The 115,343-nt window shown below is 56.5% G+C and carries 92 protein-coding genes and 6 pseudogenes (2 of these 98 cut by a window edge); 61 read left to right on the forward strand and 37 right to left on the reverse strand.

What is annotated here, in order from left to right:
* A protein-coding gene (arnA, locus tag AB4P96_RS16695; protein ID WP_017135715.1) for a bifunctional UDP-4-amino-4-deoxy-L-arabinose formyltransferase/UDP-glucuronic acid oxidase ArnA crosses the window boundary here: on the reverse strand, positions 1 to 1,202 show its 5' portion. 790 nt of this gene lie to the left of the window's left edge; the window shows 1,202 of its 1,992 coding nt (coding positions 1–1,202); the start codon lies at positions 1,200 to 1,202; its stop codon lies off the left edge, out of view.
* Positions 1,199 to 2,233, reverse strand: a complete 1,035-nt coding sequence (gene arnC / locus AB4P96_RS16700; RefSeq protein ID WP_099549751.1) for an undecaprenyl-phosphate 4-deoxy-4-formamido-L-arabinose transferase — start codon at positions 2,231 to 2,233, stop codon at positions 1,199 to 1,201. The genes arnA and arnC overlap by 4 nt, the downstream gene beginning before the upstream one ends.
* A 468-nt stretch (positions 2,234 to 2,701) precedes the next feature.
* Between arnC and AB4P96_RS16705 the strand changes: the two genes are divergently transcribed.
* Both AB4P96_RS16705 and xerC read left to right on the forward strand, forming a co-directional pair.
* Positions 2,702 to 3,520 carry a M949_RS01915 family surface polysaccharide biosynthesis protein gene (locus AB4P96_RS16705; protein ID WP_186616878.1) on the forward strand — a complete coding sequence of 273 codons (819 nt, stop codon included), beginning with the start codon at positions 2,702 to 2,704 and terminating at the stop codon, positions 3,518 to 3,520.
* A 121-nt stretch (positions 3,521 to 3,641) separates the two neighbouring features.
* Positions 3,642 to 4,556 (forward strand): tyrosine recombinase XerC, encoded by a 915-nt coding sequence (gene xerC, locus AB4P96_RS16710; RefSeq protein WP_395599808.1) that lies wholly within the window; start codon positions 3,642 to 3,644, stop codon positions 4,554 to 4,556.
* A gap of 196 nt (positions 4,557 to 4,752) precedes the next feature.
* Here xerC and AB4P96_RS16715 read toward each other — a convergent pair whose 3' ends face one another.
* Complete coding sequence (locus AB4P96_RS16715) at positions 4,753 to 5,610, reverse strand: glucose 1-dehydrogenase (protein WP_099549754.1); 858 nt, start codon at positions 5,608 to 5,610, stop codon at positions 4,753 to 4,755.
* A 95-nt stretch (positions 5,611 to 5,705) separates the two neighbouring features.
* Positions 5,706 to 6,902 carry a multidrug effflux MFS transporter gene (locus AB4P96_RS16720; RefSeq protein WP_017135711.1) on the reverse strand — a complete coding sequence of 399 codons (1,197 nt, stop codon included), beginning with the start codon at positions 6,900 to 6,902 and terminating at the stop codon, positions 5,706 to 5,708.
* 207 nt (positions 6,903 to 7,109) lie between these two features.
* Here AB4P96_RS16720 and rbsK point away from each other — a divergent pair, with 207 nt between their 5' ends.
* From rbsK to AB4P96_RS16735, 3 genes are read left to right on the forward strand one after another with little or no spacing between them, the layout of a single operon-like run.
* Positions 7,110 to 8,030, forward strand: coding sequence for a ribokinase (rbsK, locus tag AB4P96_RS16725; protein WP_170037387.1), 921 nt, complete (start codon positions 7,110 to 7,112; stop codon positions 8,028 to 8,030).
* 28 nt (positions 8,031 to 8,058) lie between these two features.
* Positions 8,059 to 9,387 carry an L-fucose:H+ symporter permease gene (gene fucP / locus AB4P96_RS16730; RefSeq protein ID WP_017135709.1) on the forward strand — a complete coding sequence of 443 codons (1,329 nt, stop codon included), beginning with the start codon at positions 8,059 to 8,061 and terminating at the stop codon, positions 9,385 to 9,387.
* Positions 9,384 to 10,430, forward strand: a complete 1,047-nt coding sequence (locus tag AB4P96_RS16735; RefSeq protein ID WP_138451775.1) for an aldose 1-epimerase family protein — start codon at positions 9,384 to 9,386, stop codon at positions 10,428 to 10,430. The genes fucP and AB4P96_RS16735 overlap by 4 nt, the downstream gene beginning before the upstream one ends.
* Here the strand turns inward: AB4P96_RS16735 and deoR are convergent.
* Positions 10,427 to 11,185 carry a DNA-binding transcriptional repressor DeoR gene (deoR, locus tag AB4P96_RS16740; protein ID WP_017135707.1) on the reverse strand — a complete coding sequence of 253 codons (759 nt, stop codon included), beginning with the start codon at positions 11,183 to 11,185 and terminating at the stop codon, positions 10,427 to 10,429. The genes AB4P96_RS16735 and deoR overlap by 4 nt on opposite strands.
* 127 nt (positions 11,186 to 11,312) lie before the next feature.
* On the opposite strand from deoR, the gene deoC reads away from it, so the two are divergent.
* The 3 genes from deoC (at position 11,313) to AB4P96_RS16755 (ending at position 13,083) form a co-directional block, all read left to right on the forward strand.
* Positions 11,313 to 11,996: a deoxyribose-phosphate aldolase gene (deoC, locus tag AB4P96_RS16745; RefSeq protein WP_176992207.1), complete on the forward strand. Its 684-nt coding sequence runs from the start codon at positions 11,313 to 11,315 to the stop codon at positions 11,994 to 11,996.
* A 78-nt stretch (positions 11,997 to 12,074) separates the two neighbouring features.
* Entirely contained in the window at positions 12,075 to 12,590 is a 516-nt protein-coding gene (locus tag AB4P96_RS16750; RefSeq protein WP_176992208.1) for a cupin domain-containing protein, read from the forward strand.
* A gap of 238 nt (positions 12,591 to 12,828) precedes the next feature.
* A complete protein-coding gene (locus AB4P96_RS16755; protein WP_177033086.1) occupies positions 12,829 to 13,083 on the forward strand; it encodes a hypothetical protein in 255 nt (84 codons plus the stop codon).
* Positions 13,084 to 13,226: 143 nt separating this feature from the next.
* On the opposite strand, the gene AB4P96_RS16760 is transcribed toward AB4P96_RS16755, so the two are convergent.
* The gene (locus AB4P96_RS16760) at positions 13,227 to 13,403 is read right to left on the reverse strand and encodes a hypothetical protein (protein ID WP_177033084.1); all 177 of its coding nucleotides are present in this window, start codon (positions 13,401 to 13,403) and stop codon (positions 13,227 to 13,229) included.
* 654 nt (positions 13,404 to 14,057) lie between these two features.
* On the opposite strand from AB4P96_RS16760, the gene AB4P96_RS16765 reads away from it, so the two are divergent.
* The 4 genes and pseudogenes from AB4P96_RS16765 to AB4P96_RS16780 all read left to right on the forward strand — a co-directional run bounded on the left by AB4P96_RS16765 (position 14,058) and on the right by AB4P96_RS16780 (position 20,090).
* Entirely contained in the window at positions 14,058 to 14,246 is a 189-nt protein-coding gene (locus AB4P96_RS16765) for an AbrB/MazE/SpoVT family DNA-binding domain-containing protein (protein WP_395599809.1), read from the forward strand.
* 117 nt (positions 14,247 to 14,363) lie between these two features.
* Positions 14,364 to 15,661, forward strand: a pseudogene (locus AB4P96_RS16770) (tyrosine-type recombinase/integrase).
* An 894-nt stretch (positions 15,662 to 16,555) separates the two neighbouring features.
* Positions 16,556 to 18,280: an ATP-dependent nuclease gene (locus AB4P96_RS16775; RefSeq protein WP_395599810.1), complete on the forward strand. Its 1,725-nt coding sequence runs from the start codon at positions 16,556 to 16,558 to the stop codon at positions 18,278 to 18,280.
* Positions 18,273 to 20,090, forward strand: a complete 1,818-nt coding sequence (locus AB4P96_RS16780) for a UvrD-helicase domain-containing protein (protein ID WP_395599811.1) — start codon at positions 18,273 to 18,275, stop codon at positions 20,088 to 20,090. The genes AB4P96_RS16775 and AB4P96_RS16780 overlap by 8 nt, the downstream gene beginning before the upstream one ends.
* Positions 20,091 to 20,095: 5 nt before the next feature.
* On the opposite strand, the gene AB4P96_RS16785 is transcribed toward AB4P96_RS16780, so the two are convergent.
* From AB4P96_RS16785 to AB4P96_RS16800, 4 genes are all read right to left on the reverse strand, one after another.
* Positions 20,096 to 20,881 (reverse strand): hypothetical protein, encoded by a 786-nt coding sequence (locus AB4P96_RS16785; RefSeq protein ID WP_395599812.1) that lies wholly within the window; start codon positions 20,879 to 20,881, stop codon positions 20,096 to 20,098.
* A gap of 784 nt (positions 20,882 to 21,665) precedes the next feature.
* Positions 21,666 to 22,535, reverse strand: coding sequence for a hypothetical protein (locus AB4P96_RS16790; RefSeq protein WP_395599813.1), 870 nt, complete (start codon positions 22,533 to 22,535; stop codon positions 21,666 to 21,668).
* Entirely contained in the window at positions 22,529 to 24,262 is a 1,734-nt protein-coding gene (locus AB4P96_RS16795; protein WP_395599814.1) for an AAA family ATPase, read from the reverse strand. The genes AB4P96_RS16790 and AB4P96_RS16795 overlap by 7 nt, the downstream gene beginning before the upstream one ends.
* Before the next feature lie 606 nt (positions 24,263 to 24,868).
* Positions 24,869 to 30,274 carry a sacsin N-terminal ATP-binding-like domain-containing protein gene (locus tag AB4P96_RS16800; protein WP_395599815.1) on the reverse strand — a complete coding sequence of 1,802 codons (5,406 nt, stop codon included), beginning with the start codon at positions 30,272 to 30,274 and terminating at the stop codon, positions 24,869 to 24,871.
* Between the two features lie 368 nt (positions 30,275 to 30,642).
* Here AB4P96_RS16800 and AB4P96_RS16805 point away from each other — a divergent pair, with 368 nt between their 5' ends.
* A complete protein-coding gene (locus AB4P96_RS16805) occupies positions 30,643 to 30,975 on the forward strand; it encodes a hypothetical protein (protein WP_395599816.1) in 333 nt (110 codons plus the stop codon).
* 472 nt (positions 30,976 to 31,447) lie between these two features.
* Here AB4P96_RS16805 and AB4P96_RS16810 read toward each other — a convergent pair whose 3' ends face one another.
* Positions 31,448 to 32,455 (reverse strand): DNA-binding protein, encoded by a 1,008-nt coding sequence (locus AB4P96_RS16810; protein ID WP_395599817.1) that lies wholly within the window; start codon positions 32,453 to 32,455, stop codon positions 31,448 to 31,450.
* A gap of 180 nt (positions 32,456 to 32,635) precedes the next feature.
* On the opposite strand from AB4P96_RS16810, the gene AB4P96_RS16815 reads away from it, so the two are divergent.
* Positions 32,636 to 33,616, forward strand: a complete 981-nt coding sequence (locus tag AB4P96_RS16815) for a site-specific integrase (protein WP_395599818.1) — start codon at positions 32,636 to 32,638, stop codon at positions 33,614 to 33,616.
* Between the two features lie 459 nt (positions 33,617 to 34,075).
* Complete coding sequence (locus tag AB4P96_RS16820; RefSeq protein ID WP_395599819.1) at positions 34,076 to 34,444, forward strand: hypothetical protein; 369 nt, start codon at positions 34,076 to 34,078, stop codon at positions 34,442 to 34,444.
* Between the two features lie 100 nt (positions 34,445 to 34,544).
* On the opposite strand, the gene AB4P96_RS16825 is transcribed toward AB4P96_RS16820, so the two are convergent.
* Positions 34,545 to 34,955: a hypothetical protein gene (locus AB4P96_RS16825; protein ID WP_176992071.1), complete on the reverse strand. Its 411-nt coding sequence runs from the start codon at positions 34,953 to 34,955 to the stop codon at positions 34,545 to 34,547.
* A 365-nt stretch (positions 34,956 to 35,320) separates the two neighbouring features.
* Here AB4P96_RS16825 and AB4P96_RS16830 point away from each other — a divergent pair, with 365 nt between their 5' ends.
* The 3 genes from AB4P96_RS16830 to AB4P96_RS16840 all read left to right on the forward strand — a co-directional run bounded on the left by AB4P96_RS16830 (position 35,321) and on the right by AB4P96_RS16840 (position 36,573).
* A complete protein-coding gene (locus tag AB4P96_RS16830) occupies positions 35,321 to 35,923 on the forward strand; it encodes a hypothetical protein (protein WP_099602351.1) in 603 nt (200 codons plus the stop codon).
* A 29-nt stretch (positions 35,924 to 35,952) separates the two neighbouring features.
* Positions 35,953 to 36,267 carry a hypothetical protein gene (locus AB4P96_RS16835; RefSeq protein ID WP_371919444.1) on the forward strand — a complete coding sequence of 105 codons (315 nt, stop codon included), beginning with the start codon at positions 35,953 to 35,955 and terminating at the stop codon, positions 36,265 to 36,267.
* A gap of 99 nt (positions 36,268 to 36,366) precedes the next feature.
* On the forward strand, positions 36,367 to 36,573 hold the full coding sequence (locus AB4P96_RS16840) for a hypothetical protein (RefSeq protein WP_234010447.1): 207 nt from the start codon (positions 36,367 to 36,369) through the stop codon (positions 36,571 to 36,573).
* 614 nt (positions 36,574 to 37,187) lie between these two features.
* Here the strand turns inward: AB4P96_RS16840 and AB4P96_RS16845 are convergent.
* Positions 37,188 to 38,114, reverse strand: coding sequence for a LysR substrate-binding domain-containing protein (locus AB4P96_RS16845; protein ID WP_065890976.1), 927 nt, complete (start codon positions 38,112 to 38,114; stop codon positions 37,188 to 37,190).
* Positions 38,115 to 38,281: 167 nt separating this feature from the next.
* Between AB4P96_RS16845 and AB4P96_RS16850 the strand changes: the two genes are divergently transcribed.
* The 12 genes and pseudogenes from AB4P96_RS16850 to AB4P96_RS16905 all read left to right on the forward strand — a co-directional run.
* The gene (locus AB4P96_RS16850) at positions 38,282 to 39,145 is read left to right on the forward strand and encodes a glycine betaine ABC transporter substrate-binding protein (RefSeq protein ID WP_065890977.1); all 864 of its coding nucleotides are present in this window, start codon (positions 38,282 to 38,284) and stop codon (positions 39,143 to 39,145) included.
* A gap of 140 nt (positions 39,146 to 39,285) precedes the next feature.
* Positions 39,286 to 40,029 (forward strand): HAD-IA family hydrolase, encoded by a 744-nt coding sequence (locus AB4P96_RS16855; protein ID WP_065890978.1) that lies wholly within the window; start codon positions 39,286 to 39,288, stop codon positions 40,027 to 40,029.
* A gap of 12 nt (positions 40,030 to 40,041) precedes the next feature.
* Positions 40,042 to 41,343 carry an NAD(P)/FAD-dependent oxidoreductase gene (locus AB4P96_RS16860; RefSeq protein WP_395599820.1) on the forward strand — a complete coding sequence of 434 codons (1,302 nt, stop codon included), beginning with the start codon at positions 40,042 to 40,044 and terminating at the stop codon, positions 41,341 to 41,343.
* Between the two features lie 67 nt (positions 41,344 to 41,410).
* A complete protein-coding gene (locus tag AB4P96_RS16865) occupies positions 41,411 to 41,710 on the forward strand; it encodes a hypothetical protein (protein WP_395599821.1) in 300 nt (99 codons plus the stop codon).
* Positions 41,707 to 42,072 carry a cupin domain-containing protein gene (locus tag AB4P96_RS16870; protein WP_083213986.1) on the forward strand — a complete coding sequence of 122 codons (366 nt, stop codon included), beginning with the start codon at positions 41,707 to 41,709 and terminating at the stop codon, positions 42,070 to 42,072. Before AB4P96_RS16865 ends, AB4P96_RS16870 begins: the two co-directional genes overlap by 4 nt.
* Before the next feature lie 66 nt (positions 42,073 to 42,138).
* On the forward strand, positions 42,139 to 42,369 hold the full coding sequence (locus tag AB4P96_RS16875) for a hypothetical protein (RefSeq protein ID WP_395600984.1): 231 nt from the start codon (positions 42,139 to 42,141) through the stop codon (positions 42,367 to 42,369).
* A 68-nt stretch (positions 42,370 to 42,437) separates the two neighbouring features.
* Positions 42,438 to 42,719: a hypothetical protein gene (locus AB4P96_RS16880; protein WP_065890982.1), complete on the forward strand. Its 282-nt coding sequence runs from the start codon at positions 42,438 to 42,440 to the stop codon at positions 42,717 to 42,719.
* 242 nt (positions 42,720 to 42,961) lie between these two features.
* On the forward strand, positions 42,962 to 44,041 hold the full coding sequence (locus tag AB4P96_RS16885; RefSeq protein ID WP_395599822.1) for a tartrate dehydrogenase: 1,080 nt from the start codon (positions 42,962 to 42,964) through the stop codon (positions 44,039 to 44,041).
* Positions 43,989 to 44,222 (forward strand): UxaA family hydrolase, encoded by a 234-nt coding sequence (locus tag AB4P96_RS16890; RefSeq protein WP_256534790.1) that lies wholly within the window; start codon positions 43,989 to 43,991, stop codon positions 44,220 to 44,222. Before AB4P96_RS16885 ends, AB4P96_RS16890 begins: the two co-directional genes overlap by 53 nt.
* A 35-nt stretch (positions 44,223 to 44,257) precedes the next feature.
* On the forward strand, positions 44,258 to 45,739 hold the full coding sequence (locus tag AB4P96_RS16895; RefSeq protein ID WP_395599823.1) for an NAD-dependent succinate-semialdehyde dehydrogenase: 1,482 nt from the start codon (positions 44,258 to 44,260) through the stop codon (positions 45,737 to 45,739).
* Positions 45,740 to 45,769: 30 nt separating this feature from the next.
* A pseudogene (locus AB4P96_RS16900) lies at positions 45,770 to 45,939 on the forward strand (transposase); the annotation flags it as partial.
* Positions 45,940 to 46,074 (forward strand): annotated as a pseudogene (locus tag AB4P96_RS16905) (aldehyde dehydrogenase family protein); the annotation flags it as partial.
* 151 nt (positions 46,075 to 46,225) lie between these two features.
* On the opposite strand, the gene AB4P96_RS16910 reads toward AB4P96_RS16905, so the two are convergent.
* The 3 genes from AB4P96_RS16910 to AB4P96_RS16920 all read right to left on the reverse strand — a co-directional run bounded on the left by AB4P96_RS16910 (position 46,226) and on the right by AB4P96_RS16920 (position 51,865).
* A complete protein-coding gene (locus AB4P96_RS16910; protein ID WP_395599824.1) occupies positions 46,226 to 47,650 on the reverse strand; it encodes a gamma-aminobutyraldehyde dehydrogenase in 1,425 nt (474 codons plus the stop codon).
* A gap of 165 nt (positions 47,651 to 47,815) precedes the next feature.
* A complete protein-coding gene (locus tag AB4P96_RS16915) occupies positions 47,816 to 49,156 on the reverse strand; it encodes an APC family permease (protein ID WP_395599825.1) in 1,341 nt (446 codons plus the stop codon).
* A 393-nt stretch (positions 49,157 to 49,549) separates the two neighbouring features.
* Positions 49,550 to 51,865, reverse strand: coding sequence for a N,N-dimethylformamidase beta subunit family domain-containing protein (locus tag AB4P96_RS16920; protein WP_395599826.1), 2,316 nt, complete (start codon positions 51,863 to 51,865; stop codon positions 49,550 to 49,552).
* 843 nt (positions 51,866 to 52,708) lie between these two features.
* On the opposite strand from AB4P96_RS16920, the gene AB4P96_RS16925 reads away from it, so the two are divergent.
* Positions 52,709 to 53,677 carry an AraC family transcriptional regulator gene (locus AB4P96_RS16925; RefSeq protein ID WP_150692502.1) on the forward strand — a complete coding sequence of 323 codons (969 nt, stop codon included), beginning with the start codon at positions 52,709 to 52,711 and terminating at the stop codon, positions 53,675 to 53,677.
* Between the two features lie 523 nt (positions 53,678 to 54,200).
* Here the strand turns inward: AB4P96_RS16925 and AB4P96_RS16930 are convergent.
* Positions 54,201 to 54,995 carry an AraC family transcriptional regulator gene (locus AB4P96_RS16930; protein WP_395599827.1) on the reverse strand — a complete coding sequence of 265 codons (795 nt, stop codon included), beginning with the start codon at positions 54,993 to 54,995 and terminating at the stop codon, positions 54,201 to 54,203.
* A gap of 88 nt (positions 54,996 to 55,083) precedes the next feature.
* Here AB4P96_RS16930 and AB4P96_RS16935 point away from each other — a divergent pair, with 88 nt between their 5' ends.
* Positions 55,084 to 56,331, forward strand: a complete 1,248-nt coding sequence (locus tag AB4P96_RS16935; protein ID WP_186618316.1) for an MFS transporter — start codon at positions 55,084 to 55,086, stop codon at positions 56,329 to 56,331.
* Here the strand turns inward: AB4P96_RS16935 and AB4P96_RS16940 are convergent.
* The gene (locus tag AB4P96_RS16940; protein WP_099548730.1) at positions 56,244 to 57,155 is read right to left on the reverse strand and encodes a LysR family transcriptional regulator; all 912 of its coding nucleotides are present in this window, start codon (positions 57,153 to 57,155) and stop codon (positions 56,244 to 56,246) included. The two genes, AB4P96_RS16935 and AB4P96_RS16940, sit on opposite strands and share 88 nt — an antisense overlap.
* A gap of 145 nt (positions 57,156 to 57,300) precedes the next feature.
* On the opposite strand from AB4P96_RS16940, the gene AB4P96_RS16945 reads away from it, so the two are divergent.
* From AB4P96_RS16945 to AB4P96_RS16960, 4 genes and pseudogenes are all read left to right on the forward strand, one after another.
* Positions 57,301 to 58,698 (forward strand): amidohydrolase family protein, encoded by a 1,398-nt coding sequence (locus AB4P96_RS16945; protein WP_099548729.1) that lies wholly within the window; start codon positions 57,301 to 57,303, stop codon positions 58,696 to 58,698.
* A gap of 11 nt (positions 58,699 to 58,709) precedes the next feature.
* Positions 58,710 to 59,183 (forward strand): DMT family transporter, encoded by a 474-nt coding sequence (locus tag AB4P96_RS16950; protein ID WP_395599828.1) that lies wholly within the window; start codon positions 58,710 to 58,712, stop codon positions 59,181 to 59,183.
* A gap of 39 nt (positions 59,184 to 59,222) precedes the next feature.
* Complete coding sequence (locus AB4P96_RS16955) at positions 59,223 to 60,083, forward strand: SMP-30/gluconolactonase/LRE family protein (RefSeq protein ID WP_122757381.1); 861 nt, start codon at positions 59,223 to 59,225, stop codon at positions 60,081 to 60,083.
* 527 nt (positions 60,084 to 60,610) lie between these two features.
* Positions 60,611 to 60,925: pseudogene (locus tag AB4P96_RS16960) on the forward strand (integrase core domain-containing protein); the annotation flags it as partial.
* A gap of 81 nt (positions 60,926 to 61,006) precedes the next feature.
* On the opposite strand, the gene AB4P96_RS16965 reads toward AB4P96_RS16960, so the two are convergent.
* From AB4P96_RS16965 to AB4P96_RS16975, 3 genes are all read right to left on the reverse strand, one after another.
* A complete protein-coding gene (locus AB4P96_RS16965) occupies positions 61,007 to 61,408 on the reverse strand; it encodes a hypothetical protein (protein WP_122757379.1) in 402 nt (133 codons plus the stop codon).
* A complete protein-coding gene (locus AB4P96_RS16970; RefSeq protein WP_122757652.1) occupies positions 61,395 to 61,850 on the reverse strand; it encodes a hypothetical protein in 456 nt (151 codons plus the stop codon). The genes AB4P96_RS16965 and AB4P96_RS16970 overlap by 14 nt, the downstream gene beginning before the upstream one ends.
* 76 nt (positions 61,851 to 61,926) lie before the next feature.
* On the reverse strand, positions 61,927 to 64,239 hold the full coding sequence (locus AB4P96_RS16975) for a TonB-dependent siderophore receptor (protein ID WP_395599829.1): 2,313 nt from the start codon (positions 64,237 to 64,239) through the stop codon (positions 61,927 to 61,929).
* A 347-nt stretch (positions 64,240 to 64,586) separates the two neighbouring features.
* Between AB4P96_RS16975 and AB4P96_RS16980 the strand changes: the two genes are divergently transcribed.
* From AB4P96_RS16980 to AB4P96_RS16995, 4 genes are all read left to right on the forward strand, one after another.
* Positions 64,587 to 65,732, forward strand: a complete 1,146-nt coding sequence (locus AB4P96_RS16980) for an efflux RND transporter periplasmic adaptor subunit (protein ID WP_395599830.1) — start codon at positions 64,587 to 64,589, stop codon at positions 65,730 to 65,732.
* A gap of 11 nt (positions 65,733 to 65,743) precedes the next feature.
* Positions 65,744 to 68,836 carry an efflux RND transporter permease subunit gene (locus AB4P96_RS16985; protein WP_395599831.1) on the forward strand — a complete coding sequence of 1,031 codons (3,093 nt, stop codon included), beginning with the start codon at positions 65,744 to 65,746 and terminating at the stop codon, positions 68,834 to 68,836.
* A 64-nt stretch (positions 68,837 to 68,900) separates the two neighbouring features.
* Positions 68,901 to 70,292 carry an efflux transporter outer membrane subunit gene (locus AB4P96_RS16990; RefSeq protein WP_395599832.1) on the forward strand — a complete coding sequence of 464 codons (1,392 nt, stop codon included), beginning with the start codon at positions 68,901 to 68,903 and terminating at the stop codon, positions 70,290 to 70,292.
* 125 nt (positions 70,293 to 70,417) lie between these two features.
* Positions 70,418 to 71,047, forward strand: coding sequence for a transcriptional repressor (locus AB4P96_RS16995; protein WP_395599833.1), 630 nt, complete (start codon positions 70,418 to 70,420; stop codon positions 71,045 to 71,047).
* On the opposite strand, the gene AB4P96_RS17000 is transcribed toward AB4P96_RS16995, so the two are convergent.
* Positions 71,039 to 71,890 carry a helix-turn-helix transcriptional regulator gene (locus tag AB4P96_RS17000; RefSeq protein WP_122757371.1) on the reverse strand — a complete coding sequence of 284 codons (852 nt, stop codon included), beginning with the start codon at positions 71,888 to 71,890 and terminating at the stop codon, positions 71,039 to 71,041. The two genes, AB4P96_RS16995 and AB4P96_RS17000, sit on opposite strands and share 9 nt — an antisense overlap.
* Before the next feature lie 517 nt (positions 71,891 to 72,407).
* On the opposite strand from AB4P96_RS17000, the pseudogene AB4P96_RS17005 reads away from it, so the two are divergent.
* Positions 72,408 to 72,569: pseudogene (locus tag AB4P96_RS17005) on the forward strand (flavin reductase family protein); the annotation flags it as partial.
* A gap of 50 nt (positions 72,570 to 72,619) precedes the next feature.
* Here AB4P96_RS17005 and AB4P96_RS17010 read toward each other — a convergent pair.
* Positions 72,620 to 73,744, reverse strand: coding sequence for an IS481 family transposase (locus AB4P96_RS17010; protein ID WP_017135449.1), 1,125 nt, complete (start codon positions 73,742 to 73,744; stop codon positions 72,620 to 72,622).
* Between the two features lie 68 nt (positions 73,745 to 73,812).
* Between AB4P96_RS17010 and AB4P96_RS17015 the strand changes: the two genes are divergently transcribed.
* The 4 genes and pseudogenes from AB4P96_RS17015 to AB4P96_RS17030 all read left to right on the forward strand — a co-directional run bounded on the left by AB4P96_RS17015 (position 73,813) and on the right by AB4P96_RS17030 (position 78,272).
* The gene (locus tag AB4P96_RS17015) at positions 73,813 to 74,295 is read left to right on the forward strand and encodes a flavin reductase family protein (RefSeq protein WP_395599834.1); all 483 of its coding nucleotides are present in this window, start codon (positions 73,813 to 73,815) and stop codon (positions 74,293 to 74,295) included.
* A gap of 627 nt (positions 74,296 to 74,922) precedes the next feature.
* Complete coding sequence (locus AB4P96_RS17020; RefSeq protein ID WP_150692494.1) at positions 74,923 to 75,651, forward strand: AraC family transcriptional regulator; 729 nt, start codon at positions 74,923 to 74,925, stop codon at positions 75,649 to 75,651.
* A gap of 79 nt (positions 75,652 to 75,730) precedes the next feature.
* A complete protein-coding gene (locus tag AB4P96_RS17025) occupies positions 75,731 to 76,675 on the forward strand; it encodes a DMT family transporter (protein WP_395599835.1) in 945 nt (314 codons plus the stop codon).
* Positions 76,676 to 77,200: 525 nt separating this feature from the next.
* Positions 77,201 to 78,272, forward strand: a pseudogene (locus AB4P96_RS17030) (tyrosine-type recombinase/integrase).
* A 78-nt stretch (positions 78,273 to 78,350) separates the two neighbouring features.
* Here AB4P96_RS17030 and AB4P96_RS17035 read toward each other — a convergent pair.
* Positions 78,351 to 78,662: a helix-turn-helix domain-containing protein gene (locus AB4P96_RS17035; protein ID WP_395599836.1), complete on the reverse strand. Its 312-nt coding sequence runs from the start codon at positions 78,660 to 78,662 to the stop codon at positions 78,351 to 78,353.
* A 386-nt stretch (positions 78,663 to 79,048) separates the two neighbouring features.
* Between AB4P96_RS17035 and AB4P96_RS17040 the strand changes: the two genes are divergently transcribed.
* The 5 genes from AB4P96_RS17040 (at position 79,049) to AB4P96_RS17060 (ending at position 84,562) form a co-directional block, all read left to right on the forward strand.
* Positions 79,049 to 79,339, forward strand: a complete 291-nt coding sequence (locus AB4P96_RS17040) for a hypothetical protein (protein ID WP_186604914.1) — start codon at positions 79,049 to 79,051, stop codon at positions 79,337 to 79,339.
* 534 nt (positions 79,340 to 79,873) lie between these two features.
* Positions 79,874 to 81,679 carry a Mu transposase C-terminal domain-containing protein gene (locus AB4P96_RS17045; RefSeq protein WP_395599837.1) on the forward strand — a complete coding sequence of 602 codons (1,806 nt, stop codon included), beginning with the start codon at positions 79,874 to 79,876 and terminating at the stop codon, positions 81,677 to 81,679.
* A 5-nt stretch (positions 81,680 to 81,684) separates the two neighbouring features.
* Positions 81,685 to 82,578 (forward strand): TniB family NTP-binding protein, encoded by an 894-nt coding sequence (locus AB4P96_RS17050; protein ID WP_395599838.1) that lies wholly within the window; start codon positions 81,685 to 81,687, stop codon positions 82,576 to 82,578.
* Positions 82,562 to 83,617, forward strand: a complete 1,056-nt coding sequence (locus AB4P96_RS17055; protein ID WP_395599839.1) for a hypothetical protein — start codon at positions 82,562 to 82,564, stop codon at positions 83,615 to 83,617. The genes AB4P96_RS17050 and AB4P96_RS17055 overlap by 17 nt, the downstream gene beginning before the upstream one ends.
* 24 nt (positions 83,618 to 83,641) lie before the next feature.
* Positions 83,642 to 84,562, forward strand: coding sequence for a tyrosine-type recombinase/integrase (locus AB4P96_RS17060; protein WP_395599840.1), 921 nt, complete (start codon positions 83,642 to 83,644; stop codon positions 84,560 to 84,562).
* Positions 84,563 to 84,903: 341 nt separating this feature from the next.
* Here AB4P96_RS17060 and AB4P96_RS17065 read toward each other — a convergent pair whose 3' ends face one another.
* The 7 genes from AB4P96_RS17065 to AB4P96_RS17095 form a co-directional block, all read right to left on the reverse strand.
* Positions 84,904 to 85,515: an HAD family hydrolase gene (locus AB4P96_RS17065; protein ID WP_395599841.1), complete on the reverse strand. Its 612-nt coding sequence runs from the start codon at positions 85,513 to 85,515 to the stop codon at positions 84,904 to 84,906.
* 883 nt (positions 85,516 to 86,398) lie between these two features.
* Positions 86,399 to 88,534 (reverse strand): TonB-dependent siderophore receptor, encoded by a 2,136-nt coding sequence (locus AB4P96_RS17070; protein WP_176992211.1) that lies wholly within the window; start codon positions 88,532 to 88,534, stop codon positions 86,399 to 86,401.
* 166 nt (positions 88,535 to 88,700) lie between these two features.
* Positions 88,701 to 89,327, reverse strand: coding sequence for a dTMP kinase (locus AB4P96_RS17075; protein ID WP_017135633.1), 627 nt, complete (start codon positions 89,325 to 89,327; stop codon positions 88,701 to 88,703).
* Positions 89,328 to 89,395: 68 nt separating this feature from the next.
* The gene (locus tag AB4P96_RS17080; RefSeq protein ID WP_138454250.1) at positions 89,396 to 90,625 is read right to left on the reverse strand and encodes a phosphopentomutase; all 1,230 of its coding nucleotides are present in this window, start codon (positions 90,623 to 90,625) and stop codon (positions 89,396 to 89,398) included.
* The gene (gene deoA, locus AB4P96_RS17085; protein ID WP_395599842.1) at positions 90,622 to 91,929 is read right to left on the reverse strand and encodes a thymidine phosphorylase; all 1,308 of its coding nucleotides are present in this window, start codon (positions 91,927 to 91,929) and stop codon (positions 90,622 to 90,624) included. The genes AB4P96_RS17080 and deoA overlap by 4 nt, the downstream gene beginning before the upstream one ends.
* A gap of 10 nt (positions 91,930 to 91,939) precedes the next feature.
* Complete coding sequence (locus AB4P96_RS17090) at positions 91,940 to 93,205, reverse strand: NupC/NupG family nucleoside CNT transporter (protein ID WP_017135630.1); 1,266 nt, start codon at positions 93,203 to 93,205, stop codon at positions 91,940 to 91,942.
* A 54-nt stretch (positions 93,206 to 93,259) separates the two neighbouring features.
* Complete coding sequence (locus AB4P96_RS17095; RefSeq protein ID WP_026013575.1) at positions 93,260 to 93,658, reverse strand: cytidine deaminase; 399 nt, start codon at positions 93,656 to 93,658, stop codon at positions 93,260 to 93,262.
* 268 nt (positions 93,659 to 93,926) lie between these two features.
* On the opposite strand from AB4P96_RS17095, the gene AB4P96_RS17100 reads away from it, so the two are divergent.
* A complete protein-coding gene (locus tag AB4P96_RS17100) occupies positions 93,927 to 95,186 on the forward strand; it encodes a PD-(D/E)XK nuclease family protein (protein WP_244972953.1) in 1,260 nt (419 codons plus the stop codon).
* 84 nt (positions 95,187 to 95,270) lie between these two features.
* Here the strand turns inward: AB4P96_RS17100 and AB4P96_RS17105 are convergent, their stop codons facing one another.
* The gene (locus AB4P96_RS17105) at positions 95,271 to 96,578 is read right to left on the reverse strand and encodes an LLM class flavin-dependent oxidoreductase (protein ID WP_395599843.1); all 1,308 of its coding nucleotides are present in this window, start codon (positions 96,576 to 96,578) and stop codon (positions 95,271 to 95,273) included.
* A complete protein-coding gene (locus tag AB4P96_RS17110) occupies positions 96,575 to 97,546 on the reverse strand; it encodes an ABC transporter substrate-binding protein (RefSeq protein WP_170037214.1) in 972 nt (323 codons plus the stop codon). Before AB4P96_RS17110 ends, AB4P96_RS17105 begins: the two co-directional genes overlap by 4 nt.
* A gap of 258 nt (positions 97,547 to 97,804) precedes the next feature.
* Between AB4P96_RS17110 and AB4P96_RS17115 the strand changes: the two genes are divergently transcribed.
* From AB4P96_RS17115 to AB4P96_RS17130, 4 genes are all read left to right on the forward strand, one after another.
* Positions 97,805 to 99,385, forward strand: coding sequence for an efflux transporter outer membrane subunit (locus tag AB4P96_RS17115; RefSeq protein WP_395599844.1), 1,581 nt, complete (start codon positions 97,805 to 97,807; stop codon positions 99,383 to 99,385).
* Between the two features lie 94 nt (positions 99,386 to 99,479).
* On the forward strand, positions 99,480 to 100,592 hold the full coding sequence (locus AB4P96_RS17120; RefSeq protein WP_395600985.1) for an efflux RND transporter periplasmic adaptor subunit: 1,113 nt from the start codon (positions 99,480 to 99,482) through the stop codon (positions 100,590 to 100,592).
* A gap of 9 nt (positions 100,593 to 100,601) precedes the next feature.
* The gene (locus AB4P96_RS17125) at positions 100,602 to 103,676 is read left to right on the forward strand and encodes an efflux RND transporter permease subunit (protein ID WP_395599845.1); all 3,075 of its coding nucleotides are present in this window, start codon (positions 100,602 to 100,604) and stop codon (positions 103,674 to 103,676) included.
* A 37-nt stretch (positions 103,677 to 103,713) separates the two neighbouring features.
* The gene (locus AB4P96_RS17130) at positions 103,714 to 104,610 is read left to right on the forward strand and encodes a LysR substrate-binding domain-containing protein (RefSeq protein WP_395599846.1); all 897 of its coding nucleotides are present in this window, start codon (positions 103,714 to 103,716) and stop codon (positions 104,608 to 104,610) included.
* A 137-nt stretch (positions 104,611 to 104,747) separates the two neighbouring features.
* On the opposite strand, the gene AB4P96_RS17135 is transcribed toward AB4P96_RS17130, so the two are convergent.
* A complete protein-coding gene (locus AB4P96_RS17135; protein WP_170037205.1) occupies positions 104,748 to 105,689 on the reverse strand; it encodes a cupin in 942 nt (313 codons plus the stop codon).
* Positions 105,690 to 105,969: 280 nt separating this feature from the next.
* Between AB4P96_RS17135 and AB4P96_RS17140 the strand changes: the two genes are divergently transcribed.
* Positions 105,970 to 106,839 (forward strand): oxaloacetate decarboxylase, encoded by an 870-nt coding sequence (locus AB4P96_RS17140; RefSeq protein ID WP_017135623.1) that lies wholly within the window; start codon positions 105,970 to 105,972, stop codon positions 106,837 to 106,839.
* Positions 106,840 to 106,897: 58 nt separating this feature from the next.
* On the opposite strand, the gene AB4P96_RS17145 is transcribed toward AB4P96_RS17140, so the two are convergent.
* Positions 106,898 to 107,533: a hypothetical protein gene (locus tag AB4P96_RS17145; protein WP_099549771.1), complete on the reverse strand. Its 636-nt coding sequence runs from the start codon at positions 107,531 to 107,533 to the stop codon at positions 106,898 to 106,900.
* A gap of 702 nt (positions 107,534 to 108,235) precedes the next feature.
* On the opposite strand from AB4P96_RS17145, the gene AB4P96_RS17150 reads away from it, so the two are divergent.
* Positions 108,236 to 109,558 carry an OprD family porin gene (locus AB4P96_RS17150; RefSeq protein WP_017135620.1) on the forward strand — a complete coding sequence of 441 codons (1,323 nt, stop codon included), beginning with the start codon at positions 108,236 to 108,238 and terminating at the stop codon, positions 109,556 to 109,558.
* Here AB4P96_RS17150 and AB4P96_RS17155 read toward each other — a convergent pair whose 3' ends face one another.
* Positions 109,559 to 110,035 carry a helix-turn-helix domain-containing protein gene (locus AB4P96_RS17155; RefSeq protein WP_017135619.1) on the reverse strand — a complete coding sequence of 159 codons (477 nt, stop codon included), beginning with the start codon at positions 110,033 to 110,035 and terminating at the stop codon, positions 109,559 to 109,561.
* A 106-nt stretch (positions 110,036 to 110,141) separates the two neighbouring features.
* On the opposite strand from AB4P96_RS17155, the gene fabF reads away from it, so the two are divergent.
* The 3 genes from fabF to AB4P96_RS17170 all read left to right on the forward strand — a co-directional run bounded on the left by fabF (position 110,142) and on the right by AB4P96_RS17170 (position 114,031).
* On the forward strand, positions 110,142 to 111,410 hold the full coding sequence (fabF, locus tag AB4P96_RS17160; protein ID WP_099549773.1) for a beta-ketoacyl-ACP synthase II: 1,269 nt from the start codon (positions 110,142 to 110,144) through the stop codon (positions 111,408 to 111,410).
* A 65-nt stretch (positions 111,411 to 111,475) separates the two neighbouring features.
* The gene (locus AB4P96_RS17165; RefSeq protein WP_017135617.1) at positions 111,476 to 111,856 is read left to right on the forward strand and encodes a RidA family protein; all 381 of its coding nucleotides are present in this window, start codon (positions 111,476 to 111,478) and stop codon (positions 111,854 to 111,856) included.
* Between the two features lie 195 nt (positions 111,857 to 112,051).
* A complete protein-coding gene (locus AB4P96_RS17170) occupies positions 112,052 to 114,031 on the forward strand; it encodes a U32 family peptidase (protein WP_169985993.1) in 1,980 nt (659 codons plus the stop codon).
* Here the strand turns inward: AB4P96_RS17170 and AB4P96_RS17175 are convergent.
* Positions 114,009 to 114,914, reverse strand: a complete 906-nt coding sequence (locus AB4P96_RS17175) for a DMT family transporter (protein ID WP_138449487.1) — start codon at positions 114,912 to 114,914, stop codon at positions 114,009 to 114,011. The two genes, AB4P96_RS17170 and AB4P96_RS17175, sit on opposite strands and share 23 nt — an antisense overlap.
* A 109-nt stretch (positions 114,915 to 115,023) precedes the next feature.
* On the opposite strand from AB4P96_RS17175, the gene AB4P96_RS17180 reads away from it, so the two are divergent.
* Positions 115,024 to 115,343: the 5' portion of an Lrp/AsnC family transcriptional regulator gene (locus AB4P96_RS17180; RefSeq protein WP_177033015.1), read on the forward strand. 121 nt of this gene lie beyond the right edge of the window; only the first 320 of its 441 coding nucleotides appear in the window; its start codon is at positions 115,024 to 115,026; the stop codon falls past the right edge of the window.

A 115,343-nucleotide genomic window follows, 5' to 3' on the forward strand; every position in this document is an offset into this window, starting at 1 on the left:
TATTCGATTGGCGTAGCGATGGCCACCAGCGGCAGGACCACGTCGCACTTCTTGATGTGGTACTCGATCCACTCGGAGTGGATGCTGATGTCGCCTTCCACGTAGTGGAAGTTCGGGTGGCTGCGCAGGCGCTCAATGGCGTCGGAACCGATGTCCAGGCCGTAGATTTCATAACGGTCGTCACGCAGCAGGCGCTCGGACAGGTGGTTACCGATAAAGCCGTTCACACCCAGGATCAGTACACGAGTGCGACGTGGCTTGCGGCCGGACTCGGCGCCGCGCAGCACGGAACCGTCGACCAGGCCCAGTTCGTCAGCCAGGGAAGGGCCGGCCAGGTACAGGCCGTTTTCGTTGCGCTGGCCGAACTTGACCACCAGGGAATCTTCACCGCAGGCGATGCGCAGCGGGTTGACGCTGATCACACGGCCTGGCGCCAGGCCTTCGTTGCCCTTGACCACTTCAGCTTGCCAAACGATGAGTTTGTGCTCGCCGACAGCGCAGAATGCGCCTGGGTACGGTTGGGTCACGGCACGAACCAGGTTGAACAGCTCTTCAGCCGGTTTTTTCCAGTCCAGCTTGCCGTCAGCGGCAGTGCGGCGACCGAAGTAGGTGGCCTGGCTTTCGTTCTGGGCCGTTTCGGCCAATTTGCCTTGGGCCAGCTGTGGCAGGGCATCACGCAGCAAGTTGGTGGCCGCATCACGCAGTTTGGCGTGCAGGGTCAGGCCGGTGTCGGTGCGGTCGATAATGACTTTTTGCTGGGCCAGGATCGCGCCGGCATCGGCACGCTTGACCATGCGGTGCAGGGTCACGCCGGTTTCGGTTTCGCCGTTGACCAGCACCCAGTTGGCCGGAGCGCGGCCACGGTATTTAGGCAGCAAGGAACCGTGCAGGTTGAACGCGCCTTTTTTGGCAGTGGCCAGCAGGGCTTCGCTCAGCAGGTTGCGGTAGTAGAACGAGAAGATGAAATCCGGGTTCAGCTTGGCAATACGCTCGATCCACAGCGGGTGGTTGGCGTCTTCCGGAGCATGTACCGGGATGCCGTTGCGGGCGCAGAGTTGGGCGACGGAGCCGTAGAAATTGTTTTCCTTGGGGTCGTCGGCATGGGTGAACACGGCAGCAATGTCGTAGCCGGCGGTCAGCAGGGCTTCAATACCTGCACAGCCAATATCGTGGTAAGCGAAGACAACAGCTTTTGAATTCATGACGAAACCTGATCGGAAGGAGAAGTAGGAGAGTGGGAAGTTGTAAGGCCGTCGACCACGACGACCGGAGCCGGCTCTGCGGGTTGGTTACGCAGCACCTTTTCAATAAAGAACCGTGGACGGGCACGCACGTCACTGTACATGCGGCCCAGGTATTCACCCAAGAGGCCCATGCCGATGAATTGGCCGCCGGTGAACACAAACAGCACCGCGAACAGCACGAACATGCCTGAACCGGCCCATTCGGCGCCGAAGACCAAGCGCAGGAACACCAGCGCAAAGGCAAACAGCATGCCCAGTGCCGCGAGGCTGAAGCCGACGATGCTCAGCAGACGCAGCGGGGTGGTGGTCATGCAGGTCAGCAGGTCGAACATCAGGCTGATCAGGCGCATGGCGCTGTATTTGGACTCGCCATGCTCACGCTCGGCGTGGTGCACCAGGATCTCGGTGGTGTGCCGGGCAAAGCCGTTGGCCAGAATCGGAATAAAGGTGCTGCGCTCGCGGCAGGCCAGCATCGCGTCGACGATGGTGCGTCGGTAAGCACGCAACATGCAGCCGTAATCGGTCATGGCCACGCCGGTGGAGCGTTGCACGGCCAGGTTGATCAGGCGCGAAGGCCAGCGGCGGAAGGCCGAATCCTGACGGTTGTTACGCACAGTGGCGACGACGTCGTAGCCCAGGGCGGCTTGCTCGACCAGCCGCGGGATTTCTTCGGGCGGGTTCTGCAGGTCGGCGTCAAGGGTGATGACCACCTCGCCACGGCACTGCTCGAAGCCGGCCATGATCGCGGCATGCTGGCCATAGTTGCGGTTGAGGATCACCGCCACCACGTTGCTGCCGTCTTCTGCGGCAGCGTCTTCCAGCAATTGGGCCGAGTTGTCGCGGCTACCGTCATCCACCAGGATGATTTCGTATTCGTAAGCCAATTGCTTGCAAGCTGCAGTCGTGCGACGCAGCAATTCAGGCAGGCTCTCTTGTTCGTTGTAGACCGGGATAACGATCGACACGCAATGAATAGGGTAGGGTTTCAAAGATTCATGACCTCGGGGCTAGAACAATTGGAGCGTGAAAACAGCAGTAATCAGTCGGCAACAACGCCGGCCGATTAAATGTAGCGTGGGTGTGCGGCATTCGTTCGACTTTCCTGAGGACGGGCAACGGTTTCTTCCATGGGCTAGCAGAGTAAAGACGAAAACTATGAAAGGTAAAGCGTAATCAACAGGTTAGTCGGGGAAGACGCGGTTCGTTCTCAAGTCCTGCGCTCAAGATTAAGCGGAAAATTGTTGAACGAATATGAAAGGCGGATGAAAAACTCGTTTATTTGACAGGTAGACAGGTAGGGTTCAGCTAAACCGCTGAAGCGCCTGGGGATTGGTTCTGCAGGCAAAACCGCGACGGATTCTGCACCGCTGCGCAGGCGCGCAAGGTAATTCAACAAACTTCTCTGCAATGGCCCTCAAGTGCCGGTAAAGTAAGCCATCTCTTGCCAGGGTACTCGGATGAATAGTGTGCGAATTTTGCACGGCCAGTTGCGGCCTGCATTGATGGGCTTGTTGATGGTAGTGGCCTGTGTCACCACCGTTCGAGCCGACGATGGCGTGGCGCTGACCAGCATCGAGCAGGTGCCGGACGGCGTGGAAGTGCGCGGCAAACAGGTCGCGGCCTATACCTGGGACGACCACCAAGGCAAGAACTTGCTGGTACTCGCCGAGCAAGTCAGCGAGCGTGATGACGACGGTACCCAGTCGGCATTTGTCTACGCGGCCCAGTATTTGCTCGGCGGCGACCGCCCCAAGCGTGTCTGGATGCTCTATGACGATGTGCAGCATTGCGAATTCGATGCAGGGCTGCGTTTTGACAGGGCGGCAACCAAGGTCACTGATCTTGCCGGCGATGGCATTACCCAGGCCACGGTGGGCTACTCGCGCACCTGCACCAGCGATGTCAGCCCGCGTGAGTTCAAGCTGATCATGCATGTGGGCAAGTCGCAGAAGTACCGCCTGCGCGGTGTCGATCGCGTCGGCGCAAGCTGGTGGGACGAGGATGCCGGTGCCCTGCGGGGTATGCCGCTGCCTACTGACTGCAGCGTTGCCGCACAGCAGGCACTGGTCAGCCAGTACAAGGAGCAGGGCACCGAGTTGCCGCTGCCGGGCTGTTATGGCGATGAAAGCGACTTTGCCAAAGCGCCGGACAGCTACCTGGCGTTCATGCGTCAGCACTGGTTTGCACTGATGCACAAACAGGATGCCGACTGGAGCCAATCCCAGGCGCAACCTCAGGCTGAAAACCCGACCGAGGACGACGAATCGGCGCCGTGATGTTGTGCCGTGATTTGGTGCCAAGCCCGGTCCTGAGTTAGACTCGACCTCCGCCAATTCACTAAATACCTCGATTAAACAAAGGCTTGAATGAGGTATTTAATCCAAAGGCTGATCTACCTTGACTGAGTCTATCCGCAACCCACTGACCCTTTACCTCACCCGCTTGGCGCCCTCCAGCCAACTGACCATGCGCTACGTGCTGCAAGATGCCGCCGACCGCCTGGGCTATGAAGATATCAACCTGGAAGAGATCGACTGGCACCTGCTGCAACCCGAACAGGTGATTGCGCTGGTCGGCGCATTGCGCGAGGACGGCTGCGCGCCGAACACTTCTTCGCTGTATGTGAATGCGGTACGCGGGGGGATGAACGAGGCCTGGCGAATGAGCCTGATCAGCCAGGACCACCTGTTGAAGATGCGCTCGGTCAAGGCCACGCCAGGCACACGCCTCAGCCAGGGCCGTAACCTGCGCCGCACCCTGATCCGCGAAATGATGGAAGTCTGTGCCGCCGACCCACGCCCCCAAGGCCTGCGGGATGCCGCCGTGATCGGCATTTTGTATGGTTCAGGCATGCGCAAGTCGGAGTCGGTCAACCTGGACCTGGCGCAGATCAACTTCGATGAACGCAGCTTGCGTGTGATTGGCAAAGGCAACAAAGAACTGATCAAGTACGCCCCAGCCTGGGCGTTCGACAAATTGCAGGCCTGGCTGGCGTTTCGTCGCGAGCAGCTCAAGGAAGGTGAGCAGGACGATAGCTTCCTGTTCAATCGTATTCGCCGTGGCAGCCATATCACCCGTGAACGCATCACCAAGCACGCGATTTACTACATCGCCCGTCAACGCGGTGAGCAGGTGGGCGTGAAGATCATGCCCCATGACTTCCGACGCTCGTTCATCACGCGGGTGATTGAAGAACACGACCTGTCGATTGCGCAGAAACTGGCGCATCACACCAATATCCAGACCACCGCCAGTTATGACGTGCGCGATGACAACGAGCGGCGCCGGGCGGTGGACAGGTTTGATTTGTAGTTCTTAACACAGCAAAGATTTTGGAGCCCCTCTGTGGCGAGCAGGCTTGCCCTGCGTTGGACTGCGAAGCAGTCCCAGTAAAGGTACTGAATTTCTCCTGAAAGAACTCAGTCTCTGAGTTTGGGGCTGCTTCGCATCCCAACGCAGGGCAAGCCTGCTCGCCACAAGAATGCCGTTGCCACACAGTCGCAATGAGTTAGAGAATCGGTTTGCCGCCAGTGACCGCGTACCGCGAGCCGGAGATATAGCTGGCTTCGTCTGAGGCCAGCAGCACATAGATCGGTGCCACCTCTACAGGCTGGCCTGGCCGCCCGAGCGGTGTTTCGCAGCCAAAGCTCTGCACATCCTTGTCGGGCATGGTCGCTACAATCAGCGGCGTCCAGATCGGCCCTGGTGCCACACTGTTGACGCGAATACCCTTGTCACCCAGCAACTGCGCCAGACCACCGGTGAAGTTGGCAATCGCGCCTTTGGTGGCGGCGTAGGCCAACAGGGTTGGCTTGGGCATATCGGAATTAACCGAACTGGTGTTGATGATCGAGCTGCCGGCTTTCATATGCGGCAGGGCCGCCTTGCAGATCCTAAACATCGCGGTGATGTTGATATCGAAGGTCTTGACCCATTCTTCATCCTCGATCTCTTCGAGGGTTTCGTGGGTCATCTGGAACGCGGCGTTGTTGACCAGCACATCGATGCGGCCAAACTGCTCGACGGTCTTGTCCACCAGCGCCTGGCAGTTGGTTTTTTGCGCGATATCGCCCGGCAACAACAGGCATTGACGGCCCGCTTCTTCGACCCAGCGTGCGGTTTCCTGGGCGTCTTCATGCTCATCCAGGTACGCGATGGCTACGTCGGCGCCCTCACGGGCAAAGGCGATCGCCACCGCGCGGCCGATACCGCTGTCGGCGCCGGTGATCAGGGCGATCTTGTTGGCCAACCGGCCGGAGCCTTTATAGCTCTTCTCGCCGCAGTCGGGGTACGGGTCCATTTTCTTCTGGGTGCCCGGCACGGACTGGGCTTGGGGCGCGAAGGGTGGGCGAGGGTAGTCGGTCATGTCTAACTCCATAGAACGTCAAAGGTGCTATGGAGTTAGGTGTTTTGCCGCCCGCGATAGTTGTAATGGATGGGCCACGCCCCCGACGAATGGCGTCAATCACGCGCCAGGTGAGCCGGCAAACGACGCAGGGTCCATAAGGTCACCAGCATCGCCGCCACCGCACACAGCGCGATGCCGACCAGCATGGGCGCAGGTGTATGGTCGGCAAACACGCCAACCAGCGTCATGGACACGGCCGCCGTGATCATCTGGATAGCACCGAGCAGCGCCGAGGCAGAACCTGCCACTGCGCCGTGATCCTCCATGGACAACACCCCCGCGGCTGGCAATAACAGGCCGAGAAAACCGAAACCGATAAACAGCAGTGCCATCATCAAGGCGAGGTTGTCACTCCACAAGGTGGTGACGGCCAGCGCGCTCATAACCACCGCCACGCCGATCACCGACCCGCGAATCAGCGGCGCCAGGCCAAAACGCGCGCTCAGGCGTGCGGTCAGTTGGCTCATGGCGAAGAAGGACGCGGCGTTTACTGCAAAACACAGGCTGAATTGCGTAGGCGTCAGGCCGAAATACTCGATGTACACGAACGGCGCGCTGCCGATAAACACAAAGAACGTCGCCAAGCCAAACCCGCACACCACCGACAGGCCGGTGAATACCGGGTCGCGCAGCAAGGCGCCGTAGCTGCCGATCGCACTGCCCAGGGTCTTGCCCAGGCGGCGTTCGGCAGGATGGGTTTCGGGCAGTTGCACAAAGGTCATCACCAGGCACAACAGCGAAACCACTGCGAGCACCACGAACACTTCACGCCAGCTCCAGAGTGAAATCACCACGCTGCCGGCCAAGGGCGCGAGGATCGGCGAAACACTCATCACCAGCATCAGCAGGGCCATCAACCGTGCGGCTTCGTGGCCGGTGTACAGGTCACGCACCACCGCCCGCGGGATCACCATGCCGGCGCAGGCGCCAAAGGCTTGCAGGGCACGAAAACCAATCAGCACTTCAATCGTCGGCGCCAGCGCACAGCCGACGCTGGCCACCGCAAAAATCGCCAGACCCGCGTAAATCGGCGGCTTGCGACCGTACACATCGCTGATCGGCCCGTAAAACAACTGGCACACGCCAATGATCATGAAGAACACCGTCAGGCTCATCTGCACGGCCGCCGGCGACGCCTGCAGGCTGGCACCCAGGGTGGGTAGCGCAGGCAGATAGCTGTCGATGGCGAAAGGGCCGATGGCGGTGATCAACCCGAGCAACAAGGCGAGGTGGGCAATACTTCGAGACATGGGGGTTCCGGGTCACAGCAAAAGATCGGCCAGCTTAGTGAGCTGTACCTGGGCACACAAGATGATGCTTACACAGACGCTACATTTTCCTGCGGCTTGACTGATCTTCATAAAATAAAGATTGAATAATCACACTTAATGTTATTTAAATAACAAAACAAGAGCGCTACGACCTGCCTGGTCGTGCCGCAACAAGGTGAGATAGCAATGGGCAAGATCGCAGTCATCGGCAGCAACATGGTGGATTTGATTACCTACATCGACCGCATGCCGGACCAGGGCGAAACCCTGGAAGCGCCGGGCTTTGCCCTGGGGTGTGGCGGCAAAGGCGCCAACCAGGCGGTGGCGGCAGCCAAGCTTGGGGCGCAGGTGCTGATGCTGAGTAAAGTCGGTGACGACATGTTCGCCGACAACACCCTGGCCAACTTCCAGCGTTTTGGTATCGACACCCGTTACGTGCAGCGTGTGCCGGGCGTCTCCAGCGGCGTGGCGCCGATTTTTGTGCGCGCCGATTCCCATAACAGCATTTTGATCGTCAAAGGTGCCAATGCGCATTTGTTGCCAGCGGACATCGAGACGGCCGCTGCCGACCTGCGTGAATGCACGCTGATCGTGCTGCAACTGGAGATCAACCTGGACACGGTCTACTACGCCATCGAATTTGCCCGCCGTCATGGCATTACGGTGCTGCTCAACCCGGCGCCGGCCCTGGCCGACTTGAGTGCCGAGCACCTGGCGCAGTTGGATTTCCTGATTCCCAACGAATCGGAACTGGCGTTGATCACCGGTCGCGTCGTGGACTCGCCGGACTCGGCCCGCAGCGCCGCGCGTACGTTGGTGGCCAGCGGCATTCGCCACGTGATCGTCACCCTCGGCGAGCACGGCGCGCTGTACGTGGGCGCGGAGGGCGAGTTCCAGGTGCCCGGCCAGCGGGTGGTGGCCCGCGACACTACCGGCGCCGGTGATGCGTTTATCGGTTGTTTCATCCAGCACTGGAGCCGCGACGGCGCTATTCGCCAGGCCATGGAGCAAGCGGTGGCGTATTCCGCCTGTTCGGTCACAGCGCTGGGTACACAGACCTCCTATCCCGACGCCGAAGCGTTCGCCCGTTTCCAGCAACAGCGGTAAGACTCTCAACCCAGCCCGGAGAACAATAATGAACAAACCTGCGCTGCAACAGACACCCGATGGCTTCTATCTGAACCGCACGCCCTGGTTCGCGTTTATCCTGCTGTGCAGCATTTTTGCATTGTGGGCTGCAGCGGCGAGCATGAACGACGTGCTGATCGCGCACTTCAAGAAAGCCTTCCTGCTCAGCGATTTCCAAACCGCCTTTGTGCAGTCGGCGTTTTACCTGGGGTACTTTTTCGTGGCGATTCCGGCCGCGATGGTGGTGCGCCGCTTAAGCTACAAAAGCACCATTCTGATCGGCCTGTTGCTGTACATGCTGGGCTGCCTGTTGTTTTTTCCTGCGGCGTCCACCGCCAAGTACGGCATGTTCCTGCTGGCCCTGTTTGTGATTGCCGCCGGTCTGTCGTTCCTGGAAACCGCGTGCAATACCTATTCAACCCTGATGGGACCAAGGGAAACCGGGACGCGGCGCTTGAATATCTCGCAAACCTTTCACCCGTTCGGCGCCATGGCCGGGGTGTACGTGGGCAGCTTTGTGATGTTCAAGGACACCGATGCCACCACCGAGCAACTGACGCAGATGAGCGCCTCCGAGGCGGCGGTGCAGCAGTTGCAGATGATCCAGTCCACGCTGTTGCCCTACAAATGGATGATCGCCGTACTGGTGCTGATGTTTATCCTGATCGCCATCACCCGGTTCCCGGCCTGCAAGGGCAATAAGCCCGTCGACAATAAATCCGGCAGCCTGCGCCAAAGCCTGGGCCGACTGTGGCGCAACCCGCGCTTTACCTTTGGTGTACTCGCGCAGTTTCTGTACGTGGGCGCGCAGGTTGGTGTGTGGAGTTTCACCATTCGCCTGGCCATGCAGATGGGCGGCATGAATGAGCGCAGCGCTTCATGGTTCCTTTTGACGACCTTTGCCGCCTACTTTGTCGGCAAGATGATCGCCAACCTGCTGATGCGCCGCCTGCACCCGGCCCGGGTATTGGCGATTTACGGCGTGCTGTGCATTGTGCTGCTGGCCTACACCATCCTGGTGCCGAATATTTCGGCGGTGTATGCGGCGGTTGGCGTGAGCATTTTTCTCGGACCGTGCTGGCCAACCATCTACGGCCTGACCATCGATGGCCTGGGTGAGGACACCGGTGTCGGCGGTTCACTGCTGGTGATGAGCATTGTCGGTGGCGGGGTGATTCCGATCTTCCAGGGCCTGTTGTCTGACGCCAGCGGTGGCAACATGCAGTTGGCCTACAGCGTGCCGTTGCTGTGCTTTATCGTGATCGTGATGTATGCGCTCAAGTGCATGCGCCAGTCGGACAGCGTGCCGTCGGGTGCGGCGGCGGTGGCCTCATGAACACGCGTATCCCGCTGTATCCGGTGCTGTTCAGCGAGCAGGAAAAGGTCTTGCTACAGTCCGAAGACTTCAAGGTCAGCGCCTGGGTTTACCCGTCCGGCGTGCTGGCCGTGGGCCTGGAGAACAGCCGTGGACGCCTGGTGGTGTTGCCTTATCAAGGGCAGATGATCTGGTCGGCGGTGTTCGACGGCTGCGACCTGACCATGACCAACCTGTTCGAGCAGCCAAGGCCCAGCCCGACCGTCATTGATACTTATGGCTGCTTTATGTTTCACAGTGGCCTGCTGCGCAACGGTTGCCCGGCGCCGGATGACACCCATGCCTTGCACGGCGAAATGCCCTGCGCGCCCATGGACACAGCTTGGCTGGAAATAGGCGAGGGCGTTGTGAGCCTGGGTGGCACTTACCAATATGCCAAGGGCTTTGGCGATCGATACAGGGCAACCCCGAGCGTGACACTGCGCGCCGATTCAGCCCTGTTCGATATCGATATGGACGTCACCAACCTGGCCGGCAAGCCCATGGAACTGATGTACATGGCCCATATGAACTACGCCTATGTGGCCGGCGCGCGGTTTGTCGAGCCGCTGGGCATGCAGCGCCTGCGCCTGCGCACCAGCGTGCCGGACCACGTCAAGCCCACGCCTGACTGGAGCGCCTATATGGCGCAACTGGCCGAGCATCCGGCGCAGTTGGCGTGTCTCGACACACCGGCGTTGTACGACCCTGAAATCGTGTTTTTCTTCGACGACGTGGGCACAGACGCCAGCGGCCATGCACATTTTCTGCTGGACCACCCGAATGGTGCGGCGTTTTACACCCGTTATCGCCCCAAGGAGTTCGAGCACGCCGCACGCTGGATCCTGCACTCACCGGACCAGCAAGTGGCGGCGTTCGTACTGCCGTCAACCTGTGAACCCGAAGGTTATAACGCCGAAAAAGCCAAAGGTCACGTGCGTGTGCTGGCGGCCGGGGCCAGCGCTTCGTTCAGCGTGACCACCGGCTACTTGAATGCGCGGGAGCGCCAAACGTTGCTGGGTTAAACCAGCAATTGCGCGCCGCTGGCCTGGATGGCTTCTTTGTACGCTTGGGGGATTTTCTTGTCGCTGACCACGTATTGAAAGTCTGCAAGGCTGGCAAAGTGCGCAGTGCGCACCGTGTCGAACTTGCTGAAGTCCGCCAGCAGCACGCGCTGCTGGGCTTGGCGCAGGACCTTTTGCTTGACCTCGACTTCATTGAAGTTGAAGCAGGTCACGCCAAATTCCTGGCTGACGCCCGCCGCCGTCACAAAGGCCCACGTGAGGCGCACGCTGTCGAGAATGCTGCTTTCGGCGCTGCTTTCAAACACTTGGTTCTTGCGGTGAAAGGTGCCGCCGCACAGCACGATATGGCAGTTGGGCTTGTTCTGCAGCTTGAGCAACACGTTCAACGAGCTGCACACCGCGGTGAACTCCAACTCGTCGGGGATGAAATCAATCACAAACGGCGAGGTGGTACCGCAGTCAAAAAATACCGTGTCGCCGGGCTGTATCAACCGCGCAGCGAGTTTGCCGATGCGGCGTTTTTCTTCGACGTGACGCGTGCCTTGGTCGGCGACCCGGTAATCACCGGCCTCACTGCCGACCCGTGTGATGTAGCCACCGAGCAGGCGCAAATGCTCGCTGAAGTGGCTGAGGTCGCGGCGCAGGGTCATCTCGGAAACATCCAGCAGCGCCGCCATTTCCCGCAGGTGAATGGCGCTCTGGTCCTGCAGGGCTTGCTGGATAAGCTTGAGTCGCTCGGCTTTTTTACTGTCCACGGGCATTCCAGGGCTTGATTGTTTGTGTTAACTAAGTAACATTAATTGTGAATATTGTAACGTTTAATGTGAGCGCCGCAACACGCGGCACACCACCATTGGCAACATACAGGCAAGGGCACGTTATATGAATACGCTTCAACCCGCAGCATTGGCCAAGTACATCGATCACACCTTGCTGGCCCCCGATGCCACCCGTGAACAGATTCGCACCTTGTGCGAAGAAGCACAGGCGCACGGCTTTTATTCCGTATGCCTGAACTCGGGGCAGGTGCCTTACGCCGCGTCCTGCCTGACCGACGATCGCGTGGTGATCTGTGCGGTGGTGGGCTTCCCGTTGGGCGCCGGCCTGAGCGACACCAAGGCCTTTGAAGCCGAACGGGCGATAGCCGCCGGGGCAGGGGAGATCGACATGGTGCTCAATATCGGCTGGCTGAAGGACGGCCTGCTTGAGGCCGTGCGCGAAGACATAGCCTTGGTGCATAAAGCCTGCGGCGCCGTGCCATTGAAGGTGATCCTGGAAACCTGCCTGCTCAGCGACGAACAAAAGATCCAGGCCTGCGAAATCTGCCGGGATTTGGGCGTGGCGTTCGTCAAGACGTCCACCGGGTTCAGCCGCAGTGGTGCCACAGTTGAGGACGTGGCACTGATGCGCAAGACAGTAGGCGCTGGGGTTGGGGTCAAGGCCTCCGGTGGCGTGCGTGATTATCCGACGGCGGTGAAGATGATTGAGGCCGGGGCTACGCGTTTGGGCAGCAGTTCGGGGGTTGCAATTGTGGGTGGGGAAATGGCGGCGGTGGGCGGTTATTGAAACGCTGTTTATATAACTCAACTAAATAGACATTTAGTTGAGCTATAAAAAACCACCATAAAATCAAGGGAGCGGGCGATGATTCAACGTAAAGCAAGCGCACAAGACGTAATCAATGCGCTGGATCTCGAACCGCATCTCGAAGGCGGCTACTTTCGCAGAACCTATCAGGCGGACCATCTCGACTGGCTCGAAACCGCTGCAGGACCGCGTTACCTGATGACGTCGATCTACTATCTGCTGACCGAGCAATCAGCGGTGGGCCAGTTTCATTTCAATCAGTCTGACATCCTGCATTATTTCCACTTGGGCGACGCACTCGAATACAGCCTGATCCATGCGGACGGTTCATTGCAGACAGTCATCATGGGCAACGATGTTCTCGCAGGACAGTGTTTGCAATTGCACGTACCGGGTGGCATCTGGAAAGCATCACGATTGCTGGACGGGACAAACGGATTTGGATTGATCAGTGAAGCGGTTTCGCCAGGATTTGATTTTGCCGACATGGAAATGGGAAATCGCCAGAAGCTCACGACAGCGTTTCCACAGCATCGAGCGTTGATTGAAAAGCTGACGCGGGATGAGGATTGAGGGATGCGGATTCAATAGATTATCAGGTTGGAGGGAAAGCGTAGTCGGGAAAATGATGAAGTTCCGGTGAAGATTTATCCAGAACGTCCATATCAGAGGATTTTTTATGATTTTTCTGAATGACGATTAACGTAAAAAAGTCTAAAAACCTGTTATTTCTAACAGTACAAAAATAGAGTTGATTACCGAAGTATGGGGGTTGTTGGAATGCTGTATTTTCTACACAAGGAGAACTCCCATGCCCGATTACACGGAACAACAACTCTTAGATCTTCCTAAAGAAAAACTGATAAATCTGACATCACAGCAATTGAAAAGGCGAGACGAATTACTGCGCGAGCAGCTAGTATGGGAAGCTGATCTCCACAATCCGAGCACCATGGATGAGATTATATCGGTCTCACAGAAGTACGCCAAAGAATTAGAGGAGATGTACCAATCAGATGAGGACCTGAACTCTTCAGAAAACCTCGACCTGCCCGCAAAGCAATAGCCGCCACCTGATTGACAGTCAGGAAAATCAACATCCGCGCCGGTAACCGGCTAAGCCGGCTGATCTCAACCCAGACGGAAAACTCCAGAGATCACCAGAACTCTGGGGTTTTTCTTCGCGAGACGAATGCTAGAGATGTTATCTCACCTTGAGCCTCTGATTTCCCCAAAGCGTCTTTCACAGGCGCGGTCAATCAAACCTACAAACTGGATTCGCATTCTTGGTGATTGGAAAAGAACCCAGATCGAGACGCAGCGCTTACTGACGTCGCAGCCGCCGAGCAACGCAGCAGTGAGCAATACGGCGGCATAGAGCTTCATGCAGATCTTCCTTGAGCACGGGTGGCGTTGGGACGAGTAAAGATCAAACCTGAGGGCGTTGCCATGTGGTGGGTGAAAACGATGAGGTTGCGGCGTCCTGGCAACTGAGTGGTGATGATCAGTGAGAGGAGGAAAAGCCTGGAGACGCTGACTCAAAATCTGACGCGTACTGCTCCTGATTAAGTAACATCGTGTTACGCATAATGTATATTATGTTAAATTATGTATCACGCACTGGCGATGGTAAGTCATCACCGCTGTCACCGATCCTTAAAAAAGAGAAAAATCCTTAAAAACAATAATCCATATAAATCAAGCAATTAATATGGGTTTTCTTGCTGAGCAAACGAAGCATGAGCAGAAAAAACCTTATAGAGAATAAAAAACTATACTCGCAAGCCCTTTCCTAAAACGGCTAAAGATTTTTAATTAAGATAATTTGGCGGAATTTCTTCTTTATACGAACATCGACCGGGCCTACATGCATTTTCCTTCAATAAAACCATAGCTTTGGCGAGAGCTCAGTCCTGCGTTAGCATCGCGCTAATTGAATTTTTTAGATCGTCAGTACCGTGAAGATGAACGCTACACTGTAATTTAAATGACGCAGCCCCCCTAAGAGGCTTTCGTCAGCAGTTTAAGAGGTACGCAGCTATGAATGAAACCGAGCGTTGGACAGTCAAGTGCCAAGACCCCGTGGATGGTAGCGGTGATGTTATCGTCGACTTGCCCCCAGAATTGCTTGCGAGATTTAGCTTAAGCATTGGTGACGAATTGACGATTGAGGTAATAGACGGCGTGATCGTCCTGAGGCCAACGCGCACGACGCCCCTTACGTCCTAAATTATGCCCTCCCACCTCCATGTAATATCCGATAACGCGCAGACCCGGTTGTTGCAGATTGCTAGGGCGATGCTTAACATCACATCAAATAGACTCTATCGCTAATATGGTAATCACATGCCTGCGTCTCCGATCCCTTTGTTTGAAACCTACAATCGTTTTAGAGATCTGAATTTTAGTCGTGTGTCTGATGAGCTACCTGTTGTAACTCAGTACCTTTCTTCCTTTGCGTCAGAGCTAAAGGCTCAAGATGGTTACCTTGCGGTTCGCGGATTCCTAAAGTCCTATTCAAACAACGAAGCCACTTTCAATTCATACCGTACTCATGTTGAACGTCTTCTGCTGTGGTCTCTCCTGATAGCCAAAAGGCCGCTTCTAGAGCTCAGGCGCCACGATTGTGAGAATTTTCTGGAGTTTTGCTTACAGCCTCGTCCTAAGTGGATCGGTCCGGTCGTCAAATCGAGATTTACCCGGGTTGGAAGTCGCAAGGCTGCAGAAGCTGACGCCTATATCATCAATGAAAAATGGCGCCCTTTTAACGTCAAGATCGATAAACAGATTCGCAAGGTTGCTGCGGAGAACAGTAAAGATGTAGATGACATAGCGTACAAAATGTCCGCTGGCTCGATGGGCCAGGTGTTTGCCGTTTGTGGCAGTTTTTCCAGTACACCATTGACGAAGGTCTCACCACTGAAGCCAATCCAATACGAGCCGTCAAACAAAAATCCAACTTTAAATAACGCAATACGGTGATGAACTCATGAAAAGCGCTCACTCCGCTCCAGTGGAATTATGTAATTGAAACCGCAGAAATCCTGGCTCAGGAGGAACCTCGACATGAGCGGACGCTATTTATTGTAGCCACCCTCTTCTCTCTCTACCTCCGAGTCTCCGATTTCGTCGGTCGGGACAACTGGAAGCCTACAATGGGTTCGTTCGAGTACGACGGTGAAAACTGGTGGTTCAACGTTGTCGGTAAGGGCAACAAGGCCGCGAAAATTAGCGTGCGAGATGAATACATTGAAGCCTACTTAAAGCGATATCGGACCACCCTCTCCCTTCCGCCGCTGCCGTCTCACAAGGAGAGTACTCCACTAATCACAACGGTCAGCGGTCGAGCTGGCCTGTCAGGTCGTTACATTCGTGCCCTCATTCAGATAGTGTTCGATAAATCACTTCAGCGCATGAAGGACGAGGGTCAAACTGACTTAGAGATGGACAAGCTTAGGTCGGCATCCCTGCATTGGTTGCGTCACACGGCGGCTACATTTGACGCGCCATTACGCGATATCAAAGATCTCCAAGCTGACTTACGCCACGAGAACATGTCGACAACTCAGAACACCTATTACAACTCGCTGGATCAGAATCGTGCCAAGTCAGTTAAGGGGCTCGGGATCAAGGACAGAGGTTAGGATTTAGATCCAAGGCGGTATCGTCAGAATGTTGAATTAAGAAGCCAGCTTTGGAAATGAATTTGGCCCTTTGACCCAGCACAGAATTTGAGCCTTCTTACTCTTGGGCTAGACACGCCTTTTTCTGGTGATGGGCGTACGGCAGTTTTTTTGCCTGCTTTTGGTTTCGTAGAACCGGCTTGAGTCTGACGAGCCAGTTGCGCATCCAAAGTTACGGCGCGCGCTTGCTAATGAGTTTACCGTCATAGAAATTTAGTTCTTGGGCTTCCGGCGTCTAGATACCGCGGGACTATGTGACCTCCTATGGCGAGGTCCTCGCGGACCTAGCCACGCATGCCCCCCCTAGCTTCTTCGAGTGTTATCTCGCTGAGCAGGTGCGGCGTGTCCGCCATGTAAGGTAGGGCGCTGGGCGCTACGGATTGCGAGGCCTGCGGGTCGGATTCAAGCAGAGGCGCACCTCCTTGCAAGCGCGCGGTGCACCCACCCAGCCTCACGTCCAGCATGACCAATCTGAATATCCGGCATTGCTCCGGCGCCTTTATGGCATGGGCTACTGAAGCAAAACCCGGAAAGAGACCCCGACGGAAGTTTCGGCATCGCACTTAAGAATCGGAATAAACGCACCGTTTAACCAGACGACAGATGAGTAATTGCGTTCCCTGGTCATTCATCACTTAAGAGTAATAAGTCGCGCTCGCATTCCCCACTGGACGGCGTACGCCGCACGGGGATCTAAACACGCACCCTCCCACACAAGCATCATGGCCAATCGCGCGGGTTTTGCCTGCAAGGCCATCCGACATCCACCACGAGTTGTATCAAAGAGCGCCATTAGCATAACCGCTTGACTCAGCTATGATCGAAAATCCTTAAATGGAATGACGGCCCGTTTTAATGGTGGTGACCGTCGAATTAATCTCGCTTCCTAGGAATACGGAAAAAAACCTCATGCACCTGCAGAGTTTGCGAATTCAAGGATTTCGGCGCTTTGACGACCTGTCACTTCGCTTCAAAAGTGGGCTAAATATCATTGTAGGTCCCAATAACGCCGGCAAGACTGCTGTTGTTGATGCGCTTCGTGTGTTGCTATCTGCCAGCGATGAGGGAAACCTACGTCTGACGGAGTTAGACCTGCATCAGCAGCGAAATGGCACGCGTCGCACTTCTGCGACCTTTACCTTCATCTTCAGCAATTTGTCAGATGATGACGAAGCTGACTATATGACTGCTCTCGTCCCGGTCAAAGACTCAACTGAAACAATCACGGGGTACGAGGCACGGTTCACCGTGCAGTACACACAGGCCGAACCCGGAGGACGTCTGCGTCTTCGGCGCTGGGTCGGGCTACATGAAGAGAACGTCATGACCACGGAGATGCTTGAGGAGCTCCGTGCTATCTACCTTCAGCCGTTGCGAGATCCGGCCCTAGGCCTGAAACCTGAGTTCGACGAGGCTCTAAAGACAAAGCCTCCCGTTTCATCGACTAATTTGGCTCTCAACACAAAGCACGAGAACATGCTTGGCAGCGAGTTAGCTCAGGTTCTTGCGCTTGAACTCACTTCAGGCGACTTTAATCGTTTTGCTGCCCGTGTAGGCCTAGCGGTGGGCGGTATGGAGATTGAACAAAATGGGCTTGGATTCAACAACTTAATCTACATGGCAGTCGTACTCAGCGAGCTTGCTTTAAACACAGAGGCCACTTACTGCGGGCTCATCGTCGAAGAACCCGAAGCACACCTTCACCCTCAGCTACAGGCTGTCTTGCTCGATTATTTGCGAACGGTGGAGAAGCCTGCGGAGGGCGAGCGAGCTGTTCAGGTCTTCGTTACCAGTCACTCTCCGAACTTCGCTGCTCTTGCGGACATCGACTCTATCTGCTGTGTCTATGAGAGCCCGAGTGGTCCCGCGGCGTTCGCACCACGCGACGCAACGTTTGCAGTGGGAAAGAAAGAAAAGCTTCAGCGGTACCTAAACGTGACACGGGCAGAATTATTCTTCGCCAGGCGAGTGATCCTGGTAGAAGGAACGGCGGAGCTCTTCCTTGTTGAAGCTCTCGCCACAAAAGCAGGCTTCGATCTGCGAAAAAATTCCGTGAGCGTAATCAGCACTGACGGCCTCAATTTCGATGCGTTCCTTCCCTTGTTCGGCGAGAACGCCATGCAAATTCCGACTGCGGTCATCACGGATGCTGACCCGCCAGCAGATTTTTTCCCGGAGAAAGACTCCACTCTCCAATTGTCAGCAAATGCATCGTTGCTTAAAGCGAGCGAAGACGATTTCGTCCATTGTTTCTTTTCGAAGAAAACCCTCGAATACGATCTCGCCTTCGAAGCTGACCGGCGCCAGCTGATGATCGACGCGCTCAAGGAGATACACCCTGTTATTGGCAAAGCACTCGAGACCGAGATTGATGAAGGCGTAGGTGATAGCGAGAAGGCAAAACGATTGTACTGCGGCATGTTCCAACGGGGTGAAACCAAGGAGGACGTCCAGAAAGGACGTTACTCTCAGATTTTAGCGTATGGCATTGCCACATCAAAGACTGCTGTCACGGTTCCACCCTACCTGGTGAGCGCTTTACAGTTCGTCATTGGTGCAGTGGAGAAAGCCGGTGGATGAATTCGACGCCACACCCGAACAGCAAGCAATCATCAATGCTGACCTTAAGCCCCTCTCCGTTGTCGCCTGTCCAGGTAGCGGTAAAACCGCAACGGCCGTCCGACGCCTGGCGGAGTTGCGTAATCGAATGACGGGTACGCGCGGGAACATTGCACTGTTGTCCTATTCGAACGTGGCCGTCGATACGTTCCGAACCGAGTATCAGCAATTGCGGGGTCGTGACAGCACTTCGGATAAGGTAGTAATTCAAACAGTGGACTCGTTTATCACGATGTTCGTACTGAGACCTCATGGCTCGCGCATCATGAAAGCGAGCCGTACACCGTTCCTAGTCTTGGGTGGCGAGTCTTTTTTGTCTAATTACCGCTTTGGAGATGACAAGAAACCTATCGGTATAGAAGACATCGCGCTAGATCGTGAGAACGGCAAAACAATCCTGTACCGCAAACATAGGAGTGGTGGTTCGTCCAGACTCGACGACGAAACTGCAGAACTCGCACGCAGTAAGATTGGCGCGCTCGCAAAGGTAGGCGGCTACACGCATGCTTTAGGTCGTGCATATGCCCTCGCCCTTCTCAAAAAAGAGCCAAGACTGACGGCAGCATTGGCGCGTAAGTTCCCTCAAATACTGGTCGATGAAGCGCAAGACATTGGAACCTTCGAGGGCGAAATTCTCGATATGCTGATAGCTGCCGGGGCGGTGGTATCGCTGATCGGTGACGTCCACCAAAGCATCTATGGGTTCAACTTCGCCACTGGCACCTACTTACGCGACTTTTCGTCACGCGCAGGAGTATTGAGCCATACCCTAACTCAAAATCGGCGCTCGCTACCTTGTGTAGTATCCGTGGCAAATTCGTTAGCATTGACTGCCGCCCAGCCCTACCGGACGACTGCAAGTAGATTATCCGGCGCCTACTACTGGTGTTACGACATTGAACAATTACCCCTGCTGGTATCGGCATGGGGCTCGGCACTTTGCTCGTCAGGATACCAACTTAACGAAGCATCCATTTTGTGCCGGGGCGCTTCCCTGCTATCCAGATTGTGTTCGGAAACAGTAGAAATGGGTCAGTCTGCGGTTAAGCACTTTGCGGAGGCAGCCACGATGCGCGACCAAGGCGGTGATATTGCCAAGGTACTCGATCACTGCGCCAAAGGAGTGCTGCAAGTCGTTCAAGGGCTTCCCGTAACGTTTCTTCAGGATCTCAAGGGCATGCGCATGCATGGTCAAATGCAATCCATCCGGCGCCTAATTTGGATGCTAATTAAAGCCCCTGACAAGGGTCTTCCCCGTGCTTCTCTTTTGGCCAAAAGCCAGTGGTTGCCACAGTTGAAGAGTAATCTTGCAGGTTGGTTGGATCAGCTTGAACAACAAACTTCACTCAAGCGCGTACCCACTTGGGCGGCACGTGTTAAATCTACCAAATTGTCCGCGACTGGCCCGTTGCTCGCACGTGACCTTGATACAAACGAGTGGGCCGGGCTGCGCTGTGGCACGGTTCATTCCGCAAAAGGTGAAGGTATCACCGCAGTCATGTATCTCACGACCAAGAAAGATCTTGAATCTATGCTCGCTGGTACTAGCAGTGAAGAGGGACGGATCGGCTTTGTGGCAGTTACCCGCGCCCGGGATTTGCTCGTCATCGCCATCCCCAAAGATACAACCGACACTACGATTCGAGCCTTGGTCGACAATGGGTTCTCTGACTGGGACACGACCAAGAGTGGATGCACCCCATCGGCCGTTACGACAAACGAAGCCCAAATGCCTAGTACGGTTTCGACACTCGTCGGCGAAACGAATTGACGTGACTATGGCTCGTCTAGGCCTGGCTCAACTGGGAACATAAGACCGTCCCGCAGAGCTACGACGCCGAGGTACATGCATATCGGTTCAGTCTTTCGAAATGCGGGGCTTTGAATGTCATAGGCGAGCCACGCCGCTGCCCCGCCAGATAAAAGCGGCCCAACGAATGGTACTAACGTTGCGAGCCACGGGTTACGTTTCACTAGCTCCGCTAGAAGGTGCTTCGCAGCTTCCTTGCCAATAGTCACTGACATGACCCGAATGATTGCCGCTTCAATAATCGCGAAAGTAATTTCAGGACCAGCAAACCGATAAAGAACCGGAAGGATAGCAACTGGTCCGTTAGCTTTGAGATGTTCGATGATGCGGTCGACTTTCTGATTATCTACCCCTTCTTTCCTCAATCTCTCACAAAGGTTAACCGGATCCATGCGGCAAAGCTCTTGGTGAGCAATCGCTTTAGTGAGCGCCTCCAGTTTCGCCTCGATAGGTGTGCCTACCTTTATCTTCACCTTTCGGCGCTTACAAACGTCATTAATCACCTCGTCTGCTTCGACCCCACCGTCCTCCCCAAATGCCATGCGCTTGAGCCAAGCGACATCAGAAGAACCGTAATAGCGGATCTGCTGGTCCATCAGCTCTATGAGTTCCTCGTGTGCTTGCAGGCTATCGATGCTGGAAGCCAGTAGAGCCTTACGTTTTTTGTCGTCAGTAAGCGAGGCATAGCTGTCGAGAATCTCAGAAAGAAACTGGAGGTCCGTCCTGGTGCATTTATAAAGAATTTTTTTCACTTGCGGCCTATATATTCCGTCATTGATGTTTCACCGCCGACAACCGCTACATCATATGCGCGACTCACTCAGAGAATCGCTATTGACTTAGGTAGCGAATCCTCGCTTAACCGCTATGAAGCAAGGAAAGAGTGAGCGAGACAGCCGGAAAACGCTGAAACGCGGTGGATGCGATTATATTTTTAGTACCGTGAGGCTCATCGGTGAGTTCTGTAGATTAGATTGTCAATATCCTTATCCCCACCCATCACCCATCACCTATGACTTTTCGAAATTGAAACAGCCCCCCTCCTACACAAGCAAGCGGGAATGGCAGCGAGCAAAGAGATTCAGCGATCAGTCCTTTGTGAGCGAAAAATCTCCGTGCACGGTCATGAATATTGAGGTATCGATCCATAATCCCGTTCCACGACCAGGTTCGCCTGGAAGGTAGCATACAAGACAGAAAGACCGGAAAGCTCCAAGCTGCTGCAAGTCCTCGATCTGTAGCTAGCGTTGCGTCAGCAGCAGTTCCAGAACCGCCAGACGTGACTCGGCCGTCTGCCCCGGCACCCGGATCTCACTATTCAGGCGTTCGGCAAGGCGTCCCCACCTTTGGAAGCGCAGGCCGCCGACCCGGCTGGTGCACTCGTTCCACCGACGGCCGTTTACGGCGGACCAGCAACGCATCCGCCGAGGCAAATACATCCGTTTCCGGACCTCCTATTGCCATGGCTCACCTCCGGCTCTAGAGGTCTGATAATAGAAACCAGTCATTTCGAAGCGGAGCGTAGCGGTCGCGGCCCTACTCTGCCGCGCATGCTTGCATCCAAGGCTCAAGTCCAGGAAGCGCGGCGGTTTCCAAGTACAAAAGAAGTGGGTCATTGGCAAGGACACTTTCGTAAAAAATGTGTCCCCAGGAGTTGATCGATTTTCGACGTGCTTTATTTCGAAACAACGTCAATTGCTGCCGCATGTTGAGCTCCTCCTCACGAATGTCGGCGGCTGACCCGAGGAGGTGGGTGTACTGCTCACGAAAGAAATGGTAATAGCGAGTACTGATGCCAAGGTTCTCGATATGCCGTGTGATCAAAGCCTGCAATGCCGGGCTCAAGTTTACGCTAGGCCGCAATTCCATCGAGGCAGGGGCGTGGTACGGTTCTCCGATGCTCAACTGCAACACTTGCTGGTCAAGAAACTCGTCGAAATAAGGATGAAGAAACAGGCGCTCACCGTCCTGGCTTAGTACCTTCTCGAGCTTCCAGCCCTGGCAGGTATCGCACATCGGGAACAAATTGACTGCCGTCACAGCAAAATCTGGGAACTCGGTTTTGGGCAAGTAATGATCCAAAGTGTTGGGTGTACCATCCTCACCACAAGCTGGACACATTTGTAACGTGCGTTCTCGCAGTTTCTCAAGTACAGGCTTTTGCACCGAGTCGGCTTGCGGACTGCTGTACAACGACAGGAATCGAGTTTTGAATGACACCGCCCGAGCCCAAGGCGTTACAACTTCGGGATTCCCGCGGGCCTCGATGTAGTGCTGAACGCGCTGCTTCCAAGACGCTCGAATCCCCTCGAAATACCCTCGATTTCTCCCCCGCTGCCGCTGATCGACGACTTGATTCACCAACTGGATGTCATCGATGGCAGGGCGCTGAAGACGGGTTACCATTTTCCGGCCCCCATGGCGCTGATCTGAATGATCATCTCTTCGTTGATGTCATCACCCAATGCCTCGATGAGGGCCTCGGCCGTACCGAACTCCTTGAGTTGTTGCCGGATCCAGGCTTCGAACGGTTTCGACACCGATTTATCGCCAAACACGTAAGAAGAAATTCGCTGCATATCCCCCCCGAATGTTTCGAAGGGCGGATGGTTGATGAAGAATTCGCCATTTTCCATCTCAAAGACATGTACACAACTGCGGGGCAGCTCTCTAACCGTCACAAGCGAATGAGTGGCCAACAAGGCTTTGGACCGATAGCTGATGAGAAGATCTTTGAGCATCGAGATGAATGCAATCTCCAGCGTCGGGTGCAGAAACAATTCTGGCTCGTCGATCAAGATCAGGCTGTTGCGGCGAATCGCGCCCAGCACATTAATGACGATAAAGGAGAACAGCCGCTGTCCTGAGCTCAGCTCGACGATTTCCCCATTTTTTAGAAAGAAAACGCCCTTGCCCGCAAGGAGGGTCGAAGCGAGCGCTTCTGAGTTAAGCGCGTCAATTCGATCGCCGGCGATCGGAATCAGGATGCGCTCGGGACTATCCGAGTCTTTTTCATCCGTACGCAGCCTCACCACCACATCGCTATCGTGAATTTCTTTGTCAAATAAGAACAACGAATCATGCAGGAACAACTTGCTCAAGTCGGTTGTGGGATCCACGGCCACCGCTGCGCAGTCGAAATCAATGGCCGTGCGGAGTACGCGGTGCATCGTGTTTACCTTGGCCGACCAGTCTTTGATCGCACCATAGGTTTGATCATCTGTCAGACAAGCCAGAAGGGAGCGTGCCGCATTTATCTTCGGCCGGCTGTGCGACAGGCGAATCTTTTTCTGAGAATCCCCCATCTTATCGTAGACCGATTGCCAGCCACGCAACCCAAAATAACGGTACACACCTTGATCCTGTCGCCCGCCCGACTGCTTCACGCTGTTTTCAGCATCAATAGGAAAGCGTTCAAACGGGCTGTATGAAACGACGACCAGTTGACTGATATTGGGTGGATTGCTGAATCCCACACCCTCATCGTTTTCAGCACTTAAATCTAGCCAGTGCTCTACCATCTGCATCAGTGTTTGAGATTTGCCTACCCCGTTGGGTCCAATAAGCACATGGATGTCACGAGGCAAGAGCCGCTCAGCAGCGTCAAAGCCCAGATCCAACATCTGCGATTTCCCCTGAGGATCGACAAAACGAAACTGCAGGTCCCCCACATTTAGGCTGCCAGCGGTGAGCAGCTTCCAGACACTATGGTAAGCCGCCTGGGCTCCACGTTCTCGCAGCAAAGAATGTCTGAATCCTTCAGAATCAATCAAATCCAGGCTCTCGGGATCTTCGTCAATCCAGCGTTTTAGGCTTGCATCATTGAGGGAACGTGCTACTTCGAGCGTGGCAGCGTGATCAAGATGACCATCAATTTGCTCATAAAAAGTCGTGGCCGCTGGTACCGAGACATAGCTGGCGCCGGGCACCGGGAACTCACCGTCCCATCCTCGATCCACCAATTCATCCAAGTAACGGGAGGATACTTTTTCCCCGCGAAAGAGGATTTTGAGATCGCCTGTTTGCACCGCTTCACCCGCGATACGACACTGCACGGGAAAGGATGTCTTGTAGTCGTAGTCATCCCAGCGATCGTAGCCAAGAAGCAACAGATCCTCTTTCTCGTTCAGCAACGCTTGGCGCTTCCGTGAATTCAGGCCAACATAAAACACTCGCACGTGACTGGCCCTCCCCTAAGTTCCGTGCGCCTCAGTCAGCCCGCGACGCAATTTTCGAAATGTATTCTAAGGAAAGAGCGACTAATGCGGAACTTGATAATGTCACAATGCTTCCCAAGGTTTAGCGTAGGGCCGCAATGCGGATTGGGTAGGATCGAAGGCATCAGCGCTGGATCGGGCCGATGGTTTCCCGAATCACGTCTTGCACTTGGGGGCAGTTTCGCTTGATGCAGATTCGCGAACTGCCGCGCTAACGTTTCACTCACTGAGTTCGGTGATTTGAGCCCCGTGCCATCTTGCTGTCCCGCCTCTTCGCGATGACTCTAATGAGCGACACGCAGGAAACTGTGCTGGAAGCGCCTTCTCGCGATGCCCCCCAGCAGCAACCACGCCGGCGAGGGCTGGGATAGTGAATCCTCTACCCTCTACCCTCTACCCTTCGATCTGAGTGCGTGTCCGTCCAGATGTGTAAAGGTGAAGCTCGTCAACGCGATCTCAATCAGCTCTGACTGCTGTGACGGCGTCCTCAAGTCCTCAGAGACTGTGTCCGCAAGCGTTGTCTCATTTTGGATTGAACTCGTACACGACGCTTCCTTTCCCGACCGCCCGAAACGTTCCAGCTCCCTTGCTCGAGAAAGGATTGGAAAGGAGTGTAGGAGTCATCCTAGCGGGGTCTCCCACATTGGCGAGATATAGGATCCGGTACTGATGCTCTTTATCGCCACGATAGCGTTGTGCCGCAAATATTTCGGTAGGGCCCATCTCGAATCTCAATGGATTTCCGGAACTAGCTTTAACCTCGTAGTAGTACGTACGGCTCTTGGTCGCGACAATGAAGTCATACCCCAAACTGTCCGAACCACCGCTCGTGTCGAGCACTGCATCGCGATAGCGGGATACCCATATGCTTTCGTCGACTGACACGAGCTTGTGCCGGCGGCGTAGCCATTCCCGAGCCCATAGCTCTCCCATTAAACCCACCGCGAGTTTCTGTTCATCAGACATGATAGTCTCGGGAAGCTTGGGCAGACCTCCAGTCCCACCACCGTCCGTGGTCCCGCTTGTCTTATACAAATCTATTGTTTTCAGCGTCGCCTCTTTCGATGAAACGTGATTCAACGCGGGGGCTTGTGCCGCCGCCGCAACAACTGCCGCGGCGATGTCGATGTACCCTGCCGAGATCGCGGACATGGATACACCGTCAAACTCTACCTGCATACGCCGACGTTGCTGTTCAAGCCGAATGTTCTTCGCCCGTTCCTCATTGCTAACCATGCTCTCCGCGGATAACCCCCAATACGTCAAATCCTTGCTTGCGGCTTTTCCAATAGGCCAGATACTGGCTTGGGACAACCACTGCACGATCTGTTCATCATCCAATAAGCGAAAGTCCAGCCAGCCATTGTCGCGCGCATGGGCGATGCAGGTGTCACGCGCCGCTTCTGGGGTGCTCCATGTCTGGCGCACCAAGGGGGCCGTAGCGACTCCGCCAGCACGAACCCAGGCCGACAGTATCGGTGCGTAATGAGTCAAAAAATTACGAAGATTTGCGCCGTTGGACGCTCGACATTCAGTCAGCGTAAGGTCCAATGGCACATCCGAAGCGCCAGCAGGTAGCGCTCCATCAATCCAGCTATCGATTTGGGCATCCATCATTGCAGAGGGCAATTCGTCATACGTTGTGAACCAGGTTGACTGTGGAGCGATATCCAGTACCCCTTCCTTTGCGGCAATATATGCATCCAACCTCTGTTTCTGGTCGAATAAACCAACACTACGCTCTCGCAAGCGCTCGATGATGTTTGTCTGCTGTAGGCGCAAATGGCGCATCCAGGCCTCTCGATGCATATGCTCGTTGCTGGCGAGCTTGTAGCGGTTGCCAAGAACAGCAATGGCTTCATTGAGTTGCGCGATCGGAAGTAAGAACTCCACCTTGAGATCGGATAAATCGGCTAGATGAATCATCCGAGCCTCAAGGTTAGCAAGCGGTATGCCAATCTCGAAGGCCAACGCTTCAAAAACCGCACGCAGGTCTTCATCCTGAGGTTCGCTCTGTGTTGAAATCTCTTGTAGGCGTGCCGTGGTTTGCGGTGACCCTTTACAGGCCGAAAGCGGGATCGCGAGATCGAGCATTCCAATCAAATCACCACTTGCGAGGAGCCGCGTTTGCCGGATTACTTCCGGTTCTACCCCTAGAGCAGCTGCCAAAATCGCGTCATCGGGCGTTTCTTCGTCCCCATTCCGCATTGTCGAGGCGAGGCGCAACAAAGCAGCATCGAGCCCGTGCGCCAAATCCCGCGCCCCCAGAGCAACCGCCAACTGGGCCGACGCTCCTGCAACATGCTCCAGTGTCAAAGGTCCTTGCTCAGCTTGGATTATCAGTACGGGACCAGCCGTACGATTGAGCACAAGTGAACCACGCAGCGACAAAGGCATGGCTACCCATTTGTTGCCGTGCGCGATTTGAATCTTTTGCCCACTAACCACCTCCAACGACAGCGCCGCGCGTCGAATTCGCCCAAGCGTTCTTTGGGTTGACTGCATGAATGCACTGCTTTTGTGTTCTGCAACACACACAAGGAACTCGACAAACCATGACCCAATGACCTCGCTCAGAAGACGACTTGGCGTACGGTCATCAAACCTGATGCCGTCGACGTAGACTTCTGCTGGCTCGTCAGAGATGAGTCGAAACCTATGCGGCACATTGGTGTTCACCCAACCCCACGCAGCTGCGGTGTCCCCCGGCACGAAGTCGAAAATAGGTTCTCCGACCTCCTCCAACAACTGCTTCTTTACCCCATCATGCTCATCATCGAAGTAAGGCTCGATGTTTTCTTCGTTAGTCCTGGTGAGCACTCGAATTTCGTTGCCTATACGTACTGGCACAGATATGCCTGCCTCAGGAGTACCTTTCTTACGTGCGTGGATCCATAGGCGTCTAAACCACTCCTGAAACCGCCGCACGTCCCGAATATCGGAGATCCCCCCAGAAGCTGATTCGATCAGTGCGAGCAATGCACGCCCGGCATGCGACTCATTATTGAACAATCCGAACTTCGCTTGGCGTTGAAGCCATTCGAGCGATTGGGAGTCAATCGCTGCCGCCACTTGGTGGGCCACGAACTCTACGAATCGTGGGGGGCGCTCCTCTTCGCTGTTGAAATACCATGCATCTGAGGGTTTAACGAACCGTAACTTACCTCCCGGGCGGATCACTGGTAACCACTGGGCACCGGTTAGAAAGGCGAATAGCGGAGTTGATATCCGGTGTGCCTCTAAATTGCCGATCTCCGTCCGTACAGCGCGGAACGTACGGTGTTCGTCACTGAACGCTCGCATAGCTAGTGCAACCTGTACTGCAAAGTCTCTCCTGATGTCAGGGGGAAAGGACTCACATTCACCCTGACCTGGAATTCGCCAAGGCCGCAGTTCTGCCCGGTAGTGGCGTGTGAAATACATCTGGGAGCAGTCTTGCGTAATTTGCGCTCGCCAGTGGGAGCGCAACGTTTCGGTGATTCCGGGCAAATCGCGTGTGACGATTGTTGGTAAAAATGCGGGAGAGCCAATGGGGCTGTAGGTAATGCTTTCACCGCCAATGGGGCGCAGGCAGTCAACGACTCCACTGGCATTGAGAAAGCGAACCCATTCGGATTGGATGCCATAACGAATTGGCCACGCAATGAATTCCGGCACCAAGCGCGCCAGAGAAACCTTCATGTCGTCAGAGTCATCGGCAGTGATCCGCAGCAACGCTTGTAACTTGCTGCCATTCGGAACGTCCCAACCGGCGCCAAACATTGCTGTCTTTGCATCAACCCAGCCGTTGGCGGTCGGTACAAAGAAATCGGCCGAGCGCGTCTCCTTGTCGGAAAGCGACCGGCCACTGCTCCATAATCGAAAGGCCCATTCGAGGGCCTGTTCTCGTGTACGGTCTAGAACGGATGAGCGAGTCACTCCGGCAAGGGTGCGAAGCACGTCTCTGGTGTCGTACTCGCGGGCCAGCTTACCGGCAATGAGGAAGGATCGACCAGGTCGATGGCCGCCATCATCTTTTAACCAGGGTATATCCCGGCTCAACAAGGCGAATCCCTTACGCAGCGTCGCGGGGAGTTGATCCAAAGGTAAAGATCGCTTGCTAGCTTCATCGTCGACGTCTGCGTCGACAGACAGCACCGGCGCGAAATAGACGTCCGCTGCCCGCCGACTGCGTCCGGAGCTAGTGTTCGCAGGCAACTCACTGCTGATTAAGTCGCCACTAACGCTCAGCAGAAACTTTTTACCGTAAAGATACGAAGCATGCCCCACCATCACGGTAGACACTTCGTCATAAAAATCAGCCCACCGCTCCGAGGCAGTGATCTGCTCATGCATTTTTACAGCGATTGCCTCAATCCAGTCTGCTACAACACTGGCAGGTGGTTTAAAGTCCGTATGTCTAAGTTGTATATACAGTCGATCCAGTGCTGCTCTCTGGGGAAGCGTGAGCGAATCGACTAAAACCTTTCCGCCACCAATCTCGCAAACCGTCTTAGTGGATAGACAGGCGTCCCGGGGAGCTATCCATGAATACGTTTCCTTGGGAGATGCCCAGGAAATCGTGTCATCTTTTCCACGTACAGGTAGAAACTTCCGATTCAAGATGCCTTGGCCGTCGCCGCCCATGCCTACCTTCAACGCGGGTTGATACGCTTCGTCCCAGCACAGAAGACTGACGACCGCACTCGGCGCCTGTGTCCACCCACTCTTGACCATAAAGTCGATCAGTTGGCAGCTTAACCAGGCGGCCGTCCGCATAAAGAATTCGTTGATGGCAATCGATACGTCGACCGTTCTTCGATCCATCTTCGTGTAGAAGTTGGCGTTGATGTAGCCGCAGAACGGCGCTTTTCCTTCCGCTCCAAGCGGCAGGAAGCAATACAGTCTTCCCGTCTCCAAGGGTGCACCCAGCGGGACGGCGATACTGATCCTAGCGATACCATCCCAGTCTCTCCAACTTTCAGGTATTTCTTCTTTCTCGAGGCTTGCGTGCAACGCTTGCCTAAACAGTTGGTCATTGATGTCCCAATGAGCCGCGACAAAGTCCGCATTGCCGAGGCGAAGCTGGGCCACAGTGATTGGCGAGCCTACCTTCAACCCCTCGGGTATTACAGTCCAGGTCTCCTCTACAGATCGCTCCAGTACGAAAGGCTCGTCCATTCCAGGATCGAGAGAAATGCGTCCGACCCGATCCAAAAACAACTGGAGCGGTGTGGTCAAACTCATCAGCACGTCAATTTGTGCCCGCACGGATTGCAGGGCCTCTGGCGATTTCAAAGGTAAGCGGACAACGGTGGAAAAACCTGCCTCGGCAAATCGCGTGACCTTGTCATCGGTCTCTGTGGGGACTGGTATGTGCCAGCAAGGTAGGTTGCTGGCCATCTCTTCAGCGGCATCGGCCGAGTGGACGTCATAGTGAGCACGCAGGTCATCGATGGTCGCGAAGCGGAAGCACAATCCGTCGAAGGTGGCACCTCCTCCTTCGCCATGAACCGAATAGATTTCGGGCCAACTGCACACCTGTAGCACACTTCGAAATCCCAACCCCTTATTTCCAATACCAGCATTGACGGGTTTGCTACTCAACGCGATGTTGGTGATGGCTTGCAGGTTTTTACCGGTAAAACCAGCACCACGGTTCGCCACATAAAGGCATCCATGGCCCTCCGTAATGTCCAGCACTACGGCAATCTCACCATCTGTACGTGACGGATCGTGAGCGTCATGGGCATTTTGTATAAGTTCTACGAGAAAACGGTTGCCGTAGTCATCGGAGACGAACTGCGACATATTCCGAACGCTCTGATAAAGGCTGGGATCGTTGCGAGCGGCCAGGTAGTTTGAGATACGTTGATGCATTAACTTCGCGATAGATTCCGCAGGGCCGAGTTCTTGATCATCTACCGACACTTCAAGACTTACAGACATATAACGTCTACCTCCTTGTGATTACTTAGCTCCCAGGTCTGTTGAGCCCGGCGCACTGTCCCGATGTCTGCCATTTTAGAAGCTCTAACAGATCCTTAGGTTTTTATTTCAGCCAATACAGGAGAATTGATAAGGTGTTTGGATTTGTATGCAAAAGGCAACATCTGAGAGTCACACGAGGGTAAATCTGGCAAGATGAGTTGGCCCGGTCTCGCGAAAGATACGTAGCTATATCGATAAATAGCGAGCCTAAATCCTCCAGCGTGGTTGCAAGGGTTTAGACCTGAACAGACAGGACTCTCGACCGGATAAAATCGCCATGCTGATAGAATCGCATTAGCACCCATAACACTCCTCTGAGAATTGGCATGAACCCAGATTTAACTGAAGAAGAAATGCGCCGGGCGCTGTTCGGTGGTAGCGAGCAAGCTCCGCAATGCAGTGAGTCTCCAGTGCAGAAGCCCGTCTCGGATATCGTGATCACGCAGCCGGAAAAAGTGGCCGAGAAAAAGAAAGTCGCGAAAACGTTTACATCCAGGCTGAGAGTCACGCTTCGAGTGGGCAATGAATTTGAAGGTGAGACGCACGAGATGGTCCATGAGGCCGATACGCTAAGTACCCTCCTAGCCGAGCAAGAGGCTATTAGGGCGGCCAAGAAAAAATTCCGATTTGTGAAAGTGGTTTCGATCAAGTCGATGTAAGAGAATTCTCACAAGACTTGTGGGCTGGGCGTGGAACGCCTTTCATTTGGAACGATCGCTCTAAAATCGGGATCCAGGCCTGACGTCACTGGCGGAAATCGACCCAGTACGGCCTATCGCCGTCCCCAATTTATGCCCAATTGCCACCGCCGATATCAGATGGTCGCTGACAGTGACAGCGCTGTGCAAGCGAACGCTGAATGTGTGCTTAGTATGCAACTCAAAACAATCCCTAGAAATTCACAGCAGTGTTTCTTTACCCTTATACGCATCAAGGCTCCCCCCTGCTCATTTTGGGCGCCACCCTCTTCGCTTGAGACTTGATTCGTCCGGCGCGCTTCAGTGGCCCTGAACAATCGCCCGAGGAAACCATCTGGTTCAGACGCTCATGCGCATATTTGAGGTCAAGAGTGCTTGCAACGGAACCGCCATACACCGCGTTAAATTTGTTCAATCTAACTCTCCTTGGGTATTATTTAGTGGAGCCTTCATTGTCGATATCAGGATGAGCCGCGGCTTGTCGTAGCTGAGCGAGCTCCGCTGAATATTGCAATGACAACCTCGTGGCTTCGGCGAGTTGCGAGCTCGTCTGCGCCAAACCCTCCTCTAGCCGCTTGGATTCTGCACGCGACATACCGAGCTGTTCCTGAAGCGCTTCTTTCGCACCGTCAGCCTTGGCGACTGCTGTCTTCATGGTGTCAATCTCACCGACCAATCGAACCGCCGCATCTTCATGCGTCGCCGCAGCTTTGGCCAGTTGCCGAGCCTCACTCAGCAAGCGCTCGTTATCTCTGTTGAGTCGAGTCAGTTCGTCCTGCTTGACTATCAACATCTGCTGGAGTTGACGCAGCTCAACCTGAACTTGCTGCACCTGCCCTTCGTGTCGTTGCTGTTCCTGGTCACGCTGTTCCTTGACCGCATTGCGGTAATGCTCCAGCGCCTCGCGGGAGTGAAGGTGCTTCTCTTCCAGAGAACGGATCTGCTCATCCTTCTCCTGCACGCGAATTTCCAAGTCACCGCAATTTTGGCTCAGGCGTGCATTGCGGGTGAGCTCGGTTTGCAGGCTTGTCTGACAAATCTGCAACTCATCCGCTTGAAGCACTAACGCTCCTTTCTGACTATCCATTTCACGCTGCAATGAGGTGAGTTCGGCACTCAAGCCGTCGAGCTTTTGCTCCAGCTCGCTGCGCTGCTCGTCGAAGCGCGCCTGGGCGTACGCAAGAGCTTCGCCGCCCTCCACTGTCATTCGCTCTAAGAGGCCGGCAACAAGCTCAGTCAATTCATCACTCAGCCGCTCTCTAGAGGCCCGCGGTCGAGGGTCAAAATCTTCTATTTCCTTCAAATAACGGTGAATAGTTGTCTTTGAGCCGGTATTTCCCAACTCGATGCGCACGGCGTCGATGCTCGGATTCTCTCCCCGAGCCAGCAGCGATTCCCGGGCTTTTTGGACAATCGCCTTATTAATTCCGCCGCGTGCCATTTTTCTCTCCTACGATTTCGTACCGTTTTACATACCACGTATATACATAGCACTTTACTGAAAAAAAAGGACAATATGAGATCTTTTCTTTGATAAAATAATGGAGCGTTATCGCATCATAGAACCGTTTTTCGCCTTTTCCAGTGTTGGAAAAGGTACGTTTGGCGTAGAAGGGTCGAGATGAACAAGGCGGATCGTTACCTGCAAGCCGGCACCCGGGAGAACACTCGGCGTAGCTACCGTGCGGCGGTGGAACACTTCGAAGTGACCTGGGGCGGCTTTCTCCCCACGACTGGCGATGGCATCGTGCGTTATCTCGCCGAGTATGCCGGACAGCACACCATCAGCACGCTGAAGCAGCGTCTGGCCGCCTTGGCTCAGTGGCACATCACCCAGGGATTCCCCGATCCCACCAAAACGCCGACCGTTAAGCAAATGATCAAGGGCATTCGGACATTGCATCCTGCCCAAGAGAAACAGGCCGCCCCCCTCCTTCTACATCACTTGGAACAAGCGGTGGGGTGGCTTGAGCGAGAGGCGGCTCTCGCGGCTGAGCGCGGCGAATTTGGAAGTGTGATCAGGCATAGGCGAGACATCGCTCTGGTGCTGATTGGGTTCTGGCGGGGGTTCCGGGGTGACGAACTGGCTCGTTTGCAGGTCGAGCACACCCAAGCCGAGTCAGGGATAGGCATCACTTTCTATCTGCCGCACACAAAGGGCGATCGACAACACATGGGGACCACATTCCGCACCCCTGCCTTAAAAAAACTATGCCCAGTTCAAGCCTATATCAACTGGATCACCGCGGCCGGAATTGCGCGTGGGCCGGTGTTCAGGAAGTTGGACCGCTGGGGCAATCTCGCCGAGGCTGGCATCAATTCGAACAGCTTGATACCCCTACTTCGCCGCATCTTCGAGCACACAGGAGTTTCGGCTGATCTTTATAGCAGTCACTCCATGCGGCGTGGGTTTGCCACCTGGGCGGCGGCGAATGGCTGGGACATTAAAGCGCTGATGACCTACGTCGGCTGGAAGGACATGAAGTCAGCCATGCGCTACATTGATACGGCAGATTCCTTTGGGGACTTGGCGGCAGGTCGGCCGCTCACTTCATCAGCTATTCCTCAAGCGCATGCGTTGACAGTGGCTGAAAATTCCTAAGGTCGGATCACGTCACATGGGTAGGGGCACGGACCTGAGTGCGATCGATTTTCGTAGACCATTGTGCCCTAGGTAGATACCGCCATAGCACTTGCGACCCAACTCTTTTGTCGCGATGCTCAAGCCGACTTCGGCATGGTGCAAGCGACACTCTATCGCTGCCCCCTTATGTGGATTAATACATTTCATAGAGCCATATGCCCGTGCCCCAACCAAGGCTTTTCCTATATTGGTCAAAACATACATAAAAAAACGATTGCTTGGGATGTGGCCAGAACACTGGCAAAGCTAGGCGCTATTCAACCATGCAACACACAACACGCAACAAATGAGTAGAGAGTACCAGAAGCGGTCATTCCACCTGCCTGCCAAATTAGGGCGTTTCAGACTTCGTTGCGCGCGCTCGCAGTGCGTCGTAAGCGTGCGACTCTGTGTAGTGAGTACCTTAAAGAACAGAACATGGATATCACCATTCAGCGCAAGAAAGGAATATTTGACAGCGCCTATGGCCAGGCGATCCCGCTGGCAGTTTTGTTTGATGGAACGTTCGTCGGCCGCCTGGAAACGGGTGAAACATTACCTTTGAACCTTCCGGACGATTGCGGGACGTTGCAAGTCGGTATGCTTGCCCCCAGAAACTCGCCTTACATTGGAAGCGCGTCTGGTGAGGTCATATCGACCAGCAATGCACAGAGGGTTACCCCCGAACAAGCCGTTCAGTCTTTTTCGGTAAAGACTCGGAAATGGGTGTTCTTTGACATGCTGGGTTTGGCGGGCTCAGCGCCTTTCAACCGCTGGGTACTGGCGCTTGAGACAGATCAACTTTAGGGAGCTTCTGACAGGCTTCAATCGGCCAGAAGCGGTCACTCGGCGTGTCTACGAAACTAGGGGCGATTCAGGCAATTATTCGCAACTATGTCGCCGCTAATTAGCGCATCCCAATATACGGATCTGATACAGAGCTACCCAACTCGGATAACGCGAGTGAAATCTCATTAAACACCTCCGGTGACACGTCTTTAGGCGAGCGAGAGGCTAGGAAAGTATTGATCGCTTCAAGCCCTAAGCTCGCCATAATGCTAATAACCTCTTCAGCCTGCTCCAGATCATGACCATTCCATAAAGACAACAAGCAATGTTCAATTCGCTCTCTGAGACTATCGTCTAACAAACTATAGGTATGCCACTGTCGTTCACTCAATTGCACCAATGACTTTATAAGCTCCGCGCTGCCGTTTTTTTCAGGTTCGAACTCATCCAACAACTCTGCAAACGCCGTTTCAAGTTCCTCCTTGGTAATGAAATCTGGCAGCGACGCATAATATTCAACATTTTTCATGCTTAGAAATCCACAGGTATATGCGTTGTATTCGAAGGCCTCCGGTAAAGCACGCCGTCTTGACCCAGCAATTTATTTCCTATTTTTATTTGCGCGGTCCATCCAGCTCCCGAGTTCGACCCTACATGATTCATGGCAGCGTTCGCATCCGGAGCATGCCACTTTATCTCGACCCGCTAACCATTCAACGTGAATCGCTCCGGATTTCTTGGACAGTGAGCGACTGCTTTTGGCCGATTTCTGCCTGTCGCGACCGGTTGAAACCGATATCGTCGCGACGATTCAGCCACAAAATTTTCAGCCTTTACGCAATGCGCCTCCTCTTTTGCGGTCTGTAACCCTGACTCCGCAAAAGGAAAGGCTTCATGTCGATACGCCCTCTGCTCTGCCTGCTTGTATTGCCGTTGTTCGCAGGCTGCCAGTTTTTGCCCCATACCAACTACTTTACCGCGCCCGAAAACGAGCCTAACCCTGCCTGGGTACGTATCGTCGACTACACGCAGCACGCCGAAATTTACCAATACGAAAACGGCAAACGTTCGGGCGGCGCCGTTCGCACCGGCCCCCTGCCGTTCACCCACACACAGGACGTGGGCATGCCAAAGGCAGGGCAAGACCTTACATGGGACTATTACGAAACGCAGATCCGACCCGGTATCGAAACGCAAGTGGATCTATTCTGGGAGGGGACACGCACTCGTTCCTGCTATGTCTCGACGAAGTTCACGCCCCAAGCCGGACGCTATTACCAGTTCAGGCTGACATCCGGCTCATCAGGCAACTGTAGCTTGTACGCATCACTGATCGAGCGCGACAAGGAAGGAAGCGGTTGGCATCTCACGCCAAACCCGCAGGTGACCTATAACGGCGATGGACCGACGGCCAAAACCCATTACGAGAACAGCCGCTTTGAGAACCCCAATTATCGTCCACCCGCGGATCTCTATCCGGGGATAGACGTTTACTAAACAGGTAAACGACTACAAGGAATCGTTGATTGGCTAGCGCAAAATACTTCCGAATGATCGGTGAGCGAGCCTCAGAGGATCTGTTTGCATGGTCGGCATTTGTCGTGCAAACAGAATTCCTATGGCAAGACACGGCGTCAGTCCAGGACGCCGTCGCTTGGCAGCGTGTTTGGTTCGAGCTGGAAATACTCAACGGGCTTGCATTGGCGCAATGGGAGGATGAGGGAAAACCTGATAACTGGTCGTGCCGCTGGAACACCGACTATCGACAAGAAGCGGCGGTCCTGGCGAATGAGTTGTTGGAGCTGCTGTGCGATGCAGTCTGTTCAAAACATGCCGAATAGAAACTCGGCTGCTCAATGAACCTTTGTCTTTGGGGACTTGTCATTACGAAAATGGGCATGACCCGGTATATCCGGCTAGACCTGTCGCAAGGTGAGTATATGGAAGACATAGATGATTTTAGATTTAGATGCCACGAGCTACTAGTTGAGCTTGATGCCGCCAACACCAAAATGATGATGATGGTGGTCTCGAAGAGAGTTTCAGGGCCTGATTGGGATGAGGAAGTCAAAAAGCATCATGAAGCATACAAGGCCTGGAACTCTTTTCTTAATCCCGTTACCGTCCCTCCAGACGATCAGCATTAGTTCTTATTAAGTGGCCAGAAGGTTCCCGAACAATGGGGCTGGGCACGACCAAGTGTTGTAAATGCTTCTATCGTATCGGGCCGGAATCAGTCTGGGGTATCGCCATTGCCAGCTTTGCGTCGAAAGCGGCTTTTAGTAAATGGCGGCTAATGGCCGATGTGGGACCTTCGTGAGAGGCAGCAGTCGATGCGTTCAATGTGATGGACCTTGGAGCCATTTTTTGACGATAGCGTGATATGTGCCATCTTGCTTGATCCGATCCAATTCTGCCCTAAACCGTTCTACGGTTGCGTCTGGCGTAGCTGGACTGAAGGCCATGTACAGCCCTTCTTCACTTGATAGCTCGGGTAACGGCAGTGAACGCACCATCGTCATTTCAGGATCATCCCCATTCTTGCGCATGAGGTGAATGTGTTGGCGCTGCCCCTAGATTGAACTAGCTCCCGACGCAAGACTGCCCATCTTCAAACCTGCAAAAATAAACCACAGACAGTGATTTACGAGGAGTCAAATGGGGCAGAGAAATCTCAGCAACTGGGTCACCACGGCATCGGCGTCAACAATTACGCATCTGTAGCATAGCAATAGGCCAGCCCTATGCCGATAACTTGCGATCAAGGCAATTGCTCGGTCACTGATAGATCCCACCAAGTCTTAAAGATTTTCAGAGCCGCCATATTGCTACTCGCCTCATTGATCGCCATGTAATAACCCCGTGCAGTGCGATGCTCCAGATCCAATGGCTGAACCAACTGCCCGCTGTCGATATAGCTCTTGAGCATCCCGACGCAAGCGAGCCCGATACCCCGTCCCGACAATGTGGCATGGATCTGCTGTGCGTAATTGTTGTAGGCAAAGCGCGACGGCGGCAGCGGTCCCTCATAGCCCATTTGACTCAACCAGGTCGACCAGTCCACTACCGGCCAGTTGAAGCCCCGCCAGTGTTCGTGATCCAGATGCAATAGTCGCTCACCTACAAGGTGTTCCAGGCTCTCGATACGTTTGCCTTGCAGGTAAGCGGGGCTGCACAAGGGCACCATGTTCTCGTCAAACAGCCGAGTCATTCGGATGTGTTGAGACTGGCCTTCATCACCGCAGGTGAACGCCACATCGATTTGTTCCTCGCGCAAACTCACCTCGCGGTCCAGTGCCAGGATGCGGATCGGCACTTCGGGATGCGCTTCCTGAAACGCCTCCAGGCGCGGCATCAGCCAGTACGTCGAAAATCCGATGGTGGCGGTGATGGTCAACGCTTCCTGAGTGCCGCTGCGAATATCGTTCGCGGTCTGGGCGATACGCTCAAGGCTCTGATCTACTGCAGCATAAAGCCTCCGACCGGAGGCCGTGAGGCTGACCCTGCGATGCTCGCGCACGAACAGATCATGGCCGAGAAAATCCTCGACCTGTCGTATCTGACGGCTAACCGCTGCTTGCGTGATGCAGATTTCATTGGCCGCTGCGGTAAAGCTCAAAAGACGCGCGGCCGCTTCGAAAATCACGAGGCCATTTAGAGGAGGAAGGCGACGCCGAAGTTTTTCCATTACCAGAAGTCATCCAAAGCTGATCAATTAATTGTTTGTTCCGCCGTCTCGATCATGGCCAGATAGCCATCAGGGCGTCAGGCACGCCCCCGATGCTTACGTTGCCCACTATTCGATCTGCCTCCGTGCCATTACCAAGCAGTATCTTAATTTTTGGAGATAAGCAAATGCGCGTAAAGCAAGCGTTCAAGGTTTTATTGGGTGTCTTAGCGTGTTCAGTGTTGCACGTGATGCCAGCCAGCGCTGAGCAGCCACCGATCCGAATCGGCTGGATCAATTGGGCAGACGCGGAGATCACCGCCAAGCTGGCAGCAAAAGTGATCGAGGATCAGACCGGTCGGTCGGTCAAGCTGGTCATGGCTGATCTGGGCATCCAGTTTCAGGCGCTGGCCAACAAGAATGTCGATGTCATTCCAATGGTGTGGCTGCCCGGCGCTCATAAATCCTACTGGGAGAAATACAGCAGTCAGGTGGAAGATCTCGGCGTGATATACGACGGAAAGATCGGCTGGGCCATACCCGATAGCATTCCAGCCAGTGAAGTGTCGAGCATTGAGGACCTGAATAAACCCGGCATCGCCGAGAAATTCGGTAATCGCATCCTCTCGGCCGAAGCCGGCAACGGTCAGTACAAATTGTCGGAAAAGGCGATCACCGAATACGGCCTGAAGGGCTACAAACTCTTGGCGTCTTCAGAGGCGGGCATGCTGTCTGAGCTTGCGCGAGATCAGAGTCGCGAAAAATGGTCGATCATCAACGCGTGGAACCCCCATTGGATGTTCGCCAAATGGAAGCTTCGCTACCTCACCGACTCGAAACAGATCTTTGGTGGCACCGAACACATTCACGTGGTTTCTCGTTTGGGCTTCACCAAGGACGAACCGAAGGTCGCCACATTCCTGCGGCACTACACGCTACCGCTGAGCGATCTGGAAGCGATGCAGATGGAGGCTAAGGACAGTTCCGCCGATAAGGTTGTGGACGCTTACTACCTCAAAAACAAAGCGCGCTTCGCTGCGATGTTCAATTGACCGGGGCACTACGCCCAGCCTGATGCTTCAACCCTTTTGAATCGACACCTAGCACACGGTCGCGCCGTTGTGACGCATTCTTGTGCCCGCAATTCACTGCTTCAAAGGCAAACCCCACCATTCTGACCAGGAGATACATCATGAAAATGACAGATTTTAAAGTACTGACGTTCGACGTCGTTGGCACACTGATTAACTTCGAAGCCGGCATCCTTGCCGCAGTGCGCAATATTGGCGGGGCCAAGGCCCATGATATTTCGGATGACGCGATCTTCGATGCCTACAAGCGTGCCGATGATGTATATCGGGGGGAGATGCGTGCACCTAATCGCTTCATGTACACCATGAGCGACATCTACCAGGCTTTCGCTGCCGAACTGGGCTTGATCAGCGACAAGGCGGCAGGTGATCGTTTCCAGGCGTCGGTGGTGTCTTGGCCTGCCTTCGCCGACTCGGTGGATGCGTTGGCACGCCTGCGCAAGCATTTTCGTCTGGTGGCCATGACCAACGTCGACCGCACGTCGTTCTCGGCGTACCAGTACACACTGGGTCACCCGTTTCACGACAGCCTGACCTCGGAAGAGACCGGCGTTCACAAACCCGATCCGTTGTACTTCGCGTTCAACGAAGGGCGTCAATCAGCAGCAGGCTTCCAGAAGCGCGACATCCTGCATGTCGCTCAGAGCCAGTATCACGATATCGGCGTGGCGAGCGAAGCGGGTTACACCACCTGCTGGATTGAGCGTCGCCATGACATCGAAGGCTATGGCGCAACGCCGGTCCCTCCAAAGGTCACCAAGCCAGACTTCCATTTCCATTCGATGCAGCAGTTTGCAGATGCTGTCGAAGCAGAACTGGCTAACCCCGCCGCCCGCTTTTCTTAAGGACGCCCCGTCATGACTGCGCGCGCCCTGTTCCCGGATGTAGCGTCACTGTGGCAGGAAACGGCCATCGATCCACCGGTCCTCAAGCCTTTGGAGGGAGATCATCAATACGATGTGGTGATCGTCGGTGGTGGCTACACCGGACTGTCTACAGCGAGGTATCTGGCCGCGAAAGGACTGTCGCCGATTGTGTTGGAGGCCAGCCGGATCGGATGGGGAGCGAGTGGTCGTAACGGCGGTGTGGTGTCGGCTAAATACCGCCTGCCTCTGAGCCGAGTCGCCGCGCGCCATGGCCTTGAGATGGCGCAGATCATGCGGCGGCTGTCCCTCGAGTCAGTGGAACACATCGAAGAGCTGGTGGCGGCTTACTCGCTGGAGGCTGCGCAGTATCGCAAAAATGGCAGCCTGCATTGCGCGCACAACGCGACTTCCCTGGCGTACTGCGCACAGGAGGCGCATTGGTTGGCTGCTGAGCTGGGCGAGCGCTCTTTGCACGTTATGTCTGCCAGGCAGATGCAGGAAGAAACCGGCTCCCCGGACTTTGTCGGCGGGGTGCTGGACACTGGCGGAGGTGTGCTTCACCCGCTGAATTTCGCAAGAGGCTTTGCCCGTGGCCTGCAGGCAGAAGGCATAACGCTGAGTGAGTCATCACCGGTCACGGGTATACGCCGGGTTGCGAACGGCGTCGTAGTGCAAACCTCGCACGGGACGGTCACCGCGAAGCAGGTGGTGTTGGCAACCAATGGATATTCCACGCTGACCTCTGTAACAGATGCAGTTCGCCAGTGTGTGGTGCCTTTTCGCTCAGCAATGTTGGCGACGGAGCCTCTGACAGGGCAAGAGCTGCAGTTGCTGAGGCATGCTCGCAGCTACACCGAAACCCGCCGAATGATGCGCTGGTTTCGCATGGCTGGCGACCGTCTGCTGTACGGCGGTCGCGGAGCTTTTGGTACCGATGAGTCGAGTACCGCATACGAGGCGCTTCATAGGGCGATGATTAAGCAGTTCCCGACGTTGGCCGAGACTGCGATCAGCCATCGATGGTCGGGGCTGGTGGCTTTGACGGTCGACAGCGTGCCGCAGGTGGGGCGTCTGGATGACCGGATCGTATATGCGATGGGCTACAACGGCACTGGTGTGGCGATGTCTTCGTACATCGGTAAACACGTGGCCGAAGTCGTCGCAGGAAGCACACCTGAGCTGGGATTGATATGGGCGGACCGCGTTCGCCGCATCCCTTTTTATCCATTACGGGTGCCCGTGGTTCGGCTGGTTGCTGGCTGGTATCAGTTTCTGGATGCCATCGGGCGGTGATCCGGGCCTTCTTGTACAAACCATCTGATCAGGCAGCCCGTTTGCCTGTGTATACGGAGGTGAAGACATGGTCATGCTGTTGGAAAATGAAACCCCTTGTTTAAAGCTCGGCGATGATCTGACCGCCGAGTTAATGGAACTAAACGATGATCCACTCGCCATGTGGCTGGCCAGTTACATCGCGAGATTGATGCGCGAGTTGGAGCAAGCGCAGGATGCAGGCCAGGTCGCGCGAGCCAGCAACGCTTGCGTGGACGCCATTCTGAAACTCTGGGAGCACCGGGCATCGTTTCCCTCCCTGGGGCAGAACCGTTTCAGAAACGGCTCAGTCATCCACTCACCATTCAAATCGGTCGGCTGCCCATGAAGATAAAAATTATTGCTCAATCGTCTGTCGCACAGGGGTTGGAGTCTCTTGGCGCGCCCTTAAGATCGCTGAGCACACCCGCCCAGAACATGAGTGGCATGGAGGTTCACCTTGAAGGTGCGGCTGAAAACAAAACGGGAATATGGGAATGCACCCCGGGACGGTTTGAGCGTCAATTAACCGAAGCTGAAGTCATGCATATCCTGACGGGGGTTTGTACGTTTACACCCACTGATGGAGAACCTCTCGCTATAAAAGGCGGAGATACGCTGTTTTTTCCTCGAAATATCTCAGGTGTCTGGGAGATTCAGGAAACTCTGAGAAAGGTCTATGTGGTGTTTAAGCCCGCAGGCCCTACCTGACCTGATAACTGCGATCAGTCTCGATGGTCGGGACTTTTGACTTTGACGGTCGACAGCGTGCCCCAGGTGGGGGGTCTGGATGATCGGGTCGTGTATGCGATGGGCTACAACGGCACGGGTGTGGCGATGTCTTCGTACATCGGCAAACACGTGACCGAAGTAATCGCAGGAAGCTCACCGGAGCTAGGGTTGATGTGGGCGGACCGAGCTCGCCGAATCCCTTTTTATCCATTATGGGTACTCGTGGTTCGGATCGTTGCGGGCTGGTATCAGTTTCTGAGTGCCATCGGACGTTGATCCGGGCCTTCTTGTACAAACCATCTGAAACAGGCAAGCCGTTTGCCTGCGTATAAGGAGGTGAAGACATGGTCATGCTGTTGGAAAATGAAATTCATTGCTTAAAGCTCGGCGCTGATCTGACCGCCGAGTTAATGGAACGAAACGACGATCCACTCGCCAGGTGGCTGGCCAGTTACATCGCCAGGTTGATGCGCGAGCTAGAGGATGCTGAGGATGCAGGCCAGGTCGCGCGCGCCAGCAGCGCTTGCATGGATGCAATTCTGAAACTCTGGGAGCACCGGGCATCGCTTCCTTTCTGTCGGCAAGTCCATGCCAGAAACGGTCCTGCCACCCTCTCATTTGTATAGTTTGCTCGACGATTAAACGACAAATAATCGCTCAATCGGATGTCGCGCAGAGCTTGTGATCTGTTGGTAGCCATTCTAGGTTGCTGAGTACGCCAGTGCAGAAACTGAAAGAAACTCAGGTCATCGAGCATGCGCATGGATTTCCTAAAAACCAGGATTGGCTTTCTAGCAAGACTAATTGTTAATCCAAAGACACTGCAAACACTGAAATCCATGCCCCAATCAACCCAGGAGTCAAATCCATGAGCAGAACCCAGTACAAAATTGCAGTGATCCCCGGCGACGGTATTGGCAAGGAAGTGATGCCCGAAGGCGTGCGTGTACTCGACGCTGTGGCTGCCCGGTTCAATCTGGAATTGCGATGGGACTGGTTCGACTTCGCCAGCGCCGATTACTACCTGGCTCACGGCAAGATGATGCCGGACGACTGGTTCGACACCCTCAAGGGCTACGACGCTATCTACTTCGGCGCCGTGGGCTGGCCGGACGTGGTGCCTGACCACATTTCCTTGTGGGATTCGCTGCTGCAGTTCCGTCGTGAATTCGACCAGTACGTCAACTTGCGCCCCTGTCGTCTCATGCCCGGCGTGAAGGCCCCACTGGCGAACCGCAAGCCCGGCGACATCGATTTCTGGGTGGTGCGCGAGAACACCGAAGGCGAGTACTCCAGTGTCGGTGGCAAGATGTTCCCCGGCACCGATCGCGAGATCGTGCTGCAGGAAACCGTGATGACCCGTGTCGGCGTCGACCGTATCCTCAAGTTCGCCTACGACCTGGCGCAAAGCCGTCCGAAGAAGCACCTGACCTCGGCGACCAAATCCAATGGCATCGCGATCACCATGCCGTACTGGGATGAGCGCGTCGTGGAAATGGGCAACAAGTATCCCGACGTCAATGTCGACAAGTACCACATCGATATTCTCACTGCGAACTTCGTCCTGCACCCGGACTGGTTCGACGTGGTAGTGGCAAGCAACCTGTTCGGCGACATCCTTTCCGACCTGGGCCCTGCGTGCACCGGCACGATCGGCATCGCCCCCTCGGCCAACATCAACCCGGAGCGCAACTTCCCGAGCCTGTTCGAGCCGGTGCATGGTTCGGCGCCCGACATCGCCGGAAAAGGCATCGCCAACCCGGTCGGGCAGATCTGGTGCGGTGCGATGATGCTCGAACACCTGGGCCATCCCGAAGCGGGTGCCGCAGTGCTGACCGCGATCGAAACCGTGCTTGCGATGGGCCCGGAGAATGCACCCTTGACCGCCGACATCGGTGGCACCGGCGACACTGAATCGCTGGGCAAGGCCATCGCTGCTGCGGTCTGAAGACGAGAATAGCGACATTAATTGCGGCCTCATTCTGGACGATGAATTGTCGGTTGAGCAGATGGGGCAACGCATCTTCGAGCACATCCTGGAGGCGGCCTCAGGCGCCTCGACCAAGAGCGAATTGTTAGGGCTTGGGGATCACGAGTTCGTGCCCTGGCACCTGGGCATCGTCAGCTGAACCAACCTGTTTGCACACATTTAAGGAGCCTCGGCATGAGCTTGAAACTGACCCGCACTGACCTGATTCGAACGCAGAATTTCATTGGCGGCCATTGGCGCACCAGAGATCCAGAGGCGCTGCTGGCGGTCACCAACCCGGCCGACGACAGCTATATCTCCCAAGTGCCCGACAGCAATGCGATTGACGCCCGTGAAGCCGTCGATGCCGCGCATTCGGCTTTTGCTGCCTGGCGAAGCACCCCTGCCAAGCAGCGCGCGCAATTGATCAAACGCTGGAACGATCTAATTCTGGAGCATCAGGAAGACTTGGGTAGGCTCATATCCCTGGAGCAGGGAAAACCGCTCGCAGAGGGGCGCGGCGAAGTGATCTACGCCGCCAGCTATGTTGAGTGGTTCGCCGAGGAGGCGACGCGCTCTTATGGCGATGTGATCCCGGCACCGGTCTCGGGTCGCCGCATGACTGCAATCAAGGAACCTGTTGGCGTGGTCGCAGCGATCACCCCCTGGAATTTTCCGGCGGCGATGATTGCCCGCAAGATCGCGCCAGCACTGGCAGCCGGTTGCACCGTCGTCTGCAAGCCCGCCGAAGACACGCCACTGACGTCCCTGGCGCTTGTGCGCCTGGCGGAAGAAGCAGGTTTTCCGGCAGGAACACTGAACATCGTCACCGCTTCGCGCGAGCGTACCCCCGAAGTGGTAAACGCTTGGCTGGCGGATTCACGGGTGCGCAAAATAACCTTTACAGGGTCGACGCCAGTGGGCAAACATCTGGCCCGAATGTCAGCCGACACCTTGAAAAAGTGCTCGCTTGAACTGGGCGGCAATGCCCCATTCATTGTTTTTGATGATGCGGACCTCGATGCTGCAGTGGACGGCCTCATGGCCTCCAAATTTCGCAACGGCGGTCAGACCTGCGTGTGCCCCAATCGGATCTACGTGCAGAACGCTGTTCATGATCAATTCGTGCAAAAGCTAGTAGCAAGGGTCAGTGCGCTGAAGGTTGGGCCAGCCTCCCACGGCGATTCTCAGATTGGTCCGATGATCAACGGGCGCGCCATCGACAAGATCGCCCGCCACGTGGATGACGCTGTTTCTAAAGGCGCAGAAATCGCCACTGGCGGTCGACGTATTCGCGATGCTGTCGCAGACGGTCCGAACTACTACGCGCCGACAGTGTTGATCAATGCGACCTCGCACATGGAACTCTGCAATGAAGAGACATTCGGCCCCGTGGCACCCATTTTCCGCTTCACGACTGAAGCGCAAGTGATCGAACTGGCCAACGACACTCCATTCGGGTTGGCGGCCTACTTTTACACCCAGGATGTCAAACGCGTCTGGCGCGTATCGGAGGCGCTTGAGTACGGCATCGTGGGCATCAACGAAGGAGCTATCGCCGCAGAGGCCGCCCCGTTTGGGGGTGTCAAAGAGTCGGGGTATGGCCGTGAGGGTTCACGTTACGGCCTGGAAGACTACATGCACATAAAATACTTGTGTCAGGGCGGCTTGAACTAGTTCCGACAACTGCGACAGAGGCGTAAAGCTACCAGCCAGTTCTCGGACTTGGCAGCGGTGGTTTACGACTTCTGCCCTACTCGTGCCGGAGAACATGCTCGCAACTTCCTGAAAGACTGGAAGGGCAAGTTTGTCTGTGATGATTTGGCGGTTACAAGGCAAGCTTCGAACTTGGCGTTACCGAAATCGGCTGCATGGCCCAGACGCCGCTGACGGCGCTTAAGTTAGCCTCGTTAATAGCCACGGTTTTCCCTGCTGGCGTGGTCAATGTTGTGTTCGGACGCGGGCCCACTGTAGGAAAGCCGCTCACTACCCACGAGAAAGTGCGGATGGTCTGCTTCATGGATGAACAATATGTTTTGTCAGTCAGATAAGTGCTTCCACCTACTCGGCGTTGGCACTACGCGCAGCCTGCAAAAGCAAGACTGCGCGGTTGTGCGTTTCAGCATTCGTGTGGGCGGCTGCAGAGACGGCGCTAAAGTTCGGTCAGTGCTTGACCATCACGTGGCGAATCACGGTGTAATCCTCCAATCCGTACATCGACATGTCTTTGCCGTAGCCGGATTGCTTTACACCACCGTGTGGCATCTCGCTCATCAGCATGAAATGGGTATTGACCCAAGTGCAGCCGTACTGCAGGCGCGCCGCAAGACGGTGAGCTCGTCCTACGTCAGAGGTCCACACCGATGATGCCAGGCCATAATCAGAGTCGTTTGCCCAAGACAGTGCCTGCGCCTCGTCTTCAAATTCGGTCACGGAAACCACCGGGCCGAAAATCTCCCGGCGCACCACTTCGTCGTCTTGTCGCGCGCCGGCAAGTACCGTGGGTTCGAAGAAGTAACCGGGACCTTCCACGCGTTTCCCGCCCGTCACGACTTCTATGTGTGGCAGTAACCGTGCTCGATCCACGAAGCCGACAACACGGTCCAAGTGCTGTTGGGTGATCAGAGGCCCCAGCTCAGTCTCAGGATCATCCTGAAGACCAAACTTGATACTGGATACGGCGATGCCGAGCTTTTCAACGAGGCGAGCGTAAATGCCTTTTTGCGCATAGATCCGGCAGGCTGCGGTGCAATCCTGGCCGGCGTTATAGAAACCGAAACTACGTATGCCCTCTACAGCCCCATCGATGTCTGCGTCGTCGAAAATGATGACGGGGGCTTTGCCTCCCAATTCCATATGCATACGCTTAACGGTGTCAGCGGTGCCGGCGATGATATGACTGCCGGTGGCCACTGACCCCGTCAGTGAGACCATCCGCACTTTCTCGTGGGTAGTGAGCGGCTTTCCTACATTGGGCCCTCGTCCGAACACAACATTGACCACGCCAGCAGGGAAAACCGTGACCATTAACGAGGCTAACTTAAGCGCCGTCAGCGGTGTCTGTTCGGAAGGCTTGAGGACAACGGTATTGCCGGCCGCCAAGGCGGGAGCCAGCTTCCACGCGGCCATCATCAGTGGATAGTTCCAAGGCGCGATCGAGGCGACGACACCCACGGGATCGCGCCGAATCATCGAAGTATGGCCTGGCAAATACTCGCCCGCCGCCGAGCCTTGCAAACACCGACTCGCACCCGCGAAGAAACGAAACACATCGGACACGCCAGGCAGTTCGTCGCCCAAGACGGCCGCGTAAGGCTTGCCACAATTATTCGATTCCAGCCGGGCCAGTTCTACGGCATGGCTATCGATGAGGTCAGCCAGTTTGAGCAACAACAGCGAGCGATGCTTTGGCGTGGTCTGGGACCAGCTTTCGAAGGCGGCGTCAGCGGCTTGCACTGCGCAATCAACCTGCGCGGGCGTAGCCTCAGCAATGTCCACTAGTGCGGTCCCCAGAGAAGGGTTCATTACCGCGAGTCGCTCGCCTTCGCCTGCGACCAATTCGCCGTTGATGAGCATTTTAATGTGCATAGGCGTCTCCAATGAGTGCAGGCGCGAGATGCCTGCACTCAGAAAGAATTTAGATTTAACGGACAATAAGTTGCTGACTAAGTCAGCCGTCCAGTTGGGGAGTCACGACAGGTTTGCGTATCGGCCACATGGTTTTTCATGCAGCCTTAAAGTCACAGAGGGGCTCTATACGGGTATGTCCAACGAGTTCTTGCCTTTCAGAATCCACGCGACGATGCCACCGAGTACGAGCCATGCGACACCGACGAGTTGGGCGTTCGAGTTCGCGCTGAACAGTGCGTAGCAGAGGACGGCCGCACCCAGTACAGGGGAAACGAGATGTCTGAAGAAAGAGCGATCAGTCTTACCCCTGAAGAAAGCAATGACAGAAGCATGCAACATCACATAGGCACACAATGCGCCGAACGTGACCATCGTTACGATGGTTTCAATCTGGTCTTTGCCGACAATGGCAATCACCAGCGAGAGCGCAGCGACCAGGTATAACGCGGTCGTTGGTGCTTCATTTTTATTAAGTTTGGCGAGCACACGAGGCAGCTTTTTATCGCGTGCCATGCAGTAGATGACTTTTGTCGTGGTGGCCTGGGAGATAAGTGCATTAGCCAGCAAAGCTATTAGTGCATTCGTCAACGTGATGACCGGCAGGAACCACGTCCCCACCACTTGGGTGCTGACCGTGTAAAAGGCAACATCAACGGCGCCGTCCTGATATTTCGACCCTAGGGGAACGAACACAGACGCCAGGTAGACTTGCGCAACGAACAGCACGGTCACGATCACCAGCAACAACATCGTCGCCCGCGATACGGTTTTACCGCCCCCCTCGGCCTCCTCGTTCAGCGTCGAAACAGCATCAAAACCGATAAAGCTCAGAGCGGCGATTGGTACGGCGCCAAACACGGCGGACATACTGAATTGCGACGGGTTATAGAAAGGCGCTAACAGTTGCTCCTTGGAAACCGTTCCTCCGGCGATAAGGCCAACCGCAAACACGATGAAAATCGAGAGGACAACCAGCTGGATGACCAGCAGCACCTTTCCCACATTCACATTAACGGTGATACCGAACAGATTAACGATCATGGGCACAGCGACGAAAATCCCTAACCAAACCACCTTGTCGATGCTGGGAAACAAAGGTTGCAAGGCCGCTGCACCTAGAACCGCCAGCAACGCGGGAAGCAACAGATAGTCCAGCAGGATGGCCCATCCCGCCATAAAGCCGAATGTGGCATTGGTGCCCTTTGTCACATAGGAATAGACCGATCCAGAAAGAGGAATTCGTTTCGCCATTTCGCTGTAGCTGATCGCACTGAACACCATCGCGATGGCGGCCAGCGTATAGGTCAGCGCGGTCAGTCCATTGGACGTGTTATGAATCGCTCCAAAGACAGAGACAGGAGCAATCGGAACGAAGTAAAGCAACCCGTAGACAAGGACGTCCGTCAGCGAAAGTTTCTTGCTGAGTTGACCATTATCACTGGGTACGACCAAGGTATCGCTCATTTTTGTTGCCCCTTGACGATTGGCCCGGATTTTCACCCGGACACTATTTAGGTACGGTTGCCGCGTGTCGCCAGCATTTGCTGTGGAACCGCGTACCGCTTTTGTTATTTGCACATCGGGACTGGAAAGGACCTATTCACTCAAACACCAAGATGGGTCTTTTGACGTTCGATGAATTCAGTTTAGGAGCCCCTCTTACTGTCGACTATCGAACCAGCGAACCGCGCTTTTCGTGTGAGTGCACGTCGCCTTCTATTGCCATGAACTTGTCGCGCCCTAAGAGCAGCCGGGCGTGGCTGCCCCTTGGGTCCGATCAATGTATGCACCGCAGCATGGTCCGCACCCCGAGGCCAAGCATCGGCCGGGCTCCGCACTCATGCATCTGATGGACGGTCAATTGCAATCGATGATGACGTCCAGCGCTTCAGGGTGCAGGAACCGCTTGAGCACATTGCCGGTGAGTCGCGCGACATTGTTGTCGTAACGGTTGTGGGAAAGTGAACCGCTGTAGGCAATTGATCCCACTGAGAACACGCCGCCCCCTCCTGGCAATGGACACAGAACGATGTCCGCGCGAACGCGAGACTGCTCGGTCCCGCCAATGCCAGGGATTGATTCGTAGACGTCCTCGGCGGCGATAAGATAGGCATCCGACAATGGCCCGGAAGTCGCCAGGACAAGCGCACCCGGTGGGGCCCCTAATGACGGATCGTACCGGTCGATCTCCGCGCCGGCGGCACCACCGCCCATGATTCCAAAGTCGCCAATGCGCTCGTCACTGCCAATCCCTTCAAACGCAAATGCGGCGAGTGGGTCGTAGCTGTCGGTGAGGCGTTCGTAATACGTGCAGCGGTCGAAGCCTTGCGCGGCGAACCCCACGCCTAGTAGTCGCTGCGGCGCCTTACCCTTGTTGCGCCATAGACCGGCCATTTCACCGGAGGTCTGGTGGCGGCGATCGCCAAACGGCGACTCGTGGGGGCGTGTACCCGCGTCTGACCTGCGCAACTCCATGACATGCCGCTCTTCCGGATCAAATGAAACGGTTGCGAAAAAACCGTTTCCTCCCAAGTACATCAAGCGTCCGCCGTTCCCGGTGAAAGCCTCGATCGCGTTGATTTCGTTGCGTGTCACGTATTCTGGATGACTGCCCGTGATTAGAACCTTGTAGTCCTTGAGCAGGTCGACGCCTTCGCGATCGAGGTCTTCATCCGTCAGCGCGTCGAATTCACAACCGATTGTGTCGAGCCAATGAACGATGCAGAGATCAGCAGGAAGCCCCCATACGCCCTCTGCCTGGAACCAGGCGCGGTGTTTGGGGTTGAGCGTCAGGATGGGGCGCCGAGTGCTGCCGAAGACGACGCCAGAGCCATCGTTATGGATTTCATAACAGGAACGACCGAATTCAGGATGGTCTTGAAGCGTCAGATCTTGACGATCAATGATCGGTGTCCGACTGACGATGATTTCCGCGCCATTGGCTTCAAAGGCTATTCGGTCGTTGGCGTACGCCAGATAAGTCGCCGTAGAGAAAAGCACCGCCACTTCGCGTTTCTGGCGTCCCGGCCTGACGAAAAACGGGATGTATTGTTCAACGCCTGCACTGCTCAGTTTCGCGGCGTATACACCACTCGCGAGATCGTCCGGGACCTGAATCTTGAACGCCGTTGGCCACTGGGCGTCGGTGATGTCATCGTCGTGAAAATGGATCGCATCAAACTCGTCAGGTGCCCGCCGAAAGTCGTCGCTCAACCCCTTAAACCTATGGCCCGCCACTCCCCGTGTCGGCGCGTTGAAGCAGCGTCCATGCAAACCGTTTCCGGACACGTCTACAACATCGCTGAGTAACAGGCCATCGTCACGAAGGCTCTTGCCAAAGTGCCAGGCGGCCAGCTCGGAAACAGCCGCATCGCCGAGAGAGGGACGCAGAATGCGGACTCCACCGATTTTTCCGTTGTAGGCGGCATTCGCCAGCCATCGACCGTCTTGCTGACAGGCCAGCGCCCCGATCCTGAAGGGGAGTTGGCTTTCAGTCAGTCTCGCGCCGAACGGGACAGTACGTGATTCTGCGCGCAAGGCACTGGCACTCGCTGAGAGACGGTTCATGATGTTGTCGATTGGTGTCTGCTCCAGGCAGACCGTCCCGGCATCCGATTTGACACTGACTATGACGCGATACCACTGGTGTGCAATAAGTGGCGTTGCCAATGAAACTTTCTTTGTCTCACCATCTGCCACCCATATAAACGTTGGCCGCCCTTCCTCCAGTACAAGGGCGTAGCCAGAACAACTTGCCACGGACCAGTTTCCCAAAATGGCCTGTAGACTCGAATCACTCTCAAATGAGTTCTGTGTTACGTGGTAGGCCCCGAAGTTGCCCGAGCGTGTGCCTTGCGGCAGTGTCGGATAGACATGGGCTTCAATAACCAAACCGTTAGGGGATCGCAGAAGTCCTTGCGTGTCAGTGAATTCCACATAAGAGCCCGGCTGGCACACATGCTGGATACCCTCGTAGCTTCCTTCGAACGACGACTCAAAAGGCGTCTCAAGGAAACCGGGGCCCGACTCCCCCGTAAACCCGTGTCGAAGCTTCACAAGCGAGGCGTAATATCGCGCGACCCCTTCGCAACTTACCTTGAAAGAAAGACTTTCACCCGGCGACACAGAGAATCCGTCGCTATAGCCGAAAATTTGCTGACTGACCTGGTTCATTCTCATTTCATCCGTTATGCGACTGAGAATCCGTTTCGCGCGACTCGGTAGCGAAAAGGGCTCGGCATCGAAGCGAAAAAACGTGACGCAATGCGTCGTCGTAAGTCAGGAAAATGCCTGGACTTCGAAAGAAGTTGCCTGGCTCTCCAATCACAATGTTCCCTACGCCCCATGGCCCGTCGATACCCAGCGAAATGACAATCGCCTTGCCGGCTATAGACGCCCCGCCCAGCCCACGCACGACCCTTCGAGTCTTGTCATCGTGTGGCCCGAGCGGAGACCGTTCGTAGGCGCCGATCACGCCAGAGTCGCAGTTGTCACGCAGGCGCTCAAAAAACCGAGCCTGGAACAAAGCGGCCAATTCAGCTTCGCGATCTGAGGAGGTACGCATGGTCATTCCCTCGGTGCGGTAGTTATTGTTGTGTGCATACTTTTCTCTTGCTTGTCAGTAGATTGCGCAGATATCCAAAAATGCGCCTGGCCGCGTTGCGGAGAGATGGTCCGGAGGAGATACGCTGACCCCCTGTACCGGTAGCGATATCGTCCGATGGACCGCCCCCCGCGATCTATCGCATGAGAGAACCAAGATTTTCGTCAGCGTGCACGGGTGCGCAAAGTGGGTGCACGAGTCTGGTCTTTGCTCGCAACCGGCTCACATACAGAGCAACGGCTCACGGCATACCTCTGTTTCCGCACCATTGGTCTGCTTAAGCTGGACTTAGTCATCCGCCGGTTATTATCGAAATATCACACGGGGCTTCCGACGGCTGACTAAGGTGGCCTTGAAGTCATGGCATAGGGCTTGCTAGAAATTCTAAGGCAGTGATTCTTTTAGGAGGGCGTGTGGATTCGTTACATTTGATAACCCGGTTCTCGACGGGCGAGGTTCATCCACAAAGACGTCTTGCTGCCTGGCAGGATTTCATGAGCGATGTCTACTACCCGATAGACGTGGCGGCCTACAACCCGGCATCGTTCTGCGGAGTCATTGAATCCACCCAGATCGGCGCGGTCGGAATTACCCGCTTTGCCGCTGATGCGCAACGGGCTGTGCGCCGCAAAGTACATGCCGGATGCGATGATTCGGATTTTTTCGCGCTAGTCATGCCGACCATGCAAACTGAGCAGTTCACACACCTGGGTCGATTTGGAGACGTTGCGCCAGGCCAGGTCTCTGTCTTCAATTCCGCAGAAACCTATCAGCTGGATATCCCCAACGGTACGAGAAACGTAACAGTCAAAATACCAGCTGACCAATTCAGGGCAATGTGTCCGAAAATTGATGCGCGTTGTGGCCGCGTCGACGTCGCCAATTCGCGTTTCGTCCCGCTGCTAACGCAATTCGCGTTGCAAGCATCGGAAAACGCCTCCTGCCTTTCCCCCGAGCATGTCAGAAGCTTGGAGAGAGGATTGCTGGAATTGGCTTTCTTGATGATGGATGTACCGGAGACCGATGCAGCGGGGGATTCACGAACGGTCATCGATCACTTCTTTCACCGTGTGATGGCGTATATCGCGGCAAACTTTCACGACACGGATCTTGCACCTGAACGAGCAGCTCAAGCTCACCGCGTTTCCATCCGCTATGTCCACAAGGTTTTCCAGGCTCACGATACGACGTTCGGGCGAGAACTCCGTCTTGCTCGGCTAAGGCACGCTCAAAAGCTTCTGCGCGAGAATGCGCTGCACAAGGCTCGGCCCACGACCATTGCGGAAGTGGCCTACAACTGTGGTTTTTCCAGCCAGGCGCTTTTTTCCGTCCGGTTCAAGGAAGCTTTTGGATACTCACCTCGAGACGAAAAAAGCCGTTAGTCCCATGCTAACGCCCATCAAATGGAAGGCACTCATCGCAAAATGCTTTTTTCGGCGACTTTTGCGCCATGCCCTCTATTTTTCGTCGTATTAGGGTATGGCGATTGGCTGCGTCAGCGCCTGTAAAGGCGCGCGGCACCCACTGTCCGGGTAAAGACGAGACTCTTGATGTTGTCGCACGAGCTGGTGAGCTCCTTGCTGTCGGTTCGTCATTACTTGACACTTTCGCCAGGTAGCATTAGATCGATCTCTGCCCTTCACGACTGGCAGAAAACGGCCGATTCTGTTGAAAAAGTCGGCTTTGAATTCCACACCAGAAAAGCACGCGCCTGAGATTGAAATCTGAGTTTTTAGCAGAAGGTTTTCAAGGCTCGGATTTAACGTAGCAGCGTGCAACAGCGGTATTTTCATCCATCAATATTCGAGTGTTTTGGGAGAATCGACTTTTTCAACACAGTCGGCCAGAAGCGGACATACCCCGATCACTCTACAACCTTGGCGCTCTGTATCAGCCACCGGAGCATCAACGCAGCGAGGAGAAATACTGAGTAGGCGGTTTACCCAGGGCTTTTTTGAACATCGTGATGAAGGCATTAACAGAGTCATATCCCAGAATGCCTGCCACACGTTGCACTGAAACCCCCTCCGCCAAATGACTCAGTGCGATCATCAAATGCAACTGTTGGCGCCAGCGTCCGAAGCTCAGCCCGGTCGTGCTTTCTACAAGCCTGGCCAGCGTTCGTTCACTGGTTGCAAGACGAGTGGCCCACTCGCGCAACGTGGTTCGGTCACCTGGATCTGAGAAGAGCGTATCCGCAATTTGTTTGATCTTGGGGTGGTCTGATATCGGCAAATGCAGCTCTTTCAGCGGAGCATCGGAAAGCTGCTCAAGCAGCACTGCAACCAGTCGCGCTGTCTTGCTCTCGGAATGGTAAGCAGGTTCCTGTTCAGCGAGATGCAGGATCATCTCCCGAACAAGGGGCGTAATGGCAACCGTGCAGCATTCTTCAGGCATGGCTGCCGCACCGGGCTCAACGAACAGAAAGCAGGTCCGGGCGTTTTCGGTCACTCGGCAACTGTGCGGCGTGCCGCCCGGGATCCATACGGCGTGCTGGGGAGGGACAAGCCAGAGTGCATTTTGCACCTCACAGCTCACTGCGCCATGCAAAGACAGGATCAGCTGGCCTTTGCGATGATCATGCGGACGGGCACCCGAACCATTGAGGTCAGGCGCAACCTTGAGCGCAATCGCTGCCTGGGCGAAAAGGTCTGAATCGAAATCTTCCGGCGAGGAAACGACATTTTTTGAGCTTGGCATAATTTAGATATCAGGTGTCTTGATATCTATATTAGACGATTCTGAAGTTCTCTACATTTGTCTTCTTTTAAGAGGACAGATAAAGAATATGTCAGATACAAAAAACAAGTGGCATGCCATCGCGCTCGTCGCAGGCATTCTGCTTATCGCCGTGAACCTGCGCGCTCCCTTTACCAGCATCGCGCCCGTTTTGCCGCTGATCCAGAATGATTTTGGCTTGAGCGCCTCAGCTCTAGGCCTGCTTACTTCACTGCCATTACTTGCCTTTGCAGCCTTCTCCCCGCTCAGCGCATCGGTCGCCCGCAGGTTCGGCATCGAGCGCACGCTTTTCGGTGCACTGTTGGTCATTTCAGCGGGCATCCTGCTCCGCTCCGCAGGCAGTGCCTGGGCGTTGTACGCCGGTGCGGTATTGATAGGCACCGGGATCGCCCTGGGCAACGTGCTGCTGCCCGGCCTGATCAAACGCGACTTTTCAACAAAAATGGCGTCCATGACCGGCGCTTACTCCATCACAATGGGCGCAGCAGGCGCTGTCGGTTCAGCTGTGATAATTCCGCTGACCCAATCATGGGAATGGCCGATTGCCCTGAGTTTGTTGGTCGCAGCCCCTCTGTTGGCGATGGTGGTGTGGCTTCCGCAGTTGAAAAAACACGAACACGTAAATCTGTCCGGTCCGAAACAAGCGCCAACCGTGGCCGTCTGGCGTTCGCCGCTGGCATGGCAGGTCACGCTGTTCATGGGGCTGAACGCGATGCCTTTTTATGTCGCCGTCGGCTGGCTGCCGACCATTCTGATGGACCATGGCATATCCCCGGAGCAAGCAGGCACGGTACACGGCACGCTTCAACTGACCACGGCCATTCCCGGCTTGATTCTGGCGGCCACGCTTCGTCGTCTCAAAGACCAGAAACTGGCAGCCGCTACCGTCAGCCTGTTAACCGCCTCATCCCTGATCGGGCTCATTTACGCGCCAGACTACGCCATGTTGTGGGCCGCGGTCCTGGGCTTCGGCTCTGGTGCCAGCATGATGCTCGGCCTGACCTTCATCGGCTTGCGCACAAAAAATGCCGGTGACACGGCGGCACTTTCAGGAATGGCGCAGTGCGTCGGCTACCTGATGGCAGCCGCAGGCCCCTTGCTGCTGGGCCAACTGCACGACTGGACCGGTGGCTGGACAGCACCGCTGCTGATCACAGCCGCAATCTCCGTAGCCGGCGCATTCACCGGCATGCTGGCCGGGCGCAACGTTCAACTTGAATCTGCTGAATCATCGTCGCGAACAAGCCCAGCAATCCAGTCAGCGAATGCGCTCACAGTTGGCGATAAAAAGCGCTGATGCGGGTATAGCAGGTGCACAGGAACCGATGCGGGCTGCCAGTCAGCAAGCACTTCGACCAGTCGCCCTTCTCGCAGATGCTCGCTGACCACATTCTCAGCGAGCTGCACCAGCCCGAAGCCTTCAAGGCACATTTTGATGTAAAGCCCAGTCTCGTTGACGGCCGCTGTGCCGTTCACCGGGACTGAGATTTTTTCGGTACCACGGGCAAAACGCATTTCACCTGCTTGCCTTGCGCGGCCCGAGAAGTAATGGATGGCCCGGTGGTGAGACAAATCTTGCGGATTTTGCGGAGTGCCGTTCTCTTCGAGATAGGCGGCAGACGCACAGGTTACCCAGCGAAACCGACCGAGTGGGCGCGCAACGAGCGTTGAGTCATCGAGCTCGCCTGTACGAATAACGCAATCGACACCCTCTTGAACCAGATCAACCTGCCGATCGTTGACGCCTATCATCAGGTAGATATCTGGGTAGCGCCTGTAGAAGTCTTGCAGGTTTGGCATGACGATGAAGTGTGCAATGCCACCCGGCATATCGACACGCAAACGCCCCTGTGGCCGTTTTACGGAATCCGTCAGGCTGGTCTCTGTGTGTTCGATCAGCTCCAATATTTCCCGGCATTGCGCCAAATATTGTGCGCCCTCAGAGGTCAGGCTGACACGCCGCGTTGTTCTGTTCAGCAGGCGTACCTGCAAGTACTTCTCAAGACTTTTAACGCTGCTGGTAACTGTCGAGGCCGGCAGTGAGAGCGTCTGCGCCGCCTGGATAAAGCTTCCTGCTTCAGCCACACGTACGAAAACCTGCATCGCTTGAATACGGTCCATGACTGTTAGCAACCTCAAAGCAGTGATCGGGGGAAGTCGTTATTATTCGTAAATATTGAATAATAAAAACAGTTTAACCATCTTTTTCCCGCGGTACCGCATTGCGTACATTGCTTCCAACGAAATTTGAAGAGGTGTACAGAAAATGGCTAAATATAACCGCAGCATTGTGCAGGCCCCGGCCGCTCCGGCCGCCCGCACCCTTATCCGCGGCGCCACTGTGCTGAGCATGGATGGCGATATTGGCAATCTGGCGCGCGGCGATATCCTTATCGAAGGCAGCACCATCACGGCCATAGGTGAAAACATCGAGGCTGGCGACGCCGTGGTTATCGAGGCATCCGGTATGATTGCCATGCCTGGCATGGTCGATACGCATCGTCACTCATGGGAGGGCCAACTGCGTCGAATCAATCCGAATGCCGAAACCCTGGAAGACTACTGCAACGCCACGCACTTCTCGTTCGCCAAATACTATCGCCCGGCTGACATGTATATCGGCAACCTGCTGACTGCATTGGGCTGCATCGATGCGGGCATCACGACCGTGGTCGATAACTCGCACAACAGCCGTACCGGCGCGCACTCCGATGCTGCGGTAGAGGCGCTGCTTGATGCTGGTATCCGATCTGTACACGCCTCCGGTGCGCCAGTTTCCGGTGAGTGGGACAAAGCCCACTGGCCCGGCAACCTGGAGCGTCTCCAGGAAAAATACGTCAATAACGGTGACAACCCGCTGCTCTCGCTGGCGGTGATGGCACAGCTTGAACCTGAGCTGTGGGCTGAGGCCAGGCGTCTGGGGCTGCCGATCATCACCGAATTTTTTGGCGGGGACATGGCAGCTGAGTTGGAGGGTTTGCATCGCGAGGGCCTGCTGCGTCCCGATAACATCTTCAACCACTGCACCTCGCTGCCGGACGCCGGCTGGAAAATCCTTAGCGAGGCTGGCGTGCGGGTCAACGTATGCCCGCGTTCAGATGCCCACTACGGCATTGAAGATGGAATGTTCGCCATGCAGTCGGCCCAGCGCCACGGCATCAGCCCGGGGCTGAGTGTCGATAACGAAACCTCCTACAGCGGTGACATGTTCATGGAGATGAGGGTGGCTTTCTACCTGCAGCGCGTCATGGGCATGCATCAGCAGCGCTGCTGCGGCGCAGAACATCATCCGGTGACCCTGCCTGCTCATGGCCTGCTCAAAGCCGCCACTCTCGACGGCGCTGCCTGCGCCGGATTGCAGGAGAAAGTCGGCAGCCTGGCCCCCGGCAAACAGGCCGACTTGATCCTTATAAACACGCAGGACATCAACCTTTACCCGTCAGGCAACGCATTCGGCACCGTGGTACACGCGGCCGAACGCAGCAATGTCGACACAGTCATGATTGGCGGGTGCATCGTCAAACGCGGCGGCAAGGTGCTGGGCGTGGACAGCGCAAGGCTGCGTGCAGCAATCGACGAGTCCCGTGAGCATCTGTTTGCTGCCGCAGGCTACCAGCCCGATATTTTTGCCGAGACATTCATGCCGCTTGAGTCAGCCAAGTAAGGGGGCGCGAGATGAACGCAGCTTACTACCTGCTGGCCATCGCCGCGGGGCTTGGCATTACCCTGCAGACCACGCTGAATGGTCAACTCGCTAAAGGTGTGGGTGGAGATTCCGTAGCGGCGGCGCTGTTCTCATTTACTGCAGGTGCGGTATGCCTGGGCTTCTTTTCATTGATGCGCGGCGGGATAGTGGCCTCACTGGCGGCTATACCTGCCCAGCCCTGGTGGAGCCTGTTGGGCGGTCTGCTGGGTGCCGGTGCCTTGCTTAGTTATGTGGTGCTTGCGCCAAAAATCGGTCTGTCAGCCCTGCTGGGCCTCGCTATCGCAGGTCAGATTATCTCTTCACTGGTTATCGATCATTTCGGCTTGATGGGGGCATCGGAAAGGCCGGTGTCTCTCATCAAGTTGGCCGGGTCGATGGTGATGCTCGCAGGCCTGGCCATCGCCCTGTTCGGTGACAGGTGGTCAGCGCTTTTCTCCAACTGACTGCCTTGTTTGCCCCATCCTGTTTCGTAGGACGCAACCATGTTTAAAACCCTAACCGGCACCACCTGTCTTCTTGGCGAGTGCCCTGTCTGGTGTGAAAGAACGGAGCGTCTGTTCTGGACTGACATCCCGGCCTGCGAGTTGCTTGCTCTGGATCCCGTAAACGGCGAAGTGCAGCGCTGGCCACTGCCGGAGCCATTGGGGTCATTTGCCCTCACGGCAGATGAAGACGTATTGCTGATGGGGCTGGCATCCTGCCTGGGCTACTACAACCTGAGCACTGGTCGTTTCAGCAAAATCACAGCCACCCCTGGCGTGGCAGGAACCCGGATCAATGATGGCCGCTGCGACCGTATGGGAAACTTCGTATTCAGCACTATGGACACCGGCGTGCCGGTGCAAACCATAGGCAGATTTCACCAGCTCAATGCCGCGACGCTCGAGACAGAAACGCTGGACCTTCCCGATGTGGCGATCCCGAACAGCATCTGTTTTAGCCCGGACGGTTCCACCATGTATTACGCGGACTCCCTGCAAGGATGCATTTTCTGCTGCGATTACCCGTCGCTAGAAAACCAGCGTGTATTCACTACAGTCAACGGTCAGGGTGCTCCAGACGGTTCTTGTATTGATGCGCAGGGCTTTCTCTGGAATGCGGAATGGGGCGGTAGCAGAGTTGTGCGTTACGCGACTGACGGCAAAGTTGACAGCGTGATCGACTCCCAGTGTATTCAGACAACTTGCCCGGTGTTAGCGGGAGCTGGTTATGAAACGCTTTACTGCACCAGCGCACGGATAGGGCTAGATAAGCCGGCAGATTTCGATGGCACGCTGATAAAAGCCGAAGCCGTTGCAGCTGCCGGATTCCCTGAAGAGCGATTTACAGGACGACTGCACTGAATAGTGGGTTCTAGCCTGTCGCGCCGTTCTGAATGCCAACTTGGTAGACGCGCATGAATGACCGGTTCTGGCCGATTGTGTTGAAAAAGTCGGTTTTCCCAAAGCACTCGAATATTGATGGATGAAAAACCTCTGTTGCCCGCTGCTACGTAAAATCCGAGTACTGAACCGCCTGCCAAAAATTCAGATTTCAATCTCAGGCGCGTACTTTTCTGGCTTGGAATTCGAAGCCGACTTTCTCAACAGATTCGGCCAAAAGCAGCCGTTCAGCAAACGCAGACATTGGCTAGAGTGGAGCACGTTCTAGTTGCGGGGGCGACATGGGTGCTCCAACACCGCTGCAGCGGCAAGCACACCAGGTAGTACATGAGCCAACACGCGTAGGTGCTGGAATGCAAGTAGCAGGCACCAGATGCCAGCTTTCAACCCATAGTTGCTACTGGATGTCCAAGTAGCGAAGGCTCTCATGGCAGTACCATTCAGGTGGCGGCGTGTCGTCGAGGTTGATGATCGTTACTTGTGTGACGATCTGCTATTCCACTCGGCAGGGATCGCAATATGCAAGCCGACTCTTTCGCCAGCGGTTGTGGCGATACCGAATGCGCCAGACCATGAGTCGACGATGAAACTGCTGGGATGACACACCGATGGAGCGCGTATTTCGGAGCTTGAAAACAGAATGGATACCGACCGTGGGCTATCGAACTGCGCAGGAAGCACAGCGCGATATCAGTCATTTTTTGATGCATCGGTACAACTGGATTCGGCCTCATCAATTCAACGATGGGTTGGCACCAGCGCGGCCCGAGGAAAAATTTCACGTCGTGTCGGGGATTAGTTGACCACTACAGTTAAGGCAGTAGCTCGCCGCCACATTGCGAGGCGGCAGAGTCTCATGGGAAATCGGATGCCGGCATGGGCCATCAGTGAGATGGCTTTCCATCCTTTGAGAGCAGTTCTTTTGCCATCTCCATTGCCTGCTCACGTGAAGCAGCGAGAAGCAAAGGGTAGCCCCAGAACTTGGCAAAAACGATCGCGAATGCCCTGAAACCAAGACGTTTTGCAGAGTTGGGCTCGATCATGATCATAGCCAGAACTAACCTTCGCAATTCGACCTTGTGCTTTTTCATCCAAAGCGCGGTGCGTTTCTTTTCCTCCGGCGAGTGCTCGTGGTCTTCGGCAGGTACGGTATCGGTCAAAATTACGAAGGACTCCCCACGCTGCAGATTGGCCTCGAATTCGGCGAAGTCCTTTTGGTGATCGTGTCCGGGTTCTTGCATAAGGCTCATCCAGACATAAGGGAAGTCAGAACTATTCACCGACATGGCCGTTTCCTCTGCTTTTGATGCTACGCCAGGTGGCCGCAATGGCAAACACGCCGGGCAACGTAATGAAGAACGTTGCAGAAAAGGCAATGTGCCAACCGTCGCGCAGCCCGTCTGTGATTCCCCCGAGGGTATTCAGGGCGACAAGCAGGCTGCCCAGAACCAGGGTAACCCACTGAGCCTTACGGGTTCCTCTCAGAGCGATAAGCACCGTTACGAACCAAGAGCCATAGAATGCTGAAAACATCCACAGTACATCGGGCTCAAACGTAATCGCCGGTATCGCTCCGGGTGCTCTCGCAAAGTCGTTTACGTAGAAAAATAACTGGAAAGTGACAAAAAGTACGGCACCCGCGGCGGTGGTCAGCCAGAACAAGGCGACTCTGTTTGCGTTGTTCACGACCAGCGCTTCGCTGGAGTGCAGGGTAGTCTGAAGAGACATAGGAGCGTTCTCGATAATCAATGGGCTGTTCTAGGTGTGGGGGCTTTTAACGGGTGAAGCGTCCGCCTGCGGGTCATCAATACTTATAATCCATCGTCACCATCAAGTTACGGGGGGCGCCATAACCTACGGTGTCGAAATCGCCCTTCTGCAACGCATACTTCTTGTCGAGCACGTTATTGACGTTGACTGCCGCGGTGATCTGCTTCGTGACGGCGTAGCGCCCCAACACGGATACCAGCGCATAAGAGCCTTGTTCCCCGCCCAACGAACTGGTGCCGGTGTTGGGCGCCTCGTAGAAGCGGCTTTGCCATTTAACGCCTCCGCCCAGCGTCAATTTGTTCCACTCTCCCGGCAACTGGTAGGTGCTGAAAAGCTGGGCAGTGGTGCGCGGTATTTGCGAATTCAAGCGGACGCCATCGCCATCTTGTGCCGTGAAATGGGCGATGCCTGAATAGATGTTCCAGCCACGCGCCAGCTCGCCCTGCAAGTCCAGCTCGATACCCCGCGACTTCGTCCCATCCGAACCCATATAGGCTTGGGCACCACTTGGCGTATAGGTTCCTGCGACCATCTGTGCAGCGTTGTCCAGCTCGGTATGGAACAAGGCTACCGACGCATTCAGACGCCCATCCAAGTAAGCGCCTTTAAGGCCGACTTCCTTGGTTTTTCCCTTTGTCGGCGTGAGCACGTTGCCCTTGCTGTCTCGATAGTCGGTTTGCGGATTGAATATGCCCGTGTAGCTCACGTAGGCCGAATAGGTCTTATCGATGTCGTAGATCAAACCAGCATACGGGGTGAATTCACTGCTCTTCTTGTAGTGCAACGACGAGGCGCCGACCGCGTCGTCGATTTCGTAGTTGCTGAAGCGGCCGCCGACAATCAGTTTCAGAGGCTCGGACAGCGAGAACCGCGCTGCGCTATAAACACCGCTCTGTTTGATCAGGGTGCGGGTCGGTATCGAAGCCATGGCATCGAAGTTGGGACGGGGAAAGGCCGGGCTCAGTTGATAGACATTGACCGGCGTGAAGCCTGCATAGAACGGAGCGATAGCTTCCTGGCTGGAGGTGCGGCGCGAACTCGTCGCCCCCAACACCAAGTCATGCTGGCGGCCGAGCAGTTCGAAGGGGCCGCTCGCCATCACGTCGAAGGTGTTTTGACGGCTGCTACCTTCGGACGCCAGTGCCACCGGAAGAGCCCCGTTGGGAAAAGAGCCCAGTCCCGTGGCGCGATCGGGGCGGCCGACCAGGCCGAGCAGTTCGGCATCGAATTCCGTGCGGTATTGATTAGCGACGGCCCGGAGATTCCAGCCGTTGTCAAAGCGGTGCTCGACCCCGGCAAACGCGGTCTTAAGGGTGTTGTCCCAATGGCTCCATTTCTGCGCGTAGTTCTTGGAGCGTGAATACTCGGCCTGCGTGCCGTCGCTGAACCATAGCGGTAAACCTCCCCAGGTGGAGCTCTTCGGCGTGCTGTCCTGGTAGTCATAGCCCAGATTCACCGTCGTGTCTGGTGTCAGATCTGCCTCGATGATGCCGTAGAACGCCCTCCTCTGCGGTTTGTAGCCATCAATGTACGAGTTTCCTTCCTGGGACGTCCCGACCATGCGGGCGCGGATACGGCCATCCTCGGTCAACGGAGTCGATACGTCGGCCATTTCCCGGTGGGTATCCCAGCTCCCTGCACCGAGCGAGGCGGACGCCGAGAAGTCGCGGGTCGGTCGTTTGCGCACCAGGTTGACGGCGGCCGAGGGATTGCCGGTGCCGGTCAGCAAGCCAGAGGCGCCGCGCACGACCTCTACACGATCGTAGAACGCGGTATCTAGGGAGCTGATCCCGCTCCCGCTGACGATGTCGCCGACGACGGTGGGTATGCCATCGTACTGAACGTTGTTGATCAAGAAACCACGCGAATAGAAACTCGTCCGTTCGCTGTCGGATTGGTACGACGAGACGCCCGTGGTGTTATCCAGCACGCTCTGCACCGAGTTCAGTTGCTGGTCGTCCATGCGTTGACGGGTGATCACCGTCACCGACTGCGGTGTTTCTCGTAGCGAAAGTGGCAGGTGCGTCGCCACCGATGTCTGACCCGTAGTGTAGGAACCAGTACCTTCGGTGGTCTCCGTATCCATAGGCCCCGTTACGGTGATGGCCGGCAAGGCTATCTCCTCTTGAGGCGTTCCACCGGCCTTGGTCTGAATCTGCCCTGGCTCGGCCGCGAATGCGCCCTGCGCACTAATGAGAACTGCCGCAGCGACTGCCGAGCCCAGCACGGTGAGGGGCGCGCTCCTGGCTGCGCCCTTGTACGGCCCATCCAAATGAGAATAGAAGGCGGGCTCTACGTGTATATCAATTGGCCGACGAGATTTCCCAGTAGTTGTGAGGGTGGTCATCAACAATACTCATTTGCATTTAGGTGGCGTATTTAACAATAGAGCTGGATGAGTATGCATGGCTAAATCAAGCCAGATTGTTATTCAATTAGGCCAATTTCAACTGCTTCATGCCTTTGGCTGTATTGCGAAATAAATTGACCTTTTTACGCAATGTAGAAGTGTGTCCAGGCGGATAGGCTGCGCTTCATCGTGGTCTGCCATGCCTCAATCCAGCTTGCTTGGCGGGCCGATTCCCCATTTCTTTCCGAGGAAATTCCCCCTATGCACTCACTTTGCTTTGGTGGGTCGGCCCCGCACCGCCGGTCACGCGCCACCCCAATCTCCATTGTCATCGGGAGGAACGCATGAGCACCGCTGTTATCTCCCGTGCCAAACCCATCGTCGTAAGCGTTGTTGCGCTCGTCATGGTCTTCGGCATGCTATATGCCTGGCGCACCACCCGCGCCGGTGGCGCGGAACATTACGCTATGCCGCCGATGCCCGTCTCGACGATCCGCGCCGAACCTCGCGGCGTGGCCGAGGAGTTGCAGGCCGTCGGCAATTTGCAAGCCGTTCGCGAAGTGCTGCTGGCCCCCGACACGTCGGGCCGCGTGACAGCCATTCATTTCGACGCCGGCCAGTCCGTGAAGGAAGGGACGGTGCTGGTTCAGCTCTACGACGCTCCCGAGCAAGCGGATCGTGCCGCTGCTGCAGCCAAGGCCGATTTTGCCCAGGCGCAATTACGGCGCTCGCAGGAACTTGCCCCTACCGGCGCCGAGCCACGCGAATTGCTCGAACAACGCAAGGCGCAAGCCGCCCAGGACGTTGCGGCGGTGCGGCAACTGGACGCGCGCATCCAGCAGAAGGCCATCCGTGCGCCGTTCTCCGGCCAGCTCGGCATCCGGCGCATCAATCCCGGCCAGTACCTCAATGCCGGCGATGTGATCGCCACGCTGACCCAGCTTGACCCGCTCTACGTAAACTTCACGCTGCCCCAGCACGACTTGCCCAAGCTGACGCCGGGCGCACCGGTGCATGTGACGGTAGATGCAGCACCAGGTCAGGTATTCAACGCCAAGATCAGCACCATCGAACCACGCATCGACGGCGAAACCCGCAATGTGGCCGTGCAGGCACTGTTGTCCAATGCCGACAGGCTGCTTAAGTCAGGCATGTACGCCACGGCGCGGCTGGCGTTGCCCGCGACCACCGACGCCATCGTGTTGCCGCTGACGGCGATCCAGACTTCGGCCTCCGGTGACAGTGTGGTGCTCGTGCAGGATGTCGACTCGCAGGGCATCGGCAAGGCGGTCGCCGTGCCGGTCGTCACTGGTCGCCGGCTCGGCGAGGAAGTCCTCGTGACCCAGGGCGTCAAGCCTGGCGACATGGTAGTGATGGCTGGTCAGAATCGACTGCCGCCCGGTGCGACGGTGAAGATCAATACGCCCGCGCCTGCCGCCGCAGCGCCGCCCGCCACCCCGGCGGTCGCCTCCGCCGCCAGCGCACGATAGAGGACGGCACCATGCATTTCACCGACATATTCATCCGCCGGCCCATTCTCGCGCTGGTCGTCAGCCTGTTGATCCTGCTGATGGGCGCCACCGCCTTGTTCCTGCTGCCCGTGCGGCAGTACCCCTATCTTGAAAACGCCACCATCACGGTCAGCACCACGCTTCCGGGGGCGACCCAGGACGTGATGCAGGGCTTCGTCACCACCCCGATCGCGCAGTCCATCGCCACGGCCAGCGGCATCGAATATCTCAGTTCGACCACCACGCAGGGCAAGAGCGAGATTAAGGCGCGGCTGGTACTCAACGCCAACGCCGATCGCGCGATGACCGAGATCCTCGCCAAGGTGCAGCAGGTCAAGTACCAGTTGCCGGCCGGCGTCACCGATCCGGTCATCGCCAAGTCCACCGAGGGCGGCACCGCCGTGCAATACGTCGCCTTCTATAGCAAGACCCTGTCGATCCCACAGGTAACGGATTTCGCATCCCGGGTAGCGCAGCCGTTATTCACGAGCATTCCCGGCGTGGCCTCGGCCGACGTCTTTGGCGGTCAGGCGCTGGCCATGCGCGTCTGGATCGATCCGGTACGGTTGGCCGCACATGGACTGTCGGCCGGCGAGATTTCGGCCGCACTGCGCGCCAACAACGTGCAGGCCGCGCCAGGCCAGCTCAAGAGCGCGCTGACCGTTACCAACATCAGCTCCTCCACCGACCTGCGCGGCGTCGAGGACTTCCGCCAGATGGTCATCAAGTCCAGCCCCGGGGGCGGCGTAGTACGGCTGTCGGATGTCGCCACGATGGAAGTCGGTGGCCAGAACTACAACAATCTCTCGTTCGCTACCGGCGTCCCCGCGATCTTCGTTGCCCTCCAGCCGACGCCCGATGGCAATCCTCTGGAGATCGTCAAGCAGGCCAAAGAACTGCTGCCCAAGATCCGTGCCATGGCGCCGCCGGGACTGACGGTGGCACCCAACTACGACGTGGCACGTTTCGTCAACGCCTCCATCGAGGAAGTGAAACACACGCTGATCGAAGCCATCGTGATCGTGATCGTGGTGATCTTCCTGTTCCTCGGCACCTTCCGCGCCGTCATCATCCCGGTTGTCACCATTCCGCTGTCGCTGGTCGGCACGGCGGCACTGATGCTCGCCTGCGGCTTCTCGATCAACCTGTTGACGCTGCTGGCGATGGTGCTGGCGATCGGGCTGGTGGTGGACGATGCCATCGTCGTGGTGGAGAACATCCATCGCCACATCGAGGAAGGACTGACACCTGTGCGTGCGGCACTGCTCGGCGCGCGCGAAATCGTCGGGCCGGTGATCGCCATGACTATCACGCTGGCGGCGGTTTATGCGCCGATCGGCATGATGGGCGGGCTGACCGGCACGCTGTTCAAGGAGTTCGCGTTCACGCTGGCCGGTTCTGTGATCGTCTCGGGGATCGTCGCGCTGACGCTCTCGCCGGTGATGAGCTCGATGCTGCTCAGTTCCAAGCAAAGCGAGGGGCGGCTGGCGAAGCGCGTCGAACACACCATGGAAGGTCTGACCGCATTCTATGGACGCCTGCTGGCCCGCACGCTGGCCGCTCGCGGTGCAGTGCTGCTGGTTGGCGCGGTCGTGCTGGCCGCCATCATGGTGCTGTTCACCGGCATCCGCCACGAACTGGCGCCGACCGAGGATCAGGGCGCCGTCATCGTCGTCACCAAGGCGCCGCAGTATGCCGGCGTGGGCTATACCGCCCACTATGCCCAGCAGATCGAAAAGCTGTTCGAGTCGATTCCGGAGTTCGACAGCAGCTTCATGAATATCGGCGACTATGCCGGCGGCCAGAACATGATGATCGGCGGTGCAATCCTCAAGGACTGGTCGGAACGCAAGCGATCGGCCACCGACATCCAAGGCCAGATCCAGGCCGCCGGCGGCGCCATTGACGGCGAGACGCTGACCGCGGTGCAGCTGCCCCCGCTACCGGGTTCCAGCGGCGGCCTGCCGGTGCAGATGGTGCTGCGCTCGCCGGACGACTTCAAGACGCTGTACGAAACCGGCGAGAAGATCAAGTTCGCCGCCTATGCCAGCGGCCTGTTCCTCTACGTGCAGAACGACCTGTCCTACGACAGTCCGCAGGCGCACATCAGCATCGACAATGCGAAGGCAAGCGAAATGGGCGTGACCATGCAGTCCATCGCCGACACCCTGGCCGTGCTGGTCGGTGAGAACTACGTCAACCGCTTCAACTTCCACGACCGCTCCTACGACGTGATCCCGCAGGTGCGAGGCGGCGAACGCATGACACCGGAAGACCTCGGGCGATTCTACGTCAAGGCAACCTCCGGCGCACTGGTACCGCTATCAACCGTGACCCGCGTCGAAATGCGTTCGCAGGCCAACCAGCTCACCCAGTTCGGCCAGATGAACTCGACCACGCTGGAAATGCTGCCGGCCCCGGGCGTGACCATGGGTGACGCCGTGGCGTTCCTGCAATCGCAACCCTTGCCGCCCGGCACCAGCATGGACTGGCTCAGCGACAGCCGCCAGTTCGTGCAGGAAGGCAACCGCCTGCTGGTGTCGTTCTGCTTCGCGCTGGTGGTCATCTTCCTGGTACTGGCGGCGCAGTTCGAGAGCCTGCGCGACCCGCTGGTGATCCTGGTGACGGTGCCGCTGGCGATATGTGGCGCGTTGGTGCCGCTGTGGCTGGGCTACGCGACGCTAAACATCTACACCCAGATCGGGCTGGTCACGCTGATCGGCTTGATCTCCAAGCACGGTATCCTGATGGTCACCTTCGCCAACCACATCCAGCATCACGAAAACTTGAGCCGCATCGAGGCCATCGAGAAGGCCGCGGCGGTGCGTATGCGCCCCGTGCTGATGACCACCGCGGCGATGGTCGCCGGCCTGGTGCCACTGCTGTTCGCAGATGGCGCGGGTTCGGCCAGCCGCTTCTCCATCGGCATCGTGGTGGTGATGGGCATGCTGGTCGGCACCTTCTTCACGCTGTTCGTGCTTCCCACCATCTACAGCTTCCTCGCCGAGGATCACCGCGCGGCAGCGCAAAGCCCCCGCGCCCGCGAACTTGCCACTGCGGAGGCCCCCGATGTCTCACTCTAAAGCGATTGCTGCCATGACGACTGCTTCGCATCCAGCCATGTTTTTCCCTCGGCGTGCTGCCTTAATGGCCATTGCCATTGCGGTGATCACCGCAGGTTGCGCCAGCGGCCCCGACTATCGCGCTCCGGCCACGCCGGAAACCGCGGCAGGCCCCTTCGTCAGCAAACCCGCCGATACGGAGTCCACCGCATCACTGCCGGCGGACTGGTGGAAGCTGTATGACGATCCGGCACTCGACAATCTGGTGCAGGAAGCCCTGTCGGCCAATACCAACCTGCGCGTGACGCTGGCCAACCTCGACCGCGCACGGGCCATCTACAAGGAAGCGCGCGGTGGCCTGTTTCCCTCGACCAACGTGTCGGCGGGCGCAGGCTATGGCCGCGACCAGTCCACGTGGACGGGTACCGGCCAGGCGCCCACACAATGGAGCTACAGCGGTGGCCTCGACGTCTCCTACGAACTCGACCTGTTCGGCCGGGTCAGGCGCGACATCGAGGCCGCACGCGACGACACCGATGCAGTCGCCGCAGCCCATGATGCCGCCAAGGTCGTCGTCGTCGCCGAGACGACACGCGCCTATGTGGACGCCTGCACCTATGGCGAATCCATCGGCGTCGCACACTCGTCCATTGACCTGGCTCAGCGCAGCCTGGATCTGGTCAGCGGCCAGGAACGCGCCGGCTCCGCGTCGCATCTGGATGTGGAACGGGCCGGTGTCACGCTGGCCCAGGCCCGGGCCGCCTTGCCGCCGTTGCAGAGCCAGCGGGATGCCGCGTTGTTCGAGCTGGCCGCGCTGGTGGGCCGCACTCCGTCGCAAGTGCCCGAGTCGGCGCGCGCCTGCACCCAGGCACCTGAGATCGCGGGGGCGCTGCCGATCGGTGATGGCACCGCGCTGCTGCGCCGCCGCCCGGACTTGCGCCAGGCCGAGCGCCAACTGGCCGCCGATACCGCCCGCATCGGCTTGGCCGTTGCCGACCTCTATCCGCGCGTCACGCTGGGCGCCTCCGGCAACTACCTGCGCAACGACTACCTAAAAGGCAATCGCACCTGGTCGTTCTCCTTCGGGCCGCTGATCTCCTGGAGCTTTCCCAACACGATGGTCGCTCGTAGCCGCATCGCACAGGCAAAGGCGCAAAACGCGGCATCGCTGGCCAGCTTCGATGGCGCCGTGCTGAATGCCCTGAAGGAGTCCGAACAATCGTTGAGTGCATACGGCGCCGCGATGCAGCAGCGCGAGGCACTGATCGAAGCGCGCGACCGGGCCGAAAAAGCCTTCCAGTTGGCAGACCAGCGTTACCGCGCCGGGTCTATCAGCTACCTCGACGTGATCGTCGCGCAGACCAGTCTGATCGACACGAAGTCGCAGGTAGCGGTTGCTGACCAGCGCGTAGGTGCCGCGCGGGTCAGCGTGTTCAAGGCGCTTGGCGGCGGATGGGAACAGGCCGCTGCGCAGTAACGCCTACGGACATGGGGCGCAGTGACGGCCCCAACATTGCGCCCATGTCCGAGACCAACGATTAGCCACGCCGCTCCGCATTGTCACAAGCAATCGGATATCCGGCATAGCGAAGGAATACAGAGATGGAACCGCACGATGCCCAACCCCGGATCATTGACCTGATTACATCATTCGGTAGCAAGAACCTGACGTCAGGCAAACACATGATGAAGCACTCCGCAGCAGCCAATCCAGAGGCCGGAGCGCCGACATCGTCTCAGGAACAACGATTGCTGGCGAGCCGACTGCTACCGACGATCGCTCGTACCAGAGTCTTGAACGCGCTGGAGAAGGCGACCCCGAACTGTCTAAATGCCAACCAGATGTCTCGTATCCTCAGCTCGCGATTCGACAGCTTCGCGCCGGGATCGATCTACCGAACGCTGAATGATCTCTGGACCGCTGGGTTGCTGGTTCGCACAGAAGGCACACATGGGCGCGCGTTCTATGCAATCAAACCAGAGGCGCCAAGCGACCAGCACGACACACTGCGATGTCATTGTGGCGCGCGGCTGGTTTTCATTGAAGACCTGGCGTTGCATGAACACCTGCAGTCGCTGGCGTCCGAGGAGGGCTTAGCTCTCGACGAGGAAGTCAGTCTTCACCATCACCACAACGTGTGCGAAATGTCGGCCCCCCTGCAAGGAAGGGCAGCAGACGATGCAGGGCGGTCGGTGGTCCCGGGCCAAGACAGCCTGATCCAATCAGGGTGAGATTTCATCGGGGAGCATGATGCTGGGAACGGAGGCAAGCTCCACGCCACTCATGCGATCCGAGAGGTATCGTGCCGGAGGCTTGCCGACCGCCTTGCGGAACATGGTTATGAAGCCGCTGGCGTTTTCGTAGCCCAGCTCCAATGCCACCGTTTGCACGCTTTCACCCTTGGTCAAATGTTGAAGCGCAAGGATCACATGCAACTGCCGGCGCCAGCGCCCGAAGCTCATTCCAATTTCGTGCAGCAGAAGACGGCTCATGCTTCGCTCGCTCATGCCAATACGAGTAGCCCAATCGGCCTTCGAGGTTTTGTCCTTGGGATCGGCAAGCATCATTTCCGCGAGGCGACGTAATCGGGAGTCGCGCGGCATGGGCAGATGCAGATCTTCCACTGGCGCCGCCACTAACTCATCGAGCAAGGCGGCAATCAGCCGATCTTCCCGTCCCCCCAGCACGTACAATTCAGGAAAGCCTGCCACCTTCAGTAGCAACTCGCGTAGCAATGGTGATACCGAAATCGTGCAACAGACTTTCGGAAGATCCGGTGCGGCGTCTGGTTCGACGAACAGGCAGTAGCATTCCGTCTCACCCGTCCCGCGCGCCGCGTGCGGCAAGTCTCCCGGTATCCATATGGCGCACTGCGGCGGCACGATCCAGACGCCGTCTTCAATTTCGCAATTGAGGATGCCGCGTAGAGAGTAGATCAGCTGCGCCTTGCGGTGCTGATGCCTTGCATTTTCCCAGTCCTTTGTTACTGATGTGGCACTCAAGGCCACGACGGGGCGCGAGACGCTGTCGACGTCCCAAGGCACAATTAGATCGGTGATTGCAATGTTAGACATGTTGTCTCGTAGTGCCTCGGACGGAAAATGAGGCTTTGGCCTAATCGAAAAATACTATGACCAATTTGCTCAATGACGTCTAGCCATTCCGAGGCCTGGATTAGGTCCAGCGGCAGGAAGGGTCTGTTAAAGGTGCTTTAACGAGTGACTGCTTCTGGCCGGTTAACCCACTAATGCGGAATCAACTTGTCAATCTCGCTCACCCGCTGCGTCGGCAAATGCCTCGCTTTCTTGCCGCGGCATGAGGGCACCTAAATATTTTCGACATCGAAAGCTTTTCGTAATTCTCAGTTCTCAAGCTACGAACGAGGAAACGCAGCTCGGCCCACGCATTTTACTAGACTGAATTCCAGCATACCTGACGTACCCATCATTCATGAGGACCACAACTCCCGATATCCTAATGATGAAAAAAACATCTGTTTAACGCAGACAAATGAAAGCTGTCTTACAAAGCTCTGTCGTTCTCATACGAACTAAACAACGATTGCCTTTTGATCAGCAAGGGCCTTTCACAATGAGTACTAACGAGCGCCACAGCTATAGAATTCGCAACGGCCATGGCCTACGCCATGACCCCTTGCCGTCCATTCTGGGACCACGTCCTATTGGTTGGATATCCACCTGCGATGCTGAAGGGCGCCGGAATCTTGCCCCCTATAGTTTTCTAAACATCTTTGTACGGACCGGACACATGGTTGACACATGTGCGGGGACATGGTGGACGCATTATTGACCATAATCAGGCTTACTAATGTCGATTGTTCGCAAAAAGTGATGGCAGAAATAGACGTCGAACAGACCATCGCTTTCTGCGTTCGGGCGGATTGCTATGTGCTGTCCTACCAAGCCTTTTGCGATGCTGAAGTAGCGTTTTTGGAAGCGAAAACGGCTGTGATAAACCTTGGCTAACACGTCGTCTGGTCCGTATTCAAACTCAGGTAGCTTTTGCGGATAAGCCCAAGGACTGCTGCGATAGCGGTCCATGGGCACCTTGTATTCCAGCGCCTGATGAGGACGTTGCAGGTTGTATATTTCACGCCATTGATCGAATGCTGATTGAGCATCCGCTAGCGTAGAAAAGTGACGCCCGTTAAGGACTTCTGCCTTGAGTGATCGATGAAAACGCTCGATTTTCCCATTTGTTTGCGGATGGTAGGGACGACTGAAACTTATCCGAATTCCCAAACGCACCAGCCAAATACTCAACTCTGTGATCTCGCCAGGATTACGCGGTGAGCCCCATGGCGCGCCATTGTCGACGTTGATACGTGCCGGTAAACCGTAAGTTTCAAATACCTCGCTCATCTTCTGTTTTACGGTGGTGCCTCGCTCGTTATCACACGCTTGGATGGCCAGGTTGAACCGCGAATGATCGTCCAGGATGGTCAGGGGGTGGCATCGGCCTTGCTGCATTGCAAAGTGGCCTTTGAAATCCATCTGCCAAAGATCGTTGGGCTCAGGATGTTCAAATCTCAGCCGGGCCTCTGGTTCTTTCTCTGAAGGCTTAATCAAGCTGTGCCGGTGCAGGACATTAGTGACAGTACTGGGAGCAATTCGCTTGTCCAGCATGCTGCTAATTGTGCGTCCGCCCCATGCCGGATGATCTTGGCGAAGTGCAACGACCTCAGCCTCCAGCTCGGCCCGGGTCAGTTTGGGGCTGCTGGCGGGCCTGCGTGACTTCTCTTGCAAACCCGCAGAGCCGCCGGCCTCGTAACGCTTTAGCCACTTGTAGGCGGTTTGCGGACTTATACCAAATCGTCGACACAGCTCTCGCTTATTACTGCCGGGTTTCTTTGCTAAGGAAACAAACTCTTGTTTTAGGCTCATGGCGTCTCTCGTGTTCCAGGGCATGATGGCCTCCCGGCGAAGCTGGCTTCGCCGAGAAGTGTCCACCATGTCCCCGCACACCCGTCAACCATGTGTCCGGTCCGTACAACATCTTCAATTATCACCCGCCGCTGGTTGCCTTCTCCAGCGTGGGTAAAAAGGACAGCGTTCGCAACGCTGAGGCTACCGGTGAGTTTGTCTACAACTTGGCGACCCGACCGCTCGCTGAACGGGTTAACCTGAGCAGTACAGAGCAAATCGGTATTGACGAGTTTGCGTTGACAGAGTTGACGCCGGTCCCTTCGCTTGAAGTCGCAGCACCGCGCGTCATGGAGAGCCCAGTTTCGCTGGAATGTAAAGTCACCCAGGTTCAACAGCTGGTCGGCCTGGATGGTGCTGCTCTGGATACCTGGATGGTCTTTGGAAAAGTGATTGTGGCGCACATCGATCGTGCAAGTCTTCGTGACGGCATCTACGATACCAGCCGAGCACAACATATCTTGCGAGGCGGTGGTCCGGCCGATTACTTCCAGGTTCTACCCGAAGGACTGTTTCACATGACACGGCCCGAGTAGTCACTGGCGAGCCCGCCCCCTTGTAGTCACGCAACGCCCACTAATCACTTTTTCATGCGCCTTCACAGCGGGTTAAAGCCCATGGTCTGACAGCCCACCATCACTCGACAAAACACCTGCGTATTGTCGGGTGATAGACGCGCGCCCTATAGATTCAAAGTCTCGGGCTATGCTGATCGATGAGTTCGCGCAGGACTTCCTTGAGCGCTTCGATCTTCTTTGCCTCGAAAGGAGCAAGAATCTCACGCTCGTGTTTTTCGGCCAGGACAACATTTACCTAAATCGATATACCAAACAGCCAAGCCAGGTATTCGTCCTTTGCGGTATAGCGGGTCCTTGAGGTCAAGCACTTCGACATAAGACAGTTCAGCCATCAGAACCGCTTCTGGCATTCGGCCTTCTATCGATCCATAGTCAGGTTCGTAATGTCTGATGGATAAATATGGTGGGCCAACCTATGATTGCCGAAGTCTAGCTAGCCGTAAGCGTATGGCCAATACAGATTGTGGGATCAACGGTCTGATCCGCAGATGTTAGAATCAGTGGCAAGCCTGACCTGACGCGGGGTCGCACTGGACGTTGTGGAACGTCAATCTTGGATAACCAGACGGGCCGGAAGGTGCAGTAATGTTTCTAAGTCTTGAAGTTCGCAGCTATGAGAGGGAAGACCGTCACCACCACCACGAGCATGCTCAATTGGTACTGCCGATTCGTGGCGAAATGAAAATTGACGTAAACGGTTGCGGCGGCTGCATTGATCAGTCATTGGCAGCGCTTGTGACACCTGGCTCGATCCATTCGCAGCAGACTAACCTCGATAGCCGTTTTTTAGTTTTGGACTGTGCGCCGACGACTTTTGAAACGCTCCAGATCGAGCGTCTTGCTCAGAAAATATATGTGCCCATTTCCCCCGCAACTCGTCGGCTTATAGAGTTCGCTGAGCTAATCGGCAACGCACAATTGTCCATCGCGGCCTCCCAATTGGGGCCTCTGCTTTTGTCGTCCCTAAATCCGGGAATCTCCCGCTTTCCAGACCCCATGAGGCAGTTGATCGCTCGTGTTCAGGCGGATCCTGGAGCGAACTGGAGCAATGAAAGCATGGCTCAAGTAGCAAAAATGAGCATCAGTCAGATGCACCAACGTTTCCGGCTAATGTTCGAGATGAGTCCGCAAGCTTGGTTGACTGATTTACGCCTGCAAGAAGCTCAACGATGGTTGCGTGGAACCTCATTGACCATATCCGAGATTGCCTTGCGTGCCGGCTTTTGCGACCAGGCATCGCTTACCCGTGCAATGCAGCGCGTGAGGGCCACGACCCCGGCGGTTTATCGTAAAACGCAAAAACAGTCTGGGTAAAAAATCCCGTAGTTACCGACAATACTCCCCGAATCAGTTGCTCCAGACTTTACCCATAACGCTTTGGAGCGCGGATGAAATGTTTGCTGATCGATTACTGCTAAACGGCATTGTCTACGGAGTTTGCGCGGGCCTGTGTTGGGGAGTGATCTTCCTCGGCCCCCAGCTCACCCCTGGGCTGAGCGGCCTGCAATTCGCCGTTTTGAGATTTCTCTGCTACGGCGCAATTTCGGTGGCCTTGCTTATGCCCCGCTGGAGGCGCGTTTGCGCCAATCTCACTATCGTCGACTGGAAGTCACTCTTCTGGCTTAGCCTGATTGGGAATCTCATTTACTACACGCTAGTGGGCACCGGTGTGCAGTTGGTTGGGATTGCCACAACGTCTCTGATCGTCGGACTCATTCCGGTGTTCGTCACGCTGGCAGGTCGTCATGACGTCAACGCAATTTCTTTGCGCAAGCTCACTCCCTCGCTGTTCTGCGCTGTGGGCGGGGTCGTACTCATCAGCTGGCACGCACTGATCAACGGCGACAAGCCAGACATACTGACAAACGTCGCCGGAATTCTATGCGCAGCGGGCGCGTTAGTGACATGGAGTTGGTTCGCAGTGAGCAACGCTCGGCGGCTGGTTCAGGTAGCCAGCGTTTCCGCCCATGACTGGGCACTGCTGACAGGGGTCATGACTGGCGCTCAGTCACTGCTTTTGGCGGTACCTGTCCTGGGCAGGCAGGTCGGAACGCATGGCAACTCCGAATGGCTACACTTTGTCATGGTAGCCGGTGGCGTAGCGTTTTTATCTTCGGTTGTGGGTAATGCGTGCTGGAATCAGGCGAGCCGACTTCTACCACTGGCACTAAGCGGACAAGTGCTCGTGATTGAGACGTTAGCGGCGCTGGTTTTTGGATTTCTATGGGAGCATCGGCTGCCCGACTCATATGAAATTGCGGCGATTGCACTTCTGGTCACCGGTGTCGTGTGGTGTCTGAATTGTCATCGCACTCCCCGTCACTCTCCGGCTATTTAACTCGTACAGAGACGCTACAGCAACAAGAATACTGAATACCCCTAGCACCACGTCGCGCAGCGCATCAGCCAGCGGCTGCAACTGAACCCCAGTCATTGGGTCAAGGATGAGCGTGGGATCGCCAGGCCAACTTGCCACGCACATGACGTTCAACGGTAAATACGCCAGACGTTTAGTCCAGCCTCTCACTGACGTCCTCGCCGATACGCTTGGCAGACCCAGCACTAATGCCTGAAGTTGCTCGGTATCCAGTTCCATTCCAGAGCTATGGCGCATGCTAGGTCAGTGGAACTTGCCTTGATTCAACTGGCGCGCCGCCAGCCATATTCCAAAGCCGTCATGTACCAGCACGTTCAAGCGATTTGCGCTCCGGTTGACAGAGTGGGGATTTGGCTTGCGGTCCGGCGATTGAATCAAGGGCGCTTCTTTTGGCCTGGCGTGCGGCACGGATCACCTCAGCGTATATTAAGTCTGATAATAGAGTGTTATCCGGTCTTATTTTTCAATTTATGAAAGTTTAATACGTTGAACGTAATAGATCTTACAGATCAATTGCCCTTGGTTGACACTTCCCCTCTAGACCCACATGTTCTGGCGTTTAACGCCCAAGAGGCCGCAGCGGCGTTTATTGCCGCCGGCACACCGGTCAACACGGTACGCATACTCAGTTACCGTAGCACCCTCGCCTATTGGTCGGCTTGGCTGCAGTTACGGTATGGCCAGACGCTCGGCGATGCGATGCTGCCGGCCACCGCGGCCGTGCAGTTTGTCCTCGATCATCTGGCCCGGCCGTTGGGCGTACCTGCTGCCGCCTGGTATCGACGCGGCACTGGTTGCCGCCCGGGTCAAGGCTAAATTGGGACCGCTGGCGTTTAGTGCGGTCAACCACCGCCTCGCCATTCTGGGCAAATGGCACCGGATCAATGAGTGGGATAGCCCGACCGAAGCGCCCGCACTGAAGACCTTGCTCTGAGAGGCACGTAAAGCTCAGAACGTCAAGGTGTAGCGGTGCGTAAGAAACGAGCGATCGTGCTCGAGCCTTTGCAGGCACTGCTGACCACCAGCGAGGTCAGTGTGCGAGGTATTCGTGATCGAGCCCTGCTGCTGGCTTATAGTGGCGGCGGCCGCCGGCGCTCTGAGGTGGTCGGCCTGCGTATTGGCGATATGCGCCAACTGGATGCCGACACCTGGCTGTGTGCCCTGGGCACGACCAAGACCCATACTGGCGGTGTGCGTCGTGAGAAACCGTTGCGCGGGCCGGCGGCCGCAGCTCTGACCGCTTTGCTGGCAGCAGCGCCCGCCGACTCTGGCCCGCTGTTTCGCCGGCTGTATAAAAGGTGGCAAGGTCGGGACGGCAGGTTTGTCGGCCGACCAGATCGGGCGCATCGCTCAGCGTCGGGCGAAGTTGGCGGGCCTGGACGGCGATTGGGCGGCGCACAGTTTAAGGTCGGGGTTCGTCATCGAAGCCGGGCGCTAAGGCGTACCATTGGACGAAGTTATGGCCATGACCGCACACCGCAGCGTGACCACGGTGATGGGTTATTTTCAGGCGGGACTATTGTTGGATAGTCAAGCCACCAGATTGATGGGGGGGTAACTCGGACATGACAGAAACTCCGTTCCGTTTTGAACGACTGCCTCAACTAACCGCTAGAGACCACTGCCCCTATTTAGCTCAGATTTCCTGCTGCCGCTTCTCAACCTGTTCACCACCTCCCACCTGCACTTCACTCCGCACTTGCGCTAGGAGATTTTCAAGACTCTGACAAGAGTCCAGCATTAGAAAGCTCTCAGCAATCAAAGTGATTGGGTGCACCTCAAGAACGGACGCAAGCTCGACCACCTTTTCCAGCGTTGGACACTTCATGCCGCGCTCTAACGTACTCAGATAGGTTCGACTGCTGACATCAGAGAAATCCTCCTGGGTCAAACCATGTTGCTGCCGGCGCGTTTTTAGGGCGCGGCCGAAGGCTTGTTTCATATTCATTTGTGCAGTTCACAAAAGGAATAATGAAGCCCTCTTCGAATACTTTAGAGCTACAATCTATAGTGTTCATTTTCATCAATTATGGTAAGCAGCTCTAGGCCTACCGAATAACCGAGCTTATGCGGCAATGACTCCCGTCTTCTGTGCAGCCATACCCGAAACATCGCCTAAGCGTGAGCACCTACGCTGCGGGTTCACAGCGTTGCGGCTCACTGTCCCCGATATCATCAGTCAATATGGCCTCAATCGCCCTTCGCAGGCAGGAGCCAAGCGGAAACGACGAAACACCGCGACTCGGGTTAGCATTGAATCCTATAGGGCGACAGCCTATAGTGCGCATTCGCCGATTGCATGTCAGTGGCTAACCGATCTGAAGGAGGAATTAAATGCGCTTCCAAGATGATTTCACCCGTGAAGGTCGATCCCGGAGGGTCAAATCTTTGAACCACTCGGTCGAAATCAAGATGGTGCACTGGCTGGAGCGTTGGCTGCTTGAGGGGAACATGGTGATTTGCAGGAAGTGTGGCGGCTGGCAAAACATTAGGGAATCTGGCGCGCCCTTTCTAGGACTGCATAAAGCCGGGTGCGCGCTGTCCGAACAAGTTTCTCAGGTACCGCTGGGCGAACTCGCAGAAATATTAACTGGTTGGCATTTTATATTGATAGATGACGAATAGTTTTTATAATGAATTACGTATCGACATAAGATATGTCTCAGCATTGCTTCTCATCTGTTGTTCAGTTTTTAGATGGTGTTGCGGTATGCAGACAACCTAATGTCAACACAACCCTCCTTATGATCACTATAGCACTCTCTGATGCGATGTAGCTGCGACCTAGCCGCCATGTAAACCGTCTCGTAATTCATTCTTGGACTTATCTATTTTGTCATAGCTTTTGCTACCCCGCGGCCGCTTAGCCTGACTGACAGCGACGCTGGGCCGCAAGCGTTCCGAGAAATCTGACGAAATGCGTGGCGGAAATTGTCAAGCAGCACTATACATTTGTAAGCACTGTGCTAGAGAGGTCTGGCATTTTTTTCATATCGCAGCCAAGCATGCAATGCGCTAGGCCATAGAAATCTAATTAATTTTACATCGTATAATATTACGAAACTCAAAGAGTCTGGAAACCATCAGCCCAATCACTTGCTCATTCCTGTCTCTAATGACATCTTTAGTTGTCCGTTGACTTTGTCGTTGGAATGAAAAATGAGTGAAAAAATAATAAGCGCAGGCTTAAAAATACTACATGACGGGCAGATTTGGGAAGTCGCTGCGTGGCTGAGTTCCGACATGCTTCAGATCAAGAAATCAAACAGAGAACAAAAAATTATAAGCCCAGATCAAATTGCTGAAGTAATTGATCAGGCACTGTTAGAGAAATCTCTACGAGTAGCAGAACCTGACTTGGCATCATTTTCCGAGAAACAACTTGTGGACGCAGAGCGAAAGTATGATGCGCTTTCCCGATACCTTGATGGCGACCCGAAACTTTCGAGCATTGAAACCCTAGCATTAGAATTAGGCCTCAGCAAATCTTATGTGTACGTTTTATTAAGAAAATTCTGCACTGGCACGTTGGTTTCTTTGGTAAGTGAGCAGCGCGGCCGAAAACGCGGCACCAAACTGCTTCGAATCGAAGTCGAGGAAATTATCAAAGAAGCAATCGATGCAAGTTCCGGCGCGGGCAGTACCGTGCGAGCGATCGGGCGGGAAGTTAGGGAGAGGTGTGAAAACAGAAAACTTCCGGCCCCGTCAATTAGGGCAATTTGTCTTAGGATTAGAGACAGGCCCGAAAGAGAAACCACAAAGCGCATCTTTGGATCAAAGAAGGCGGCGCAAGATCACTCAGTTCGTGGACAAAAAAAACTCACATCCAAACCTTTAGAGTTGGTACAAATAGATCATTGCATCGTGGATGTAGTAATCGTGGATTCAGTGCATCGTAGACCTATAGGTCGCCCATGGCTGACGATTGCAATTGACATTCACACTCGCAGCGTCCTTGGTTTCTATCTAAGTCTCGATCACCCATCCGCCCTCTCCAATGCACTGTGCATGACCCATTGTATTTCCCCAAAAAAACTTTGGCTCACCGAATTAAATCTTTCACACGTTATCTATCCTATGTTTGGTTTACCCAAGTGGATTCATGTCGATAATGGGAAAGATTTCCGATCAAGAGCGTTTGCATACGGATGCAAAGAATACAAGATAAAATTAACCTTTCGCCCTCCTGGCTCCCCACATCATGGCGCTCATATTGAACGTTACATAGGAACGTTGATGCGATCTATGCGTGGAATTATCGGCTCTACCCTTTCCAGCGTTGCCGATAAGAAACGCTATTCAAATCTTAAAGAGCCAGGCATGACCTTTACTGAGCTGCGCGATTGGTTGATTGAACAAATTGGAATTTACCACATGACAGAGCACTCACAGCTGAATTGCTCACCACTCTACAAATGGGAGCAATCATTCAAGCAAACGGATGAAGGTTTTTCCCCGCCGGCCCTAATCATAGACCGAAAGAAATTTTTTATTGATTTTTTACCTTATAGATCAGGCACAATTCAACGCTGCGGAGTTGAAATAAATACAATTCATTATTATTCACACACACTCAAGCGCTACAGCATCAAAAAACGATGCATTATAAAATTCAACCCCGCCTCCATAAAAAATGTATGGGTAAAACCAGAAGGCGATGATGAGTATATCGAGTGTGCATACGCAGATCTGAGTTTGCCTGACAGTTCTCTTGCGGAATATAAAGCAGCCAGGAAGAATCTTTCTAACCGTAGTCGGGAGCGGATTCCACCCAGCGTCGTATTCGCCGCGATACAACGCAATGAACAGCGAGTGTCCAGCGCCGCGAGACTCACTAGTAAAGAACGGCGCGCTCAAGAAAAGAAAAGACAGAAAGGGAACGCACCCCACAAATTAGAGGATGCCACAAAATGCATCAGTAAAATTGACTACAGTCGGCCACCAAAAATTTATGACGTGGAGTGACCATAATGGAAGACAACCTTTCGCACTTAAGCCAGACTTGTAAAATACTAATGAGTGGGTCTGATGCAGCTCGAATTGATTTTATCCATAATGATCGGTGGATCAATCACGAAATCGGTTCCCAGATTCGAAAAAAAATTAACTCGTCATTATTTTTACCGCGAAACTCTCAGGCTATATGTATGCTAATTATTGGGATTGGGGGCGCCGGAAAATCGAGCTTGCTTGATCGCGTGATCAAAGATTGCGATTCGTGGGCCCAGCGTCACGGTGTACCATTACCCTATCTGCAATTAACGCTCCCTCCGGAACCTACACTAAAGACCACCATAAACGCGTTATGTGAAAGGTTTGACCTGACTACGTCTTACGCGGCAAAAGGCAGCCTGCCGATACAGTTTCAATTCCTTCTAAAAACCAAAAAAATTAGGGGGCTTTTCATCGACGAATTCAATCATGTACTGGCAGCAAATAGAATAGAAGTAAGAAAACTTCTCAATTTCTTCAAAAATTTATCAGGCCCACCTTGGTCCCTCGATTTAATTGCTTTCGGAACCAATGAGGCGATGCATGCTGTAAAAATGGACATACAGCTATCCAGTCGATTCCAAATATTTGAAATCCCACTCTGGTCTGCAGATGAAGAATTTCGAGCCTTCCTCGCCACATATGAAAAATACTTACCTCTGGCTATGCCATCTAATCTGGCTTCGCGAGAGATCGTAACGTATCTGACGAAGAACCTTGACCCAACCACCCGAAACATTATCAATCGCTTAAAGTGGGCAGCTATGACAGCCGTGGTTGAAGGGGCGGAATGCATTACCTTGGACATCTTGGATCGTTCGAACACATTGCCTGACTTACTATCGGTCTACGAAAATGAATCAGATATTTAGCGGAATACTTCGTCCATTACCCGGTGAGATTTTCAGTTCATGGTTGTTAAGGGGGGTCAAGAGCGGCGATAAAAAATTAACTATAGCCGCCAGCATTTTAGAGCATTACGAAATCCATGATCCCGATGTTGACCAAATGAATAAAGCAATTGATTTGCTGTCTAAGCCTCTTGCATGCAGCAGAAAAGTTCTTCTTCATTTATTCCCAGCTCCATTTCTTTGGTTGCCACATCAGAGCCATCGAACAAAGTATTGTGCGTCTTGTATAGCCCAAGATTTTTCAACCGGACATCTCGCATACCGAACACTTTGGCTGCACCGATGGATGGTTGGATGCCCTTTTCATTTACATCCACTGTCATTCGTCGAACACCCTGTCACTAGTACTAATCAAACACTTGAATTAGGACTTTTAGCTGTCGCATCAGAAAATACTCACTGGGGGAAATTTACGTTTCGAGATGTGTTGCGAGCGTCCTCTATCCGGCCAGAATTGGGTTGTTTTCTGATAGCTTTATATTTTCAACGATGGTTGATATCAAATTTCAAAGGAGAATTATGTGTGTTGCCGAATGGGCAACGCGTTAAACAAGTGCATTTCCTTCAAATCCTAGAAGCTGCGTCATTAACATTGCTTGACCCGTATCACCAAGATATTTCATATACGAACTCATCTGCTACAAATAGTTTTTCTAGAAAGCCATTCGTACTAGAAATCCAAACTGGCACGAGGAAAATCGCGACTCATGATTTGGCACGTTACGATCCCCTACACATATCTACCCTCTTTGCCATCGCCGGTTTATTTTTTCAAATACCTGCCTGCGTCACAATATGGAAAACGTTGAGGAAAAATCCGATATATCAACCTTCGCTGCAGCAAGTATTTTTCTTGGAAGAAAAGAATAAACTTGATTCTAAAATAATCGACATGCTGCGCTCTCAGTGCAATCCATTCGTATACTTGGTGGAGGAATGGATTAGCAGACCTGGAGTTGAGAAATTAAGACCCCGCCCATTTTTATTTATGCAAAGATAACTTAAGATCATAAGGTAAAATAAAATGAATAGAACTCACTCAACCCTTAGCGAAAATCACCGCGATTATGGTGAGCCCTATTATTGCCTTATGATAGGGAAAGTATTAAAATTATACTTAGCTCCGTTTTCTAGTGGCAGCCAGGTTACAATGATTAGAATACTAAAAAGAATTTCCCGCGATATAGGCTGCGGTCATTTGCCTATCGAAAGGACTCCTTGGCCTAATATAGATATCACTGTTGTAAAGTCACTTGTTGGCAAGTGGGAGGTTAAACTTTCTCCTGCGACACTAAATATTTATTTGTTTGCGATTAGAGAAATTTCTCGCTGTTGTTTTTTGGAAGGAGCGATTGGTGACCTCCAATATGCCGATATCAAGTCATATCGACTCGAATCTGCAGAGTCCCGTGGATGCAGCGGGCATTACGTAAGTTTTGAAGAGCGTAAAAAACTAATATATAGCTGCGTGTCGGATCATCGAAAAAACATCGGCTTACGTGACCACGCAGCTCTTGCACTATTATTTAGCGCTGGGCTTCGGTGCACGGAGGCGATAAACCTAAAACCCTGTGATATTAAATATGACTCCGCAACTCTGGTTATCAAGAAGGAAGACACGTTGAATTCCATACGGCATTTGGAGGCTTGGGCGGTGCTCGCTTTGAAAAAGTGGCTTGACGTTTCTCGCGAACATCCGAATGCTGGATCAAATATCATCCAGCGAATTAATAAAAATGGAGATGCCGTAGGAGATATTGGGATTTCGGGCCTATACAAAACTTTACGGTCTAGATGTTTATTGGCTCAGGTTGAATATATGTCTCCACAGGATGCTCGATATACTCGCGGCATAGATCTGATACATCAATATGGATTGATCCATGCTAGTCAAGCACTGGGGCACAAAAGTATTTCAACCACTGAAAGGTATATATCACGTTAGTACTGATACTGCTTATTATACTGGCACAAATACGCCTGCCCTAAATGCCCCGTGGCTCCATGATTTTCAGTACTCGGGTACGTAATTGAATTCCGAGAGCCTAGGTCGTACGCCCCCAGTTCAAACCACGGTTATTCGAAACTGCTGGCATCCGTGCTAGGGATCAGGTAATCCTTCGCTCGTTTGATCCTTGGGATGCCCCCTTTGCAACGCGGCGGCATATCGTAACTAAGCGTCGTGGAAGATGCTTCATCGGCGACCCCACCCGGGCAAGCCAGGGAAGGAGACTTGGCACTCCTCGGTGAAGAGCAGCAGTGCCATGCGTCGGACCGTGCTAGTACTCAGCGTGCATGCAAAATTGCGTCAACAAAGTGATCTAGGGAGGTATAGCTGCTGCGGCCATGCCGGTCGAGCCAGTTACCGGACATACCGAATGCCGAGGGGCCTTCACAGTCACATAGCTTTGAATCACCGACCATCCAAGTGTCGGCCGGCGATATCGCTAGCTGCTGCGTCACATGCCGATAGATGTCAAACGAAGGCTTGATAGCACCCACGGCAAAGCTGTAGCTGTAGCCGTCTAACCCTGGATAAAGGCGTTCGATGGCAGCGGAATAGGGTTTCGCCAAATTGGAGCACACACCCACTTTCAAACCCACGGCTTGGAGCTGTTGCACTGCACGCAGTCCATCTGGATATGCTTGGATATCAGCCAACTCACTACACAGATCAAACTCCCATTGAGCCATCAGATCTAGATCAACCTGAATTCCAAATAGTTTGGCGGCTTGGCGCAGGTCTAATGGCAGCGACAATAGCACCTCCGCATCCGTAGGTTGCGGCCGTCGGCCCTGTTCAATTCCAAGCTTGAAAAGCTTCCGATAAGGATGGGAGCCTTCGCTGATTTTCACCAAGGTGCCAAAGGCATCAAAAATGGCGGCCAAAACAGGCATAAAAAACGTTACCTCGGGGGGGGGGCGGCCGTTTGCGATGCGGAATTGATGTACACACACCAAGTTCGCATCAGGTCCATTTATTCAGAACAATCTAACAGTTTATCCTGGTGCGGCCCGACGGCTTAGATGCCCTTTTTTCCTGCTAGTGGCCCTAAGGGCTCAAGCGAGGCATGGCGTGTTTGCAGATGGGCGATCAGCCGAAGATCAGTGCAATTGGAGCTTCTGAACCGGAGCTGCCTCAACTCAAAGGTTCGTTGTAGAAGCCTCGCGCGATGTTTGTTGAGGGGGCAATTCTTGATCCTGCGCATCACATCTTCCTCGGTCGTCATTGCCCTGACTATCTAACAAAGGTCGAGAGCTACTCTTTTCGTCGATTTTTTTGATAACTAAGGAGGACGGCGTCCTCCGGCGACATTTGTGACGAATCAGCCATCAGGATGTTAGCGCTAAAGCGATTTTGAACCAAGCAGCTGATTTTACTGGCACCAGTACCACATCGAAAATACCCGCACGTCCATCGCTTTCCTTCCCCGGGTGGGTAAATTAATTCAGGTAGATCCGTTGAATGCACCAGTGTAAAAAAAGCTGGCGACTTTGCGAAAACCGCCACTAGTGACGAAAACTCGGTAGATCGTAAATGCCTCGGAGTCGATCTTTAAAAGAATAAATTGTCAAAATAACCGTGTAAAAAGTAGAAACCGCGCATTTTTTTATATCCCTTTTGCGTCGGAATATTTTTGTCCCATAAAAATCAGATAGTTGTAGATTATTTTTTTTAGGGGTTACCGACAACCGCCACGCGCTCAGTTTGCAGCCCGCCCCGATCCAAGGCTGGCCCACGGTTCGCCAATCCCCCACGACGAACCGTATTCCGATTGGGTTACAGCGTATAAGAGATCCCCACTTGCACCGTACGCGGCTCACCGGGATAAGCGTAGAAGTTCAGGAACGAGCCTTCGTCGTACTCACGGTTAAACAAGTTCTTCACGTCGAGGTTGAGTCTGACCTTTTCGTTTACCTTGTAATAACTGAGCAAGTCGACGACGGTGTAAGCCCCCATCGAGAACGTGTCATTGGCGGTCTGCCCGGCACGTTCGGCTACGTACTTCCCACCTGCGCCAAGGCCAAACCCTTTGAGCGCGCCATCCTGAAACTCGTACACGTTGAGCAGGCTGAAGCTATTGCGCGGAATATTCGCCAGACGTGTTCCGGAGCGCACGGTCGTGTCCCTGGTCACTGCGGCATCCACATAGCCATAGCCACCGATCATCCGCCACTCGGGCGTCAGGTTGCCGGCCACGTTCAGATCGAAGCCGCGGCTGCGGACTTGCCCTGTCGCGACATTGAAGGCCGAATCAACCGGGTCGACACCCTGGACATTTTTCTTCTCGATCTGATAGATCGCCGCGTCGACGCTCAACTGACGGTCCAGCGCTTCCCACTTAACGCCCACTTCGTAGGACTTGCCCTTCTCCGGCTCGAATCCGCCGCCTTGACGACTGGCACCCGTGTTGGGCTTGAACGAGCGCGCGGCGTCCGCGTAGATCGCAACCGTGTCAGTGAGGTCATACATCACCCCGATGCGCGGCGTGACGGCGTTGTCGGCGGCGTTCCAGCTTCTCACACCGGGCACGTAGGATTCGTACTGGTGCTCGAAGCGCTCAAAGCGCGCACCGGCGAGCACCTTTAAACGCTCGGTCAGCGCCACTTGATCCTGGACGAAGGCGGCGTAAGTCTTGAGGTTTTCTTTGTCGTGGGTGGGCGTACGCGTCAGCGCCGGACGTGGCTGGCCATAGACCGGGTTGAAGATATCGATTGGGAAAGCCCCCGCCGCGCCGCTGGAGCGTTGGATGATCGACTTGTAGTCGTAATCCTCATACTCGATGCCGGTCAGCAACGTGTGATCAAGGCCGCCCGTGGAAAAGCGCCCGGTCAGGTTCAGTTGATAGTCCTGGTCGGTCCAGTCCAGCTTGCGGTAGTTGAAGTTGCGCTGGAGTGTTCGCCCATCGGCGTTGAGGCTGGTGGCATTGTTTGCCTCAACACCATTGCCCTTCATCGTACCGTCCAACCACTGCATACCACCGCCCAGTGTCCAGTTGTCGTTGAGTAGATGCTCGAAGCGCACCTGAGCCATGTTGTTATCGTTGTGCAGGTTACCGGCGTACTTTTCACCCCAGAAGGTCTCACGGGACGGCGTGCCACGCTGGTTGGCGAAGCGGGTCAGACCGCGATCCAGCGGATGATTGTTACGCATGAAGTCGCCTTCGAAAATCACCTTGGTGTCGTCGCTGACCTGCCAGCTCAGTACCGGCGTGACCCCATAGCGTTCGGTTGAGACATGGTCGCGGAAGGTGTCGCCGCCCTCTCCCACCACGTTGAGGCGATAGGCCAGGCGGCCTTGCTCATCCAGCGGGCCGGAGGCATCGAGGGTGCCGCGCTTCATACCCTGATCATCCACCTGGCTACCCAATGTGACCGTACGTTCAGGCAAAGGCTGTTTGGAGACCACGTTGAAGGTACCGCCGGGATCGCCGCGCCCATAGAGCATCGTCGCTGGCCCACGAAGCACTTCAAGGCGCTCAATGCTGTTGGCGTCCGGCATGCTGGGATAGCCCCGGTTGATCGGAAAACCGTTGCGGTAGAACTCTGCTGTTGTAAACCCACGCACCGTGAAGCTGGTAAGCCCCTGGCCACCGAAGTTGTTCGCTCGGCCGACGCCGCCGGCATAGTCCAGGGCCTCCTGCAGGCGAGTCGCGCCAATGTCCTCGACCACGTCCTTGGGCACGACGCTGATGGACTGTGGCGTCTCATGAATTGAGGTGTCTGTGCGCGTGGCACTGGCAGAGCGTGTGGCGCGATACCCTTTGACAGGCCCCTGAGCCGTCTCGGCGTCTACGTCTCCCGTGACGTTGATGGCTTGCAACTCAAGGCTGGCATTTTCGCTGCCGGCAACCTGCGCCCAGGCAACAGGGGCAACCGCCTGAAGTACGCAGAGAGAAATCAGGGTATGACGCATGGGTTTTGGACCTAATGGATGAGCGGACGGGAAGGTAAACCTGCCTGGATTCGGGAGGCATGATATACCAGCAGATCTCATTTGCAACTCATTCTCATTTGAAGGTTTTCGAGTATCGGCTGTGTACCTCTGCCATCCCAGGGCCGGGATGGCAGGAGCAATTTCTCTAACCTGCTTCGACTGCCTTAAGGACCTTGTAGATCTCGGAAATCACCTGCCCCGTCGCCTGTTCAATCGCCCCTTCATTACGGCACAAAACCCAGCCCTGATCACCCGCCGCTCGCAAAAACGCCTGGGTACACTCGACATGCTCCTGCAGCGTATGGATCAACGTACTGCCCATCCCGCGCCGTCGCTGCGCGGCCCTTGACCATGAAATCTCGGGGTCGGTGATAACGCCCACATGCAGGTCTGGCACTCGTACGTGTCGGTCCAGGTTTAACTGCAATATGTCGGCGAACGGGACTGTCCGGCGAAACGCGGCATCTGAGGGGTACCAACGGTCTATCAGGATGATGCTGTCGGGCGGCTGTTTAGTCAGCACGTGGCGGGAAATCCAGAGCCGACTATCCGCAAAGCGCTCACACACTCTCCACTCCGAATCATCGGTGGGGTTTCTGGCGTGTGCGTTGACCAGGGCCATGGTTTCAGCCCTGTAGGGATCGCTTTTTCTCTCGCAAAGACGGATCACCTTTTTGTTGTCTGCCCGCAGTGCTTGGGTAACGGCTTCCAACAGCGTGGTTTTCCCCGTGCCTTTAGGCCCATCCAGGGAGACAAATAATGGACGATTCATGCTTCACGTAATGATGGATAAGTGATGAGCACCTTAACGTAGTTTGAAGCCGATGACGCTTGTCGATGCTATGGCTCACGCAGCAAAAAAGACGTGCCCCATGCCAACGGCTCCAACCCCAAGTGCACCGCCAGGCTCTGGCCGATATCGGCAAAGCTGGCTCGCTCGCCCAACCACCCCGCCGCCACGCCTGCACCATAAGCCAGTACGGGCACATGCTCACGGGTATGGTCGCTGCCCGGGCGCGAGGGGTCGCAGCCGTGGTCGGCGCTGATGATCAACAATGTCTGCGAGTCCATCAACGCCAGTAATTCCGTCAGCCTGCGGTCGAAGGCTTCCAGCGCGGCAGCGTAGCCGGCCAGGTCTCGGCGGTGTCCGTAGAGCATGTCGAAGTCGACGAAGTTGGCAAACACCAGGCTGTTGTCAGGTGCTTCCCGGTAGGCCTTGAGCGTGGCGTCGAACAGCGCGTCGTTGCCATCGGCCTTGTACAACCGGCTGATGCCTCGGTGAGCGAAAATATCGCCAATCTTGCCCACCGCGTGCACGGTGCCGCCGGCGTCGCAGAGGCGATCAAGCAGCGTCGCTGACGGTGGCGGCACGGTGTAGTCGCGGCGATTGCCGGTGCGCCGGAACTGGCCCGCGTGCTCCCCGGTGAACGGTCGGGCAATGACCCTGCCGACCGTGTATTCATCACACAAGGTGCGCGCGATTTCACACACTCGGTACAGCGCTTCAAGGCCGAAATGGCTTTCATGGGCGGCGATCTGCATCACGCTGTCGGCCGAGGTGTAGCAAATCGGCTGCTGGCTGCGGATGTGTAATTCACCCAAATCGTCCAGCACCGTGGTGCCCGAGGCATGGCAATTGCCCAGGATGCCCGGCAACCCTGCCCGCTCGATCAGGTCGGCCAGCAGTTGGGGTGGAAAGGACTCGGTCGGCTGCTCGAAATAACCCCAGTCAAACAACACTGGCACGCCCATCATTTCCCAATGCCCGGACGGCGTGTCCTTGCCGGATGATTGCTCGCGCGCATGGCCAAAGGCGCCGATCGGTGTCGCGTCGCCCCAGTTGCCTGGCAGCGGGCCATTGCCACTGGCCGCCGCTGCGGCGCCCAATCCCAGCTGGCCCAGGTTCGGCAGGTTCAAAGGTCCCCGGCGCAATGGCCCATCGGCCTCACCACGGGCACAGGCTTCGGCGATATGGCGCAAGGTGTCGGCGCCGGTATCGCCAAACAGCGCGGCGTCGGCACTCGCGCCGATGCCCAATGAGTCCAGCACTAATACGATGGCCTTGCTCATAGGATTGCCTGGATCAATTCGCGCGCGGCCAGGCGTTCACCGCCCAGCCGATACGCTGCGCGCAAGGCGGATGCGCCCTGCCCGGCCTGCTCTTGGGTGCGCGCGTGAACCCAGCCCAGGGGCCGTTTTGCATTCACCTGTTCGCCGACGAAGGCCAACTCGCTGAAGCCCACGGACAGGTCCAGCACGTCGTCCGGATGGCTGCGTCCACCGCCCAATGTCACCACCGCCAACCCCACGGCGCGGGTGTCGATCTCGGTGACACAGCCCTCCTCCCCGGCCCACACCGGCACCGACACGACCGCCTTGGGTAAATGTTCATCGGGTTTGTCGGTAAAACCCTGCGGGCCGCCCAGCGCAACAACCATCTGCTCAAATCGCTGCAAGGCCGCGCCGCTCTGCCAGGCTTGAAGCAATTGATCACGGGCCTGAGCCTCGTCCCTCGCCAGGCCGGCCATCGTCAGTGCCTGTGTGGCCAGCGCCAACGTCACTGCCCACAGGCGTTCACTGCGCACCTCGCCTTTGAGCAAAGCGACCGCTTCAGCCACTTCCAGGGCATTGCCGGCACTGCGGGCCAGCGGCTGGTCCATGTCGGTGATCAGGGCACGGGTGTTGACTCCGGCACCGTTGGCCACCGCAACGATGCTGGCGGCGAGTGCTCGCGCCTGCTCAGGCTCAGCCATAAAGGCGCCGTTGCCAGTCTTCACATCCATGATCAATACATCGAGGCCGGCGGCGAGTTTCTTGCCGAGGATCGACGCGGTGATCAGGTCTATCGACTCCACCGAGCCAGTCACATCGCGGATCACGTACAAGCGCTTGTCCGCGGGTGCCAGGTTGGCGGTCTGGCCGATGATCGCGCAGCCGACTTCAGCCACCACCGCGCGCAGGCGTTCGGTGCTGGGTTGGCAGTCGTAGCCGGGGATGCTTTCGAGCTTGTCCAGAGTGCCGCCGGTATGCCCCAGGCCGCGCCCGGAGATCATCGGCACGTAACAGCCACAGGCCGCCAGCAAGGGCGCGAGCAACAAGCTGATCATGTCGCCGACGCCGCCGGTGGAATGCTTGTCGACAATCGGCCCCGGCAGCTCCCACTTCAGTATTTGACCGGAATCGCGCATTGCCTCGGTCAAGGCAATGCGTTCGCTCACGTCCATGCCCTTGATGAACACCGCCATGGCGAACGCCGCCACTTGCCCATCGCTGAGGCTACCGTCGGCAATGCCGGCGACAAACCGTTGAATGTCGATAGCGGCCAGGGCATGCCCGTCGCGCTTACGGCGAATCACTTCTTGTGGCAACCACATACTGTGCTCCTTACAGCGAAATGAAAAAGCCGACAATCGCCGCGCTCATCAGGTTCGAAAGCGTACCGCCGATCATGGCCCGCAAGCCCAGCCGCGCCAGTTCTTGACGCCGTTGCGGGGCGATACCCGTGAGGCCGCCCAGTTGGATGGCAATCGAGGACAGGTTGGCAAAACCGCACAGGGCGAAGGTGACGATCACTTGGGTGTGTGCCGACAACAGCGGCACCCCGGCTGCGGCGGCCTTGTCCGCGGTCAGGTAGTTGGCCAGGTCGGCATAGGCGACGAACTCGTTGAGCACCAGTTTTTCCCCGATAAAACCGCCGGCCAGCACTGCCTCATGCCACGGCACCCCGAGCAGAAAAGCGATCGGCGCCAACACGTGCCCGAGCACCAGTTGCAAGGTCAGCTGCGGGTAGCCAAACCAGTTGCCCGCCCAGCCCAGCAGCCCGTTGAACAAGGCGATCAGCGCGATAAACGAAAGCAGCATGGCGCCCACCGCCAACGCCAGGCGCAAGCCGACCTGCGCGCCCTCGGCAGCCGCGTCGATGATATTGGTCGGCCGATTCTCGGCCTGCCCCAGCTCTTCAATCACCTCGTCGGTGCGCGCCGCTTCGGTTTCCGGTTCCATAAGCTTGGCCATCAACAACGCCCCCGGCGCCGACATGAAACATGCGGCGATCAGGTATTTGAGTTCCACCCCAAGCCCGGCGTAACCGAGCAGCACCGAACCTGCTACCGCGGCAAAACCGCCGACCATCACCGCGAACAACTCAGAGCGCGTCAGCTTGGCAATGAACGGCCGTACCACCAGCGGCACCTCCGACTGGCCGATGAAAATCGCCGACGTCACCACCATCGACTCGACGCGACTGGTGCCCAGCAACAGACGCAGGCCGCCGCCCACCAACCGGATAATCCAGCCCATCACGCCGATGTAATACAGCACCGAGATAAAGCTGCCGAAGAACACAATCATCGGCAACACTCGGATAGCGAATACAAACCCGCCATTGCCGAACACTTCAAACATATGCGGAGAACTCAAACCGCCGAACAGAAACTCGATGCCTTTGTTGGCGTAGAGCTGCAGGGAGGCCACCGCGCCCGACAGCGCGGCGAGCACCGTCTGGCCCCAGGGCACGTACAGCGCAAAAGCGCCGATCAGGACCTGGATCACAAAGGCGACCGAAACCGTGCGCCAGTTGATTGAGCGTCGCTGGTGGGATAAAGCAATGGCAATGACAATAAGGGTCGCTATTCCGACAAGACTGATCATGCAGGCGTCTCAACAAGGGACCAAGCGGACGCAGGCCAGCAGGCCTGCCCAGGGTTAGAAAGCGTCGAAGGCGCCCGGCAACAATTGCGCCAGGGTCCAGGTACGCGTGGTGGCAGGGTCACTGCCCTGGCAAATCACCACTGCATCCTTGGCCATCAACTCCAGCATCACCTGGCGGCAGGCACCGCAAGGGCTTATCAGTGAAACGTTGGGTGCGTAAACCGCGATGGCCCTGAAACTGCCCGGCGCATGGCCCTGGCTGATGGCGCTGAACAAGGCGCTGCGTTCGGCACAATTGGTCAGCCCGTAGGAGATGTTCTCCACGTTGCAGCCCAGTACGACCTCACCATCGGCGGTCAGCAATGCCGCGCCGACCGGAAACCTGGAATAAGGTGAATACGTACGCTCGGCCGCCCGCTTGGCCTCTTCCATCAAACGCTGTTCAATTGTCATTTACAGGGGCATCCCATTTTCTTGCGAGCACGTCCAGGACGGTCGTGACGCTCTTATGGGTGTTATTAAAATAACATTTGGTGTGAATACTCAATCTTTATTTTTGCCTGCGGGCAAAACCCGGATCTTTACTTTCGCGTAAATCCTCCATGCCCTAGGTATGCTCCGCTTTTATTGCCTGACACTGCCTTCGGGGTGCCTGCCAGCGCCTGCGCCACCCTGGGTCCTGGATGAAGCAAACGCATTCAAATGGGGCGCGGCGATCGTAATGCCGGATTTTTTGCGAACAACAAGGATTGAGATGAATATCGGCGCTGTTGAAGATCTGCTTAACGAGTTCCATCTCTGGTATGACGTGGACCAACAGGCCAAACGTCGCTACCAGGCGCAATTGGCCCCTGACTTTCAGCTCATGGCGTTTTTGCGAAGCGACGAGAACGCCCTCTCCGCCTATCTGAGCTTGCTGCTCGATCCGAATGGCGCACACGGGCAGAGTGATCTGTATTTGAGCAGCTTCCTGCGTCTGTTTCAGGATCAGAAATTTCACCCCGCGCCAGCGGAACACAAGAGCAACCACACGGAGTTCAGGCTGCCCAGCGGTCGCCGTCTGGACATGTACCTGCGCTTCAGTTCTGGCAGCGTAGCAATCGAGAACAAACCTTGGGCGCCCGATCAACCCAACCAATTGCTCGACTACGCAATCTACCTTAACAAGCAGCATGGTGATGAGTGGTTGCTCATCTACCTAAGCAATGGTGATGTTTGCGAACGCAGCCTCCCCATGGGCACGCCAGCCTCACTCGCTGAACGGATCGTCACCTTTGATTTCTTCCGTCTCAAGGCGTGGCTCGAAGACTGTGCGCGTCATACGCGGGCAAACTCAGTAAGGGTGTTCGTTGAGGCGCTCGCCCAGTTTGTAGATCAACACATCAATGGAGAACGGCATTTGGACACAACCCAGGAACTCACGCGTTTGTTGCTGCGCAATGACAAAAACATCAAGGCTGCATTCTTGATTTCCCAGCAGTTGCGTGAGGCCAAGCGCGAAATGTGGCGAGGCTTTCTGGCTCACCTGAAACTCAACCTTAGTCACTTAAATGCTGAGTTGTTTTGGGACCAGACGTTGCTGGACGGTTCGCCGCAAGGGTCGTTCAGTATTCGTTTTGATCCCTCACACCTGTTTGGCATCGGCTGGGCGTTTGATCGGGGTAATCACGGCAGGCTCTATTTCGGGATATGCCGCTGGGACGAAGGTGAACATGCTGAGCTGGATGTTCAGCGGCTCGGTAAACACATGGACGCACTGTGTGATGTGTCAGGCGGCACGACGAAATGGTGGCCCTGGTGGACATACGACGCCCGCGCATTCTCCTCGCTGCCCATTGCATCGGACTGGAGCGTTGATCCGGATGCCTGGCTAATGCTCAATGACCGTGAGCCGACAGGTTTTGCCTATCAGGTCATCGAAATGGTCAAGCGTGTGCAACTCGAGTTTGACTGGACACTGCTCAACCCTCGACAGGGTTGAGCCCGTTGCAACCTCGAGTCTGTTATTGCTGGTACGGTGGCCTGCGCTGATAAGTTGCAACAGGCCACCCGCGCCCAAAACCCTCTACGCAACGCCCAACCCCAAACTCTCGCGTAACGTCGTGCCTTCATACGCCGTGCGATAAACCCCGCGCTCTTGCAACAACGGTATGACTTCCCGGGTAAACCGCGTGAACTGCCCCGGATGCCCAATATAAATATTGAACCCATCCACCGCCCGCGCCTGGAGCCAATCGGCCATTTTTTTCGCGACAGTATCCGCCGTCCCCACAAACGCCCCCGGCCGCAGTTGCCGGCCAAATTCAACCGTCTGACGCAAGGTAAACCCCTTCTCCCGCGCCTGATCAGCAATGCGCTTGGCATTGGTAAAAAAGCTGCTGCGTGCAGCCTCCAGACTCTCCTGCGGAAACGGCGCATCCAGGTCGTATTGGCTGAAATCATGCCAGCCGAAATTACGCCCAAACTCCTTCAGTGCCAGCTCAAAACTATGGTCAGCCTGATGGTAATACTGCTCGATTTCACGCGCATGCTCGTCGGTATCGCCTACATAGATTTCCGCGCCGGGCATCACCAGTAACTGCTCCGGGTCGCGCCCGTGTTGCAGCGCCCTGCCCTTTATATCCCGGTAAAACGCCCGGCCCTGCTCGATGCTGGCGGCGTGAGTGAAGATCACATCGGCGGTGGCGGCGCCCAGGTCGCGGCCTTGTTCCGAGTCACCGGCCTGGAAGATCACCGGCTGGCCTTGGGGCGAGCGCTGGATATTCAGCGGGCCGACCACTGAAAAGTGCTCGCCCTTGTGGTTCAGGCTGTGCAGTTTGCTGGGGTCGAGAAACTGGCCCGTCGCACGGTCGCGCACGAAGGCGTCATCCTCATAGGAATTCCACAAGCCCTGTACCACCTGGACATGTTCGGCGGCGCGGCCGTAGCGGGTGTCGTAGTCGTAATGCTCGTCACGGCTGTAGTTGCCGGCGGTGCCAGCGTCACCGCTGGTGACCACGTTCCAGCCGGCGCGGCCTTTGCTGATCAGGTCCAGGGAGGCCAAGCGCCGTGCCACGTTGTAGGGCGAGTTGTAGGACGTTGTCAGTGTGCCGACCAAACCGATATGCCGTGTGCTGACGGCCAATGCCGATAACAGGGTCAGCGGCTCCAGGCGATTGAGGTAGTGGGACGGCGAGCCGGGCGTGATGAACTGGCTGTCGACGATGAACATCAAGTCGAACAGTGCGGCCTCCGCCTGGCGGGCAATGTCGATGTACCAGTCGACGTTGACGCTGGCATCGGCCGGTAACTCGGGGTCAAGCCATAGGTTATGGCGGCCGGGGCCGCCGCAGCCCATCGTCAGGGCGCCAAGTTTCAGCTGTCTTTTAGTCATTTGTTCAGTGTTCCTTGAAGCGTTTTGGCCACGGCGGGTTGCAAGGCGGCCGCGAATGAATCGTCGAACAGGCTGGCCGCCGAATAGGACTTGACCAGGCCTTGGCTGGCAAAAAAGTCCACGGTCTTTTGCGCTTCCACCGGTGACTGGGCCGTGACCGGTTCAACCGTGGTGCGCGCGCGGGCAAACCAGGCGCGGGCGATGTCGGCATCGGCGCGGGTACGTTTGGCCCAGGCATCCGCATACGCATCGGCATTGGCCGGGCTTTGGCGTGTCCAGTCGCGGGCCTTCTTCAAGCGCTGCAGAAAGTCGCTGATGGGTGCGCGTTTGCTCTCCAAGGCCTTGGTGTTGGCGGCAATAAAGCTCTGCGCAGGTATCAACCCCTCAGCCGTTGCCAGCACCCGTGCGCCTTGGCGTTCCTGCTGGGTAACGTAGGGTTCCCAGGTGGCGATCACATCAACCGAGCCGCCTTCCAACGCATGGGAAGCATCCAGAGCGCTGAGGTAACGCAGCTCCAGCGAGTCATGTGGCACGCCGGCTTTGTCCAGCGCCGTCAGCAGCAGTTGCTGGCTCCAGGAGCCTTTCCAGATGGCCGCGCGCTTGCCGGCAAGGTCGGCAAGGCTGTGGATCGAGGAGTCTTTTCTAACCAGAATCGCCACGCCTTCGAGGTTCTGTCGGCTGATGCCAATCACTTTGATCGGCGCGCCGAGTGCCCCCAGGAACAACACCGGCGCATCCCCCAGCAGGCCGATGTCCAGGCTGTTGGCATTCAGCGCTTCGGCGACGGGCGAGCCGGCGGTGAATTGTTTCCATTCCAGGGTGTAGGGCAGGTCGTTGAGCACCCCCGCTGCTTCCATCACGGCCTGGGCGTTGTAGCTTTGGTCGCCTACCACCAGCGTTTGCGCGTGCGCAGTCAGGCACAGCAAGGCGGCGGTCATCCCGGCCGTCAGTGTTGTCAGGTAACGCACGTTTTTCTCCAGAAGCCTGTTTATAGGGAGGGAGAAGATGAGGGACTGATCATCCAGTGTAAAATACTGATTATGCATATCCTAATTCTACAAGAATGCGGAATATGCATTTTATAGCCATCAGTGCATCGGAAACTCAGGGGGCGACATTGCATAGCGCCCGGCACCACCTACACTGGTTTGAGTCCAGCGTCCCTGATGCACCTGCAGTCATTGCTCAACAAAAAAACAGTTAGCCAACTGATTAATAGAGTCAACATGAAAGAGCAGCCTCGGCAGCGTGTATCACACGTTCTCGCTCCGCTTAGCCTCCTGTGCCTGGCCCTCGCCGGCTGCACCGTCGGGCCGGATTTCGCCCGACCCGATGTGGCCGCGAACGCCGACTATTCAAAAGAAAAACTCACCACCACCGCCCACGCCGATATCGACACCGGTGGCGCCGCGCAGCGGCTGATCGCCGGGATGGATATTCCCGGGCAATGGTGGACACTGTTTCGTTCGCCCGCCTTGAACGCATTGGTCGAAGAAGCCTTGAAGGCCAACCCGGATGTGAGCGCCGCGCAAGCCGCGTTGCGCCAGGCCAACGAGCTGATCTATGCCGATCAAGCTTCGTTGTTCCCGTCGGTGAGCGGCAATGTGCAGAAGGCCCGTGAGAAAGTCTCGGGGGTCACCTCCGGCGTGCCGCAATCGCCAATACTGACCGTCAGTTCAGCGTCGCTGAGCGTCTCCTATGCCCCGGATGTGTTTGGCGGTACGCGCCGGCAAATCGAGTCGACCACGGCGCAGGCCGAATACCAGCGCTTCCAGCTGGAGGCGACTTACCTGACCCTGACCGCCAATGTGGTCAATACCGCCATCAGCCTCGCGTCTGTGCGTGATCAAATCGCGTCTACCGAGGAAATCATTCGCCTGCAGGGCGGCCAGCTTGACCTGCTGCAAGCCCAGCGGCGTTTGGGGGCGATTGGCGATTCCGACGTGCTGACCCAGCAAACCGCACTGGCGCAAACCCGTGCGACCTTGCCGCCGTTGCAAAAGCAATTGGCGCAGACACGCAATCAGTTGATGGCCTACCTGGGGCGCTTCCCGAATCAGGACCAGGGCGAACGCTTCAACCTGGCGTCTTTACGGCTGCCCGAAGAACTGCCGGTGAGCCTGCCCTCGGCCATTGTTGGCCAGCGGCCGGATGTGCGTTCAGCCGAGGCTCAATTGCATCAGGCCAGCGCCAATATCGGCGTGGCCGTCGCCAACCAGTTGCCGCAGTTCAGCATTACCGGCTCGCTGGGTTCCACGGTGGCAAGCGGGACCAAGCTGTTTTCATCGGGCTCTGGCGTGTGGAGCCTGGCGGGTTCAATCACCCAGCCGATCTTTGACACTGGCGCACTCGAACACCGCAAACGCGCAGCCGTGGCCGCTTACGACGAGTCGGCGGCGCGTTATCGCGGCACGGTGGTGACCGCCTTCCAGGACGTGGCCAACGCACTGCGGGCGCTGGAAGCCGACGCCGACGCGCTCAACCAGCAGGTCGTGGCAGAGCGCTCCGCGCAGGCCAACCTGGATCTGGTCCAGGCCCAGTTCCGTCTCGGCGCGGTGGCCTATATCAACCTGCTCACGGCCCAGCAGACCTATCAAAACACTGCACTGTCACGCGTGAAGGCCCAGGCCGCCCGCTACAGCGACACCACCGCCCTCTTCCAGGCCCTGGGTGGCGGTTGGTGGAACCGTGCGGATGTAAATCCGGACACCAAGGGCAGCCCGGATCGCTTCGGCCTGCCGTCGTGGCAGGAAATCATGCCGGCCAAGAGCAAAGCCGCGCCGGCCGATGCCGCGCGGCTCAACTGAATCAACAGTGAGAAACCCCATGGCTGAAGTCACCCCTGTCTCTGCCCCACCACCGGCCCCCAATGGCCCGCGCAAGCGGCGACTGTGGCGGCCGATGCTGATCATGATCGTGGTGGTGCTGGTGATTGTCGCGATCATTGCCGGGGTGAAGTTCGTGCAGATCTCGGCGCTGATCGCCCAGTCCAAACAGCCTTTGCCTGCAGCGGTGGTGACGGCGATGCAAGTGCCATTCAGCGATTGGCAACCCAGCGTCTCGGCGGTAGGCTCGATGAAGGCAGTGCGCGGCGTGGATGTGACCACGGAAGTGGGCGGCATCGTGCGCACCATCGGGTTCAAACCCGGCCAGGATGTCGAAGCCCAGGCACTGCTGGTGCAGTTGAATGCCGACTCCGACATCGCGCAACTGCACTCGCTCGAGGCCACAGCCGACCTCGCCGTCATCGTGCTCAAGCGTGACAAGGCGCAACTGGCGGTCAACGCCATCTCCCAGGCCCAGGTCGACACCGACACCGCCGACTTGAAGGCCAAGGTTGCCGCCGCCGAGCAGCAGCGTGCGCTGGTGGCGAAAAAGACCATTCGCGCACCGTTTGCCGGGCGCATCGGTATCACCAGCGTCAACCCCGGCCAATACCTCAACCCCGGCGACAAGATCGCCACATTGCAGACGTTTGATCCCATCTACATCGACTTCAGCGTGCCGCAAACGCAGATGGAGGCCATCGCCATTGGCCAGGGCGTCGCGGTAACGGCTGACGGCCTGTCCAGCCAGACGTTCAAGGGCCGCATCAGCACCATCGACACCCAGTTCGATGCCACCACGCGCAACGTCACCGTCGAAGCAACGGTTGAAAACCCCAAGCAAAACCTGGTGCCCGGCATGTTTGCCCGTGCCGTGGTCAGCTCGGGCGCCACCCAACGCTACCTCACCGTCCCGCAAACGTCGGTGACCTACAACCCGTATGGCACCACGGTGTTCATTGCCACCTCGAGCAAGAATGACAAGGGTGACGAGGTGCTCACCGCGCAACAGACCTTTATCAAGACCGGGCCGACCCGTGGCGATCAGGTCGCGATCCTGTCCGGCGTCAAGGAAGGCGATCTGTTGATCACCAGCGGCCAGATGAAGCTCAAGAACGGCTCGCCGGTGAAGGTCGACAACAGCGCCGCGCCGCTGAACGACCCGGCGCCGACGCCCCAAGAACATTAAAGGTGTCCCATGAAGCTTACCGATACCTTTATCCAGCGACCGGTGTGGGCCATCGTCGTCTCGCTGTTCATTCTGATCCTGGGGCTGCGCTCGATTTTTGAACTGCCGGTGAATCAATGGCCGCGCACCGAAAATACCGTGGTCACCATCACCACTTCCTACTACGGCGCCGACGCCTCCACGGTCGCCGGTTTTATTACCCAACCGCTGGAATCGGCGATTGCCCAGGCCCAGGGCATCGACTACCTGGCTTCGTCGAGCATCACCGGCATCTCCACCATCACCGCCACGCTGCGGCTGAACTACGACGCCAGCAAAGCCCTTACCGAGATCAACACACAGGTCAATTCGGTCAAGAACCAGTTGCCGGCGCAAGCCCAGGAGCCGGTGCTGACCATTGCCGTGGGGCAGACCACCGACGCCATGTACCTGGGTTTTTACAGCGACACGCTGCCGACCAATAACATCACCGACTACCTGGTGCGGGTGGTCAAGCCCAAGCTGGACTCGATCCAGGGCGTGCAAACCGCCGAGATCCTCGGTGGGCGCCAGTTCGCCCTGCGCGCCTGGCTGGACCCGGACAAACTGGCGGCGCATAACGTCACCGCGCAGGACGTGTCCACGGCGCTGGCCAACAATAACTACCTGTCGGCCGTTGGTTCGACACGTGGGCAAACCGTGACGGTCGACCTCACCGCCGGCACCGATTTGCACACGGTGGATGAGTTCAAGCGGCTGGTGATCAAGCAGAAAGGCGATGCGCTGGTGTACCTGGAGGATGTGGCCACCGTCACCCTTGGCGCCGAGAACTATGACAGCAGCGTGGCGTTTTCCGGCAAGCGCTCGGTGTTTATTGGCATCAAGGCGGCGCCCACCGCCAATATCCTCACCGTCGCCAGCAGCGTGCGCGAAGCCTTCCCCGAGTTGCAATCGCAACTGCCGGCCGGCGTGCGCGGCGAAATTGTGTATGACTCCACCGCGTTTATTAACACCTCGATTTACGAGGTGGTGAAGACCCTGGTCGAGGCCATGATCATTGTGTCGGTGGTGATCTACCTGTTCCTCGGCTCGTTCCGCGCGGTGATCGTGCCGTTGGTGGCGATCCCGTTGTCGTTGGTCGGCACCTTCTTTGTGATGTACCTGCTGGGCTATTCGATCAACCTGCTGACCTTGCTCGCACTGGTATTGGCCATCGGCCTGGTGGTGGACGACGCGATTATCGTGGTGGAAAACGTCGACCGGCACATCAAGGAAGAAGGCAAAGGCGTGCTGGAGGCCGCGCTGGTGGCGGCGCGGGAGTTGGGCGGGCCGATCATCGCGATGACTGTGGTGCTGATTGCCGCCTATGTGCCGATCGGGCTGCGCAGCGGGCTGACGGGCGCATTGTTCAAGGAGTTCTGTTTCTCGCTGGCGGGCGCTGTGACCGTGTCGGCCGTGGTGGCGTTGACCCTTTCACCGATGATGACCTCCAAGTTGTTCAAACCAGGGCAGGAAGAAGGTCGTTTCGCGCGCAAGCTCGATGACTATTTTGACTGGTTGCGCAAGCGTTACCACCGCGTGCTGGCGGGCGGCCTGAATATCTGGCCGGTGCTGGTGACCTTTGGTTTTGTGCTGTTCTTGCTGGTGGCCGCCAGTGGCATGACGGCCAAGAGTGAGCTGTCGCCCATCGAGGACCAAGGGCTGGTGTTTATGCAGATCAAAGGCCCACCCACCGCCTCACCGCAGCAGATGGAGCGGATTGCCGACCAGGCCTTCCAGATCGCCAATAAAGAGCCGGAATACGCGCAGATGTTCCAGCTCACCGGCCTGCCCGCGCTCAACCAGGGCCTGGGCGGCGTGTTGCTTAAAACCTGGGATGAGCGCACACGCTCCCAGGCCCAACTGATTCTGGATTTGCAGCAAAAGTGGAACCAGGTGCCGGGCGCCACCATTGCGGCCTTCCCGCTGCCCTCGCTGCCGGGCGCCCAAGGGCTGCCGGTGCAGTTTGTCATCACCACCACCGATTCGGTGGAAAACCTCAACGAAGTGGCGCAGGCGGTGATGGCCGAGGCACAGAAACAGCAGCTGTTCTGGTTCTCCGACATGGATTTGAAACTCGACAAACCTCAAGCCAAGCTGGTGGTGGACCGCGAAAAAATCGCCGCGCTGGGCATGACCCAGGCCGATGTAGGTGCCGCGCTGTCGGCGGCACTGGGTGGCAATTATGTGAACTACTTCTCCACCGCCGGGCGCTCCTACAAAGTCATTCCCCAGGTGTTGCAAGTCGACCGCCTCAACCCGGACCAGATTCTCGATTACTACATCCGCACGCCTTCGGGCAGCATGATCCAGGCGCGCACGGTGGCGCACATCGAGACCTCGACCCAGCCGGAATCAATCAACCACTTCCAGCAACTCAACTCGGCAACGCTATCGGGCGTCAGCGGCGTGGCCCAGGGCGAGTTGCTGGCCAAGCTCAATACTATCCTCACCAACGTGGCACCGTCGGGCTACACCTCGGATTTCTCCGGCGAGTCGCGCCAGTTCATTCAGGAGTCTGGCGGCTTCGTCGGGCTGCTGTTGTTTTCGATCCTGATCGTTTACCTGGCGCTGGCGTTCCAGTTCGAGAGCTTTCGCGACCCGGTGGTGATTCTGTTCTCGGTGCCGCCTGCCCTGTTCGGCGCCCTGGCCTTTATCACCATGGGTTACGCCTCGATCAACGTGTACACCCAGGTCGGTTTGGTGACGTTGCTGGGGCTGATCACCAAGCACGGCATCCTGATCGTGCAGTTTGCCAACGAATTGCAGCGCGCTGGTCACAGCAAGCGTGAGGCGATTGAAGAAGCGGCGGCGGTGCGGCTGCGGCCGATCCTGATGACCACCGCCGCCATGGTGTTGGGCGTGGTGCCCTTGGTGTGGGCGTCGGGCGCTGGCGCTGCGGGGCGGCATGATATGGGCCTGGTGATCTTCAGCGGGCTGTCGATTGGCACGTTGCTGACGCTGTTTATGGTGCCGGCGATGTATATGTTTATTGGTGAAACCCATCATAAGGACGTCGAACAACCGGGATCCGTGCCCGTGGCGGTGCCTGACCACAGCCGGTAACCTGAGCGCTCACCCACGCTGACCACCGAGGCGGCACTTGGATTATTTCGCTGCGCTAACCGCCTTTGTCGAGGCCGCCGAAGGCAATAATTTCTCCCGGGCGGCTGAGCGACTGGGCATCAAGGCGTCTACCGTCTCGCGCTATGTGAAGGATCTTGAGCAGGACTTGGGCATCGCCCTGTTCAACCGCTCGACACGCACGCTGCACCTGACCGAAGGCGGCCAGACGTTTCTGCTGCACGCCCGCCGTGTGCTGGATGAGCTGGAGCAAGCCAAGGCAGCCACTTCGGCGCTCAACCAGCAACCCCGAGGGGTACTCAAGCTCAATTTGCCACCGGCGTTTGCCCGGCACCATATCCTGCCGGTCTTGAACGTGTTCCTGGCGCGCTACCCGCAAATCAAGCTGGAATTGGTGCTGGATAACGCCCAAGTCAACCTGATTCATTCAGGCGTTGACCTGGCCATTCGGATTGGCGCCCTGCCCGACTCAACGCTCAAAGCGCGCAAGATCTGCGCGGGAAAGTACCTGCTGGTGACCAGCCCGGGGTTTTGTGAGCAGTACGCGGCCCCAGCGACACCGGCAGACCTGGCCGGCCTGCCGGCCATCCTGAGCGCGCATGATGTTGCCTTCGAGGCCGGTGGTGAAGTCTTGCCGCTGGTATACGGCGACTGTATCCGCATCAACGACCTGGACGCGCAGTTGCTCGCTGCACGCCAAGGCCTGGGCTTTGCCTTGCTGCCTGATTGGCTGGTGAGCAAAAGCGTTGAGGCGGGTGAGTTGCAGGTCTGGTTGCCGCACTGGAGCATTCTGGGGGCTGAACAGGCGTTTGCGGTGTGGTTTGTCTACCCGCCCAAGCGGATCGTGTCGTCCAAGGTGCGCTGTTTTATCGACTTTGTCGTCGAGCAGCTGGGTGAAACGCCCTATTGGAAATAAGGCCGACCTGAGCGGCTGGCACTAAAGCAAAACCTGTGGGAGCTGGCTTGCCTGCGATGCAAGCACCTCGGTACATCAGGCATACCGAGTTGATGCAATCGCAGGCAAGCCAGCTCCCACATTTTGACCGAGTACTGTCAGCTGAAACGGATATCCAGCGCCCGTAGGTAGGTTTGCAGCCCGGCATCCTGGATAGGGATCAGGAATGCCTCGGTGTCTGACTCATTGAAGTGCGCATGCCAGTAACCCGGCGGTGTCACGAACGCCAGCCCCGGCGACCAGTCCACCCGCACCGGATTACGGATCTGGCCATCAGCGTCCAGCTCCGTGCCCACCAGCGAATAGCAACCCTCGGGGCAGTTGATGATAAAGTCCAGCGCAATCGACTGGTGCCGGTGCGGCTTCTGGATCGAGCCCGCCGGCAGAATGCCGTACATGGCCCAGAGCACATGCGTGACGGTTCGGGTTTGGGGGAAATTGCGGTTGCCCAGCAAAATGCTGATGCGGCTGCGGTCCTGGGCGCGGGGGTCATCCGCTGCTTCCCGCAGCTTCTGGTTGGCCAGCGCGGCGGGATACAACGTCGGCACAAAGCGATCAGTGCTGCGCGTCACACCCAGGTAGCGCAACAGCGGTTCATCATGCACGTAGTACAGGCGTGCATCCTGTGAAGCGCTGAAACGCGCGGGCTGCAGGCCAGGCAGCGCGATAAAGCAACCGCTGGACCATTGGATCTCATGTTCGCCCTGCACCACGCGGCCTTCGCCTGCGATGACATAAAACACCTGTGAGGTCGCATTGGGGTGCAGGTCCAGGGCATCACCGGCGTTCAAGCGGATAAAGTTGGCGCACAACCCTGGCCCGGTCGCCGGGCCTTCACAGCCCAGCGCTTGGCTGAGGTCCAGCGCGACCACCCGCGAGGCGCCGCTGTCGTAGAGCGAGGCCGGGAAGCTGTGGTAGGGAATCCGGGTAATCAGGTTGGCGCTGATCGGGTTGGCCGCCTTGCTGTACTCGAAGTACTCGGCGTCCACTTGCTCGTTTGGCACTGTATCGGTCAGGTCGGGTTTGAACTCGCTGTTCATGGTTCACCTCAGGCTTGGGCGGTTTTGAATCCACTATAGGCATTGCGCTTGCGGGGATTAAGCACTCCGCCGGCACAGCAGTTGTGCAGGATGGGGCGGCTTTGCCCCGCGACGGTGCAATCGGACTGTCCAGCGCCTGAGCGTGAACCGATGATCCATGTGTTCGGCGCCTGTCTCATGCTCAAACGTCATAATCCCAGGTACCTCTGCGTGGTAATCTTGGCGCCACCACGAATAGACATTGATCGTCACATGACGATGACCAAAGCCAGGAAAGAACATGCCAAAGATTTCTCACTCAGCGTTGCGCCGCAACTTCCGTGAACTGCTTGCAAAACAAATCTGCGTTGAAACCGCCTCCGTCTTCGACCCCATGTCCGCGCGCATCGCCGCCGACCTGGGCTTTGAAGTCGGTATCCTCGGTGGTTCGGTCGCCTCGTTGCAGGTACTTGCAGCCCCCGATTTTGCGTTGATCACACTGAGTGAGTTCGTTGAACAGGCCACCCGCATCGGCCGCGTCGCCCAACTGCCGTTTATTGCCGACGCCGACCACGGTTACGGCAACGCTTTGAACGTGATGCGCACCGTCGAAGAGCTTGAGCGTGCCGGTGTGGCCGCGCTGACCATTGAAGACACGCTGTTGCCGGCGCAGTTCGGGCGCAAATCCACCGACCTGATTTCCGTCGAAGAAGGGATCGGCAAAGTGAAGGCGGCGCTTGAAGCGCGTGTCGACCCTGAACTGTCGATCATCGCGCGCACCAACGCCGGTGTGCTGCCGACCGAAGATGTGATCGCACGCACCAAGGCCTATGAGAAAGCCGGCGCCGACGGCATCTGCATGGTTGGCGTCAAAGACTTCGACCACCTTGAGCAGATCGCCGCCAACCTGACGGTGCCGTTGATGCTGGTGACCTACGGCAACCCGCAGCTCAATGACAGTGAGCGTCTGGCGGCCCTGGGCGTGCGCATCGTGGTGGCCGGCCACGGCGCCTACTTTGCGTCGATCAAGGCCACTTACGACAGCCTGCGCGCCCAGCGCAAGCTGACCAGCAGCACGTCCAACCTCAGCGCTACGGAGCTGACCCATACCTACACGTTGCCGGAAAGCTATGTGGCGTGGGCTGAAGAGTTCATGGACGTTAAAGAGTAATTGCCGCAACGGTGCTGATTGTTGCAATCAGCACCGGATACTCACGGTGAGGGCTGCTTCAATCAATCCTCCAGCGTTCCCCGCGATTATTACCCGTGCCTTTGTAGCCGCCGTCTCCATCCGGTTCCCAGCCGCCCCCCGCATTCAAGCCGGTGCCGATAAAGCCACCGCGACCATCGGACTCAAGCCCCCTGCCCTCGTTCTTGCCGGTGCCTACATAGCCGCCCCGACCATCGGACTTGTACCCACGCTTGCGGTACTCGCCGGTGCCCTCATACCCGCCGTTGCCATCGGAGCGCCAGCTGGCGCCTGAGGCCTTGCCGTCGCCACGGAAATAGCCTTTGCCGTCAGACCGGTAATCCTCACCCGTGTTAAAACCTGTGCCCTTATAGCCGCCCGAGCCGTCCGGGCTGAACCCGCGGCCATTGTTGTAGCCGATGCCCTTGAGGCCACCGTCATCGGCGGGAATATAGCCTTTGCCGATATTTTTACCGGTGCCCCTGAGTGATCCATCTTCTTGCAGCGCGTAGTCACCGCCCAGGTTTCCCCCGGTACCTCTAAGGCCGCCGTGGCCGTCCGGCTCATAACCGTTCCCTGTATTGATGCCGGTGCCAATAAAACCTTCGGCCGCCAGCGCTGAGGCACTAAGCCCCAATAAAACGGTAGCGAGCAGGATACATGACGCTTTTTTCATGAGGCCTCTGGTCCTTTCAGAGAGGATGATGGGCGCCATGATAGGGCATGGGTTCTGCGCCGCAACTGCAACCCAAGTAAAACAGGCAACCACTGTGGCGAGGGAGCTTGCTCCCGCTGGGGCGCTAAGCGTCCCTGAAAAACGGGCCTGCTGCGCAGTCCAGCGGTAGCAAGCTCCCTCGCCACAGTGATGGTGTTGCGCCTTGCGTCAGTAATTGGCGTTGGGATTTCCCACGTCCACCTTCTCGCAGAGTGTCTTTCACGCAACACTGGGAAGGATTATTGGAGCGCAAGTGCAACAGTCTTGTTACAAACAAAATAATTAGGCGCGCGCAAGCATATCGCCACTACTGATGGCGACTTAGAAGTATCAACATGGATATATATTTATTGATATCAGCTTAAAAAATCCGCCGCAGAGCCTGCGGCGGCAAACCAAAGGTTTTGTCGAAGCAGAGCGGCTAAGACCCTGTCAACGCTACACCCATGAGACATTAAAAGAGGTGAAGTTTAATTAATCGAGTTTAATCCTCGGCACCGCTGCTGCCCTCGAAAAATATGATAAAAATCAGCTTCGACAACCAAGTCGAGCACAATAAAAACAGCATTACGCTCACCTGAAACATCTGCCATACAACCTTAAGCACTATCCAAGCATGCGGTGTTTCTGTGCACGCGTTAATTATTCCGGGGAACTAACAACATGATCAAACAGTGGAGCCTGTTAACGCTGGCGGTGTGCGCCAGTATCAGCCAAGCGGCCCTCGCCGAGTCAGTCAGCGACCAGGCCGATTCCAAAGGTTTTATCGACGGCAGCAGCATTACCGGGTTATTGCGCAACTATTACTTCGACCGCGACCGCCAAAGTGGCAAGGCCGACAACCGCGACTGGACCCAAGGCGCGATGCTCAACTACGCCTCGGGCTTTACCCAGGGCACCATCGGTTTTGGCGTGGATGCCTACGCCTACGGCGCGATGAAACTCGACGCCACCCACGCCGATGCCGGCACCGGTGAATTACCGACCAACCGCAATGGCGACCCGGAAAATGGCTATGGCTCAGTGGGCGCTGCGGTAAAGATCAAGGTTTCCAAAACCCAGCTTAAATTCGGTGACATGCAACCCACCGCGCCGGTATTCGCCACCGGCGGCACGCGCATTCTGCCGCAGACCGCCACCGGGTTTGACCTGACCAGCAGCGAAATCGCAGGCCTGGACCTGGAAGCCGGGCACTTCACCAGCACCAACAGCGGCATGACCAGCAACCATGACCACGATATCTACGCGACCTACGCCAACGTGGCGGCCAACAGCGCAAGTTTTGTCGGCGGCAAATACACCTTTACCCCATCGTTGAGCGCGACCCTGTATGCCGGTCAGCTGGAAGACATCTGGCGCCAGTACTACACCAACCTCAACTACGTGATCCCACTGGGGCATGACCAGTCACTCGCGCTGGACGGCAACCTGTACCGCACCCTCGACACCGGCAGCGCCAAGGCCGGGGCCATCAACAACACCACCTACTCGGTGGCGGCGGCCTACTCGTTCCTGGCGGCGCATACCCTGACGCTGTCGTTCCAGAAAGTCCACGGCGACACGCCGTTCGACTACATCGGCACCGGCAACAATGGCGCGGGCGAAGGCGGCGACTCGGTGTTCCTGGCCAACTCGATCCAGTGGGGCGACTTCAACGGGCCGGGCGAACAGTCGTGGGGCATCCGTTATGACCTGAACATGGCCAGTTACGGCGTACCGGGCCTGAGCTTCATGACCCGCTACGTCAACGGCTCGGACATCAATGGCACCCACACCCCGACCAACAGTGCCTACGCCGGCGACTATGGCGCCGACGGCGACCACCACGAGACCGATGTGGAAGCCAAATACGTACTGCAAAGCGGCCCGGCGAAAAACCTGTCGTTTCGTGTGCGTGACGCCATGGTTTCATCCAACGCCGACCAACGCGACGGCAAGTTGAATGAGCTGCGGGTGATCGTCGACTATCCGTTTACCCTGTTGTAATCATTCCAGGCTCAGCCGCTCGCGCATCCCTGCGCTGGCGGCTGGACCGGCCTGCACCACGCAGCGATCCCACCCCACTACCGAGCCTTCGGCGGTTGCCATCATCGGCTCCAGCAACTTCCCGGTCTCGCGCTCCACCACCTCCACGCTGCGGCCTTCTTCGGCGTAATGCCGATTGCCCCACGCCACCAATGCCATCAGCACCATACGAAAGTCCTCGCCCTTGGCTGTCGGCACGTATTCGTAACGTGGCGGCCGCTCGCTGTAGGCGCGGCGCTCAAGCATGCCGGCCTCCACCAAACCATTCAGGCGGCGCGTCAGCATGTTCGGCGCGATGCCCAGGCTGCGCGAGAACTCATCAAAACGCCGCAAGCCGTGCAGCGCGTCACGCATGATCAACATGCTCCACCACTCCCCTACCCGTTCAAGACTGCGGGCGATGGGGCATTCGTCGCTGATAAGGGATTTGCGTTGCATGGACGTTCCTGGCTGCGGGTGCAAAAGTGTGTGACCCCATGTTACTTTCATCATGATAGTGACGTCCACAGCTGTGTATCCCTCAAGCAACAGGAGTCGATTGATCATGAGTAAACGTATCGTCGTGACAGGCATGGGCGCGCTGACGCCGCTGGGGTCGAGTGTGGAATCCACCTGGCAGCGCTTGTTGAACGGGCAATCGGGCATTCGTCGCCTGCCCGAAGAATTGATCGGCGACCTGGCCGTCAGCATCGGTGGCCAGGTGCAAACTGTGCTGCAAGACCCCGAAGCCGGGTTTGATCCCGATCGACTGCTGGCCGCCAAGGAACAGCGCAAGATGGACCGTTTTATCCTGTTCGCCCTGGCCGCTGCGGATGAAGCCCTGAAGCAAGCCGGTTGGGCGCCAGAAACGCCGCAAGAGCAGGAACGCACAGCCACCATCATTGCCTCCGGCGTCGGCGGTTTCCCGGCGATTGCCGAGGCGGTGCGCACCACCGATAGCAAAGGCCCACGGCGGTTGTCGCCGTTTACCATTCCATCGTTTCTGAGCAACATGGCCGCCGGGCATGTGTCGATCAACTATGGCTTGAAAGGCCCATTGGGCGCACCGGTGACCGCCTGCGCGGCGGGTGTACAGGCGATTGGCGATGCGGCGCGAATGATCCGCGCCGGGGAAATCGATGTGGCGGTGTGCGGTGGCGCGGAAGCGGCGATTCATCGGGTCAGCCTTGCCGGCTTTGCTGCCGCACGGGCGTTGTCCAGCGACTTCAATGACACGCCGGAGCTCGCTTCGCGGCCGTTCGATCAGGCGCGTGATGGTTTTGTGATGGGCGAAGGCGCAGGGATCCTGGTCATCGAAGCGCTTGAGCACGCCCTGGCACGCGGCGCGCAACCCATTGCCGAACTGGTCGGGTATGGCACCAGCGCCGATGCCTATCACATGACCGCAGGCCCGGAAGACGGCGATGGCGCGCGGCGGGCAATGACGCAAGCATTGCGTCAAGCCGGTATCGAGGCGTCCCAGGTGCAGTATTTGAATGCGCATGCAACGTCGACACCCGTGGGTGACAAGGGCGAACTGGCAGCCATCAAGACCGTGTTCGGCGCCAGTGGCCACCCGGCCATCAGTTCGACCAAATCCGCCACCGGCCACCTGTTGGGCGCCGCCGGCGGCATTGAAGCGATCTTCACCGTCCTCGCACTGCGCGATCAGATTGCGCCGATAACACTTAACCTCGACAACCCGGATGCGCTGGCAGACGGCCTGGACATGGTGCGCGGTAAGGCGCGGCCCATGCCGATTGAATACGCGCTGTCCAATGGCTTCGGTTTTGGCGGGGTGAATGCCAGCGTGCTGTTCCGGCGCTGGGTGTAGTTTGCCCCTGCCGTAGATTTCGGGGACCATGGGCGCCTTTCTGCAACCGCCAACAAGAGGCGCCCATGGCCAACCACGACCTGTCCTTCACCCCCGACCCGGATGCCGACTCCATCTCCAGCGACGTCATCGGCTTCAATGGCATCCTGGTTTCCACCCAAATCCCGACGCACGCCGACGGCAGCCTGGAACTGGGCGATATCACCCTGCAAAGCGAATGCACCCTGCAAGCGCTGAAGGTCGCGCTGGAGAAAGCCGGCAGCTCCATGGACCGGGTGATGCACCTGACCATCTACCTCACCGACATGGCTGACCGCGCGGCATTCAACGAAGTCTACAAACGCTTTTTCGCCAAGCCCTGGCCCGTTCGTGCCGCCGTTGGCGTGGCTGCCTTGGCGGTAGAAGGCATGCGCGTGGAAGTCACCGCGATGGCCGCCAAAGCCTGAGTTCCAAGCCTCAGCACACATCCACTGTGGGAGCTGGCTTGCCTGCGATGGCATCACCTCGGTATGCCTGATGTACCGGGTTGCCTGCATCGCAGGCAAGCCAGTTCCTACATGACAGCCCTGCGGTAGATGCCGGTCAGGCATTTCACAGCTACAATGCGCGCCTCAACCGTGACAAGCCTGACTAAAAAAACTATGTCCTTGCCCAAGCACCACCTGGAATTGCTCAGCCCTGCCCGTGATGTCGCCATTGCGCGCGAGGCTATCTTGCATGGCGCCGACGCCATCTACATCGGCGGCCCAAGCTTCGGCGCGCGCCATAATGCGTGCAACGAGGTGAGCGATATCGCTCAACTGGTGGAATTCGCCCGCCGTTACCACGCCCGCGTGTTCACCACCATCAACACCATCCTGCATGACAACGAGCTGGAGCCTGCGCGCAAGCTGATCCATCAGCTCTACGACGCCGGTGTCGATGCCTTGATCGTGCAAGACCTGGGCGTGATGGAGCTGGATATTCCGCCCATCGAGCTGCACGCCAGCACCCAGACCGATATCCGCACCCTGGCCCGCGCCAAGTTTCTCGACCAGGCCGGTTTCTCGCAGTTGGTATTGGCCCGTGAGCTGAACCTGCAAGAGATCCGCGCCATCGCCGACGAGACCGATGCCGCCATCGAGTTCTTCATTCACGGTGCGCTGTGCGTGGCGTTCTCCGGGCAGTGCAATATCTCCCACGCACAAAATGGCCGCAGCGCCAACCGTGGCGACTGCTCCCAGGCCTGCCGCCTGCCGTACACCTTGAAAGATGACCAGGGCCGCGTCGTGGCCTTTGAAAAGCACCTGCTGTCGATGAAAGACAATAACCAGAGCGCCAACATCCGCGCCCTGGTCGAAGCCGGCGTGCGTTCGTTCAAGATCGAAGGTCGCTACAAGGACATGGGCTATGTGAAGAACATCACCGCCTATTACCGCCAGCGCCTTGATGATGTGCTCGAAGACCGCACGGACCTGGCCCGTGCCTCCAGCGGCCGTACCGCGCACTTCTTCCTGCCCGACCCGGAAAAAACCTTCCACCGTGGCAGCACCGACTATTTCGTCAGCGACCGCAAGATCGACATCGGCGCCTTCGACACCCCAACCTTTACCGGCCTGCCGGTGGGTGTGGTGGAAAAAGCCGGCAAGCGCGACTTGCAGGTGGTCACCCATGAGCCGCTGTCCAATGGCGACGGTCTCAATGTGCTGATCAAGCGTGAAGTGGTGGGCTTCCGTGCCAACATCGCCGAAGCCAAGGGCGAGTTCGAGGAAGACGGCCAGAAGCGCTATCGCTACCGCGTCGAGCCAAATGAAATGCCGGCCGGATTGCATCAACTGCGCCCGAACCATCCGCTGAACCGCAACCTCGACCATAACTGGCAACAAGCGCTGCTCAAAACCTCCGCCGAGCGCCGCATCGGCCTGGCCTGGGTGGCACGTCTGCGTGAAGACCAGCTTGAAGTCACCGCCACCAGCGAAGAAGGCATCAGCGCCAGCGTCACCCTGCCCGGTCCGTTTGGCGTGGCCAACAAGCCGGAACAGGCGCTCGACACCCTGCGCGACCTGCTTGGCCAACTCGGCACCACCGAGTACCACGCCACGCACATCGAGCTGGATGCGCCGCAGGCGTTCTTCATCCCCAACTCGCAGCTCAAGGCCTTGCGCCGTGAAGTGATCGAAGCACTGACTGCCGCACGCGTTGCCGCGCACCCGCGTGGCGGGCGCAAAGCTGAAACCTCACCGCCGCCGGTCTACCCGGAAGCGCACCTGTCGTTCCTGGCCAACGTCTACAACCAGAAGGCCCGTGATTTTTATCACCGTCACGGCGTCAAGCTGATCGACGCGGCCTTCGAAGCCCACGAAGAAACCGGCGAGGTGCCGGTGATGATCACCAAGCACTGCCTGCGTTTCTCGTTCAACCTGTGCCCTAAACAGGCCAAGGGTGTGACCGGCGTGAAAACCAAGGTGGCGCCGATGCAGTTGATTCACGGCGACGAAGTGCTGACCCTCAAGTTCGACTGCAAGCCATGCGAGATGCACGTGGTGGGCAAGATCAAGGGGCATATCCTTGGGCTGCCGCAGCCGGGCAGTAAGGTGGAGCATTTCAACCCGGAAAACATCATCTTTCAGGGCACGCACTAGCCCTTGGGGCGCGGGGCCACCACCAGCCCCGCTGCAACCCCGCTGCCGCCAGCAGGATTGCGGCCACGCCCAGCCATTGCAGCCAGCCCAGGCGATGGCCGAACGCAATCCAGTCAACAAAAATCGCCGCAATCGGATAGATAAACGACAGTGCACCGGTAATGGCGGTGGGCAGTTTCTGGATCGCGCCGTACAACAACACGTACATCAAACCGGTGTGCACCACCCCAAGCGTCACCAGTGCTGCCCACGCATTGGTTGACACCGGCAGGCTGTTCCAGGGCACCAGCGGCGCGAGTAACAGTGCGCCGGTTGTCACCTGGATCAACGCCATCAAATGCGGCGGCACTTCCTTCAGGCGCTTGATGATCAGCGCGGCAATCGCATACAAAAATGCCGCGCCCAAGGCCAGAGCAATACCTGCCAGGTAAGCCTCGCCACCGCTTTGCTGCTCACCATGGGCGGTGACAATCGCCAACATGCCGAGGAACGCGACGCTCAACCACGCCATTTTCTGCACGGTGATTTTCTCACCGAGAAATACCGCGGCCAGCATCACCAACATAAACGGCTGCACGTTGTAGACCGCCGTGCTGATGGCAATTGAGGCGTGGGAATAGGATTCGAACAACAGCAGCCAGTTGCCGACGATGGCCACGCCACTGAGCATCGCCAGGCCGAACTTGGCCCAGGTGAGCAATTCCAGGCGCAGATAACCCAACAATGCGCAGACCAGCAACAAGGCCAGTGCGCCGATCACGCAGCGCCAGAACACCACCTCGATCACCGATACACCAGAGACCAATACAAACCAGCCGATGGTGCCCGAAATCAGCATGGCGGCGACCATTTCCCACGACCCGCGACGGATAGATGTGTCCACGATGAAAGCTCCTCAAGTGAGGCGCAATTATGGCAATCTGCTGGTCAGCGGCTCCAGCGACTAAAAAAGGCAAAACCCTTTATTCACCTTTTGTTATTAGGCAGGCAACATGATTGACACCATCGACCAGCAACTGATCAGCGCCTTGATGGACGACTCGCGCCTGTCGCTCAAGGCCTTGGCGGGCATTACCGGGCTGTCATCGCCCAGTGTCGGCGAGCGCTTGCGACGCCTTGAAGAGCGCGGCGTGCTCACCCACTACACGGTAGATATTGACCCCAAACATTTCGGCTACCTGCTGCAAGCCATCGTGCGTATCCGCCCCCTGCCTGGCAAGTTGCAGGAGGTGGAGCGCCAGATCCAGGCAATCCCCGAGTTCACCGAGTGCGACAAGGTCACCGGCGACGACTGCTTTATCGCACGCTTGCA

The sequence above is a fragment of the Pseudomonas sp. B19125 genome (assembly GCF_044218855.1).
Classification (GTDB): domain Bacteria; phylum Pseudomonadota; class Gammaproteobacteria; order Pseudomonadales; family Pseudomonadaceae; genus Aquipseudomonas; species Aquipseudomonas edaphica.

Bases quoted from the DNA above. Each gene is read 5' to 3' on its own strand.
- AB4P96_RS16705 (WP_186616878.1), top strand. From the start codon at position 2,702: ATGAATAGTGTGCGAATTTTGCACGGCCAGTTGCGGCCTGCATTGATG.
- AB4P96_RS16715 (WP_099549754.1), bottom strand. From the start codon at position 5,610: ATGACCGACTACCCTCGCCCACCCTTCGCGCCCCAAGCCCAGTCCGTG.
- AB4P96_RS16720 (WP_017135711.1), bottom strand. From the start codon at position 6,902: ATGTCTCGAAGTATTGCCCACCTCGCCTTGTTGCTCGGGTTGATCACC.
- rbsK (WP_170037387.1), top strand. From the start codon at position 7,110: ATGGGCAAGATCGCAGTCATCGGCAGCAACATGGTGGATTTGATTACC.
- fucP (WP_017135709.1), top strand. From the start codon at position 8,059: ATGAACAAACCTGCGCTGCAACAGACACCCGATGGCTTCTATCTGAAC.
- AB4P96_RS16735 (WP_138451775.1), top strand. From the start codon at position 9,384: ATGAACACGCGTATCCCGCTGTATCCGGTGCTGTTCAGCGAGCAGGAA.
- deoC (WP_176992207.1), top strand. From the start codon at position 11,313: ATGAATACGCTTCAACCCGCAGCATTGGCCAAGTACATCGATCACACC.
- AB4P96_RS16750 (WP_176992208.1), top strand. From the start codon at position 12,075: ATGATTCAACGTAAAGCAAGCGCACAAGACGTAATCAATGCGCTGGAT.
- AB4P96_RS16755 (WP_177033086.1), top strand. From the start codon at position 12,829: ATGCCCGATTACACGGAACAACAACTCTTAGATCTTCCTAAAGAAAAA.
- AB4P96_RS16760 (WP_177033084.1), bottom strand. From the start codon at position 13,403: ATGAAGCTCTATGCCGCCGTATTGCTCACTGCTGCGTTGCTCGGCGGC.
- AB4P96_RS16765 (WP_395599809.1), top strand. From the start codon at position 14,058: ATGAATGAAACCGAGCGTTGGACAGTCAAGTGCCAAGACCCCGTGGAT.
- AB4P96_RS16775 (WP_395599810.1), top strand. From the start codon at position 16,556: ATGGTGGTGACCGTCGAATTAATCTCGCTTCCTAGGAATACGGAAAAA.
- AB4P96_RS16790 (WP_395599813.1), bottom strand. From the start codon at position 22,535: ATGGTAACCCGTCTTCAGCGCCCTGCCATCGATGACATCCAGTTGGTG.
- AB4P96_RS16800 (WP_395599815.1), bottom strand. From the start codon at position 30,274: ATGTCTGTAAGTCTTGAAGTGTCGGTAGATGATCAAGAACTCGGCCCT.
- AB4P96_RS16805 (WP_395599816.1), top strand. From the start codon at position 30,643: ATGAACCCAGATTTAACTGAAGAAGAAATGCGCCGGGCGCTGTTCGGT.
- AB4P96_RS16810 (WP_395599817.1), bottom strand. From the start codon at position 32,455: ATGGCACGCGGCGGAATTAATAAGGCGATTGTCCAAAAAGCCCGGGAA.
- AB4P96_RS16815 (WP_395599818.1), top strand. From the start codon at position 32,636: ATGAACAAGGCGGATCGTTACCTGCAAGCCGGCACCCGGGAGAACACT.
- AB4P96_RS16820 (WP_395599819.1), top strand. From the start codon at position 34,076: ATGGATATCACCATTCAGCGCAAGAAAGGAATATTTGACAGCGCCTAT.
- AB4P96_RS16825 (WP_176992071.1), bottom strand. From the start codon at position 34,955: ATGAAAAATGTTGAATATTATGCGTCGCTGCCAGATTTCATTACCAAG.
- AB4P96_RS16830 (WP_099602351.1), top strand. From the start codon at position 35,321: ATGTCGATACGCCCTCTGCTCTGCCTGCTTGTATTGCCGTTGTTCGCA.
- AB4P96_RS16840 (WP_234010447.1), top strand. From the start codon at position 36,367: ATGGAAGACATAGATGATTTTAGATTTAGATGCCACGAGCTACTAGTT.
- AB4P96_RS16845 (WP_065890976.1), bottom strand. From the start codon at position 38,114: ATGGAAAAACTTCGGCGTCGCCTTCCTCCTCTAAATGGCCTCGTGATT.
- AB4P96_RS16850 (WP_065890977.1), top strand. From the start codon at position 38,282: ATGCGCGTAAAGCAAGCGTTCAAGGTTTTATTGGGTGTCTTAGCGTGT.
- AB4P96_RS16855 (WP_065890978.1), top strand. From the start codon at position 39,286: ATGAAAATGACAGATTTTAAAGTACTGACGTTCGACGTCGTTGGCACA.
- AB4P96_RS16860 (WP_395599820.1), top strand. From the start codon at position 40,042: ATGACTGCGCGCGCCCTGTTCCCGGATGTAGCGTCACTGTGGCAGGAA.
- AB4P96_RS16865 (WP_395599821.1), top strand. From the start codon at position 41,411: ATGGTCATGCTGTTGGAAAATGAAACCCCTTGTTTAAAGCTCGGCGAT.
- AB4P96_RS16870 (WP_083213986.1), top strand. From the start codon at position 41,707: ATGAAGATAAAAATTATTGCTCAATCGTCTGTCGCACAGGGGTTGGAG.
- AB4P96_RS16880 (WP_065890982.1), top strand. From the start codon at position 42,438: ATGGTCATGCTGTTGGAAAATGAAATTCATTGCTTAAAGCTCGGCGCT.
- AB4P96_RS16885 (WP_395599822.1), top strand. From the start codon at position 42,962: ATGAGCAGAACCCAGTACAAAATTGCAGTGATCCCCGGCGACGGTATT.
- AB4P96_RS16895 (WP_395599823.1), top strand. From the start codon at position 44,258: ATGAGCTTGAAACTGACCCGCACTGACCTGATTCGAACGCAGAATTTC.
- AB4P96_RS16910 (WP_395599824.1), bottom strand. From the start codon at position 47,650: ATGCACATTAAAATGCTCATCAACGGCGAATTGGTCGCAGGCGAAGGC.
- AB4P96_RS16915 (WP_395599825.1), bottom strand. From the start codon at position 49,156: ATGAGCGATACCTTGGTCGTACCCAGTGATAATGGTCAACTCAGCAAG.
- AB4P96_RS16920 (WP_395599826.1), bottom strand. From the start codon at position 51,865: ATGAACCAGGTCAGTCAGCAAATTTTCGGCTATAGCGACGGATTCTCT.
- AB4P96_RS16930 (WP_395599827.1), bottom strand. From the start codon at position 54,995: ATGCCAAGCTCAAAAAATGTCGTTTCCTCGCCGGAAGATTTCGATTCA.
- AB4P96_RS16935 (WP_186618316.1), top strand. From the start codon at position 55,084: ATGTCAGATACAAAAAACAAGTGGCATGCCATCGCGCTCGTCGCAGGC.
- AB4P96_RS16940 (WP_099548730.1), bottom strand. From the start codon at position 57,155: ATGGACCGTATTCAAGCGATGCAGGTTTTCGTACGTGTGGCTGAAGCA.
- AB4P96_RS16945 (WP_099548729.1), top strand. From the start codon at position 57,301: ATGGCTAAATATAACCGCAGCATTGTGCAGGCCCCGGCCGCTCCGGCC.
- AB4P96_RS16950 (WP_395599828.1), top strand. From the start codon at position 58,710: ATGAACGCAGCTTACTACCTGCTGGCCATCGCCGCGGGGCTTGGCATT.
- AB4P96_RS16955 (WP_122757381.1), top strand. From the start codon at position 59,223: ATGTTTAAAACCCTAACCGGCACCACCTGTCTTCTTGGCGAGTGCCCT.
- AB4P96_RS16965 (WP_122757379.1), bottom strand. From the start codon at position 61,408: ATGTCGGTGAATAGTTCTGACTTCCCTTATGTCTGGATGAGCCTTATG.
- AB4P96_RS16970 (WP_122757652.1), bottom strand. From the start codon at position 61,850: ATGTCTCTTCAGACTACCCTGCACTCCAGCGAAGCGCTGGTCGTGAAC.
- AB4P96_RS16975 (WP_395599829.1), bottom strand. From the start codon at position 64,239: ATGACCACCCTCACAACTACTGGGAAATCTCGTCGGCCAATTGATATA.
- AB4P96_RS16980 (WP_395599830.1), top strand. From the start codon at position 64,587: ATGAGCACCGCTGTTATCTCCCGTGCCAAACCCATCGTCGTAAGCGTT.
- AB4P96_RS16985 (WP_395599831.1), top strand. From the start codon at position 65,744: ATGCATTTCACCGACATATTCATCCGCCGGCCCATTCTCGCGCTGGTC.
- AB4P96_RS16990 (WP_395599832.1), top strand. From the start codon at position 68,901: ATGGCCATTGCCATTGCGGTGATCACCGCAGGTTGCGCCAGCGGCCCC.
- AB4P96_RS16995 (WP_395599833.1), top strand. From the start codon at position 70,418: ATGGAACCGCACGATGCCCAACCCCGGATCATTGACCTGATTACATCA.
- AB4P96_RS17000 (WP_122757371.1), bottom strand. From the start codon at position 71,890: ATGTCTAACATTGCAATCACCGATCTAATTGTGCCTTGGGACGTCGAC.
- AB4P96_RS17010 (WP_017135449.1), bottom strand. From the start codon at position 73,744: ATGCCCTGGAACACGAGAGACGCCATGAGCCTAAAACAAGAGTTTGTT.
- AB4P96_RS17020 (WP_150692494.1), top strand. From the start codon at position 74,923: ATGTTTCTAAGTCTTGAAGTTCGCAGCTATGAGAGGGAAGACCGTCAC.
- AB4P96_RS17025 (WP_395599835.1), top strand. From the start codon at position 75,731: ATGTTTGCTGATCGATTACTGCTAAACGGCATTGTCTACGGAGTTTGC.
- AB4P96_RS17035 (WP_395599836.1), bottom strand. From the start codon at position 78,662: ATGAATATGAAACAAGCCTTCGGCCGCGCCCTAAAAACGCGCCGGCAG.
- AB4P96_RS17040 (WP_186604914.1), top strand. From the start codon at position 79,049: ATGCGCTTCCAAGATGATTTCACCCGTGAAGGTCGATCCCGGAGGGTC.
- AB4P96_RS17045 (WP_395599837.1), top strand. From the start codon at position 79,874: ATGAGTGAAAAAATAATAAGCGCAGGCTTAAAAATACTACATGACGGG.
- AB4P96_RS17050 (WP_395599838.1), top strand. From the start codon at position 81,685: ATGGAAGACAACCTTTCGCACTTAAGCCAGACTTGTAAAATACTAATG.
- AB4P96_RS17055 (WP_395599839.1), top strand. From the start codon at position 82,562: ATGAATCAGATATTTAGCGGAATACTTCGTCCATTACCCGGTGAGATT.
- AB4P96_RS17060 (WP_395599840.1), top strand. From the start codon at position 83,642: ATGAATAGAACTCACTCAACCCTTAGCGAAAATCACCGCGATTATGGT.
- AB4P96_RS17065 (WP_395599841.1), bottom strand. From the start codon at position 85,515: ATGCCTGTTTTGGCCGCCATTTTTGATGCCTTTGGCACCTTGGTGAAA.
- AB4P96_RS17070 (WP_176992211.1), bottom strand. From the start codon at position 88,534: ATGCGTCATACCCTGATTTCTCTCTGCGTACTTCAGGCGGTTGCCCCT.
- AB4P96_RS17075 (WP_017135633.1), bottom strand. From the start codon at position 89,327: ATGAATCGTCCATTATTTGTCTCCCTGGATGGGCCTAAAGGCACGGGG.
- AB4P96_RS17080 (WP_138454250.1), bottom strand. From the start codon at position 90,625: ATGAGCAAGGCCATCGTATTAGTGCTGGACTCATTGGGCATCGGCGCG.
- deoA (WP_395599842.1), bottom strand. From the start codon at position 91,929: ATGTGGTTGCCACAAGAAGTGATTCGCCGTAAGCGCGACGGGCATGCC.
- AB4P96_RS17090 (WP_017135630.1), bottom strand. From the start codon at position 93,205: ATGATCAGTCTTGTCGGAATAGCGACCCTTATTGTCATTGCCATTGCT.
- AB4P96_RS17095 (WP_026013575.1), bottom strand. From the start codon at position 93,658: ATGACAATTGAACAGCGTTTGATGGAAGAGGCCAAGCGGGCGGCCGAG.
- AB4P96_RS17100 (WP_244972953.1), top strand. From the start codon at position 93,927: ATGCCGGATTTTTTGCGAACAACAAGGATTGAGATGAATATCGGCGCT.
- AB4P96_RS17105 (WP_395599843.1), bottom strand. From the start codon at position 96,578: ATGACTAAAAGACAGCTGAAACTTGGCGCCCTGACGATGGGCTGCGGC.
- AB4P96_RS17115 (WP_395599844.1), top strand. From the start codon at position 97,805: ATGAAAGAGCAGCCTCGGCAGCGTGTATCACACGTTCTCGCTCCGCTT.
- AB4P96_RS17120 (WP_395600985.1), top strand. From the start codon at position 99,480: ATGCTGATCATGATCGTGGTGGTGCTGGTGATTGTCGCGATCATTGCC.
- AB4P96_RS17125 (WP_395599845.1), top strand. From the start codon at position 100,602: ATGAAGCTTACCGATACCTTTATCCAGCGACCGGTGTGGGCCATCGTC.
- AB4P96_RS17135 (WP_170037205.1), bottom strand. From the start codon at position 105,689: ATGAACAGCGAGTTCAAACCCGACCTGACCGATACAGTGCCAAACGAG.
- AB4P96_RS17140 (WP_017135623.1), top strand. From the start codon at position 105,970: ATGCCAAAGATTTCTCACTCAGCGTTGCGCCGCAACTTCCGTGAACTG.
- AB4P96_RS17145 (WP_099549771.1), bottom strand. From the start codon at position 107,533: ATGAAAAAAGCGTCATGTATCCTGCTCGCTACCGTTTTATTGGGGCTT.
- AB4P96_RS17150 (WP_017135620.1), top strand. From the start codon at position 108,236: ATGATCAAACAGTGGAGCCTGTTAACGCTGGCGGTGTGCGCCAGTATC.
- AB4P96_RS17155 (WP_017135619.1), bottom strand. From the start codon at position 110,035: ATGCAACGCAAATCCCTTATCAGCGACGAATGCCCCATCGCCCGCAGT.
- fabF (WP_099549773.1), top strand. From the start codon at position 110,142: ATGAGTAAACGTATCGTCGTGACAGGCATGGGCGCGCTGACGCCGCTG.
- AB4P96_RS17165 (WP_017135617.1), top strand. From the start codon at position 111,476: ATGGCCAACCACGACCTGTCCTTCACCCCCGACCCGGATGCCGACTCC.
- AB4P96_RS17170 (WP_169985993.1), top strand. From the start codon at position 112,052: ATGTCCTTGCCCAAGCACCACCTGGAATTGCTCAGCCCTGCCCGTGAT.